Below are 115343 nucleotides of genomic sequence, written 5' to 3' on the forward strand. Positions count from 1 at the left end.
GCAAATTGACTGGACGCAGTAATCCGTATAACGACGATACATCCTCCGCGCAAGCGACCGGCGACGTAAGTTTCGAGAAAACGTTGGAAACCCGGCTTCGCCAGCTCTCGGAAAGAAAGCAGCGGGTTGAACAGTTGCTGGAGGATAGCCGTTCCGGAGATCGGACAGATAAGCCATGAGAAAAAAACTCCTTTATAGTTTCGTTGCGATTCAAGCTTTTCTAATCAGTTTCAGTGCGTCGGCTTACGCCGAACCGATCATCGGAATTCAGCTAGGCGACGGCAAGGAGCCCGTAGGAGCTTCCGCATTATCGATGCTGTTGCTCATTACGGTATTGAGCTTGGCTCCGGCCATTCTCGTGCTCATGACCAGCTTTACCCGAATCGTCATCGTGCTCGGCTTCGTTCGAACATCGCTAGGCACGCAACAAATGCCGCCTAACCAAGTGATCGTCGGGCTAGCGTTGTTCATGACAATGTTCGTCATGGCGCCAACTTTCTCGCAGGTGAACGATACGGCATTAAAGCCCTATCTCGCGAGCGAGATCAGCCAGACGGAAGCGCTTCAGAATGCGTCGATACCGATGAAGGAATTCATGTACAAGCATACTCGTCCCAAAGACTTGTTATTGTTCATGAACTACACGAAAACAGAAAAACCGGCGACTTATCAGGATATCCCGATCACCGTTCTCGTTCCGGCTTACGCCATTAGCGAATTGAAAACGGCATTCCAAATGGGCTTCATGATCTTTATTCCTTTTTTGGTCATCGATATGGTCGTCGCCAGCACGTTGATGGCGATGGGGATGATGATGCTGCCGCCCGTCATGATTTCGCTTCCGTTCAAGATATTGCTCTTCGTGCTTGTCGACGGTTGGTACCTTGTCGTGAAATCGCTGTTGACCAGCTTTAATACTTGACGAAGCTTCATCGTAACGCAGGGGGGAGCACATGAGCGCCGAATTCGTAATCGGATTGGCAGGACAAGCCTTATACACCGTGCTGAAGGTCAGCGCGCCGATGCTGGGGATCGGGTTGACTGTCGGATTGCTCGTCAGTATTTTCCAGGCAACGACCCAAATCCAAGAGCAGACGCTCGCTTTCGTACCGAAGATCATAGCCGTGTTCTTGGCACTGTTGCTGTTCGGTCCTTGGATATTGAATACAATGATAGATTTCACGAGCCACCTGCTCGGCAATCTGGCGAATTACATTGGGTGACGCCGAATGGAACTGATCATGCAGGTGCTCCCCGGTTTTATGCTTGTTTTTTGTCGAATAACCTCGTTTTTTGTGGTAGCGCCGATCTTTTCGTCCCGCGTTATCCCAAGAACGGTCAAAGTGGGTCTCGCTTTTTTTATCTCTTTGATCGTGTTTCTGACCGTCGGGTTCGATACGAAGGTTACGATGGATGCCACGTACATATTGATCGTTTTACGCGAAATATTCGCAGGGCTCATCATCGGTTATACTTCCTATTTGTTTTTTACCGTCGTTCAAACTTCCGGGGCCATGATGGATATGCAAATGGGGTTCGGAATGGCGAACATCGTAGATCCGATTACTGGAGTTACGGCTCCGATAATGGGAAACTTCAAGTTTATGCTGATGATGCTCGTCTTCTTATCTTTGAACGGACATCATTATCTGATATCCGCGATCATGGACAGCTACAAATGGCTTCCGCTCGATAATCAGCTGTTTCAGATTTATTACGGAGGTCAAGTAACGGAATTCCTGACGAGAACGTTCGCGGATACGTTTTTGTTGGCGGTGCAAATAGCCGCACCGATTATCGTGACGATGTTCTTGACGGATTTCGGTCTGGCGTTGCTGGCCAGAACAGCTCCGCAGTATAACGTGTTCGTTATCGGGCTTCCGACCAAAATCTTGATCGGGTTGGCTCTGCTGGTCCTGTTGCTTCCGGGATTCAGCGCATTGTTCCAAATGGTATTCGATCACATGTTCAAAGCGTTAGAGAAGCTGTTCACGATCTTGAAATCGCCCTCCTAGATTCTAGGCGCACCGAAAGAGGAGGAGGTGTCATGCCCCGCAATCGCTTGATAATGGATCTACAGCTGTTTGCCGGCGAGAAAACGGAAAAAGCTACGCCGAAGAAACGCCAAGACAGCCGCAAGAAAGGGCAAGTCGCGAAAAGCGCGGAAATTCCGAGCTCGCTGATCTTGCTCGCTTGCATCTGCTGCTTGCTCGTTCTCGGTCCGTTTTTGCAAAAACAGCTGCTGTCCATGTTCGGAGATGTTTTTTTGCACCGATTAACGATGGAAGTTACGGAGCAGAACGTACTGTCGATGTTCGGTCATTATGCGGTGCAGATCCTTATCCTGCTTGCGCCTATCTTCTTGATCGTCTTGCTGGTCGCGTTTTCCAGCTACTACGTTCAGATTGGTTGGCTATTTACGCTAGAGCCTTTGAAGCCGAAATTAAGCAAGCTTAACCCGCTTAACGGTGCCAAAAACATATTCGGAGTTCGTTCGATCGTCGAAATGCTCAAGAGCTCGTTGAAATTGTTCTCGGTAGGAATCATCGTATATTCGGTGTTATGGTCCGAGAAGAAACGGTTTTTAGAATTAGCGAATATGCCCGTGCAAGATATATTCGCATTCGTTACGAGTCTAGCCGTACGTCTAGGAATATTCGTCGCGGCGCTTCTGTTCGTACTAGCGATCGCGGATTTCATGTATCAGCGTTACGAGTTCGAGAAAAACCTGAAAATGAGTAAGCAAGATATAAAGGACGAGCACAAGAACGCGGAAGGCGATCCGCTGATCAAAGGAAAGATCAGGGAACGCCAACGTCGTATGGCACTCATGCGGATGATGCAGGAAGTTCCGAAAGCGGACGTCATCATCACGAACCCGACCCACTTCGCCGTCGCATTGAAGTACGACCCCGCGAAAATGGACGCGCCGACGGTCATTGCCAAAGGGCAAGATTATCTCGCGCTTCGCATTCGGGAAATCGCCAAACAGAACGACGTTATCACGATGGAAAACAAGCCGCTCGCCCGCGCGCTGTTCGAGAGGACGGAAGTAGGGGAAAGCGTCCCCGGAGATCTCTTCCAAGCGGTCGCGGAAGTTCTGGCATACGTATATCGCCTTAAAGGCCGACGGTGACGGACAACAGAAGGTGGAAGCACGTCATCGCGAATGAGTACATAAGAGGACGTATCGTATCGATAGGGAGGGACGGATCATGAAAGCTCGGGACTTAAGCATACTTGTTGGCGTCATCGGCATTGTCCTGATGATGGTCGTTCCGATTCCCAAAGGGCTTTTGGATATTTTGCTCATCATTAACATTTCCGTCGCGATCATGATTTTGCTAATCGCGATGAACACCAAAGATGCGCTTCACTTTTCGATTTTCCCGACTATGCTTCTTCTTACGACGATCTTTCGATTAGCGCTCAACGTGTCCACGACACGGTTAGTCCTTTCCAAAGCGGATGCGGGCCACGTCGTCGAGACGTTCGGTAGATTCGTCGCCGGAGGACAGATCGCGATCGGGTTCGTCGTTTTCCTTATTCTGGTCGTCGTGCAGTTCATCGTTATTACGAAAGGTTCCGAGCGTGTCGCCGAGGTTGGCGCAAGGTTTACCCTCGACGCGATGCCCGGCAAGCAGATGAGTATCGACGCGGATTTGAACGCCGGACTCATAAACGAACAACAAGCTCGCGAACGCCGCGAGAAAATCGAAAAGGAAGCCGATTTCTACGGCGCGATGGACGGAGCCAGCAAGTTCGTCAAGGGAGACGCGATCGCGTCTATCATCATCGTACTCATCAACTTGATCGCCGGTTTCATCATCGGGATGGCCGTACATGGTTTCGATGCGATGACTTCTCTGCAGAAGTATTCCATTCTTACGATCGGCGACGGTCTCGTCAGCCAAATTCCCGCGCTCTTAATCAGTACCGCGGCGGGTATTATCGTGACGAGAGCGGCATCCGACGGCAATATGGCCGACGATATGAGCCGTCAACTTCTCCGTTATCCGAAATTGCTTTACATCGTTGCAGGCACGGTCGCATTGCTTGGAATCGCAACGCCGATCCCTTTGCTTAGCACTTTGCCTTACGCGGCCATTCTCACATTCGCGGGTTATCGCCTGCAGAGCAATCTGAACCGAAAGCAACAAGCGGAAGAGTTGCTCGTGGAGGAGAAGCAAATCGAAGAGGTCCGCAGTCCGGAGAGCGTCATCAGCTTGTTGCAGGTCGATCCGATCGAATTCGAATTCGGATACGGGCTTATCCCGCTTGCGGATACGCAGCAAGGCGGAGATTTGCTCGACAGAATTATCATGATTCGACGGCAATGCGCCCTGGAAATGGGCTTAATCGTTCCCGTTATCCGAATTCGCGACAATATTCAACTAAAACCGAACGAATATGTCATAAAAATGAAAGGAAATACGGTTGCCCGCGGCGAACTATTAATTCATCACTACTTAGCGATGAGCCCGGGATTCGACGACGATTCCGTAACCGGAATCGAGACGCAGGAGCCGGCATTCGGATTGCCTGCGCTATGGATTGACGAAGCGACGAAGGAACGCGCGGAAATGGCCGGTTATACGGTCGTCGACCCGCCGTCTGTCGTAGCTACTCATCTAACCGAGATCATCAAGAAATACGCTCACGAATTGATCGGGCGTCAAGAAACGAAAGCGCTCGTCGAGAGCGTCAAAGAGACGTATCCGGCTTTGGTCGAAGAGCTGATCCCATCGATTCTCGGAGTCGGCGATATACAGAAGGTATTGTCCAAGCTGCTGAAAGAAAAAATCTCGATCCGCGACCTGGTCACGATATTCGAGACCTTGGCCGATTACGGCAAGTTCACGAAAGATCCGGAAGTACTGACCGAATACGTAAGACAAAGCCTTTCGCGTCAAATTACGCAACAATACGCGAATTCGTCCGAGCCGCTTAAGGTCATAACCGTGAGTCCGGCGGTCGAGAAAAAAATCGCGGAGGCGGTACAGCAATCGGATCAAGGCAGTTACCTGGCCATGGATCCTTCCTCCTCCCAGGCGATTTACCAACGGCTTACGGAGCAAGTTACCCGGCTCGTCCAATCCGGACAGCAGCCGATCATTCTTACTTCTCCGACGATTCGAATGTATTTGCGCCAGCTTCTGGAACGAAGCATGCAAGATATACCGGTCATCTCGTACAGCGAGCTGGAGCCAAGCATTGAAGTCCAAAGCGTTGGGGTGGTGAGCGCATGAAGGTAAAAAGATACATAGTCGACGATTTGCCCGAAGCCGTGCAAATGATACGAAGCGAGCTCGGGTCGGACGCCGTCATCTTGAATACGAAAGAAATCCGCGTAGGCGGATTTCTTGGTATGTTCCGCAAAAAACGCGTTGAAGTTATCGCAGCGATCGACGAGATCGCGAAGAAGCCGGCGGCACGCCCGCAATTACCATCCCGACCTATAGAGAAAAGGCCGGTTAGTCCCGTTTTGCAGACTATGCAAGATCAAGAGCCGACGTCCCCGTTGTTGCCTCCGACTGCGATTAGGCAACGGTACTCGCAACCTCCGTTCGCGGATAGCGGGAGGTCGCCGGCCCCTGTCCAAGAGCTTCCGCGAGAATCGGGTTTGGGAAACGGAACAACGACGAGTCCATTTCAGAGCAATCTAGAGCAAGTGGTAGCCTTACAAGAGCGCGAGGCGGATCCGAACGCAAGAGAAAGCTTTCCAATGCATCAGCGCGGCGATACGCAAGCCGCAACTTTAGCGGCCGCCGTCCATGCGCTGGAATCCAGGGAAAGCAAGCCATCCGCGCCTGCCGATGAAAACTCTTCCCTTCTTCAGGAGATTCGTTCCATGAAGGAGATGATGACGAAGCTGTCCAAGCAGCAGACGTTCCGAACGATGCCTGACTCCGTTATGAAATTAAGCAGACGCTTAGCCGAGCAAGGAGTCGAGCCCGGTTACGTGGAACAGTTCGCGGAAACCGTCAACGCCAAGCTTGATAACAACGAAGATGACGATAGCAACGCGGCGTACGAGGCTGCTCGGGAGGTGCTCCTTTCTTGGATTCAGGGAACCAAAGGAGAAGGAATTCAGCCGGAGACGCGAATCGTTCACTTCGTAGGGCCGACGGGCGTCGGCAAAACGACTACGATCGCCAAATTGGCTGCGGAACAATCTTTTAATCATCGACGCAGCGTGGGGTTTATTACGGCCGATACTTATCGAATCGCCGCGGTCGATCAATTGAGAACGTATGCCGACATTTTGAACGTTCCGCTTGAAGTCGTATTTTCCCCGAGCGAGTTAGCGCGCGCCTACGGTAAGCTAAGCGATCGGGATCTGTTATTCATGGATACCGCGGGCCGCAACTATCGGAACGAGTTGTTCGTCTCGGAAGTGAACAGCCTGCTGGCTCCGGGCGAAAATACGGAAACGGTACTCGTGCTCAGCATGACGCACAAATACGGCGATATGAAGGCGGTCGCCTCTCAATTCGCGAAGTATGGCGTCACTCAAATGCTGCTCACCAAATTCGACGAGACGGACTCGTTCGGCGCGGTCGTCAATCTCGTCAAGCAATTCGATTTCAGCATTTCTTACTATACTTGCGGACAAGCGGTACCGGACGATATTCGGCCGTTCGATCCCGAGGATCTCGTGAACCGCCTACTGGGGGAGCCGGGACATGATTGATCAAGCGCAAGCCTTGCGGCATATGGTGCATTCCAAGGATCTGCAATCCGCCCGCACGACGAAAGTCATTACGATCACGAGCGGCAAGGGCGGCGTAGGCAAATCCAACTTCAGTCTGAACTTCGCGATGGCGTTGCAGAATCGGGGTTACAGCGTTCTCATATTCGATGCGGACATTAGCTTCGCGAATATAGACGTACTTCTCGGAACCCCCGCGAAATACAATTTGATCCACTTGCTCAAAGGCGAGAAATCGATCTGGGAAATTATCCAGATCGGGCCCGGGGGCTTGCAGTTTATAGCCGGAGGGTCGGGATTTCAAGATTTGGTTCGCCTGAGCGAGCGAGAACTCGAATACTTCTCGGATCAAATCGGCAAGCTGCACGGCCACGTCGATTTCATTCTTTTCGATACGGGAGCCGGGTTGTCCAAAGAAACCGTGAGATTCATAACGGCGGCCGAAGAAACGATCGTCGTGACGACTCCCGAACCTACTTCGATTACGGACGCTTACGCGTTGATCAAGATGCTTAAGTCGATGGGACACCAAATCTCGTTCCGCCTCGTCGTGAACAGAGTGACGGACAACAGGGAAGGACATCAAACGGCGGATAACATTCGGCAAGTCGCGAGCAAATACTTAGGGGTGGATATCCCATTGCTAGGCTTCATCCCGGACGATTCCAGCGTCATGAAGGCGGTAAAGCAACAGACGCCTTTATCTATCGCTTTTCCGAATAGCGAGGCCATGAAGGGGATTGACCGAATCGCTTCCAAGGTAGTTCTTGAAGATCGCGAGCCATCATCCGCCAAAGGTTTGTCCGGATTTTTGCAACGTATGAAGAAGTTATGGAGTTAAGTTAACTACGGATTAGACTTATGGAATGACTTACGCGAAACCGCAAACACAACCAGAAAAGCAGGGAGGGTCGCCGAAATGTCGGAATTCAAAGTACTGATCGTAGACGATTCTCCATTTATGCGTAAGGTATTCAGCGATGTCATCGATGCGGACGGCGCCTTTAAAGTGCTTGCAACCGCATCAGACGGACAACAAGCCGTAGAGATGGCTTTGGGGTTAAAGCCGGACATTATCACCATGGATTTGGAAATGCCGCGGATGAATGGTCTTGAAGCCCTGCAACGTATTATGACCGTACAAGCGACCCCGGTCATTATGTTATCCGCGGTAACGGACAACGGAACCCGCGACACGATCAAGGCGCTTCAATACGGTGCCGTAGACTTCATTCGTAAGCCTGACGGAGCCGTTAAGCTGGATATCGGGCAAGTCAGGGAGCAGTTGTTAGAGAAGCTGCATATCGCGCGCGAGACGATGAACAAGAAGCCATTCCGGTTTCTGCCGGCCGTCGAAGAAAAAGCGGAACCGACACAACCGCCGACACGGACATCCGAACCCGATGCTTCGACTGCGACTTCGCTTCCCGATCCAGAGAACATTCCCGATCAGTTGCCGTTAGTCGGCAATGAAGGTAGCGCAGGCAAGGAGAAACTCAAGCCAATCGCCAACGATTCTTTGCCGAGAAAGCCCGCCAAGCCGGATTCGCCGGCGAAATCGATGGCAAGCGGCGCGTCGTCATTCCAGACGGACAATCGGATAAAGAAAACTTCTACGGAAGGCTTAAGCGGGGAAATCGATCGACCGAAGACTAAACCGGCAGAACGAAAAATCGCGGGGGACAAACTGCCGGAATCGCGCACGGCCGGGTTGGCTTCAGGTTTAAAGCGGCCAGAGCCAAAGGGAGTTCCGCCCGCAGAGGTAAAGCGGCCGCTTAAGAATCCGGTAGATGCGGGCAAACCCGAGGCAGCCCCGACCTCGCCTCCTGCGACAACGCAACGTCCTAAGACTTCGACCGCGTTTACGCATATTGTCGCGATCGGAACTTCGACCGGAGGCCCTCGTGCACTGCATGAGGTGTTGACCGGAATCCCCGGGGATTTCCCGGCTCCGATACTAGTCGTTCAGCATATGCCGCCTAAATTCACGAATTCGCTGGCTCAGCGGCTGGATCAATTTTGCAGCATCCATGTCCGCGAGGCGTCGGACGGCGAAACGATCGAGACGGGAACAGCCTACATCGCGCCGGGCGGCAGGCATATGTCCTTGGCGAAGGAACTATCCGGTAAATACCGGATTCGGCTGTCGGACGAAGGTCCGCGCAGCGGCCATATGCCTTCGGTCGACGTCATGTTCGAATCGCTGATCGGACATTCCCAGCTGAAACGGCACGTCGTTCTGATGACGGGAATGGGCAGCGACGGAGCGAAAGGGATGAAGGCGCTCCAGACGGACGGAGCTCTGACGACGATCGCGGAAGCGGAACAAACGTGCGTCGTATACGGCATGCCTCGCTCCGCAGTAGAGCTAGGCGCCGTTTCACATCAGCTTCCGTTACAAGAAATCGCTTCGGTACTCGTTCAAGAAGTAAAGTTCCGCAAATGATAAAAGCATCGCTGCAAGCTCACCCAACAAGGAGGTGTCCGGCCAGTGGAAATGAATCAATACATGTCCATATTTATCGATGAATCCAATGATCACCTGCAGTCGTTGAACGAAAATATGCTTCGGCTGGAGCAACAACCGGAGGATATTAGCATCGTTCAGGTCATTTTCCGTTCGGCGCATACGCTGAAAGGCATGTCCGCGACGATGGGCTTCGAAGATCTCGCGGCTCTGACGCATGATATGGAGAACGTGCTCGATCTCGTTCGTAACAGCAAGTTAAGCATGAACGGACATATTTTCGACACTTTGTTCAAATGTTTGGACGCGTTAGAAGCAATGGTTCAAGACATCATTAACGGCGGTACGGGTAAAGGCGACGTTGAAGAACTCGTGCAGATACTGAAGGCGATCGTTAAAGGCGACGTAGAAGGCAAATCTTCCGCGAAAGCCAAAACCGCAGCCACAGCCTCCACCGTATCCGCGCAACTACTGCTGGATCAATACCAGTTGTCGGTCATCAGCCAATCCTTGGAGAGCGGGCACAGAGCGTATTACATCGAAGTGAGCGTACGTGAAGATTGTTTACTCAAAGCGGCTCGCGCTTACATGGTATTCGACGTGTTGGAGCGAAACGGGGAAGTGGTCAAAGCTTTTCCGTCCGTGCAAGAAATCGAGCAAGAGCAATTCGACCGTGGTTTCTCTGTCTATTACATAACGCAAGCAGAAGAAGAGTCACTCCGCGACCAGATTTCCCGCGTATCCGAGATCGATTCGGTGTCCCTGACCGCGGTCGATCGGGAGTCGCTCGCCGAGCTGACGAAATCCCACGAGCAAGCCAATCAGATCAAATCCGCGAAGCAGGAGACCGCAGCTGCCGAAGCTCCGGTCATCGCGTCTTCGACTGTAACGTCCAAAGAGAGCGCTCCGGTTCGCGCGGCGGCCGCTACAGCGCCGACCTCTGGCAACGCGAGCCCGAGAACGATCCGGGTCGATATCGAGCGGCTTGATTCGTTGATGAACTTGTTCAGCGAATTGCTCATCGATCGCGTACGCCTAGAGCAACTCGCCTCCGAAGTTCGACGTAACGATCTGACCGAGACGGTAGAGCATATGGCGAGAGTAAGCGCGGATTTGCAGAATATCGTGCTTAAGCTGCGGATGGTCCCGGTCGAGAGCGTCTTTAACCGTTTCCCGCGGATGGTTCGGGATTTAGCGAAGTCGCTGGACAAGAAGGTAGATTTGATCGTCGTCGGCGCCGAGACGGAGCTGGATCGGACCGTAATCGACGAGATCGGCGATCCGCTCGTCCACTTGATTCGCAATGCGGTCGATCACGGGATCGAATCGATCTCGGAGAGGGTAAAGCTAGGCAAGTCGGAAGTCGGTACCGTGCATCTGCGTGCTTATCATAGCGGCAACCACGTATTCATCGAAATCGAAGAAGACGGTAAAGGCATCAATCGTCCTAAAGTGCTGGAAACGGCGATCAAGCGCGGCGTGGTGACGGCTGAAGAAGCGAAAAATTTGAGCGACGACGAAGTGAATATGCTTATCTTCGCGGCCGGCTTCAGCACGGCGGACAAAGTATCGGATATATCCGGCCGGGGCGTTGGCCTCGATGTCGTAAAATCCAAAATCGCTTCCTTGGGCGGTCACGTTGCGGTTACGTCGAAGCTTGGTTCTGGCACGAAGTTTTCGATTCAACTTCCGCTTACGCTCTCGATAATCGCGGCCATGCTCATTAAACTAGGCAACGAGAAATACGCGTTCCCGCTTTCTTCGATCGTAGAAACGGGATCGATCAAACGCTCGGATATTCGTACGCTGCACGGCAACCGCATCATCGACTACCGACAAACGATTATCCCGGTCGTTTCTCTGGCGCATTTGGTAGATTCCCCGGCTTATAACGACGAGGACGAGACGGAAACGGAAATGCTCGTCATCCGCAAAGGGGATAAGCTGGCAGCCGTTCTGGTGGAAGAGTTCATCGGGCAAAGCGAGATCGTCTTAAAACCGCTAGGCAAATATTTGGCCGGCAACTTGGGCGTCGTGTCGGGAGCAACGATACTCGGAGACGGACAAGTCGCATTGATCGTAGATCCGAACGCACTGATTAAATAAACTACCGGAACTTAGGAGGAATCATCCATGGCAGAAGAATTGAAAGTCATCGTCTTCACGCTGGCGCAAGAAGAGTACGGGATCGAAGTCGACAAGGTTCGCACGATCGAGCGTATGGTTCCCATTACCCGCGTGCCGAAGACGCCGGCGTTCGTAAAGGGCGTTATTAATCTGCGCGGCATCGTCATTCCGGTCATCGATTTGCGAGGACGTTTCGGAATTGACGAAACGGAGCACACGGACAGTTCGCGGATCATTATCGTCGCCGCGAACGAGTTGGAAGTCGGGTTTATCGTAGATTCCGCCAACGACGTTCTCGACGTCATGAGCGACGCGATCGAGAATCCGCCCGAAGTGCTCGGCGGAATTAAGGCGAAATACATTAGCGGCGTCGCTAAAGTAGGAGAAAGCCGTCTCTTGATTCTCTTGAACCTGATAGAGGTTCTTAACCGCAACGAAATCATCCAATTAGAACAGTTCGGAGAATAGCGCCGTGAGCCTTTTCAAGAACGACGCTGATTTTAAGATGGACGTGCTTCGGGAAGTAGGCAACATCGGCGCTGGAAATGCCGCGACCGCCCTATCGACTTTACTTAACAAACCCGTAGATATGGCGGTTCCGACAGTGAGCTTACTTCCGTTCGAAGCGATCGCCGAACGTGTCGGGGGCTCTGAGGCCGTCGTTATCGCCATCTTCTTACGCGTTGAAGGCGATGCGCCCGGCAATATGTTCTTTATCATTAATCGGGAACCGGCTAGACGTATCCTGCAAGGGCTGCTCGGTTTTAACGCTGCCGAGAACGACGATTATAGCGAATTAGAACTATCGGCGCTGAACGAGATCGGTAATATACTGGCCGGCTCTTACTTGTCCTCTTTGGCCGATTTCACGGGATTGCGCATGTCCCCGACGGTTCCGTCGCTCGCGGTCGATATGGCCGGCGCGATATTGAGTTACGGGATGCTTCAATTCGGCACGATGGGCGACGATGCGCTGCTTATCGATACGACTTTCTTGGAAGGGCAACAAGAAGCGGAAGGCCATTTCTTCCTGATTCCCGATCCGGAATCTTTCGATAAGCTCTTCCGCGCGTTGGGAGTGCCGATCTAATATGACCGAAGGCACCTTTATCAAAGTAGGCATGGCTGATCTGAACATGGGCGAAAGCGGAGCGATTCTCAAAACGACGGGGTTAGGTTCTTGCGTTGGATTAACCTTGTTCGACCCGCAGCTCCGGATAGGCGGCATGGCGCATATTATGTTGCCTTCCTCCGACATCGCCCGAGAGGGACAACTGAATATCGCGAAGTATGCGGACACGGCGGTTCCCGAGCTCTTGAAGCGCATGATGAGCAAAGGAGCGGTGACGAGGCGTTTGGTCGCCAAGATGGCCGGAGGAGCGCAAATGTTCGCTTTCATGGGCGGAACCGATACGATGCGCATCGGGCCCCGCAACGTCGAAGCGACGAAGCAAATGCTGGAGCATTACCATATCGCCGTCGTCGCCGAGGATACGGGCGGCAATTACGGACGGACGGTGGAGTTGAATACGGACAACGGAGTGTTCAGCATCCGCAGCGTGCAGCATGGAGTAAAGGAGATTTAAAATGGTAGGTTCCTGGCGCTTAAATGTCGGATTCGGCGGGTTCGGCGCAATATTAACCTTCATGTTTTCCTTGTCGAATAACCCGATCGGAACGACGTTGACACGCAGTTTGTACGCTTTTCTCGCATTTGCGGCATTGGCGTTCGTCCTAAGAATCGTTTTAGGTCAGTTGATGAACCCGGCAGCAAAGGTTCCAATCTCGGATCCCGAATCCGTAGACGACGAACGCGGCACGAAATTGGATTTGACGACTCCCGACGAGGGAGAGTCTTTGTCGGAGCTGATGAAGGAGCAATGGGCGGACGGAAAAGGGGAACCTGTCAAAGGTTTTCAGCCGCTTCAGCCTAAACGGGTAGTGTCGTTGGACAATCCGAATCCGGAGGAAGTGGTTCAGGCGATTCGTCGTCTGACCGACGAATAAGGAAGGTGAAGCTACAATGGTCGATCAAACCCGTTCCCGGTTATCCCATCAAGATTTATGGCAACGTTGGAAAGAGGACGAGGATCCGGATGCGAGAAAACGACTGATCGAGCACTATTTGCCGCTCGTGGACTATGTGTCCAGCCGAATGGCGGTTGGCTTACCGAAGAACGTAACGAAAGACGACTTGGCAAGCAACGGAGCGATGGGCTTGATCGATGCCATCGAGAAGTTCGATTATCGCCGAGGCCTACAATTCGAGACGTATGCGTCTTGGAGAATCCGCGGCTCCATTATCGACGGGCTCAGGCAAGGGGATTGGGTACCGCGTTCCGTCCGCGATAAAGCGAAAAAAATGGAGGACGCCTATGCGGTACTGGAACAGAAGCATTTGCGGTCTGCTTCGGATGACGAAATATGCGCCTATTTGAATATTAGCGATAAAGAATTTCAGCAGATGCTCCAGGAAGTGGCGGTTGCCGCAGTATTTTCTCTGGAGGATCCGATCCGCGAGGAGGAGTCCGAAACGAGACTCACGCTTCTTGTGGACGACAAAGCGGTTAATCCGGAATCCAAGGTGCACGAAACGTATTTGAAGGACTCTCTTAAGTTCGGGATCGAGAAGCTCACGGAAAAAGAGAGAACCGTCGTTTCGCTGTTCTATTATGAAGATCTTTCGTTAAGCGAAATAGCGGAAGTCATGTGCCTGTCGCCTTCGCGAATCTCGCAGCTTCATTCCAAAGCAATTCTGAGATTGAGGGGCGCGCTATCGAAGCAACGGGAGCAATTGCTCCATAATGGATAAAAAAAGGGGCGTTGATGATGCCTGATCATGGAAGCTTGCCATTGGCCGAAAGTTTGCAAGTAACGATTTCCGAAGATAAGATGCAAGCCTACTTGGTCTTCAAGCGCGTTGAAGGCGAATTGAAAATAACTTCTCGTGAATTGGAGCAGTTTCTTCTCTCGCAGGGAGTGAAATACGGGCTTCAGACGGACACGCTGTATTTAATCTCGCAAAGGCCGCAAGACTTTTATTTTACGCAAAATATCGTCGCCGTTGGAAAGCCGGCTATCCCGGGAACCGACGGATATGTTAACGTTCTGATGGGCGGCGATAAGTCGGACGACAAGCGCCCCGTGGAAAGAGAAGACGGCAGCGTCGATTATAAGGAAGTCACGCAACTGGCTAACGTGAAGTCCGGTCAACTCATCGCGGAGCGAATACCCGCGCAGCCTGGAGTCGCCGGCAAGGCGGTAACCGGCGAGGACGTCGCTCCGAAGGAAGGGAAGGACGTTCAATTCAAAGTCGGCAAAAACGTCGTCGTCAATCCGGAGAAAATCGGCATGTACGCGGCGATCGACGGTCTCGTGACGAAAACCGATAAAGATAAGCTGAACGTATTCCCCGTGTTCGAAGTGAACGGCGACGTGGATTATAACATAGGCAATATCGATTTTGTAGGTACGGTTGTCGTCCGCGGAAATATATTGACCGGATTTAGAGTCAGGGCATCCGGAGACATACGCGTTACTGGAGGAATAGAAGGCGCCGAAGTCGAGTCCGATGGTTCGATCGAGATTGCCGGCGGCATTATCGGAAGCAATAAAGGTTTCGTTAAAGCCGGCCAAAACGTTCGTTGTTCATTCATTCAAGAAGGCAACGTTATTGCCGGAGAAGACATCCTCGTCACGCAAAGCATTATGCACTCCAATATAAGAGCGGGGAGATCGGTCAAATGCTTGGGAGCGAAAGGGCTAATCGTCGGCGGTAACGTTCAAGCGGGCGACCGCGTTACGGCGCGGATGATCGGCAACTCGATGTCCACCGCTACGGTTATCGAAGTGGGCGTGCGTCCGGAGCTTCGTCAAGAGCTTGGCGATCTCAGAACCTCGATGCGTCAATTGGCGGAAAACTCGGAGAAAACGGAGAAAGCGCTTGCTATGTTGGATCAGATGGCTGCTATCGGCCAACTGTCCCCCGATAAACTGGCGCTCAGAATCAAGTTGACTTCGACTAAACGCCTCGCCCAGGAAGAACTCGCGAATAGCAAGGAACGCATTCTCGAAATAGAGAAGACGCTCGAAGACGCGACGACGGCTAGAGTGGACGCCTTACATACGTTATGGGGCGGAACGAAGATCGTCATCGGCAGATATACGAGATTCATTAAAGATGCTTCCCAGCACGTCAGCTTGCGATTCTCCGAGGGCGATATTATGATGGTTCCGTACTTATAATTAACAATTCCGGAGGTCGGTTGCCGTGAGTTACAAATCTATCGATTTGCAGACATCGCTTCCCCGAACGATGGAAATGGCGCCCTTGCAGCATCAGCAACAGCAACGACCCGCAACCGAGCAAACTTTGCTCGGCCAACATGAAGCGAAAGCGGCGGAGCAGCAAGCTCGCCGCAGCGCGAAGACGGAGTCGGCTTCGAACGGGACGATCTCGGAGCGACAGCCTCGCCAAAAGAACAAACAAGCAACATCCACTAAAAGAAAAGCCGATGAAGCCGCCGCGGAGGAAAACAAAACTCCCGAGCACCCTTATAAAGGGAAGCATATCGATTTCATGGGCTGATCTTTCAGCAAGAGAGGTGCGTGCACGTGAGTAGTCCTTGGTTTGTTATCGTAATGCTTGGGATCGCGATTGCCGGATATGCGTGGATGATGCCCAAATCCGGAGCAAATCGCGGAAAAGAGTCCGGATTCGTTAGCGAAGCGGCGTATAATCAATTGTTGGAAGATTTAGAAGACGAGAACCGGGAATTGGTCGATGCGGTCGCCAAATTCAAGGCGGAGCAAGATGAGACCGTCAACAGATTAAGCCGACGTATCGTCGATATGGAACATCAAATGAAAAGCTGGTCGGAACAAGCGCTTCATTCGCCCTCGATCGGTCTCTCCAAATTATCTCCAGCGGGATCCTCGTCTAGTTCGAGCGCCGGAGCATCCACGCTTGAGCTTCCGGCTATTCCTGTCGCCTCTTCCGAAAGAAACCATTCCTTGTCCGGCATGACGCCGACAGATGAACTGCATTTAAGTTCAGCCCAAGTCAAAGCCGGAGCCGAGGAAACTGCGGCCGGAGAACAAACGATCGAACTTCCGCCGCCGACGCTGCGAGGCAGATATGCCGAACTGTTCGCCATGCACGACAAAGGAAGATCCGTAGAGCAAATCGCCAAAGCGCTCGGATTGAACAAGGGTGAAGTACAGCTGATCTTGCAGCTGGCGCGCAGGGAGGAACAGCTGAATGCATAAATACAGGAGTTGGCTCATGGGCCTTGGAATCGGAATCGTCATCGGCGCGTCGATGCTCCAGCTCATTCTGTTGGCCAAGGATCAAGTTAAACAAGTCGAAGCAACGCCGATCTCGCGCGAGCGGTTAAACGAGGAAGCCGTCAAGGAAGGACTTGTGCTCCTAACGCAAAATGAACTGGATGCCAAGCTTAAGCAAGCCGCAAAGGAATCGAAAGGAACGGAACAGTCCGAGGCGTCTCCTTCGCCATCTTCTTCGCCATCTCCGACGCCGTCGCCTTCCTCTTCGCCCGAAGCTTCGGAAAAGCCGGATCAGAAAGATGAACAGCCATCCTCGTCGTCCTCGGAGGAGAAGTTGACGTTATACGTCAGTCCAGGCATGACGCTCACCGAAGTAGCGAATGATCTTAAGAAGCTCGGATTGATCGGCGACGTCAACGGTTTCATTAAACACGCCAAGCCGATCTCTAAAAAGATGAACGTCGGTAACGCGATTTTCGTCGGTAAGCCGACTTATCAGCAGATTATGGACGAACTCGCACGAAAGAAATAAGATACGGAAACGCCTTGGCTCCCAAAAAAATGCAAGATCATTGCAATCCGCCATTGCATGACGGTTATCATTATGGTATATTATTTTTCGGTGTAAAAAACACACGCTTTTCAATTCCGACAACGGTGCTTACCCGATCATTCGGGGAGTTTTGGCGGAAACGGCGAAGAGCGGCGGAGAATCACCAAAAACCACTAGGAGGTACAAAAACCATGGCTGTTATTTCGATGAAACAACTGCTTGAAGCAGGCGTGCACTTCGGTCACCAAACACGTCGTTGGAACCCGAAGATGGACAAGTACATCTTTACCGAGCGTAACGGAATTTACATTATCGATTTGCAAAAAACGGTTAAAAAAGTTGACGAGGCATACAACTTCGTACGTCAACTCGGCGAAAACGGCGGCACTATGCTGTTCGTTGGAACGAAAAAACAAGCTCAAGATTCCGTTAAGGAAGAAGCTGAGCGTTCCGGTCAATACTACATCAACCAACGTTGGTTGGGCGGTACTTTGACTAACTTCTCCACAATCCAGAAGCGTACGGACCGTTTGCACCAATTGGACAAATGGGAACAGGATGGCACTTTCGAAGTGTTGCCTAAGAAAGAAGTTATCATTCTCCGCAAAGAGAAAGAGCGCCTCGAGAAATTCCTCGGCGGCATTAAAAATATGCGCAAGCTTCCTGATGCTTTGTTCATCATCGATCCTCGTAAAGAGCGTATCGCTGTAGCCGAAGCACGCAAATTGGGAATTCCAATCGTAGGTATCGTTGATACAAACTGCGATCCGGACGAAATCGATTATGTTATCCCTGGTAACGATGACGCGATCCGTGCAGTTAAGCTCTTGACAGCTAAAATGGCTGACGCAATCGTTGAATCCCGCCAAGGCGAAGAAACAACGGCTTAATCGTAACGGGAACATACACGTACAACCAAAGGGTGGTCAGAAGAGAACCTTCTCACCGCCCTTTTTTTCCAAAAAACCATATAGCGCCCTCATAAACCGATGTCGGAGAGGGCCTAACATTAGGAGGAAATCACGTGGCAATTAACGCAGCAGACGTAAAAACACTCCGCGAAAGAACCGGAGCGGGCATGTTGGATTGCAAGAAAGCGTTGGAGGAAGCGAACGGCGATTTGACGAAAGCAGCCGAGCTGCTTCGCGAGAAAGGCCTTTCCGCAGCAGCGAAAAAAGGCGATCGCGTTGCTACCGAAGGTGTCGTTGAGTCTTACATCCACGCGGGCGGCCGTATCGGCGTTCTCGTAGAAGTAAACTGCGAAACCGACTTCGTCGGCAAGACGGATCAATTCCGCGCGTTCGTTAAAGACATCGCGATGCAAATCGCGGCAGCCAATCCTAAATTCCTTAGCCGCGAAGAAGTATCCCAAGCGGAACTGGATAAAGAAAAAGAAATCCTTCGCAACCAAGCGCTTAACGAAGGTAAACCGGAAAAAATCGTCGACAAAATGGTCGAAGGCCGCATGAACAAATACTATGAGGAAAACTGCCTCATGGAGCAAGTGTTCGTGAAGGATCAAGACAAAACGATCACAACGCTGTTGAACGAGAAAATCGCCACTATCGGCGAGAAAATCTCCATCCGCAGATTCGTTCGTTACGAGCTCGGCGAAGGCTTGGAGAAAAAAGTAGATAACTTCGTTGAAGAAGTAATGGCGCAAGTTAAACAATAAGATTAGCATCACCCTCTTGGGAACACGGCGTGTTCCCTCTTTTTTAACCATCTGACAGGTTGGAGGTACAAAACCTTGGAACGTCCCGTCTATAAACGTGTAGTATTAAAGGTGAGCGGAGAATCTTTATCCGGTCCGAACGGTTACGGCATTGACGCGACGACCATCTTGTCGATCGCCGAGCAGATTAAGGAAGTTATCGCGCTTGGAGTCGAAGTCGCGATCGTCTGCGGAGGCGGCAACATTTGGCGTGGAATCGCCGGCAGCCAGAAGGGAATCGACCGCGCTACGGCCGATTACATGGGCATGTTAGCAACCGTCATGAATTCTCTGGCGCTTCAAGACGCGTTGGAGCAAATGGACGTACCGAGCCGGGTTCAGACGTCGATCGCCATGCAGCAGATCGCCGAGCCTTACATTCGTAGGCGCGCGATCCGTCATCTCGAGAAAGGCCGCGTCGTTATATTCGCCGCGGGAACGGGCAATCCGTTTTTCTCGACGGATACGACGGCAGCGCTCCGCGCGGCGGAGATCGAAGCCGAAGTCATCTTGATGGCGAAGAACAAAGTAGACGGAGTATATAGCGCTGATCCTTTCAAGGACGCTTCAGCGGAGAAGTACGAGCAACTGACGTATCTCGACGTATTGAACAAAAACTTGGGCGTCATGGATTCGACAGCCTCCTCGTTGTGCATGGATAACAATATCCCGCTTCTCGTATTCGCGATTACCGAGGAAGGTAATATCAAACGTGCCGTCATGGGCGAGAAAATCGGCACGATCGTAAAGGGGACAATCGACTAATGCCGCAATCGATCAAGAAAGACGCAGAAGACCGTATGGAGAAAGCTCTGGGGGCGCTTAAACGCGACCTCTTAACGTTACGGGCAGGCCGCGCTTCAGCCGCTATGCTGGATCGCGTGCAAGTAGATTATTACGGAACTCCGACGCCCGTCAATCAGATGGGTTCCATCAATACGCCGGATTCCCGTACGCTTATCATTACGCCATGGGACAAAACGGCTCTAGGCGCCATCGAGAAAGCGATCCAAAAGTCGGATCTGGGCTTGACGCCCGCGAACGACGGCACGATCATTCGTCTTAACATTCCGCCGCTGACGGAAGAGCGCCGCGGAGACTTAGCCAAATCGACGAAGAAATTCGGCGAGGAAGCAAAGGTCGCGATCCGCAACATTCGTCGCGACGCGAACGACGAAATCAAGAAAAAAGAAAAAGGCGAAATTTCGGAAGACGAATCCCGTCGTCATCAAGATGACATTCAGAAGATTACGGACCGTTTCGTCGCCGAAGTGGATAAAATCCTGGTCGCTAAAGAAAAAGAGATCATGGAAGTTTGATTCGAGCTTGCAAGGCCCCTCCGAAAGGTGGGGTTTATTCTCTTTTGTTTAGCAGGCGGGGCATCGCCGCTCGCCGTTAGGGGGAAGAACCATGGGTTTGATCGGCAGCTGGTTCCGCAAGCTAAGGTCCGGCATGTTTACGGAACAAGATATGCAGCATTCGCAGCTTAAGAGCGAGGAAATCCCGAGCGGGGATAATATACCGGAGCACGTCGCCATCATTATGGACGGTAACGGCCGTTGGGCTAAAGCTAGGGGACTTCCGCGTATCGCGGGGCATCACAACGGGATGAAGGCGATCAAGCGCATCACGAAAGCCGCAGATCGCGCGGGCGTGAAGGTGCTGACCTTGTATGCTTTTTCTACGGAAAATTGGAAGCGCCCGAAAGCGGAAGTCGAATTTCTAATGAAGTTGCCGCAGGAATTCCTCTCTCTTGAGTTAGGAGAATTGATCGAGAATAACGTGCAAGTCAAAATGATGGGCAACCGCGATTTGCTTCCCGATCATACGCTATCGGCGATTGAAGAAGCCATTCGCCAGACCGCGAACAATACCGGACTTATTTTGAATTTCGCGCTGAATTATGGAAGCCGGCTCGAGATGGTCGAATCCGCCAAATTATTGGCCAGAAAAGTCGCGGCGGGACAGCTTGATCCGGAAACGATCGGAGAAGCAGAATTCGAGCAAGGGCTATTATCGAGCGGCTTGCCGGATCCGGATTTGTTGATCCGGACGAGCGGAGAGCTTCGGTTGAGCAATTTCATGCTATGGCAGCTTGCGTATAGCGAATTCTGGTTTACGGAAGTGTATTGGCCGGAGTTCAGCGATCAACATTTATATGACGCGATTCGCGAATATCAGCAGCGCGCGCGACGTTACGGAGGGCTATAAGGGCATGGGTCAACGAATTATTACCGGCGTAGTCGCCGGGGCGGCGTTCATCGGCCTGCTTATCGCTGGCGGCTGGTACTATACTTCCTTGCTACTCCTGCTCGCGCTAATCGGATATTGGGAATACGTGCGGTTAAACGGGCAAGCGTGGTTGAGAGCGGACGTATGGATCGGCTTCGTCGCCGTGCTGCTCGTCACGCTTCCCCGCATGCCGTTCGGATGGGATACGCCTTCGTTCACGACAGTGACTTGGGTCGTTATGTTTATCCTGCTTAGCGGAACGGTATTCAGTAAAAACCGAATCCAATTGGAGCATGTGAGCATCTTATTCCTGGGTATCGTTTACGTTGGCGCGGGATTTCACTATATGGCTCTGACTCGGGACCTTGAGCACGGCATTTTCTGGTCGGCGCTCACGTTCGCTTGCATCTGGTCGTCGGACGCCGGAGCGTACTTCGTCGGCAAAGCGATCGGCAGAACGAAGCTCTGGCCGGCGATCAGCCCGAACAAGACGATCGAAGGCGCGCTTGGCGGACTCTTGATCGCGGTTATCGCGGGTCTTATCTTCGCCTATTGCCAGCCGGAATGGCTCGGATACGGACAAGCAGCGCTTATCGGATTAACGGCAGCGGTTGCCGGGCAACTTGGCGACTTGGTGCAGTCCGCATACAAACGCTTCCGCGGCGTAAAGGATTCGGGACAATTGCTGCCCGGACATGGAGGAGTGCTGGATCGGACGGATAGCTGGTTGATCGTGTTTCCGCTCGTCCATCTGCTAGGTTTATTAACGCTATAGAGGAATCAATTCATACATACATAGGGGCAAGCGGAGGTTCAATGATGAGAAAAATCGCCGTGCTCGGCAGTACGGGCTCGATCGGAACGCAGACGCTCGACGTGATTTCCCGGTTGCCGGACGACTTCGAAGTCGTAGGTCTGGCGGCCGGAAACAATATCGAGCTGCTGCTCGAACAAGTTCATGCTTTTAAGCCGAAGTGGGTATCCGCCGCGAACGAAACGCTCGCGGAGCGCGTTCGCGCCGAAGTGCCCGCCGGCGTGCGGGTATTGTCCGGCGAAGCCGGATTAACGGAAATCGCCGGTAACTCCGGTGCGGATTACGTCGTATGCGCGCTCGTCGGCAGTCTCGGACTGACATCGACGCTTGCGGCTATTGAAGCCGGAGCCGATATCGGGCTCGCCAACAAGGAAACGCTCGTAACGGCGGGACACCTCGTCATGGACCGCGCGAAAAGCAGAGGCGTGTCGATCTTACCCGTCGATAGCGAGCATTCGGCGATCTTCCAATGCTTGAACGGCGAAGACGGAAAAGCAATCAAACGTCTCTTGCTGACCGCCTCGGGCGGCAGCTTCCGCCATCTTGGCCGGGAAGAGCTGAGGAACGTATCCGTCGCGGATGCCCTGAAGCATCCGAACTGGAGCATGGGAGCGAAGGTGACGATCGATTCGGCCACGATGGCGAACAAAGGGCTTGAGGTTATCGAGGCGCACTGGCTGTTCGGGCTCCCTTACGATCAGATCGACGTCGTCTTGCATCCCGAGAGCATTGTGCATTCGATGGTGGAATTCGTCGATACGAGCGTAATGGCGCAGCTCGGAAATCCCGATATGCGGGTGCCGATCCAATACGCGCTTACGTACCCGAAACGAGTGGCTTCCCCGGCTTCGCCGTTGGACTTGCTTAAGCAAGGCTCACTCCATTTCAAACCGATGGATTTCGAGCGATATCCATGCCTTCGATTGGCTTTCGAAGCCGGTCGCAGCGGAGGAACGGCGACGACCGTATTCAATGCCGCTAACGAAATCGCGGTGGCTCGTTTCTTACGCGGAGAAATCCCGTTTCTCGCCATCGAGGACATCATAGGCAACGTGTTGGCAAAGCATGCTACGCAAGCGGCGCCAAGCCTGGAAGCGATTCTGGAGACGGATGCTTGGGCAAGGAAAGAGGCGGCGGAGACGGAATAATGCGCAAGGGGTATTCTCTTGTAACGGCTCGGAGAATAATGTTAATCTAAGGACAGCCGTTCGCTCACGATATCGGCTTCCTCGTCGCATGACGGGGGAATACGTATGTATCACGTTTGTATCTAAACGATTTAGACATGGATACAGATCAGCGTATACGTTCTAAATCGCGTTAGAAGGGGTTGGAAGGATGGAAAATATACAGGTCGCTCTACTGACCGTGCTTATGTTCTTCTTGTTGGTCTCGCTGCATGAATGGGGTCATTACTATTTCGCTCGCAGGGCAGGCATCTTGGTGCGCGAGTTCGCGATCGGGTTCGGGCCTAAGCTATTTTCCATCAAACGCGGGGAAACCCGTTACACTTTAAGGTTGCTTCCGATCGGCGGATTCGTGCGAATGGCGGGAGAGGATCCCGAAATCGTCGAAGTCCAGCCGGGCCAGACGGTAGCCGTGCGGATTAAAGACGATCTCGTAACTCGCGTGTACCTGGATCGCTTGGACGACCGTACCGGCGTTATGCGCGGAGAAGTGAAATCGCTCGACTTGGAGAAAGATTTATTTATCGTACTCGACGTCGACGGGGAGCACGAACGGTATTCCGTTCACCCGCAGGCGCTGATCATCGCCAGAGGCCGCGAGACGCAGATCGCTCCGCTCGACCGCCAATTCGGCCACAAGCCGGTAGGCAAACGAGCGCTGTCGATCGTCGCGGGACCGGTCATGAACTTTATTCTGGCGTTCGTGTTATTCGGATTGTATTTGGTGCTTCAAGGAGTTCCGGTCGAAAATTCCAACAAGGTGCTTATCTCGGACATCGTGTCCGGGGCGCCGGCGGAGCAATCGGGCTTGCATAAAGGCGATTGGGTAAAGACGATTAACGGAGAGCCGGTGTTCGGAGATCTGAACGCGTTCGTCGATAAGATCAATGCCTCCGCCGGTAAGCCGATGAACTGGATCGTCGATCGGGCAGGCGTCGAAGTGCCGATAAAAGTGACCCCCGACGCCAAAACCGGTAAAATCGGCATCTACCCATCGGGCGAGTTGCGCAAGCCGGGTGTCGGCGAGACGATCAAGTTCGCCGGCACGACGATGGTGGACATGACCGGGCGAATATTCGAAGGCTTCCGTAAGCTCATCTTCGGGGAATTCAAGCTCGACGATCTCGGCGGCCCGGTGAAGACGACACAAGTCACAGTGGAAATCGCCAAGCAAGGAATCGCCCAGCTCACGTCGTGGGCGGCAGTGCTAAGCCTTTACCTGGGAATATTCAACCTGTTGCCGATCCCGGCGCTCGACGGAAGCCGTCTGCTGTTCCTCGGCTTGGAGGCGGTGCGGGGAAGGCCGATCGATCCTAACCGGGAAAGCATGGTACATCTGATCGGTTTCGCCATGCTCATGCTGCTCATGATCGTGGTCACTTATAACGATATCGTAGGATTGGTAAGATAATTAAGGGTTGTCAGGAGCTGGAGAGCCACATGTCTAAGGATAAAGGATTCGTCACGGAAATTACGCCTCAGAGCGAGGACTTTTCCCGTTGGTATATCGACGTTATCAAGAAAGCGGAATTAATGGACTATTCGCCTGTCCGCGGCTGCATCATTTTCCGTCCTGACGGGTACGAGCTATGGGAGAACATGCAGAAGGAGCTGGACCGCAGATTCAAGGATACCGGACACCGTAACGCGTACTTCCCGCTGTTCATTCCCGAAAGCTTCTTCATGAAAGAAAAGGAACACGTCGAGGGCTTTAACCCAGAGCTGCCGTTCGTAACCGAAGCGGGCGGTGAGCAATTGGAAGAGAAGCTCGCCATCCGTCCGACTTCCGAGACGATGTTCGGGCATATGTACGCGAAGTGGATCAACTCCTACCGCGATCTTCCGCTTCTCATCAACCAATGGGCGAACGTCGTCCGTTGGGAGAAAAGAACGTTGCCGTTCCTGCGGACAAGCGAGTTTCTATGGCAGGAAGGCCATACGGCGCATGAAGACGAGGCGGATGCCCGTCGCGAGACGATGCAGATGCTGGACGTCTATACGGATTTCGTAGAGAACGTGTTGGCCATTCCGGTCATCAAGGGGCAGAAGACGCCTTCCGAACGGTTCGCCGGCGCCGTGGACACGTATTCCATCGAAGCGATGATGAAAGACGGACGTGCCGTACAAGCGGGAACATCGCATTATCTCGGAACGAAGTTCGCCGTCGCGTTCGACATCAAATATTTGGACCGGGAGAACACGCAACAGTTCTGCCATACGACTTCATGGGGCGTAAGCACGCGCCTTATCGGCGCTCTTATCATGGTACACGGCGACGATCGCGGTCTCGTTCTGCCGCCAAAAGTAGCGGCGACGCAAGTGGTCATGATTCCGATCGGCCCGCCTAAGACGCGCGACGTCGTTATCGCGAAGACGGACGAGCTTTACGCTCAGCTTAAAGCAGCCGGTATTCGCGTGCGCGTCGACGACCGTTCCGATGTGTCTCCGGGCTGGAAATTCAACGAATATGAGATGCGCGGAATTCCGATTCGCCTTGAGCTTGGACCTCGCGACCTGGAGAACGGCCAATGCGTGCTCGTCTCCCGGGTAAGCGGAGAGAAGAAATCGGTCGCGTTGGACAACCTGGTAGCCGAAGTGGAAGCGCTGCTGGCGCAAATCCACGACGATATGTTCGCTCGTGCCAAGGCGTTCCGCGAGGACAATTTCTTCTCCGTCGATACGCTCGACGAGTACAAAGCGGCGATGGAAGAGAAGCGCGGCTTCGCGCTAGCCGGCTGGTGCGGTTCCGATGCTTGCGAAAGCCAAGTCAAGGAAGAAACGGGCGCGACGAGCAGGAACATTCCGTTCGAGCCTGCCGAGAAAAAATCGAAATGTCTCGTTTGCGGAGATGCAGCCGAGCATACGGTCGTATTCGCGAGAGCTTACTGATCGCCAAGACGCAATCGTTAATAGCCTAATCGTTGTTTCGCGACGGTTAGGCTATTTTTCTGGCTTGGATTGCATTTTTTTGAGCGCATACAAGCCGTAAACCATGACGGAAAACGGGAAAGCGTTGCCGGCTTTCGCCTCTCTGCTAATCCTTTCTATTGAATGCAGGGGGGACGTTCAGGTAGAATAATAGAAAGAGCAGATTCGGCTTCTGATGGAAGAGGGGCTTTCGGCGCAGTCGGCGCCGACCCCTTCTCGCGGAAGCTTTTGTATTTATCGGACTTGGAGAGGAATGTGCACATGCAGCCGACGGAAGATCAAAGAAAACGGTTCGAGGTCCTGCTGCAGCAGGCGGAATTGCCGACCGAGTGGCTCGGTCAGCATTTTCGGGACGGGCACATCGAGAAAGTGGAAATCAGCCGTTCCCGCAAGGAATGGACGATCTATATCGGCAAGGAAGCGTTGCTTCCTAGATCCATATACGTAGGGTTTATCGAACGTGTTAAGGCCAAGCTAGGACATCTGGCAGACATAAGGAAAATTATCCGTTACGGTCAGAACGTATCGACGGATCAATTGGTGCAGGAATATTGGCCGGTATTCGTGGAATGGATGCAGCAGGAGGTCGTGTCCGTTAACGGATGGCTCGCCAAAGCCGATCTTAGCGTCGAAGGCGACGTGATTACGATTACGTTGTTGAACGAGACGAACTTAGGGCTTGCGCGAAAAAAGGAGATCGATACGCAGGCTGCGAAGTTTTTCGAGGAACGGTTCCAGCGACAATGCCGGATCAAGCTCGCCGTAGGAGAAACGAAGCCGGAAACCTATACGGAGTTCACGCAAAAAATCGAACAGGAAAACCGCGAGCAAATCGAGCAACTGATGGCCAGCGCAAGGGAAGAGTCGCAAGTCGAAGAGGGCGAACCTCCTCAGGTGCTGGCGCACGGCTACGAGATTAAGGAACCGGCCATACCGATTCAAGAAATCCGCGAGGAAGAGAAAAAGGTGACCATACAGGGCGCCGTCTTCGGCTTGGATACGAAAGAACTGCGGACGGGCAGCACGCTGTTCCAGTTCTCGGTCACCGACTTTACGGATTCTTTGGCGATCAAAGTGTTCGGCAAGAACAAAGAAGATATTAAGATGCTCAGCTTGCTTGCCAACGGCAAATGGGTGAAGCTGCGGGGCAAAATCGAATACGACCGTTTCCTTAATCCGCCTGAACTCGTCATGTTTCCGAACGACATTCGTGAAATCTTATCCCCGCCAGAGCCGAAGGATACGGCCGAAGAGAAGCGGGTCGAATTCCATCTGCATACGACGATGAGCACGATGGACGCGGTCACGCCGGTAGACCTCTACGTCAAGACGGCTGCCAAGTGGGGGCATAAAGCGATCGCGGTAACCGATCACGCGAACGTGCAATGTTTCCCGGACGCGGCCAAAGCAGGCAAGAAGCACGGCATCAAGATCATGTACGGAGTGGAAGCGAACGTCGTTAACGATGCGGTGCCGATGGTTATTCAGCCGCGGGAGCAAAGCTTGGCCGATGCCGAGTACGTCGTGTTCGATATCGAGACGACCGGATTATCGGTCACGAACAACAAGATCATCGAGCTGGCGGGTATCAAGATGGTGAACGGCCAGGAAACCGGACGGTTCGAGACGTTCGTTAACCCGCATGAGCCGATCCCATACAATATCCAGCAACTCACGAACATTAACGACGACATGGTCAAGGATGCGCCGGAGCTCGAGCCGAAGCTGAAGGAGTTTATCGAATTCGTCGGGGATGCCGTCCTCGTCGCGCATAACGCGAGGTTCGATATCGGCTTCATTCAGCATGCGTGCAAGCAGCACGGGCTTCCGCCGCTCGCCAATCCCGCGCTCGATACGCTCGAACTGGCGCGATTCCTGCATCCGACGATGAAAAACCACCGCTTGAATACGTTGGCGAACTTGTACAAAGTGTCGCTCGATAATCATCACCGGGCGATCGACGATACAATCGCGCTCGGCGGTATACTCAACGGTTTACTTAAAGAAGCACTCTCGCGGGGCGTGACGGAGCTTCACCTGTTGAATGAAGTTAACGAGACCAGTTGGAAAACGACCCGCCCGTTCCATTGCGGCATCTATGCGCTGAACGCGGTCGGCAAGAAAAACCTGTTTAAGCTCATTTCGCTTTCCCATACGGATTATATCAACCGCGTCGCTTGCATCCCGAAGAGCAAGTTGGTCGAGCTCCGGGAGGGGCTGCTCGTTATTTCTGGATGCGAGAAGGGCGAGCTGTTCGAAACCGTGCTTAACAAATCGCAGGAAGAAGCGGAAGAAGTCGCGGAATTCTATGACGTGCTGGAGATTCAACCGCTCGATTTCTATATGCATCTGCTCGATAAAGGACTCGTATCCAGCCGAGCGGATCTCGAAGAGGCGTTGCGTAGGATCGTTCGAATCGGCGAGAAATTGACGAAGCCCGTCATCGCTACCGGCAACGTGCATTACTTGCTTCCGCGCGAGAAAATTTTCCGCGACATTACGATTCACGGCATCACGGGCTTCAGTCCGCTCAAGGATCAGCGTAAGCCGGACGCCCACTTCCGCACGACTGCCGAGATGCTGGAGGCGTTCCAATTTCTCGGCGCGGACAAAGCGCGCGAGGTCGTCATCCAGAATACGTCGGAGCTCGCCGACCGATTCGAGGAAATCAAGCTGTTCCCGGACGAGCTGTACACTCCGATTATCGAAGGCGCCGACGAAGAGATCCGTAAAACTTGTTACGACACGGCTCGCGGCTTCTATGGCGAAGAGCTTCCCGAAGTCGTAACGGCCAGGCTAGAAAAAGAGCTTATACCGATCATTAAATACGGCTTCTCCGCCAACTACCTAATATCCGAGCGGCTCGTGAAGAAGTCGAACAGCGACGGCTACCTCGTCGGTTCCCGGGGTTCCGTTGGTTCCTCGGTCGTCGCGACGTTCCTCGGAATATCCGAGGTTAATCCCTTGCCGGCGCATTATCTGTGCAAGAACGCGGAGTGCAAGCATAGCGAGTGGTTCCTCGACGGCAGCGTGCCGAGCGGATTCGATCTGCCGGACAAGACGTGCCCGAACTGCGGAACGATCATGCGCGGGGAAGGACAGGATATACCGTTCGAGACGTTCCTCGGCTTCAAAGGCGATAAGGTTCCCGATATCGACTTGAACTTCTCGGGCGAATACCAACCGCAGGCGCACAACTATACGAAGGTTCTTTTCAGCGAGAAAAGCGTCTTCCGCGCCGGCACCATCGGTACGGTTGCGGAAAAAACTGCGTTCGGTTTCACGAAGAAGTACGAGGAAGAACACGGCAAATCTTGGCGCGGCGCGGAATTGAATCGGCTCGCTTCCGGTTGCACGGGCGTCAAGCGCAGTACCGGCCAGCATCCCGGAGGTATCGTCGTCGTTCCGGATTACATGGAAGTGGAAGATATTACGCCGGTGCAATTCCCGGCGGACGATAAAAACTCGGAGTGGAAAACGACCCATTTTGATTATCACGCTTTCGACGCGAACTTGCTCAAGCTCGATATTCTCGGGCATGACGACCCGACGATGATGCGGATGCTGCAAGACTTGACGGGCGTAGATCCGACGACGATCCCGATGAACGACCCGAAGGTCATGAGCCTGTTCAACTCGGTGGAGGCTCTGGGCGTCTCCCCGCAGCAGATTCGTTCCCCCGTCGCCACCTTCGGCGTTCCGGAGATGGGGACGCGGTTCGTTCGGCAGATGCTCGAGGAGACGAAACCGGCATCCTTCGCCGACTTGCTCCAAATCTCCGGACTGTCGCACGGTACGGGCGTATGGCTCGGCAACGCGCAAGAGCTCATCAAGAACAACACGTGTACGATCAAGACGGTAATCGGTTGCCGTGACGATATTATGTTGTTTCTTATTTATAAGGCGGGTATGGACGCATCGCTCGCGTTCAAGATCACGGAAAGCGTACGGAAAGGGAAGGGGCTTACGCCCGAGTGGATCGACGAGATGAAACGGTGCAAGGTACCGCAATGGTACATCGATTCTTGCCTTCGCATCGAGTATATGTTCCCGAAAGCCCATGCCGCCGCATACGTTATATCCGCGGTTCGGACCGCGTTTTTCAAGTTGTATTATCCGATCCATTATTACGCGACTTACTTTACCGTTCGCGCCGGCGACTTCGACGTGGAGCTGTTCTGCCAAGGCTACGACGCCATTCTTAAGATGCTGCTCGAAATCGAGGAGAAAGGCTTCCAAGCGACGACCAAGGAGAAGAACATGATCTCGATTCTCGAGATGGGTCTCGAGATGACCGCGCGCGGCTTCAAGTTCAAATCCATCGAACTGTACCGTTCGGAAGCGACGAAGTTTATCGTGGACGGAGACAGCCTGATTCCGCCTTTCGGGGCGATCGCCGGCGTCGGGGAGAACGCGGCGCGCAACATTGCCGCTTCCAAAGAAGAAGGGGATTTCCTGTCCGTCGAAGATTTCCAACAGCGTTCCAAGGCGAGTAAGACGATCGTCGAGGTACTGTCGGGACTAGGGGCATTCCGCGGGCTTCCCGAATCGAATCAGCTCATGCTATTCTAGGCATTCGGGCGCTAAGAGAGGAAAGTTGTGGTTGCCAGCCGCTTTCAGGTTATGTTATATTAATTTTGGTAATCATGTGGATATCACTGTCTGCAGAAGAGTGGGGAAACCCACTCTTTCCGTTTTGTCTGCGGCTATTTTGCGTTACGACGAGCGGAGGCAATCCATTTGAAGGATCGGGAGGTCAACCCATTTGAATTCAACGCAAATCAAGTCCATCGTGGAGAACTTCGCGACTTCCTTTATGGAAGAGAACGGGTTCGAACTGGTGGACGTGGAATACGTGAAGGAAGGCAGCAACTGGTTTTTGCGAGTTTACGTGGACAAAGAAGGCGGCATCGATATCGACGATTGCGGCATCGTGTCCGAGTTCATAAGCACGAAACTGGATGAGCTGGACCCGATAGAAGAAGCGTATTTCTTGGAAGTGAGCTCGCCGGGCGCCGAAAGACCGCTCAAGAAGGCGGAAGACGTTACGAAAGCGGTAGGTAAACACGTTTTCTTGACGACGTACGAGAAGCTCGACGGAGCCAAAGAGTTTGAAGGAAGGCTGGAGAGCTTCGACGGCACGACGTTAACCGTGTCGATCGGACGCCGCAAACATGCCATCCCTTACGATAAAGTGGCCTCCGCAAGATTGGCCATCGTTTTCTAAACCCTATAGTGAAAGCGAATCGCAACGCTTGCGTTAGCGATTAATCGCGCAATCAAGGAGGAATCGGTTAGACATGAGCATGGAGTTTATCGAAGCGCTGTCCGAAATCGAGCGCGAGAAGGGCATTAGCAAGGACGTCCTGATCGAGGCTATCGAAGCGGCACTTATCTCCAGCTACAAGCGTAATTTTAATACGGCTCAGAACGTTCGCGTAGACATTAATCGGACAACGGGGCAAATTAAAGTATACGCTCGTAAGACGATCGTGGAAGAAGTGCTGGATCCGCGCATGGACATTTCCCTGGAAGCATCCAGGGCGATCAATCCGCATTACCAATTGGACGATATCGCCGAGATCGAAGTTACGCCTCGCGATTTCGGACGCATTGCCGCCCAAACGGCTAAGCAAGTCGTTACGCAACGCATTCGCGAAGCGGAACGCGGACTCATCTACCACGCATTCGTGGATAAGGAGCAGGATATCGTAACGGGTATCGTGCAACGGATGGATTTGCGCAATCTGTACGTCGATCTCGGCAAAGTGGAAGCGGCGTTGCCGTTAACCGAATTGATGCCTACCGACAAGTTTAAGCAAGGGGACCGCGTTAAATCGTTCATTACGAAAGTAGAGAACACGAGCAAAGGCCCGCAAATCATTTTATCCCGCACTCATCCGGGGCTGCTCAAACGGTTGTTCGAGCTTGAAGTTCCGGAAATCTTCGACGGTACGGTCGAAATTCGTTCGGTTGCCCGCGAAGCCGGGTTCCGTTCCAAAATCGCCGTCTACTCGCGTAACGAAGAAGTGGATCCGGTCGGTTCCTGCGTAGGACAACGTGGAATTCGGGTGCAATCCATCGTCACCGAGTTAAAAGGCGAGAAAATCGACATCGTGAGATGGTCGGAGTCGATCGACGAGTACGTGGCGAACGCGCTCAGCCCGTCCAAAGTACTTGAAGTGATCGTGTTCGAAGCCGAGAAGATGGCGCGAGTGATCGTGCCTGACTATCAGCTTTCCCTCGCGATCGGAATTAAAGGACAGAATGCCCGTTTGGCTGCGAAGCTGACCGGTTGGAAAATCGATATCAAGAGCGAGACGCAGGCCGAACAAGAGTATGGACGTCCGAAATCGACCGGCGCGACTATGCATCAGGACAGCGTATCGATCGACTGAGGAGGATCGCCATGAGACCGAGAAAAATTCCGCAGCGTAAATGCGTCGCCTGTCAGCAGATGATGCCCAAGAAGGAATTGATTCGGATCGTGCGTTCTCCGCTGGGGGAAATCTCAATCGACCTTACCGGCAAGAAGCCCGGCCGGGGCGCCTATCTGTGCGGCAAAGTCGCTTGCTTCAAACTGGCGAAAAAGTCGAAGGCGTTCGAGCGGGCTTTGAAGACGCCAGTTAGCGCGGATATATACGATCGTCTGGAATCGGACTTCATCCAGGTCGAAGACGAGTTCCAGGCAAGCAAGGAGCTAGTGGACGACGATGACGACGGGGAATAAGGTTTTGTCCCGATTGGGGCTCGCGACGAGGGCAGGCAAGCTGATCAGCGGAGAAGAAGTCGTGCTCAAAGCGGTTCGATCGGGCGAAGCTAAGCTCGTCTTGCTCGCCGGCGATGCCTCGGATAATACGACGAAAAAGATCAAAGATAAATGCAATAGCTATGGAGTGCCGTTATTAATCGGTTTTACCCGTTTCGAGCTGGGATCTGCCGTAGGCAAACCAGAACGCGTGCTTTTCGCGGTAACGGATCGGGGTTTCGCCGACATGTTAGCCGTCGGTTGGGTTCATCATTCGGAGGTGGAGAATATTGAGTAAGCAAGATAATACGGATAACAAAGATAAACTCAGGGTTTACGAATATGCGAAGCAGCTCAACATGAGCAGCAAAGAAATCATTACGATATTGAAAAGACAAAACATGCCGGTCAATAACCATATGAGCGTTATGGAAGACGGCATGACCGGAGCGGTAGAGAAGTTCTTCCGCGACGTGAAAGCGAACGCGGCGGCCAAGATGGCGCAAGCTTCCAAGCCTGCGAATACGAACGCTGCGCCTGCGGGTGATCGTCGTCCGCAATCGGGCAACGTTTCTTCCAACGCGCCTAGTCAGAGCGCTCCGGCACAACAATCCCGTCCTGCTGCTCCCGCGCAAGCGGCACCGGCTTCGGCACCTGCTCCAACGCCTGCGGCTCCGGCAGCTTCGGCTCCGACAACGTCCGCGGCTTCGACGCCTGCCGTGAATTCGACGCCCGCACCGACCCAATCGTCGGCGCCAGCTGCTTCGTCTTCGCAAGGCCAAGGAAGCCAAGGCGGCGGATACAACCGTCCGCAAGGCCAAGGCGGATACAATCGCGAAGGCGGCAACCGTCCGCAAGGCCAAGGCGGCGGATACAACCGTCCGCAAGGTCAAGGCGGTCAAGGCGGTGGATATAACCGTCCGCAAGGCCAAGGCGGTCAGGGCGGCGGATACAACCGTCCGCAAGGCCAAGGCGGTCAGGGCGGCGGATATAGCCGTCCGCAAGGTCAAGGCGGTCAGGGCGGTCAAGGCGGCGGATATAGTCGTCCGCAAGGCCAAGGCGGTCAGGGTGGCGGATATAACCGTCCGCAAGGCCAAGGCGGTCAGGGCGGTCAAGGCGGCGGATATAGCCGTCCGCAAGGTCAAGGCGGCCAAGGCGGCGGGTACAACCGTCCGCAAGGTCAAGGCGGTCAAGGTGGCGGCGGATATAACCGTCCGCAAGGCCAAGGCGGTCAAGGCGGCGGATATGCCGGCAGCCGTCCTCAAGGCGGAGGCTTCGGCGGCGGCGCTAGCAGCGCGTCGACAAGCCGTCCAGGCCAAGGCGTTGGCGCGGGACGCAGTCCAGCGCCGGCAGCAGCAGGCGCGCGCGGAGGTCGTCCGGGCGATAGCGGTCGTCCGGGCGGACGCGCGGATGCTCCTAAAGGACGCGAAGGCGAGTTCAATCGCGCTGGCGGTCCGGGTGCTGCAGGCAAACGTAAAGACAACAACAGCCGTTTCGACGACGGCAGAGGCAACTTTAGAGGACCGAGAGGCAAAGGCGGCAAAAACGCGCGCAAAGGTTCTCAACCGCCTCGCGAGAAAATCGACAATACGCCGAAAAAAGTTATCGTTCGCGGTAACATGACGGTCGGCGAACTGGCGAAATTGCTCCACAAAGATGCTTCCGAAGTGATCAAGAAATTGCTCATGATGGGCGTTATGGCAACGATCAACCAAGATCTTGACCTGGATACCGTTCTTCTCGTCGTAGGCGAGTACGGCGTCGAAGTCGAAGTGAAAATCGTTGTCGAGGATACTCAGTTCGAGACGATCGAAGAGAACGATAACCCGGATGAACTGATTTCCCGTCCGCCGGTCGTTACAATCATGGGTCACGTCGACCACGGTAAAACGACGCTCCTCGATGCGATCCGCGAGACGAAAGTCGCAAGCGGCGAAGCAGGGGGCATCACGCAGCATATCGGCGCGTACCAAGTCGAAATCAACAATAAGAAAATCACATTCCTCGATACTCCCGGTCACGAAGCATTTACGACCATGCGTGCCCGCGGAGCTCAAGTTACGGATATTACGATTCTCGTTGTCGCGGCGGATGACGGCGTTATGCCGCAAACCGTCGAAGCGATCGCGCATGCGAAAGCCGCGAACGTGCCGATTATCGTCGCAGTGAACAAAATCGACAAGCCGGGCGCGAATCCGGATAAAGTAAAACAAGAATTGACCGAGTATGGTCTTGTTCAAGAAGAGTGGGGCGGAGATACGATTTTCGTCGAAGTATCCGCAAAACAACGCTTGAACTTGGACGGCTTGCTCGAGATGATTCTTCTCGTGGCCGAAGTGAACGACTACAAAGCGAACCCGGACAAACGGGCGCGCGGTACGGTCATGGAAGCCGAGCTCGACAAAGGAAAAGGACCTGTTGCGCGTATTCTCGTGCAGAACGGTACGCTTAAAGTGGGCGACGCCTTCGTGGCGGGCGACTGCTTCGGACGGATCCGCGCGATGACGAACGACCGCGGACGCAGAATCAAAGAAGCGGGACCATCGACGCCGGTCGAGATTACGGGTTTGACGGAAGTGCCGCAAGCGGGCGATCCGTTCATGGTGTTCGAAGACGAGCGCAAAGCGCGCGAAATCGCCGACAAGCGTTCGATCAAAACTCGTCAATCGCAGATTAAAGCGAACCAAACGGTTACCCTCGAAGATCTGTTCAGCAAAATCAAAGAAGGCGACATCAAGGAGCTTAACGTCATCCTCAAAGCGGACGTTCAAGGCTCGCTCGAAGCGCTTAAAGGCTCGCTCGAGAAAATCGAAATCGAAGGCGTTCGCGTTCGCACGATTTACAGCGGCGTAGGCGCGATCACGGAATCCGATATCGTGCTCGCTTCCGCTTCGTCCGCTATCGTAGTCGGCTTCAACGTTCGTCCTGAGCCGCGCGCTCAAATGACGGCCGAGCAAGAAAAAGTGGACGTTCGCTTGCATTCGATTATTTACAAAGTCATCGAAGAAATCGAATACGCGATGAAAGGTATGCTCGATCCGGTCTACAAGGAGCGCATTACCGGTCACGCGGAAGTTCGCGAGACGTTCAAAGTCACGAAGGTCGGCACGATCGCCGGCTGTATGATCACGGACGGCAAAATCGCCCGCAACTCGGAAGCGCGCCTCACTCGCGGCGGAATCGTTATTTACACGGGTAAAATCGATTCCCTCAAACGTTTCAAGGATGACGCGAAGGAAGTTTCGGAAGGCTATGAGTGCGGGATTACTCTCGATAAGTTCAACGATCTTCAACAAGGCGACGTTATCGAAGCGTTCGTTATGGAGTCGGTTGAACGTTAATCGTCGCGAAGCCGCATTAGCAAGGCAAGCCAAGCAAGCATATTAAGGTGGGATCAGCATGGCCAAATTCCGGGTCGGACGGGTCGGCGAACAGATCAAGAAAGAGATCAGCTCCATCATTCAGACGGAGCTGAAAGATCCCCGGATCGGTTTCATTACCGTGACCGGCGTGGACGTCACGAACGATCTATCCCTTGCCAGAGTGTATATCAGCATTCTGGGAAGCGAAGAACAGAAAGAAGAAACGCTGAAAGCGATCGGCCGGGCGAACGGATTCCTGCGCTCGGAGCTCGGACGCCGCGTCAAGCTGCGCCATACTCCGGTAATGGAATTCAAATTCGACAGCTCGATCGCTTACGGCAGCCATATCGAAGGCTTGTTGCAGCAGCTTAACAAAGACTCCTTGGGGTCATAAGCTCGGAATGGGCAAGGGGGAAACGGGCATGTGGGCTAACGCTTTAAAGGAAGCGGCCGCTTTCATTCGGGAGAGGGACGATTTCTTGATCGTCTCCCATGTGCAACCCGACGGCGATGCGATCAGCTCCACGGTTGCCACAGGCTGGCTGTTGGAGAAGCTCGGCAAGAAATACACGATGCTGAACGAAGGCCCCGTGCCTTCTCGGCTTCGTTTTCTATGGAATAGCTCCGACGTATTGACGATGGAAGGCGACGATAGCGCACCGCCGCGTCAATTCCGCAACGTGATTTGCGTCGATTGCGCGGATTACTCGCGGGTAGGCAGGACGAAATCTTGGTTCGCCGAGGACGCGGAGCTGCTCAACATCGACCACCACCCGACGAACGACGGTTTCGGCCGCGTGAACTTAATGAAGTTTCACGCGGCGGCTACCGCCGAAATTTTGTTCGAATTAACAGAAGAACTCGGCCAATCGTTGGACGTAGACATAGCGACGGCCATCTACACGGGATTGTTGACGGATACGGGCGGTTTCCGGTATTCCAATACAAGCCCGTTCGTTCTGTCCATCGCTTCCCGATTATTGGAAGCCGGAGTAAACGGACCTGAGCTAGCCGAGCTGTTGTTGGAGAGAATGACGCCGGGCCAATTGCAAATCATTCAACGGGGCCTATCGCGTCTCGCATATTCATCGGATCAGCGGATCTCTTGGTTGTGGGTCACTTCCGAGGATCTAGAGGAATCGGGTGCGACGAACGAGGATTTGGAAGGCTTGGTCAATTATCCGCGGAACGTCGAAGGCGTCGAGGTCGGCATGTTGTTCAAGCAAAACGGTACGGCGTCGGTGAAGGTTAGTCTCCGTTCGGCGGGTAAAGTGAACGTAGCCGCGGTAGCCCAGCATTTCGGCGGCGGCGGACATGTCCGGGCCGCGGGTTGCAGGCTTACCGAACCTCTTCCCGAAGTCATTCGTCAAGTCGTCGAATACGTACAGAAAGCGTTGGATGAGCAATGAGCAAGAATAAGGAACAAAGCTGGGAAGGCGTGCTGGCGATCTGGAAGCCGGCGGGATGGACCTCCCACGACGTCGTGGCGAAAGCCCGCGGTTTGCTCAAGGAACGCAGGATCGGCCATACGGGGACGCTCGATCCCGCGGTTACGGGCGTGTTACCTCTTTGCATCGGTCGTTCTACCCGCTTCGTCGAGTATTTGCAGGAGATGCCCAAAACCTATCGTGCCACGCTTCGATTCGGGATCGCCACGGATACCGAGGATTTAAGCGGCGAAGTGATCGAAAGGAAGGATGCCTCCTTCCTCACGGAGCCCGCGATGATCGAAGCGGCGCTTGCGTTCGTCGGCGATATCGACCAGATCCCTCCGATGGTATCCGCGGTTAAGATCGACGGCAAACGTTTGTACGAGCTAGCCAGGGAAGGCGTTACCGTGGAGCGTCCGTCTAGGCGCGTCAGCATATACTCGATCGACGTGATCCAAGCCGTGGCAGGCGTGGAACAACCGGAGCTTACTTTCTCGGTAACGTGTTCCAAAGGGACATATATTCGCACGTTATGCGTGGATATCGGACGTAAACTGGGAGTTCCCGCGGTCATGTCCGAGCTCGTGCGCACGGAAAGCGCGGGTATCTTGGAGGAACATTGCGTGACGCTGGAGCAAATTCCGGCCATGCTCGCAAGCGGCGAGCTGCGGAAGAAGGTTTTATCTCCGGATGCGTTGTTAACGGAGATTCCATCCTCGACCGCCGTTATGCCGGAGTCAACCTATGCGGTTCAGGGTAAAGCGATTTCCGCCGACAGGCTGCAACCGCCCCCGGATCGCGAAGGGATATTAAAGCTATACCGTGCGGACGGCGTATTTCTCGGCATGTTCTCGGTAGACGAGAATAGGGCAATCGTCCGTCCGGTTAAAGTGTTTATCGCGGCGGGGGATCATCAGAGTGAAAGCCCGTCCGATTGAGCAGGAGGTCGGCATCAGGTGGAACGGTTTGATTTATCTGCAGAGAACGTAACGGGAGCTCTTCCGGAAGGCGCTACGAAGGAGCAGGGGATTTCGCTTGCGATCGGCTTCTTCGACGGAGTTCATCTCGGGCATCAGGAGGTCGTTCGGCAAGCGGTCGCATTGGCGCGCCGTCAAGGACTCGTGCCGGCGGTCATGACCTTCGATCCTCATCCTCGCGTCGTTCTAGGACAAGGATCGCAATACCGGACGGTGCTCACGCCGCTCGGAGACAAGCTGGCTTTGCTTGCCGAGCTCGGAGTGGAAGCCGCTTATATTATCCACTTCGACCGGGCGTTCTCGGAAGTGACGGCGGAACAGTTCGTGAAGTCGTTCATTCTTCCGCTTAACGTCAAGGCGACAACGGTAGGCTTCGACTTCGCGTTCGGGCATAAAGGCGAAGGCAACGCGGAAGCGTTGCGTCTGTTCAGCGGGGGGGCGGTCGAAGTTCAAGCGATCGATCCCGTCTACCTCGAGGAAGGCAAAGTGAGCAGCACCCGCATTCGCGATCGGTTGGAAGCCGGCGAGTGCACGGATGCTTCCCGTCTGCTTGGCCGGCCGTACCTTATTAAAGGAACGGTCGTACATGGCGACGCGAGAGGCAGATTGCTAGGTTACCCAACCGCGAATTTGCTTCCGGAGCAGCCATACGTGATTCCGCGTTTGGGCGTTTACGCCATTCATATCGACGTATTGTCCGATACCGGTTCGAGCGTAGGACATTATAACGGCGTGCTTAACGTTGGATTCCGTCCGACCTTCGATGCTCCGGGAGGCGCTCTAAAGCTCGAAGCGCATCTTTTCGACTTCGACGGGGATCTCTACGGGAGCGCGTTGGCGCTTACGTTCCATACGTTCTTGCGCTCGGAGAAGAAGTTCGAATCTATCGATCAGCTAGTCGCGCAAATTTCCAGCGACTCCGCGCAAGCGAAAGAAATTTTCTCGAAGACTTTGCCATTGTAAGTACATCAGAGATTATGCTATACTATATGACGTTGCCGTTGATGGGCCCTGCGCCCGGAAATCGGCATACTCTAACCTTAGCTTGGCAAAGCGAGATCACCGACGCCTGCTTGGCTAATGGCGATTATGATGAAGGAGGTGGACAAGGATGGCATTGACACAAGAACGCAAACAAGAATTGATCGAAGAGCATAAGACACATGCTACGGACACGGGTTCCCCGGAAGTCCAGATCGCTATCCTTACGCAAAACATCAACAATCTGACGACTCACTTTAGGGAGCACAAGAAAGATCATCACTCCCGTCGTGGTTTGCTCAAGATGGTTGGTCAACGTCGTAAGTTGCTAGCATACTTGAAAAACAAAGACGTTAGCCGGTACAGCGCCCTGATCGCGAAATTGGGACTACGCCGTTAATCGTTTTACTCGCAAGAAAGCAACCTGGCTACGCCGGAAGGGGCATAACGCCCTCGCCGGCATCAGGTTGCTTTTTCCCATATTAGGGATATGATTCTCCCGGTGCATGCCTAAGTAATAGGTTGGCAGGAAATAATGGGAATAGTGTCGAATGTACATAAAGTTCGTGATGGGTTCAGCTGTCACAATGAGGAGGGTATTTGTTTGGAACAACGCGTGGAGATGCAGCTTGGAGGCCGTTCATTCGCTCTGGAAACGGGACGATTGGCTAAGCAAGCGAATGGAGCCGTCGTCGTTCGTTACGGCGATACGGTCGTTTTGTCGACCGTAACGGCTTCTAACGAGCCCAAGGACTTGGATTTCTTTCCGCTTACCGTTAACTATGAAGAACGGTTGTATGCGGTCGGTAAAATTCCCGGAGGATTTATTAAACGCGAAGGACGTCCGAGCGAGAAAGCGATTCTGGCCAGCCGTTTGACGGACCGTCCGATTCGCCCGCTATTCTCGGAAGGCTTCCGTAACGACGTTCAGATCGTGAACCTCGTAATGAGCGTAGATCAAGATTGCTCGCCGGAAATCGCGGCTATGATCGGAACGTCGGCGGCTTTGTCGATCTCGAACGTGCCGTTTAACGGACCGGTCGGCGGCGTCATCGTAGGTCGCGTGGACGGACAATTCGTCGTGAACCCGACTCAAGCGCAGGAAGAAGCTTCGGATTTGTACGTAGTCGTAGCCGGAACGCGCGACGCGATCATGATGGTCGAAGCGGAAGCGAACGAAGTGTCCGAGACGGATATGCTCGAAGCGATCATGTTCGGACATGACGAGATCAAGAAAATCGTGGATACGATCGATCAATTGGTAGCCGTAGCCGGTCAACCCAAAATGGCGGTCAAGCTGCACAGCGTAGACGCCGACGTGGAAGCGGAAGTGAAAGCTTACGCGCAAGAACGTTTGGTACAAGCCGTAAGCATCGCCGAGAAGCATGCGCGCCAAGAAGCGATCGACGCGATCAACGGCGAGACGGTCGAGCATTTCGGTAACGTCTATGCCGAGACGCCTAGCAAGCTGAAGGACGTCAAGGAAGTATTGTACGATATCGTCAAGAATGAAGTCCGTCGTCTGATCACGCACGATAAGGTTCGTCCGGACGGTCGGGGATTGGCCGAAATTCGCCCGATCTCCAGCGATACGTCGATTCTTCCGCGTACGCACGGTTCCGGATTGTTCACGCGCGGTCAAACGCAAGCGCTTAGCATCTGTACGCTTGGACCGTTAGGCGAAGTTCAGATTCTGGACGGCATCAGTCCGCAGGAATCGAAACGGTTCATGCATCACTATAACTTCCCGCCGTTTTCCGTCGGGGAAGCTCGTCCGCTTCGTCCGCCAGGACGTCGCGAAATCGGACACGGAGCGCTCGGCGAACGCGCGCTGCTGAAAGTTCTTCCTTCGGAAGTCGAGTTCCCTTACACGATTCGTCTCGTATCCGAAGTATTGGAATCTAACGGTTCGACCTCCCAGGCGAGCATTTGCGCGAGCACGCTAGCCATGATGGATGCGGGCGTACCGATCAAAGCACCTGTTGCCGGCGTGGCGATGGGCTTGATCAAAGACGGCGACCACACTTCGATTTTGACGGACATCCAAGGGATGGAAGATCACTTGGGCGATATGGACTTCAAGGTCGCGGGAACGGCAGCGGGAATTACGGCGATCCAAATGGATATCAAGATCGACGGGATCGACCGTCAGATTCTTACGGAGGCGCTTCAACAAGCGAAAGAAGGCCGCATGTTCATCTTGGGCAAAATGCTCGAGACGATCCAAGAGCCGCGTAAATCGCTTAGCAAATACGCGCCGAAGATCATCTCGCTCAAAATCAATCCGGACAAAATCCGCGACGTTATCGGCTCCGGCGGTAAAATCATCAATAAAATCATTGAAGAAACCGGCGTAAAAATCGATATCGAGCAAGACGGTACCGTCTATATCGCATCTACCGACGAGGCGGCGAACCAAAAAGCCCGCGGTATCATCGAAGGCATCGTGAAGGAAGTCGTCGTCGGCGAAGTGTATACCGGCACGGTCAAGCGGATCGAGAAATTCGGATGTTTCGTGGAAATTCTGCCGAACAAAGACGGCCTGATCCACATTAGCCAGCTTTCCAACGATCGCGTGGCCAAGGTGGAAGACGTCGTGAACATCGGAGACCAGATCACGGTGAAGGTAACTGAGATCGACAACATGGGCCGGGTTAACCTATCCCGCAAAGCGTTGTTGAATTCGGAACAGGTTCCTTCGGTTTAATCCGGGCAACAATCAAATAAGTTGGACGAAAGAGACTCCATTAGGAAGGTCTCTTTTTTCTTTTGTCTTTTTTTGCATAAATCGGCGGCTTCCTTGGGATGCTCACTCATATTGCCCATCATCTTGGCATAGGATGAGGCAGGGAATCGGGACAAGACGGGGTGAGCGGATTGAAGAGGAAAATACCTTCGGGATTAGCGGCAGCGATGATGCTGGTCTTATCGTCGATTTTGTTGGCGGGAACATACGGGCCGCTTAGCGCATACGTACACGCCGTTAAACCTCACGACCAGCCTTCGGTTTCCGCAACGAAAGCGAAATCGGAAGACCAGCTCCTCGGATATATCCAATCCGAGGCCGCGAAGCACAATCAAGCACCGATCGACGCGGTAATCGACCGCGTCTGGAAAGCCGTACCCAGCTACGACGGACGGATCGTCGACGTGCAGGCAACCTATCTTAAAGCGAAGGTCATCGGGGCTGCTCCGGGAGGACGCGGCTTCCCATGGGTTTACCGCGCGGTCAAGCCTCGGATTACCCTGAAGGATCTGCCCGTCGAACCGATCTACCGGGGCAATTCTGCCAAGCCGATGGTCTCTTTTATGATCAACGTTGCTTGGGGGGATGAATACTTGCTTCCGATGCTCGATACTCTGAAAGAGACGGGCGTAAAAGCGACGTTTTTCTTCGATGGAACTTGGCTAGCGAAACATATGGACACGGCCAAGCTGATTATCGCTCAAGGCCACGAAGTCTCCAACCATGCTTATACGCATCCGGACATGAGCAAGTTAGGCGCGGAGCGCCAACGAGAGGAAATCGCAAAGACGGAGGCGTTGCTCGATAAGCTGGGCGTCAATAACGTTTGGTTCGCGCCTCCCTCGGGTTATTTCAACGACAATACCGTTCAAGTCGCTTCCGAGTTCGGTTTAAGAACGGTATTATGGACGCTTGATACGATCGATTGGATGAAACCCGATCCTTCGACCGTTATCGACAAGGTGTCCCGTAAAGTCGCGCCCGGAACGCTCATCCTCATGCACCCGACCCCGGCTTCCCAGAAGGCGTTAAAAGGGATGATCAAGGTGATCAGAGCGAAGGGCTACACGCTCGGTACGGTATCGGATACCCTCTCCTCCGAGCGCTTGGAAGATCGGTTGTGACGGATGTCGTAATTTGATATAGTGGTATCACTGTTCATTAGGCATAATGCGAAGGGGGAAATCGGATGAAAAAATACATACTCAAAAATGGGCTGCGCGTCCTGATCGAATCGATTCCGACCTATCGGTCGGTTGCGTTCGGCATCTGGGTCAAAACCGGTTCCCGTTATGAGGATTTGAATAACAACGGAATCTCCCATTTTATCGAACACATGTTGTTTAAGGGGACGAACCGCCATAGCGCCAAAGATATCGCCGACCGCTTCGACGGTATCGGGGGCAACGTGAACGCGTTCACGTCCAAAGAGTATACTTGCTATTACGCCAAAGTTCTTGATCAGCATCTGCCGATCGCCGTTGATATTTTGTCGGATATGTTTTTCGAATCGCAGATGGCGGATGCCGAACTCGCGAAGGAGAAAAACGTTATCCTCGAAGAAATCTCGATGTACGAGGACACTCCGGACGATACGGTGCACGATCTGGCGACGCGGGCGGCCTACCACGATCATCCGCTCGCCTATTCCATTCTCGGCACGGCCGAACGTCTGAACGCGATGGGCTCCGCCGATTTGCGCGGTTACATGGGCCAGCGTTATCGGATCGACAACACGGTCATCAGCCTCGCGGGCAACGTAGGAGAAGAAGTGCTCGAGCTGTTGGAGAAACACTTCGGAGGTTTCGACGTTACGGGGACGGACGCGGAGTTAGAAGTTCCGAGCTTCCATTCCAAGGCATTGTTTCACCGCAAGAAAACGGAGCAAAACCATCTTTGCCTGACTTTTCCCGGCTTATCGATGAAAGCTCCGAATTTGTACGCGATGATCTTGCTCAACAACTCGATCGGGGGCGGCATGAGCTCCCACCTGTTCCAAGAGGTAAGGGAGAAAAGGGGATTGGCCTACTCGGTGTATTCCTATCATACCTCTTACGCGGATAGCGGGCTGTTTACGGTATACGCGGGAACGGCGCCGAAACAAACCAAGGACGTCTACGACATTACGATGGAACTGTTGAACGATGTCGCCGCCAAGGGTTTGAGCGAAGAGGAGCTGTTTCGCGGCAAGGAACAACTCAAGGGCAACTTGATCCTGAGCTTGGAAAGCACCAGCAGCCGCATGAACCGTCTGGGTAAGAACGAGCTCATGCTCGGTCGCCATTATACGTTGGACGAAATGCTGGAACGGATCGACCGAGTACAATTGGAAGACTTGAACGAAATAATGACCGCAATGATGGCGGAGCCGTGCGCGGTTGCGCTTGTCGGAGCGAACGAGAAGGTTTTGTCGGGAATCGGGAGGGAATTCATTGTATCCAATTCAACTGAAGAGACTGCCGGGGAATGAGGACGTAGCGCTTCCCCGCCAGATGTCGGAATGGGCGGCAGGTTTCGATCTGCACGCGGCGGTCGCCGAGCCATTCGTTCTGGCCCCGGGAGAGCGCGCGCTCATCCCGACGGGCTTCGCGATGGCAATGCCTCGCGAGCTTGAAGCGCAGATCAGACCGCGCAGCGGGTTGGCGTTCAAGCATGGCATTACTTGCTTAAACTCTCCGGGAACGATCGACGCGGACTATCGAGGCGAAGTGAAGGTGTTGCTCATTAACTTGGGCCAACAACCGTTCACGATCGAACGCGGCGAGCGAATCGCCCAGATGGTGTTCCAACGCGTGCCGCAAGTCTCGCTCGAGGAAGTGTCGGAGCTATCCGATACGGTTCGGGGCGAAGGCGGCTTCGGTCATACGGGCAAGTAAACGGCCATTTTACATGTTTTCACGAAGCAACCGGGTTTCCGCGTCAATACGAGCGGACATCTCGGTTGCTTTTTTCTCGATATCCCCTTCGCTCAGGAGTCTGTTTCGCTGACTCTCCCCAGACAATTAGTTGTACTAACTCCAACTACGATGTGCCTCAAGTGCTCTCAGCAGACGGTTTATTTGACTAACTCCAACTACGATGTGCTTCAGGTGCTCTCAGCAGGTGGTTTATTTGACTAACTCCAACTACGATGTTCCACGGGTGCTCTCAGCAGACGGTTTATTTGACTAACTCCAACTACGATGTACCACGGGTGCTCTCAGCAGACGGTTTATTTGACTAACTCCAACTACGATGTACCACGGGTGCTCTCAGCAGACGGTTTATTTGACTAACTCCAACTACAATGTACCTCAGTGCTCCCAACGTATGGATAACTGATTTGACATTCCTACTATCGTGCGCTTTTTCACGATATCCCCTTGGCTCAGGAGGAGGTTTGTTTACCTTCTATTTAAAGAACCTTCTGCAATAGTTTTACCAAGAGAACTGCAGTCAGGAACTACCTGACTGCGGTTTCAATTCAATGGACTTGGATTGTCGTAGTCCTGTTACACCGGACTAGACGGTGAAAATCGAGGTTTTAAAGGGCTCTAGTTAGGTATTACCTAACTGCAAGGTCAAGAATAAGGATTAGGTGAGTTGTAGTTCGGTTTCTCCGGACTAGGGATTTTCCAATTGAGCGAAGGGGATATCGGCAAAAGGAATGCGACGGCCCAGTAACTCCTGAGCGAAGGGGATATCGACGAAGGACGATGAAGGTAAGAGCATCCCGAAGCAAACTGCCTATGGGATAAGGCCACAGCCTATCGTCGGCACCCTGGACTGGGCTTATGCATACGATGTGCTATGTGCGAAAGCTGAAAGGAGGGGGCTAAGATCCTTACGGGAATTCAGATTGTTCTAGCGGGCGGGGATGCTCGGCAGTTGGAAGTCATTCGACGGCTTACGGAATTGGATGCTTCTGTGACGATCGCGGGTTTCGATAGACTGGATACGCCTTTTAGCGGAGTCGTTAAAGCCGAGTGGGTGCCGGAAATTCTAAGCGAAGCGAATGCATTGGTGTTGCCGGCCGTCGGCACCGATGACGAGGGCATCATATCCGCATTGTTCACCGACCAAGAGTTGAAGTTGACGGATGCCCATCTCGCCGCGATCCCCAAAGACTGCAAGGTAATTACGGGCATGGCTAAGCCATTCCTGCGAAAACTGTGCGATAAGCATCACTTGGATCTGATCGAGCTGTTCGAACGGGACGACGTTGCCATCTACAATTCGATTCCGACGGCGGAAGGCGCCCTCATGATGGCGATAGAGAATACGGATATCACGATTCACGGATCGAATTCCATCGTACTCGGCCTTGGAAGAACGGGGTTTACGATGGCTCGAACGCTGCAAGCGTTAGGGGCGCATGTCAAAGTCGGAGTGCGCCGCGACGAGACGTTCGCACGTGCTTTCGAGATGGGTTTCGAGCCTTTCTATATGCCTGATTTAGCGCGTCATGCGGGGAATATCGACTTGATTTTTAATACAATTCCGACTATGATAGTCACAGCACAAGTGATCGCCCAACTTCCCCTGCGCGCATGTATTATCGACCTGGCCTCCAAGCCCGGAGGAACGGATTTCCGTTTCGCCGAGAAGAGAGGAATCAAGGCGTTGCTCGCTCCCGGATTACCCGGGATCGTGGCGCCGAAGACGGCAGGACGAATCATCGCGAACAGTCTAACCCAGATCATTCTGGAAGACGTCCGATTACGGGGGAATCAACCATGAGTTGGCAGGGAATTACCGTCGGATACGCGTTATCCGGATCACATTGCACGCTAGAGGAAGTCATGCCGCAAATCCAGCGGTTCGTGGACGCGGGAGCCAACGTGATTCCTATCGTGTCGTCTACGATCATGACGACGGACACGCGGTTCGGAACGTCAAACCACTGGCAAGATACCTTGCGTTCGATAACCGGCAATAAGATTATATCCTCATTAGTGGATGCAGAGCCTCTTGGCCCTTCCAAGCTTCTGGACGTACTAACGATCGCGCCATGCACCGGCAATACGACGAGCAAATTGGCTAACGCAATGACGGACGGTCCTGTCTTGATGGCCGCGAAAGCGCAAATGCGCAATCAGCGCCCGCTCGTGCTCGCCATATCGACGAACGACGGATTAGGGCTCAACGCAGCGAACATAGCGAAGCTTCTGATCATGAAGAACGTCTATTTCGTGCCTTTCGGCCAAGACAATCCCGTCGCCAAACCGAATTCCCTCGTGGCGAGAATGGACTTAATCCCGGAAACCTGCGAAGCGGCGTTACAAGGCAAACAGTTGCAACCTTTGCTCGTTGAGCGTTTCTTATACGCTTGAGATAAATTTGCATTACGCCGAGGGGAGCAAATCCAAATGTCGACGCAGCAGCTATTTCATGTCGCTGTCGTGGGAGCGACCGGCGCCGTTGGGGTACAAATCAGAAGACTCCTCGAACAACGAAACTTCCCGATAGCCAGTATAAAGCTGCTTTCTTCCGCTCGATCGGCTGGATCTACAGTCCAGTTCAAGGACCAAACGATTACGATTGAAGAAGCAACTCCCGAAAGCTTTCGCGGTATTGATATCGCCTTGTTCAGCGCCGGCGGAGAAGTTAGTAAAGCATTGATCCCGCATGCGGTCGAGCATGGCGCAATATGCATAGATAATACGAACGCTTATCGCATGGATCCGGAAACGCCACTTGTCGTTCCGGAAGTGAATATCGACAAAATCAGCGAACACAAAGGCATTATCGCCAATCCTAACTGCTCCACGATCCAGATGGTCGCCGCATTGAAGCCTATCTACGATCGTTACGGCATTTCCCGGATTATCGTATCTACTTATCAGGCGGTATCCGGCGCCGGCGCTTCCGCCGTTACCGAGATGTTGAGACAGTCAAGCGAAGTGCTTGCGGGGAACGCCGCGAATCCGGCGATTCTACCGGTTTCTTCTTTGCCGGTGAAGCATCAGATCGCTTTTAACGTCATCCCGCAAATCGACAAATTCCAAGACAACGGTTTTACCTTGGAAGAAATGAAGATGATTCGCGAGACGAAAAAAATCATGGATGACGACGAGTTGGAAGTTACGGCGACTTGCGTTCGCGTTCCCGTGGCGTACGGTCACTCTGAATCCGTGTACGTCGAGCTAAAGAAAGATTTCGACGTCAATGAGATTAAGTCGTTATTGTCCGATTCTCAAGGACTCGTGCTCGTCGACGATCCTTCGAATCAGCTGTACCCGCTCGCAACGGATGCGGCAGGCAAGAATGAAACTTTCGTTGGGCGCGTTCGTCGCGATCTCGCGAATCCTCGCGCGTTGAACATGTGGATCGTCTCCGACAATCTGCTTAAAGGCGCCGCATGGAATGCGGTTCAGATTGCCGAGTATATCGCAATTCCTCAGCAATCTTAATTTTCATCCACTTTTTCGCGGTAGCCAATCTTGCTTTTCTTTCCTCATATCCATTCTACGAATGAAGCGGAGGAAGACGAGATGGACCTGATCGTGCAAAAATTCGGAGGGACGTCGCTGTCCGACGAGCAGAGTCGGCGCCACGTCCTCCGTCATATTAACCGCGAGCTTGAAGCGGGGACTCATCTCGTCGTCGTCGTTTCCGCCATGGGCAGGAGCGGCGAGCCTTACGCGACGGATTCCCTGCTTGAGCTCGCGCGTCTAAACGGCGATGCACTGCCGCAGAGAGAAAGGGATTTGTTGCTTTCATGCGGCGAGATTATCTCGGCTACCTTGCTGTGCAGCCTGTTATGCGCGGAAGGGATAGCCGCGGTCGCGTTAACCGGAGGACAGGCAGGCATCTTTACGGATGGACGTTACGGTTCGGCCCGCATTACGGAGATCAAGACCGAACGGTTGAACATGCATTTGTCCGAAGGGAAAGTCGTGATCGTCGCCGGATTTCAAGGCATGACGCCGGATGGCGAGGCGACGACGCTCGGCCGGGGGGGAAGCGATACTTCGGCAACGGCACTCGGGGCCGCCTTGAACGCGAGAATCGTCGACATCTATACGGACGTCGACGGGATATTGACCGCGGATCCTCGGTGGGTGAACGACGCAAGACCGTTGTCGGCGGTTAGCTACGAGGAAATCTGCAACATGGCGCAAAACGGCGCTAAGGTCATCCATCCTAGGGCGGTCGAAATCGCGATGAAAGCCGGCATTCCGGTTCGCGTGCGCTCTACCTTTTCCGACGGGGAAGGAACGCTTGTCACGCATGCGCAGGTGCTTCGTACACAAGGCATTTGGTTCGACAAAACCGTTACGGGACTTGCGCATGTGCGCGGAGTGACGCAATTGGCCGTAATCAACCGCGATGGCCCGGCCGACGTGCAATTGCGCGTCTTTCGCGCGATGGCGTCGCACGGAATTAGCGTCGATTTTATTAACGTGATGCCAACGGGCGTTCATTATACGGTATTGGCGAACGATTCGCAGACCGCGATAGGGCTGCTTCGGGAACTCGGATTCGAGCCTACCGTGCGCGACGGATGCGCTAAAGTGTCCGTCATCGGAGGCGGCATGAACGGGGAACCGGGAGTAATGGCCGTAATCGTGGAAGCGTTGACGAACGCCGGGATCCCGATTCTTCAATCCGCGGATTCGAATACTACTATCTGGGTGCTTATATCCGAACATCAATTGGCTGAGGCGTTGCAGTCTTTACACACCGCATTCGGGCTGCATCTCACGCCGGCCAGGGAAATATAGAGGAGGCAATCGCAATGAGTTTCGGTCGTTTAATTACAGCAATGGTAACTCCTTTCGACGAGCATTTGAATATTGACTGGGAAGCGACGGGACGCTTAATCGATTACTTGATCGACGAGCAGAAGTCCGACAGTCTGGTCGTTTCCGGAACGACCGGAGAATCTCCCACATTAACGGACGACGAGAAAGTCGAGCTCTTCCGCTTCGCGGTTAAACATGCGGCCGGCCGCTGTAAAATCATCGCCGGATCGGGAAGCAACGAAACCGCGCATTCCGTGCACTTGACGAAGAAAGCGGAGGAAGCGGGAGTGGATGGAATCCTGCTGGTCGCACCTTACTACAATAGGCCGACGCAGGAAGGCATTTATCAACACTTCCGGACGATCGCCGAAGCGACTTCGCTTCCCATCATCATTTATAACGTTCCTTCGCGAACCGTCGTAAGTATTTCGACGGAAACGACGCTTCGTTTGGCGCAAATTCCGAACATCGTCGCGACCAAAGAGTGCGCTTCGATGGGCCAGATGACGGAAATCGTCAGCGGCGCGCCTGAAGGCTTCGTGTTGTACAGCGGAGACGATGCGGTAACGCTGCCGGCTCTTTCCGTCGGCGCATACGGGATCATCAGCGTTGCGAGTCATCTTATCGGAGCGCGAATGAAACAATTGATCGGGGCTTATTTGGACGGTCAAGTGAAAGAGGCGCAAGAGTTGAATGCGCAGCTTTACCCGGTATTTAACGGGCTGTTTAATTGTCCGCATCCGGTTCCTAATCCGGTTGCCGTGAAGTACGCGCTCGAACGGCGCGGCTTGTCCGTCGGCGGCGTTCGCTTGCCGCTAGTGCCGGCAACCGATGCGGAAACCCAGTTCCTGCGCAATCTAATCGAAGGCTAGCTTAAGGAAATGTCGTCGGTCGCCCAGTCCCGGATACGAGAACCGACGTCCTACGGCGTCGGTTTTTGTTATGTCGCGAAGCGCGAATCCGTTTGTCCCCGCGGGGAAAGATAATGGGGACGATCTTGTTTTTCCTGAATTGCTTCATGTATAATGGTTGAGAGTGATTGGGTGCGGCTAATAAAATTTTAGCAAATTGAAAATTTCATATCGATCGGGTGCGTCGAATGGATCTAGTAGGAGGTACTAGAAGTGTCAAAGAAAAACAACCAAGATAAATTGCTTATTTTCGCTCTCGGCGGCGTTGGCGAAATCGGAAAGAATATGTATTGCATCCAGTATGGAAACGACATCGTGGTCGTGGACTCTGGATTGAAGTTCCCGGAAGAAGAGATGCTCGGAATCGACGTCGTAATCCCGGATATTAGTTACTTGTTGGAGAATCGCGATAAAGTGCGCGCCATTCTTCTGACGCATGGTCACGAGGACCATATCGGCGGATTGCCTTACGTCTTGAAGCAACTCAACGTTCCGATCTACGGCACGAAGCTTACGTTAGGTCTCGTAGAGAACAAGCTGAAAGAGGCTGGCTTGCTGGGCGATACGAAACGCCATCTGATCAACGAGGATACGGAGTTAACTTTCGGAACGATTAAAGCGAGCTTCTTCCGTACGAACCACAGCATTCCCGACTCCGTCGGAGTCTGCTTGGAAACGCCGGAAGGCAACGTTGTCCACACGGGCGACTTCAAGTTCGACCATACGCCGGTCAACGACCAATTCGCCGATCTGCAGAGGATGGCGGAAATCGGAAGCCGCGGCGTATTAGCCCTGCTGTCCGACAGCACCAATGCGGAGCGCGCAGGTTATACGCCTTCCGAGAGCAACATCGGCAAAGAATTCGAATCGTTGTTCCGATCCGCGAAACAACGCGTCGTCGTTGCCACATTCGCGTCGAACGTACACCGCATTCAACAAGTGATCAACGCGGCCGCGGAAACGCGCCGCAAAATGACGGTTATCGGCAGAAGCATGGTAAACGTCGTCAACATCGCTTCCGAGCTCGGTTACCTGAATATTCCGGAAGGCATGCTGATCGAACCTGAAGAGGTGAACAAGCTTCCCGCGGATCGCGTCGTTATTTTGTCGACGGGTAGCCAAGGCGAGCCGATGTCCGCGCTTACAAGAATGGCTCGTTCTACGCATCGCAAAGTAGACATTCTGCCGGGAGATACCGTCATTATCGCCGCGACTCCGATTCCGGGCAACGAGCGTTATGTCGGTCGGACCGTCGATGAATTGATGCGGTTGGGCGCTTACGTCATTTACGGACCTGGATCCGTATCCGGCGTGCACGTATCCGGTCACGGCAGCCAAGAAGAGCTTAAGCTCATGTTGAACCTGATGCGTCCGGAATATTTCATTCCGATTCACGGCGAATATCGGATGCTTCGCCATCACGGATGGCTTGGAGAGTCCGTAGGCATTCCGAAAGAAAACATCTTCTTGCTCGACAACGGAGATACAGTCGAAATTCAGGGCGGCGTCGCGCGCAAAGCAGGCAAAATTCCTGCCGGCAACGTGTTGATCGACGGACTGGGCGTCGGCGATGTCGGTAATATCGTCCTTCGCGATCGTAAGTTGCTATCGCAAGACGGAATTCTTGTCGTCGTTGTCACGCTCAGCAAACAAGACGGAACGATCATGTCCGGTCCGGACATCATCTCCCGCGGTTTCGTGTACGTCCGCGAATCGGAAGGCCTGCTAGAGGAAGCCAACCGCATCGTAACGAGCACGCTGCACAAACTTATGAACGAGAACGTAAACGAATGGGCTTCGCTGAAGACGAACGTCAAAGACGCGCTCGGTCGTTTCTTGTACGAACAAACGAAAAGAAGACCGATGATCTTGCCGATCATCATGGAAGTGTAACAGCGAATATCCCACACTCATCTAAAACCGTTTCCTACCGCAAAGCCGGGTGGAAACGGTTTTTTATATTGGGATCGGACCGCGCGTTCGAGGATAAAGTGAGGGGGATCGCCCATACTATGTCAAACCGGCATACGATAGGAGGCCTCAACATGACAGAAGCAATCACGTCCGCGTTCGAGAATATCGCTTCAGAACAACCGCCTCAGCCGCCGCAACCGGGACAACCGGGACAGCCGGGTCAGCCCGCGCAACCGCCCCAGACTTTGCCCGGGGATGAAGGACGTAAAATCGCGGCAACTACGGAAGCTGTCGTCCAATTGGGTCAGACGTCCGTCCCTACGGCAGAGAGCAACATTTTCTGCTTAACGATCATCGGACAAATCGAAGGCCATCTCATGCTTCCCCCGCAAAATAAAACGACGAAATACGAGCATGTCATTCCGCAATTAGTCGCTGCCGAGCAGAATGCCAAAGTCGAAGGGCTGCTTATCGTGCTAAATACGGTAGGGGGAGACGTGGAAGCGGGACTTGCGATTGCCGAGATCATCGCGTCCATGACGAAGCCGACCGTCACCATCGTGCTCGGCGGAGGGCATTCGATCGGCGTGCCGATCGCGGTTTCGGCGGATTATTCCCTGATCGCCGAAACCGCGACGATGACGATTCACCCGATCCGCATGAATGGACTTGTCATCGGAGTGCCGCAAACGTTCGAATACTTGGAGAAAATGCAGGAGAGGGTTACGCGGTTCGTTACCCGGCATTCGCGAATATCGGAGGACGTATTCAAGCAATTAATGTTCAAGATGGGAGAGCTTACGCGGGATATCGGTACGACGGTTATCGGCAGCGATGCGGTCAAGCATGGCCTGATCGATGCCGTTGGAGGTCTAGGGGATGCTTTGCGCGAGCTGAATCACCGGATACAAGTCCGCAAAACTAGCGCCGGAGAAGAGGGGCGAGGCGAATGACGCTCTATACGACGATGCCTCTTGAGCTCGTGCTGGGCGGGATTCAAGCCGAGCCCGGACCATTCTTCGAAGTGACGTACCAAGGCGTATCGCTGCAACTGCAACCGGTTGGGCCTGGCATTGGACGAATTGTACGTCTGCTTTATGCGCCGCTCGATTGTTATTTGCAGCCGGAATACGCGCCGGGTCAATTGATCTGTTATCAGCCTTCCGGATCGCTGCCGATCCAAACAGGACAAGCGGACTACGGCATGTAGGACGGGGTTCATCTGCCAACCTCCCGTCAACTGTGGTATAATGTTGAACCGGGAGGTGGCAAATTTGGCCAAGCGCAAAAAGAAACGGCCTTCGTTCGGAACGAGCCTGAAATACGAAGTCTACGGCATCGTGTTGATCACGATTTCCGTCATCGCCATCTCCGGCGAAGCGGCTGTCGGACGCTCGTTATCGAAGCTTTTCGGCTTCCTTCTAGGCAAGCATTATTACCTACTGGCTTTAGCCGGCATATGGGTCGGTTTATACGTGATGGTGAAGAGAAGCTGGCCGAAAGGCTGGACGTCCAGACGATCCGGGTTCGTCCTAGTCTCCCTCGTCGCTACCTTATGGAGCGCGATGGCCGCTATCGACAATAGCTTAGGAATGATCGGCGAAGTTACTTCGTCCAGTATCGTCTCCCAGACGATGTCGCAACTGAAGGAAATGCTCTGGGCAGCTCCGGTCGCAGGAAACGTCAAGGTGTTTAACGTCGACGTAGGGGGCGGAATCGTAGGTGCCCTGCAATATTCGGTGCTGTATTGGTTGTTCGGGTATTACGGCGCCAAATTAGTGCTGATTATCGAGATCGCCATTTCGATCATGCTCGTAACGAACAGATCATACGTTGAAATCGGACGCACGATTCGTCTATTCCTGAAGCGGATGATGCCGGTACTCGCGGCAAGGCTTTCCTCCGGGCGCAGACTGCTTTCGGCAAGGGCGATTCCCGTTACTAGAACGGGCGGCAGGGCGAACCGACCGATCGCGCAACCGGATATCGCAGCCATGCCGACGATTCCGGACGATGACGGCATGGACGAGCCTTCGCTCATTCCGAGCCCGAATCGCAGAAGAACGCCGTTGTTCTTCCAGCTCTTCCATGGTCAGCCCGAGCGGGATTCCAACGCGGCGCAGGAAGACCATTGGGATGACGACGAACCGATTGCTTATAACGGACGCGGGACGACGACTCCGCCCGTGACGAACATTCGCTCGCGGCCATCTGAGCCTCTGCACCAAACATTGCAACCCCGCGTCGTCGACGCGGAGATCGTGGAAGACGACGTCGAGGAAGCCGAACAACCGATCGCTCCTCGGTTTACGGATTTCACCGCTCAAGGGTATCCGGATTACGAATGGGACGAGGATTCGGAGGTCGAGCAGCAGGCGTTGCCTTTAGAGCTCGATTCGGACGTTACCGAAAGCATACATAAGGATCAAACCCCGGAACTCGATGCTGACGCGGACGTGGATGTCGAATTAGATTTGGGAGCTTCCGCGGGAACGTCATCGGAAGCGACGGCGGCCGCAGCGCCTAAGCCGACCCCGCCGCGCAAAGTTCAGAAGCCTTACCGCTTGCCGAACGTGAACTTGCTCGACAAGCCCGCCGGCGGAGGCAAATCGGGCAATCCCGCGGATTATATGAATACCGCACGGAAGCTAGAAGCGACTTTGGAAAGCTTTGGCGTGCGTGCGAAAGTGCTTGACGTGGCAAGAGGGCCTGCCGTTACGCGATACGAACTGCAACCGGACGTCGGCGTTAAAGTAAGCCGGATCGTCAGCTTGACCGATGATATCGCGCTGGCTCTAGCCGCGAAGGACATTCGGATGGAAGCGCCGATTCCGGGCAAAGCCGCGATCGGTATCGAGGTGCCCAACAACGAAGTTAGCGTCGTGACGCTAAGAGAAGTGCTGGAGACTCAACCGTTCCAAGAGTCGGCCGCCAAGCTGACGATCGCTTTCGGTCGGGACATCTCAGGTCAACCGATCGTAGGGAACCTCGCGAGAATGCCGCATTTGCTCGTTGCCGGCGCGACAGGGTCGGGTAAATCGGTATGTATTAACGGTATCATTACGAGCTTGCTCTACAAAGCGAAGCCCGACGAAGTGAAATTCCTCATGATCGACCCTAAGATGGTCGAATTGAACGTCTATAACGGCATTCCGCACTTACTTGCGCCGGTCGTGACGGATCCGAGAAGGGCATCGCTTGCCTTGAAGAAAATCGTAGTGGAGATGGAGAAGCGTTACGAGAAATTCTCGAAATCCGCAACGCGCAACATCGAAGGCTATAACGCTCTTATGATGAGCGGCAACAATCCGGACGCCGTACTTCCGTACATCGTCGTTATCGTCGACGAGTTGGCGGATTTGATGATGGTCGCCGCCGGCGACGTGGAAGACGCGATCTGCCGTCTAGCCCAGATGGCTCGCGCTTCGGGGATCCACTTGATCATCGCGACGCAGCGGCCTTCGGTCGACGTCATTACCGGCGTCATCAAAGCGAACATCCCGAGCCGGATCGCATTCGGCGTTTCTTCCCAGGTCGATTCCCGGACGATCTTGGACATGGTCGGAGCCGAGAAGTTGCTCGGCCGCGGAGACATGCTCTTCCTGCCGATGGGCGCGTCCAAACCGATTCGCGTCCAAGGCGCGTTCCTCTCCGATGGCGAGGTCGAATCCATCGTAGGTTATTGCCGCGGACAAGCTGAGGCGGAGTACATCGAAGATCTCGTGCCGGAAATCGACGAGTCGGGCAACGACGCTGCGGAGGAAATTCTGGACGAGCTGTTCGACCAAGCGGTACAGATCGTGCTCGAAGCGAAGCAAGCCTCCGTTTCCTTGCTTCAGAGGCGCATGAGAATCGGTTACACGCGCGCTGCCCGCTTGATCGACTCGATGGAAGCCAAAGGGGTCGTCGGCCCTTACGAGGGCAGCAAGCCGCGCGAGGTGCTCATGACGATGGAACAATACCATCAGAGGATTCCGTCCTAAAGCCTAATGTAATAGGAAGCCCGTTGCCCCTTTGGGGAGTAACGGGCTTTTTTGCGCGCCATCCTATTCCATCGGGTTGCGAAAATGGGTATAAGAGCCTTTCCCGTTAATCATACTAAATGTCGAAGACACATCATCGACTAGGAAAGGCGTGACCTTAAGTGAGTTATCGTCTCGTAACTTTAACCGTGTGCGTCGTATTCGGCTTGCTTGGGCTCTATACGATACAGCACACTCACCAGAGCCGGGAAACGTTCAGCAGCGCCATTCTCAAGGAAGGAGCTTCCGGCAAAGATATTTACGAGCTCCAAGGAAGGCTGAAAGCGCTGGGCTATTTCAATGGCAAGGTCGACGGAGATTTCGGCCCAAGCACGAAAAACGCGGTCACATGGTTCCAATGGAAGTTCGGAATGAAGTCGGACGGAATCGTCGGGGCGAAAACGAAGCTGAAGTTATGGGAAGCGACGAAAAATTGGAAGCCTACCGCCGAAGATTTGCCGCAGACGGGCAACAATAACGGCAATGCCGCAAATAACGGCGGTGGAGGAGGAGGCACGTCGAACGATACCAATCTCCCGGCTTCCAACAATATGGGGTTCACGGCCCAGGATCTGAAGATCATGGCCAACGCGGTATACGGAGAATCGCGAGGCGAGCCCTATGAAGGACAGGTGGCGGTCGCCGCGGTTATCCTTAACCGGGTCAAGTCGGCGGAATTCCCCAACAGCGTGTCGGGAGTCATCTATCAGCCTGGCGCATTCACCGCCGTCGCCGACGGGCAAATTAATCTCGAGCCGAACGACAAAGCCAAGAAAGCGGTCAAGGACGCCATGAGCGGTTGGGATCCGAGCGACGGCTGCTTGTACTACTTTAATCCGGAGACCGCTACTTCCAAATGGATATGGACGCGTCCCCAATACAAAACGATCGGCAAGCATATTTTCTGCAGATAATTCGCAAGATTCGCCGTTGTCCGAGCAACCAACCGATGCGCCGCGGCGCTTCCGGTTGGTTGTCTCTATTTTCGGCCAAGCCTGGATTTCCAACATTTGCTTCCTGTTCGTCCGATCGGTTAGAATGGGGCTGAAATGTTACGATGGACGCTAGCGAAGCGATCAAAGCTAAAGGGGCTTGAGAGAATGTCCGAACAATTCCAAAGGGGCACTTGGGGGCGTATGCGCCTTCACGTATTGCCGACGAAAAGATTTAAAACGTTCGCCGTTTCCTTGTTCGCGGGCGTTCCTTTAACCGAAGAACGGTTGACGTCCGTCGCGCTAACGCCGTTCGTGTTACGCAGAGGGACGAAATCGTATCCCGAGACGATCCAGTTCCGCGAACGGCTCGACGAGCTGTACGGGGCGGGTTTCGGATTCGATCTGTATAAGAGGGGCGATCATCAGATCGTTCAATTCCGACTGGATATCATTAACGACCGGTTCGTGTCCGTTACGGAATCGTTGCTTGGCGAAGCCTTGTCCTTCCTCGGAGAGGTGCTGACGGCGCCAGCGCTGGAAAACGGGAAGTTCCGCAACAAATACGCGGAGGCGGAAAAAACGACGGTAAGCAAGCGGATCGACGCGATGATCAACGACAAAATCCGTTACGCCGCCGAACGTTGCGTCGAGGAAATGTGCAAGGATGAGCCCTATCGCCTTCCGGCGCTCGGCCGTAAAGAGCAGCTCGCCGATCTGAACGCGGAATCGCTGCATGCCGCTTATCGGCAATGGCTCCAAGAAGCTTCCTTCGATCTTTATGTATCCGGGGATACGACCTTGGATGAAGTGCAAGATTTCGTTGCCCGATCGTTCGCGCTGCCCGAAGGTTCTCCGTCGACGTATTCCCCGCCGCAGCTGCGCGCGGCCAGAAGCGAAGTGCAGACGATCGTCGAGAAGCTGGACGTCGGCCAAGGCAAGCTCAATATGGGTTTGCGGGTCGGTTCGACTTACGGAAGCGATCAATACGCGGCTTTGCTCGTCTATAACGGATTGCTCGGAGGTTTCCCGCATTCCAAGCTGTTCGTGAACGTCAGGGAAAAAGCGAGTCTGGCCTATTACGCTTCTTCCCGGCTCGATGGCCATAAAGGCATCATGACGTTGCAATCCGGCGTCGAAATCGTCAATTACGAGCGTGCGGTGAAAATCATTCGCGAGCAGCTCGATGCGATGAAGGCCGGCGACTTCGCGATTGAGGATTTGAAACGCACGCAAGCGATGATCGTCAATCAATTGCGCGAATTGCAGGATTCCGCCTTCGAGAGGATCGGATTCGACTTCAGCAACGTGCTCTCCGGAGTGGAGCGCACCGGAGACAGCTTTATCGCCGAGATTCAGGCCGTGACCCCGGAGATGGTAACCGCGGTCGCGCAAAGCGTCGAGCTGGATACCATTTACTTCCTGCGCGACCGGAAAGGGGAGGCTTAAGCATGGCTGAAACATCGTATCCGAAGCTCCAAGAGACGATCTGGCACGAGAAGCTGGATAATGGACTAGAGGTGTTCGTGTTGCCGAAGCCGGGGTTCACGAAGACGTACGCGACGTTCACGACGCGTTACGGGTCCGTGGATAACCACTTCATTCCGCCCGGAGGGCAGCCGATCAAAGTGCCGGACGGCATCGCGCATTTTCTCGAGCACAAGATGTTCGAGGAGCCGGAAGGGGATATTTTCTCCACATTCGCATCTCAAGGCGCATCCGCCAATGCCTATACGAGCTTTGATCGGACCGTATATTTGTTCACGGCGACTCACGAAGTGGCGGCGAACCTCGATACGTTGCTGCATTTCGTCCAGAATCCTTACTTTACCGACGAGAACGTGGAGAAGGAGAAGGGGATCATCGTCCAGGAAATCGACATGTACAAGGACAATCCGGATTGGCGGGTGTACTTCGGCTTGATCGAAGCGATGTACAGCAAGCATCCGGTGCATATCGATATTGCCGGGACTGCGGAATCCGTTCGTTCCATTACGAAGGAAATGCTCTACGATTGTTATCATACGTTCTACCATCCGACGAACATGACGTTATTCGTCGTCGGAGGAGTCGATCCTAAGGAAACGCTGGAGCAAGTGAAGCGGGACCAAGCGGGCAAAACGTTCCCTCCGGGGGGCGAGATCAAGCGGCTGTTTGAACCTGAACCGGACGAGGTAACAACCGAGAAGAAGGAACTACAGCTACCCGTGTCGTTGCCGAAATGCTTGTTCGGGTTTAAGGAGGAGCAGACGGAAGGCGGAGATGCAGTTCGCCGCGAGCTGGCCAGCAAGCTCATGCTCGAGGCTTTGCTCGGTTCCAGTTCCGCGCTCTATCAGCAGCTATACGACGACAATCTGATTTCGGACGGCTTCGGTCACGAGTACAATACGGGACCCGGTTACTCCTTCTCGATGATCGGCGGGGAGACGAGGGATCCGGATGAATTGGTATCGCGCGTAAGCGACGCACTGTATGCGGCCGCTCGCGACGGGATCGCTCCCGAAATCTTCGAGAGGACGCGGAGGAAGAGAATCGGATCGTTCCTGCGCATGATGAATAGTCCCGAGTCGATCGCGAGCGAATTTACGCGGTATCGCCATCTGGGCGGAGACTTGTTCACGTTGGTCGAAGTGTACGAGAGCCTTACGCTGGAGGAAGTCAACGCGCGCCTTAAGGAACATGCGAACCCCGACCGCCGCGCTATCTCTATCGTGCGGAGCGGGAACGCTTGAAACGCGTCGCGCTCGTGACGGGCGCTTCCCGCGGCATCGGCGCGGCCGTCGCGCGCCAGCTTGCCGCGGATGGCGCCGACGTCGCCATCCAATACTTCGCGGCGGCCGAGGCGGCCGAAGCCGTCGCAAGCGAATGCCGCGGCCACGGCGTGCAAGCGGTCGTCCTGCGAGCGGATCTCCGCGCGACGGCTTCTGCGGCTACCTTAAAGCAACGATTGGACGAGCTCGGCTGGGCGCCGAATATCGTCGTCCATTGCGCGGGAATCGCCCACTACGGATTGATCGACGATACGGAAGAGTCGATCTGGGATAACGTCATGAACGTAAATCTCAAAGGCGCTTTCGAGCTCGTCCGTGCTTTCTCTCCCGCCATGCGATGGCAAAGATGGGGAAGGATCGTGCTCCTGTCCAGCATCTGGGGATCGGTCGGCGCTTCCGGCGAGGCGGCGTATGCCGCTTCGAAGGGAGGGCTTAACGCGTTCGCCAAGTCCGCGGCCAAGGAGTTGGCATCGTCGGGTTTGACCGTTAACGCGGTCAGCCCGGGAGCGGTGGACACCGACATGCTGGCCGCGCTGAATGCGGAGGACCGCGAGACGTTATGCCGGGAAATTCCGCTCGGAAGATTAGGACAAGTCGCCGAGATTGCACAGCTTGTGCGCTATCTAGCGTCGGACTCGGCGGGATACGTGACCGGTCAAACGATCGGGATCAACGGCGGCTGGCACATGTAAGGGTTAATGGGCATCATGAACTACGTAATTTCGCGTTTTCGCATACGTTCGGTCGATTGCGGACATATTAGCGTTGAGGTTAAACCTAATCCTGTCAGGAGGCTGTTCTATGTCCGTACTCAGCAATTTCGATACTTGGAAAAAGTTTTTAGGCGACCGCGTAGAGGCGGCCAAAAATCTCGGCATCGATGAAGATGCCATTTCGAAACTCGCATATGAAATCGGCGAGTTTCTTGACACGAAGGTCGATCCGAAGAATAACGAAGAGCGCGTGCTTAAGGAATTATGGGACGTAGGGGACGAATCCGACCGCAAAACGATGGCTCGTCTCATGGTCAAGCTGGCGGGACATAATAGCTAATTAGCCCATGCTAAGGGAAAGCCTCCATTCGGAGGCTTTCTGTCCATCGTCGATGAATCGTATAGGACTTTTGGAGTAATAATTAGTTTTATTTTGCAGGATAATGGTGAGCGTTGTAGAATAAACAAAGGTAGAGTAGAAAAGTGGGCTAATCCGTCAAAAGCAGCGCAATGATCCGTATTATTTTTCGTTATTAGAATGAGGTGCAAGATGGAACCCAAACAATGGTACATGGAATATAAGATCCACAAAAATCGCCCCGGATTGCTTGGCGATATCGCTTCATTGCTTGGGATGCTCGAAGTGAATATTCTCACGATCAACGGAGTGGAAGATAGAACGCGCGGGATGTTATTGCAAACCGACGACGAAGAAAAAATCGAGTTATTGGGCAAAATGCTTCGCAAAGTCGAAAATATTACCGTGAACACGTTACGCCCGCCTCGGTTGACCGACATTTTGGCGGTTCGTCACGGTCGATATATCGAACGCGATTCCGATGATCGGAAGACGTTCCGTTTTACGCGCGACGAGTTGGGTTTACTGGTCGATTTCCTCGGAGAGTTGTTCAAAAGGGAAGGGAACCAAACGATCGGATTAAGAGGAATGCCAAGGGTCGGGAAGACGGAATCGATCATCGCAGGAAGCGTATGCTCGAACAAGCGATGGGCATTCGTATCGTCGACTTTACTTCGCCAAACCGTCCGCAGCCAGCTATCCGACGAAGAAATGAATCCGAATAACGTCTTCATCATCGACGGAATCGTCAGCACAATTCGGTCCAACGAAAAACACTATGCGCTGCTTCAAGAACTCATGGCCATGCCTTCGACGAAAGTCATCGAGCACCCCGATATTTTCGTGCGGGAATCGCAATTCGATTACGATTTATTCGATTGCATCATTGAATTGCGGAATACGCCGGACGAAGAAATCTCGTACGAGAACTTCACGACAGCCGGATTAAGCGACGAATTCTAATGCTTGTACCCTACATACCGCCAACACCATGAAACCGGGAGGTGAAAGGCATGTCCGATTTGGGCGCCTTGCTGCGCAAAGCGAGAGAGCAGCGCGGCTATACGCTGGAAGATATTCAAGAGTACACGAAAATACGCAAAAGATATTTGGAAGCGATCGAGACGGGAGAATACAAGGTGCTCCCGGGTTCTTTCTACGTTCGCGCGTTCGTGAAAACTTATGCGGAAACGGTCGGTCTGGATGCGGAAGAAGTACTGCGGCTGTATCAGAAGGAACTTCCGCAACCGCCTTCGACGGAAAGCGTCAAGGTGGAACCACGAATGAAGCCTTCAAGGAGAAGCGTGCAGCACAACGATCGGTGGGGCAAATTCGCCGTTTCCTTGCTAATGTGGGCTTTTCCCATTCTAATCGCTGCCGTAATTTATATTTACTTATCCAATAATAAGGATGCGGGAACGAAGGAGCTTAACCCGAACCCGCCGATCACTTCGGATACGACCACGCCTTCTCCGACGTCCAGCATCGTCCCGAGCGGAACGCCGATCGAGACCGCGACTCCGCCTCCGCCCGTGAGCACGGCTACCTTGACGCTCAAGGAAACGAAGAACAGCATCAATTATTACGACGTTTCCGTCGGCGCCGGCCATCAATTGATCGTCAATGTGACAGGCGACTGCTGGATCGAAGTTCGGGAAAACAACAAAAAAGGCAAAGTACTGTACACGAAATCCATCAAAGAACCGATCAAGCTTAACTTTGAACTGACGGCGCCGATCTACGTGAACGTCGGCCGCACGGATCATGTGGAAATTTCCGTGGAAGATGCGATCGTCGACGACGGCAATAAGCCGGGATCGAGCAAATACATTTTCACGCCTCCGTCCGGCACGACCGATACCGCACAGTAACAGATGAGCTCTACCCTTAGTCCTCCTACGGAGGGCTTTTGTTTTATTCCGGGGGGGCTCTCATGCTATAATATAGAGATAAATGGGTAATAGATGAAGGGAAGAGGATCGTATGGCATCGGAATACTCGTTCGACGTCGTCTCGAAAGTGGACTTGCAAGAAGTGAATAACGCGGTGACACAAGCGCTGAAGGAAATCGAAACGCGCTTCGACTTCAAGGGAAGCAAAAGCAACATCACGCTGGAGGACGATCAACTCGTCGTGCATTCGGACAGCGACTACAAGCTGAAGAGCGTCGTGGATATTCTCCAATCGAAGCTGATCAAACGCGGCGTACCGATCTTGAACATGGAATACGGCAAGATCGAGGCCGCTTCCGGCGGAACCGTCCGCCAGAACATTAAGATGAAGCAGGGAATCGACCAAGAGAACGCGAAGAAGATGAATATCTTGATTCGCGATTCCAAGCTGAAAGTAAAAAGCATGATCCAAGGCGATCAACTTCGCATTACGGGCAAGAGCAAAGACGATCTTCAAGCCGTTATGGCCTTGTTAAGGGGCGCCGGGTTGCCTCTGGAGCTTCAATTTAGCAACTACCGGTAAGACGCCTTCCTTTTTGACACGTATAGGGGGTTCGTTTATACTGTTGTGGATAACAACGGACGAACGTTTGGAGGAAGTCATCCATGATAGAGAGAGTCAGCGTCGTCACACTTGGCTGCGAGAAAAATTTGGTCGATTCCGAGATTATGTCGGGACTTATTAATCAGCGAGGATTTACCCTCGTCGACAAACCGGAAGACGCGACTGTCGTTATCGTTAATACGTGCGGGTTCATAGATGCCGCCAAGGAAGAGTCGGTCAATACGATTCTGAATCTGGCGGAGCTTAAGGATACGGCCCGATTGAAGGCATTAATCGTCTCGGGTTGCCTTACCCAGCGTTACAAAAAAGAATTAATGGAAGAAATGCCCGAGATCGACGGAATCGTCGGAACGGGAGACTTCCATAAGATTAACGAAATTATCGACGAGGCGCTTCGCGGACGCAAGCCGGTCTACGTAGGGAACCCCGTCTTTAACTATGAAGAAACGCTTCCACGCCTGCTGTCCACGCCGCGCCACACGGCCTACGTCAAAATCGCGGAAGGCTGCGACAACGCTTGTACCTTCTGCAGTATTCCGATTATGCGCGGCAAGTTCCGTAGCCGTTCGATCGAATCGATCGTCGCGGAAGCGAAAATGCTTGCCGATCAAGGCGTAAAGGAAATCAGCTTGATCGCCCAAGACTCTACGAACTACGGGACGGACTTGTACGAAGGTTTTAAGCTACCCGATCTATTGAACCGGGTTAGCGAAGTGCCGGGCATCGAGTGGGTTCGCTTGCATTATGCGTATCCTGGCTTCTTCACGGACGAATTGATCGAGACGATCGCCACGAATCCTAAAGTGTGCGATTATATCGACATGCCCTTGCAGCATAGCGAGGATTCGATCTTGAAGAGAATGCGCAGACCCGGTCGCCAACGCGACGTCAGAGAATTGGTTGGCAAAATCCGCGCCCGCATTCCGGACGTGGCCTTGCGCACTTCGATGATCGTCGGGTTCCCGGGAGAAACCGAGGAGGACTTCGAGCGGTTGTGCGATTTCGTCCGCGAGATGAAATTCGACCGCTTGGGCGTGTTCGCTTACTCGCAAGAGGAAGATACGCCGGCTAACCGGTTGCCGGATCAGTTGACCGACGAAGTGAAGCAATACCGTGCCAACACGCTGATGGAAATTCAGCGCGAAGTCGCGGGCGGCAATGCCTCGAAGTATGTAGGCCGTACGATTGATGTCCTGGTGGAGCGCTATGACGGTCGCAGCGATGTCTATATCGGCCGCAGTCAATACGATGCTCCCGAAGTGGACGGAGAAGTGTTCATCTCGAACTGCCCGGTGCAAATCGGCGAGATTAGCAAGGTTAGAATTACCCATGCGTATGAGTATGATTTGTCAGGGGAGGGAATCGCGTGAACCTCGCCAATCGGATCACGCTTGCCAGAATTTTTCTAGTACCGATCGTAACGATTTTTCTGTTGGTTAAACTAAACATCGAACCACTCACGATCGGAAGCTATTCGATTTCCTATAATCAAGTTTTCGCTTTGCTGTTGTTCATTATCGCGGCAAGCACCGACGGGCTCGACGGTTATATCGCCCGTAAGCGCAAGATCGTGACGAATCTCGGCAAGTTGCTTGATCCGCTCGCGGACAAGTTGCTGATGGCTGCGGTTCTGATCGCGCTCGTGCAGATGGAGAAGCTGGGCGCGTGGGTTGCCATCATTATTATAAGCCGAGAATGGGCGGTTACCGGGCTTAGGCAGGTCGCCTTGCTGGAAGGCGCGGTTTTGGCCGCGAGTAAATGGGGCAAATGGAAGACGGCGGTTCAGATTACGATGATCATCGTGCTGTTGCTCAACAACTTCCCCTTTAACTTTATCGATCTGCGCATTGATTGGGTCGTCATTTGGGCCTCTGTGCTTATCACGGTTTATTCCGGCATCGACTATTTCGTGAAGAACAAAAACTTGATTCCGGTTTCGGACTAATTCTGTTTCGGGGACGTTGACGAAGTCGAGCAGCGTCGAGCGGTAAGCTTTGAGTTACATATATCGAGGTGCGAGGTGCGTTACATAGCATGAGAGCAGAGATTATCGCTGTCGGCACGGAGCTCCTCCTCGGTCAAATCGTAAACACGAACGCCCAGTATCTGTCGAGAGGTTTGGCAGAGCTGGGCATTGATGTTTATTACCAGACCGTGGTGGGCGACAACAAGGAACGGTTGATGCACGCGATCGGAATCGCTCGCGGCAGGGCGGACCTGCTTGTTTTTACGGGCGGTCTGGGACCGACGCTGGACGATCTGACGCGCGATGCCCTCGCCGAGTATTTGGGGCGCGGGATCGAGTTGCATGAGCCTTCCATGGACAAAATCATGAAGATGTTCGCCGGTCGCGGCGGTGCTTTCATCGAGAGCAACCGCCGCCAGGCGCTGCTGATCGAAGGGGCGACTCCGCTACGTAATGATACGGGGCTTGCGGTCGGTAATGCGTTGAGCGCGGACGGCACCCATTACTTATTGTTGCCGGGGCCGCCGCGCGAGATGAAGCCGATGTTCGATAACGACGGCTCGGCGTGGCTTAAGGAACGGCTCGGACAATCGTTCGCCTTGCATTCGGTCATGCTCAAGTTCGCCGGCATCGGAGAATCGGGCTTGGAGGATCTGTTGATCGATTTGATCCGTGAGCAGCAGGACCCTACCATCGCACCTTACGCGAAGGAAGGGGAGGTCGCGATCCGCGTATCCACGAAAGCGACGGACGCGGAGGAAGCCGCCCGGAAGCTCGAAGGGACGTTAAACGCGATTCGCGGCAGAACTTCGGCGTATTTGTACGCGGAGGAGGATCTGACCCTCGAGGCGACGGTCGTGCGCGAGCTCACGAGGCGGCAATTGACGCTGACGCTGGCGGAAAGCTGCACGGGCGGTTTGGTGTCCGAGCTGATCACGACGATTCCGGGGAGCGCTGTCGTCTATCTCGGAGGCATCGTAACTTATAGCAACGCGATGAAAATGCGGCAGCTCGGCGTGCCCGAAGCGTTGCTGGAAGGCTTGGACGCGCCGGGAGCGATCAGCGCGGAGACCGCCGTCGCGATGGCGGAGGGCATGCGCGCCGTCGCCGATTCGGACTTCGCGCTGTCGATTACCGGCAACGCCGGTCCGGCTGCCGCGGAGGAGAAGCCCGTCGGCCTCGTTTACGTCGGCTTGGCCGAGCGGGGGCGGGAGACGCGCGTGGAGAAGCTGCAGCTATCCGGCGATAGGGAAGGCATCCGCCTTCGCGCCGCGAAACGGGCGCTCTACATGCTCTGGCAATCGCTTATGGGGCAGGGTTAAGGTAGGCTTCGACGTTTGGGTAAATAGGGTAGCGTTAGGCATTAGTCATGTGCGCGTTGCTTCGCTTTTGTCGATATCCCTTTGGCTCAGGAAGCGATTCACCTAATCTAATATACTCGTTTCGAGCACTCTATTTTCCCGTAGCTGCTCGATTCGTCGAAGTAAGGTTCTGTCAGACCACTAACTGTCTCGGAGCAGCTCGATTCGGCGAATTAAGGATCTGCCGGATCACTAACTAACTCGTAGCTGCTCGATTTGTCTAAGTAAGCTTCTGTCAGACCACTAATTGTCTCGAAGTAACTTGATTCGGCGAATTAAGGTTCTGTCAGACCACTAACTGTCTCGAAGCTGCTCGATTCGTCGAATTAAGGTTCTGTCAGACCACTAACTGCCTCGGAGTGGCTCGATTCGGCGAATTAAGGATCTGCCAGACCACTAACTGTCCTGTAGCTGCTCGATTCGGCGAAGTAAGGTTCTGTCAGACCACTAACTAACTCGGGAGGCAGGCTTGTAGCGAATTGCGCGGTTTATCCGAGTTAAGTGGGCAGACGAGGCAGGCTTAAGGCGAATGGTGCTATTTAATGGTTGATCGGATGCGTTACCTATCAGAAATAAGTCTCATTCCTCAATAATGTGACATAAAATTGTCGATACTTGTCAATTTTATGGAGTTATGATAAGGTTGTCATGAAAGTTGCGGAAGAACCGTAGCGAAGATTACTTTGCTGCGGTTCTTTTTTCATAAAAAAATCGAACAAATGTTCTCAAAAAGCTTGGCAAACTCATAGAAACACGGTATGATAAAACTATCAAAGAAAAGGATGTGGGTGTGTTGTCGGATCGTCGCGCCGCATTAGACATGGCCTTGCGCCAGATTGAGAAGCAATTCGGTAAAGGCTCCGTTATGAAACTCGGAGAGAACGCTAAGATGCAAGTAGAGACGGTTTCCAGCGGAGTATTGGCACTAGACATAGCGCTTGGCATAGGCGGATATCCGCGCGGGCGGATCATAGAAGTATACGGACCGGAATCCTCCGGTAAAACAACGGTTTCCCTTCATGCAATCGCCGAGGTGCAACGCGTTGGCGGCACGGCCGCATTTATCGATGCGGAGCATGCGCTTGACCCGGCGTACGCAAGAAGCCTTGGCGTAAATATCGACGAGCTATTGCTCTCCCAACCGGATACGGGCGAACAGGCGCTTGAAATCGCCGAAGCGCTCGTACGCAGCGGCGCCGTCGATATTATCGTCGTCGACTCCGTAGCGGCGTTAGTGCCTAAAGCGGAAATCGAAGGCGACATGGGGGACTCCTTCGTCGGTTTGCAAGCCCGGTTGATGTCCCAAGCGATGCGCAAGCTTTCCGGCGCGCTCAGCAAGTCGAAATGTCTTGCTATCTTCATTAACCAACTGCGCGAGAAAATCGGCGTTATGTTCGGTAACCCGGAGACGACTCCAGGCGGCCGCGCGCTGAAGTTCTATGCGAGCGTTCGTCTTGACGTGCGTCGCGTAGAAGCGATCAAGCAAGGCAACGACGTTGTCGGTAACCGCACGAAAATCAAAGTCGTGAAGAACAAAGTAGCGCCTCCGTTTAAGCAAGCGGACGTCGATATCATGTACGGCGAGGGAATCTCCAAAGTCGGCAGCATCATCGATATCGGAGCGGAGCAGGATATTATCCAGAAGAGCGGCGCATGGTTCTCTTATAATAGCGAACGACTGGGCCAAGGCCGCGAGAATGCGAAGCAGTACTTGAAGGATAACCCTGAAGTGTCCGATAGAATCGAGAAACAAATCCGTGAAGCTCTGCTCACCTCTTCGCTTGGAGCGGCCGGTACGCCTTCTTTCGCGGACAACGACGATGAAGAAGATACGGAGTTCGGCGAAGAAATTTAAGCTGGAATTCAAATAGATCCAACACGAAAGGCGGCATATGATGCCGCTCTTTGTGTTTTGGCGGGAAGGAGGCTGCTGAGAAGCGGTGTACAAGTCCAGGAAGCCTTATAAAGCCAAGAAGAGCTCAGAAGAAGGGGCGGCCGCTGCGTTGCCTTACCCGGTGCTTGGAGCGGTCGTGGAAGCGATCGAGGCCCATACGAGGAAAGCCCATATGTATCGGATCTATCTCAAGCTGGAGTTGGATGAGAACGGCGAGGGATTTGAGGATTCGGAGAGTGATTTCGATGCGAGTCCGGAATTCGGCCGACGAATGGAAGTTCCCGGAGAAGCGAAAGCTGCCGGATCGGTATCCGACGACGTCAGCCAGCTTTCGCTTGACTGGAACGACGAGGTCGACGCTCTGATCTCGGGCGCGAAGACGGCCAAGTACAATGCTGAAGCGGTCGTGACGGTTCACGAGGATACGCTCGTCGGCTGGCGGCTGCTGAAGGGCCGTCGGTTGGATGCGGCGGAATACGAGAAACTGAAGCAAGAGGAACAGAAGGAAGAGGCGTATCGTTCCGCGCTGTACATGCTGGAGACGAAGGCTAGGACGACGGCGGAGCTGTCCCGGGCGCTGAAACGAAAAGGCTACGAGGCGGAGATCATTGCGGCGTGCGTAGAACGTCTGCAAGCGCGAAGGTTCGTGGACGATGCGGCTTACGCGAAGCGATTCGCGGAACAACGCGCAAGCGGTCAGCGGAAGGGGCGGATGCTCATCCGCCAGGAGCTGATGCAACGAGGCGTCGGTCGCGCGGACGTGGATCGGGCATTGGAAGAGCTGGACAGTCAAGTAGAGGAATCGGCGGCGTTGTCGTTAGCGCGCAAAAAGTGGCCAAGCACGAAAGGAAACGACAGGGAACGGAAGATGAAATTGTTGGCCTTGCTTATGCGCCGAGGCTACCCTTCCGGCATCGCCCGAACAGCCGTGCAGCAAGCGATTGCGGAGGCAGGGGATGCCGAATCCGACGGGGATGATGACGAAGGATACGGTTACGATTCCATTTCTATGGAAGATTAATGAACCCCTTGTCCATTAAAGGAGTGCTGGCGGAGAACCTTGCTTGACAATCTAATTTCGCAAAAGATAAAATGAATCTGTATTCCATCTTCCCAACCGAAATCGTTTTTCCTTCCAAAAAACGATTCGGTACGCGTTTTTTCGACCATTATGCTTTGCTCACATGTAATCAAACGGTTTAGAAACCGGAAAATCAATTGAATAAGTGTCCCCAAGCGGTTGCCTTGGTGATGCAACGAGGAGGTGAGACCATGGAACTCCAGTCGTGGATCTGGGTCTTGATCGTTCTCGTTGTTGGCGTCCTTTGCTTTGGGATCGGTTATGTCGCACGCAAATCCATTGCGGAAGCCAAAATCTCTAGCGCCGAAGCGGCTGCCATTCAAATTGTCGAAACTGCCAAAAAAGAATCGGAAGCCGTTCGCAAAGAAACGGTGCTGGAAGCCAAAGACGAGGTGCATAAGCTCCGTAACGAAGCGGAACGCGATATTCGCGAACGCCGCAACGAAATTCAACGCCTGGAAAGGCGGCTATTGCAGAAGGAAGAGTCGCTGGATCGCAAGCTAGAAGCGTTGGAACGCAAAGAGGAGCAAGTCGCCAACAAAGAGAAACGCATCGAAGAAATTCAGGGCCAGATCGAGTTGCTGCAAAAGCAACAAATGACCGAGTTGGAGCGCATTTCCAACCTGTCGACGGAAGATGCCAAGCAAATGATCTTGTCGAACGTCGAACAGGAAGTGCGTCACGAAACGGCTCAAATGATCAAAGAAATCGAGCATCAGGCGAAAGAAGAGGGCGACAAGAAAGCCCGCGATATTATCTCGCTCGCGATTCAACGTTGCGCCGCGGATCACGTGGCGGAGACGACGGTATCCGTCGTCACGTTGCCTAACGAAGAGATGAAGGGACGCATTATCGGTCGTGAAGGCCGTAACATCCGTGCTCTTGAGACTTTAACGGGTATAGACCTCATTATCGATGATACGCCTGAAGCGGTTATACTGTCGGGCTTCGATCCGATTCGCCGCGAGATCGCTCGTACTTCGCTTGAGAAACTTGTCGCGGACGGACGGATTCATCCGGCCCGCATCGAGGAAATGGTGGAGAAGTCCCGTAAGGAAGTTGACGAACGGATTCGCGAGTATGGCGAGCAAGCCACTTTCGAAGTGGGCGTGCATGGTCTGCATCCGGATCTGATCAAAATCCTTGGCCGTCTGAAATTCCGGACGAGCTACGGCCAGAACGTGTTGAAGCACTCGATGGAAGTCGCCTACTTAACCGGTTTGATGGCCGGCGAACTGGGAGAAGACATTACGCTTGCGAAACGCGCTGGTTTACTCCATGATATCGGCAAAGCGCTCGACCACGAAGTGGAAGGCTCGCATGTCGAGATCGGCGTGGAATTGGGCAAGAAGTACAAAGAACACCCCGTCGTCATCAACAGTATCGCATCCCACCACGGCGACGTGGAGGCGACATCCGTCATCGCGATGCTCGTCGGAGCGGCCGACGCGCTTAGCGCCGCCCGTCCGGGAGCTCGCCGCGAAACTCTGGAGACTTACATCCGCCGGCTCGAGAAGCTGGAGGCCATCTCCGAATCGTTCGATGGCGTCGAGAAGTCGTACGCGATTCAAGCCGGACGCGAAGTTCGCGTCATGGTGCAGCCCGAGAAAATCGACGATACCGAGGCGTTCCGCTTAGCCCGGGATATTACGAAGAAAATCGAGGGTGAACTGGACTATCCGGGCCACATCAAGGTAACTGTCATCCGTGAAACCCGCGCGGTGGAATACGCGAAATAAAGAAATAAATCACGAAAAGCAGGGAAGGATGAAAAGTGGCTGCGGCAAAATGCAGCCACTTTTCCCTTTTTCACAAGGAAGGCGAGTTGAGAGAACATGAAAATCGTATTTATCGGCGATATCGTCGGCAATGTCGGCAGAGATACCGTCAAACGGTTGTTGCCGTGGTTGAAGGACAAATACAATCCCCACATCATTATCGCGAACGGCGAAAATGCCGCGGGCGGACGAGGAATCAACGCGGCGATCGCGCGCGAATTATTCGACTGGGGCGTTCACGGCATTACGATGGGCAATCATACGTGGGATAACCGCGAAATCTTCGAATTCATCGACGACGAGCCGCGCATCGTGCGCCCGTCCAACTTACCGCCAGGTACGCCGGGACGAGGCAGCATGATCGTTAGAGGCAACGGCAAAGAGCTGGGCGTCGTGAACCTGATCGGACGCACATTCCTGCCGCCGGCGGAATGTCCGTTCCGGACCGCCGATGAAGATATCGAGGAGCTTCATCGCCATACGAAATGCGTACTCGTCGATTTCCATGCGGAAGCGACGAGCGAGAAAATCGCCATGGGCTGGCACTTGGACGGTTACGCGTCCTTGGTCGTCGGCACTCACACGCATGTGCAGACCAACGATGCGCGGATCTTACCGGAAGGTACGGCTTACTTAACGGATTCGGGAATGACCGGCCCGCGCGACGGCGTGTTAGGGATGGATAAGGAAACGGTATTGCGCCGTTTCATAACCGGAATGCCGGGAAGATTTACGGTAGCGGAAGGAAAATGGACGCTGAACGGCGTGTTCGTGGACATTGACGAAACGACAGGAAAAGCGGTCAAAATCCAGAATATTTCCGTGGACGAGGACTCTTGGATCGCCGTATAGAAAATTACGCCATAAAATGAAGCTTTCATGACCATCCCTCTCGGGAAAAGAAGGAATTATCGGTTGGGTTACCGAATAAGTATGCCTAAGTGGGCCCAACCATGGATTCCGTTGAAACCCCGATGCAACCAATAAAGAACCGGGTTGTCATAAGAGGAGGTACTGGTCATGGAAGTATTAAAGGTTTCCGCAAAGTCCAATCCAAATTCCGTAGCAGGCGCACTGGCTGGCGTTCTCCGCGAACGCGGGGCCGCCGAACTGCAAGCGATTGGCGCCGGGGCACTCAACCAAGCGGTGAAAGCCGTCGCGATCGCCCGGGGCTTCGTAGCGCCAAGCGGCGTGGATCTGATCTGCATCCCGGCTTTTACGGATATCGTGATCGATGGAGAAGATCGGACGGCAATCAAGTTGATCGTCGAACCGAGGTAAAGAACAGTAGGATTCATATGACCTGTTACAGGATGCGAATCGCAAGTAGCGCTAATGCGTTACCGGGCGAAGGCATCGTTGCGGCAGGTTTTTTTGTGCCGTTCTCTGTCAAGCGAACGAGCGAATGAACGCGAAGGGGGCTAACAAATGAGAGTCGCGGATCTTCACGTCGACGTGCTAAGTAAATTGCTAGAGAAGCCGGAGCGAAAGTGGACGGCTACGGAAGCGGACGAGGCTTTCGACGCGACGCCCGCTAGATTAGAGAAAGGCGGCGTCGCGCTTCAGGTGTTCGCTTTGTACTTGCCGGACGCGATTCCTTCGAATCCGGAGTCCTTGTTCCTCGGAGCAGAGTTATTCTGGAGCAAAGTGCTTGCAACCAATGGCATGAAGCTGATTCGCCGATCCGGGGATATCGAGAACGCGCGGCAAGAAAATAAGATCGGAGCGTTACTCTCCCTTGAAGGTGCCGACGGACTGAAAGGCCAACTGTGGGCGCTGCGTTTGTTGTACCGCTTGGGTTTGCGCTTGTTGGGACCGACATGGAACCATGCCAATTGGGCATGCGACGGTGCGCTTGAACCACGGGGAGCGGGACTAACGAAAGCAGGCAAGCAGTTGGTTACGGAATGCGAAAATCTGGGTATCCTAGTAGATGTGTCCCATTTATCCGACAAGGGCTTCTGGGATGTGGCGGAGCGAGCCTCTCGTCCTTTTTTCGCGTCCCATTCCAATGCTCGCTCGATCGTCGACAACCCGCGCAACCTGACGGACGAACAGATTGATGCGATTGTCTCCGCGCATGGCATTATCGGGCTGACCTTCGTGCCTTGGTTCGTGACGGCGACCGAGCCTGCTTCTATCGACGATCTTCTTCGCCACGTGGAGCACGTCTGCTCGCTCGGGGGCGCCGATCATATCGCGTTCGGCTCGGATTTTGACGGAATCTCGCGCCACGTACAAGGTTTGACGCACCCGGGACAGTATCCGGATCTCGCCGATGCGTTACTAAAACGCTACTCGGAGACGCAAGTCATCGGGTTTATGGGAGCAAACGCAATCCGATATTTTACAAAAAATCTAAAGGGTTGAATTGTTCGCACGCAAACGATCTCATGCCGGCATCGATCTGATCGCAAAGAACTATATTTCCATTGTTCGAATATGTCTTGCAATTTACGTTCGTTAAACATAATATTTATTACGATAATAAAAAATAATATAGGCTATTTCTGTCGAAAATTGACGAACCAGAGATTAAGAGGAGATGGGCACTGTGATCAGTCAACTGTCATGGAAAATTGGCGGCCAGCAAGGGGAAGGCGTGGAAAGTACGGACCGTATTTTCTCCACTGCGTTAAACCGGCTGGGCTACTACCTGTATGGGTACCGACACTTTTCCTCGCGGATTAAAGGCGGACACACGAACAACAAAATCCGCATCAGCACGAAGCCGATTCGAGCGATATCCGATGACCTGGACATTCTAGTCGCATTCGACCAGGAAAGCATCGATCTGAACGCAGGAGAGCTTCGTCCGGGCGGAATCGTCGTCGCCGACGCGAAATTCTCGCCCACGATTCCCGAGGGCGTCCAAGCACGGCTTTTCGCGGTACCGATTACAGCCATTGCAGAAGAATTAGGCACCTCCCTCATGAAAAATATGGTTGCATCCGGTGCTTCCTGGGGCCTGTTAGGCTTACCTATGGAAGTGTTTAATAAAGCGGTAGAAGAAGAATTCGGTCGTAAAGGTCCGGCTATCGTAGAGAAAAACGTCGAAGCGGTGCGCCGCGGAGCGGAATTCGTGCTCGAGCAAGCGGGCGGACCTCTCGATGAGTTCAAGCTCGAGGACGCCGACGGCAAGCAGAAGCTGTTCATGATCGGTAACGAAGCGCTAGCTCTTGGGAGCGTAGCTGCAGGATGCCGACTCATGTCCGCTTATCCGATTACCCCGGCCTCGGAGATTATGGAATACTTGATCAAAAAACTTCCTAAGTTCGGCGGTACGGTCGTTCAGACGGAGGACGAAATCGCCGCGGTAACGATGGCGATCGGCGCGAACTACGCCGGCGTTCGTACGATGACGGCTTCCGCGGGTCCCGGGCTTGCGCTCATGATGGAAGCGATCGGCCTCTCCGGCATGACGGAAACGCCTCTCGTAATCGTCGATACGCAGCGGGGCGGTCCGTCCACGGGCTTGCCGACGAAACAGGAGCAATCCGACATTAACGCGCTCATCTACGGCACGCACGGAGAAATTCCGAAGCTGGTCGTCGCTCCGAGCACGATCGAGGAATGCTTCTACGATATGATCGAAAGCTTTAACATCGCGGAAAAATATCAAATCCCGGTCATCATCGCGACGGACTTGCAATTGTCTCTCGGCAAGCAAACGTCCGAAGCGCTCGACTACGACAAGATCGTCATCGAACGGGGCAAGCTGATTACGGAAGAACTGCCGCCTAACGAAGACAATCGTTTGTTCAAACGTTACGAGCTGACCGATGACGGCATCTCCCCGCGCGTGCTGCCGGGCGCTAAGCACGGCATTCACCATGTGACGGGAGTCGAGCACGACCAAGAAGGCAGACCGTCGGAAAATGCGCTCAACCGCGAGAAGATGATGGACAAACGCTTAGGCAAGATTCGCGACCTGCGCGTTACGAACGCGATCAAAGCGATCGCGCCTAACGAGAACCCGGATCTGCTAATTATTGCGATGGGGTCTACTGGCGGCACGATCGAAGAAGCGCGCGAGCGTCTAACGGCCGAAGGAATCTCCACAAACCACGTGATGGTACGTCAGATGTTCCCGTTCCCGTCCGAGATGCTGGAGCCTCACCTTGCGGCGGCGAAACAAATCGTCGTTCTCGAGAACAACGCGACGGGCCAGCTCGCTAACTTGATCAAACAAAACATCGGATATCACGATAAAATCCGTAACCTGCTTAAATATGACGGAACGCCGTTCTTGCCTTCGGAAATTCACAAAGCCTGCAAGGAGTTGATCTAAGAGATGGCTACGTTCAAAGAGTTTCGCAACAATGTAAAGCCGAACTGGTGCCCGGGCTGCGGCGACTTCTCCGTACAGGCGGCGATCCAACGCGCGGCGGCTAACGTCGGCCTCGAGCCGGAACAACTCGCGGTCATCTCCGGTATCGGCTGCTCGGGTCGGATTTCCGGTTACATTAACGCGTACGGGCTGCACGGCATTCATGGCCGCTCGCTCCCGATCGCGCAAGGCGTTAAGCTCGCGAACCGCGAGCTTACGGTTATCGCGTCCGGCGGCGACGGAGACGGCTTCGCGATCGGCATGGGACATACGGTCCATGCGATTCGCCGTAACCTCGACGTGACGTATATCGTCATGGACAACCAGATTTACGGGTTGACCAAAGGACAAACGTCCCCGCGCAGCGCGGAAGGCTTCAAGACGAAGTCGACTCCGGAAGGCTCGATCGAGTCCACGTTGTCGCCGCTCGAGATCGCTTTGTCCGCGGGCGCGACATTCGTCGCCCAGTCGTTCTCCAGCGACTTGAAGCAGTTGACCGCGTTGATCGAAGCCGGCCTTAACCATAAGGGCTTCTCGCTCATTAACGTATTCAGCCCTTGCGTTACGTTCAACAAAGTGAACACGTACGACTGGTTCAAGGAAAACATCGTGAATCTGGAGCAGTTCCCGGATTACGATCCGTCCAACCGCATCGCGGCCATGACCAAGATCATGGAAACGAACGGCATGGTAACGGGTCTGATCTACCAGAACAAAGAGCGCAAGTCGTACGAGGATCTGGCCGTCGGCTTCAAGCAAGAAGCGCTTTCCAAACAGGATTTGAAGCTGTCCCGTCAAGACTTCGACAAATTGTTGACAGAATTCAAATAAACGGTCGAATCAAGAGGCGCGCGGGTTTGTCCCGTGCGCCTCTTGGCGTTATACTTGGAATAGGAAAACGTAGGAAAGGTTGTGTTACGATGAGCAAACAAGTTCCCGTCGGCGTATCGGCGCGACATATTCATCTGACTCAGGAGCACGTGGAGGTTTTGTTCGGGAAAGGAGCCGCTCTCACCGAGTTCAAACCGCTCTCGCAGCCCGGGCAATTCGCCGCCAACGAAACGGTAGCCGTGCACGGTCCGAAAGGATCTTTCGCTAAAGTTCGCATTCTCGGGCCTGCTCGCAAGGCAACCCAGCTCGAAGTGTCGCGCACGGACGCATTCGCGTTAGGCCTAATGCCTCCGGTGCGCGAATCCGGAAGTATCGAAGGAACTCCCGGCATTCGAATCGTAGGGCCGGTCGGAGAAGTGACCGTAGACCAAGGCGTTATCGTGGCTGCCCGTCATATTCATTTCCATACGTCGGACGCCGAGCGTTGGGGCATTCAGGATAAGCAGTTGCTTAAGGTGCGCGTGGGCGGCGAGAGAGGTCTCGTGTTCGAACAGGTTCTGGCTCGAGTATCCGATCAATTCGCGCTCGATATGCATATCGATACCGACGAAGGCAACGCAGCTGGAGTCAAGACAGGCGATGTCGCCGAGATCGTAGAGTCATAGCTTAAGCCAGCAGGTTCATGCTATAATACGAAAGATTAACTAGTTGCGGAATAATCGCGAGTAGGGGGAAGGGAAATGGCCAAAGAATCCAAGGATTTTAGCAAATACTTCGATTTCTCCGGTGCCAAAGTCATTTCCGAGGACCACAACGGCAAAACGATCCGCCTGAACGGGCGTGACATTCATATCGTCTCCGAGCCCGATTACCGGCAAGAGAAGCAGCGGGGCAAAGAAGACATACAAGTCCACTATGACAATGCCGTTACGGACGAATTGAAGACCCTTGGGTACGGAAAAAAATACTTAATCCAAACGTACGGCTGCCAGATGAACGAGCACGATACCGAAGTGATGCGGGGCTTGTTCGAGGAAATGGGTTACGAGCCGACGGAAGACCGCAAAATTGCCGACGTGATTCTTTTTAACACGTGCGCCGTCAGGGAGAACGCGGAAGACAAAGTGTTCGGCGAGCTCGGACATATGAAGGTTCTGAAGCTGCAACGCCCGGAAGTCATTCTCGGCGTCTGCGGATGCATGTCGCAGGAAGCTTCCGTCGTGAATCGCATCATGCAGAAGCATCCGCATGTGGACCTTATTTTCGGAACGCATAATATTCATCGTCTTCCGCACTTGTTGCGGGAAGCGCACTTCGGCAAAGAGATGGTCATCGACGTCTGGTCGAAGGAAGGCGACATCATCGAGAATTTACCTAAGAAGCGGACCGAAGGTCTACGCGCTTGGGTGAATATCATGTATGGCTGCGATAAGTTCTGCACGTATTGCATCGTGCCTTATACTCGCGGCAAGGAACGCAGCAGGCTGCCGGAGGACGTCATCGCCGAGGTTCGCGATCTGGCGCGGCAAGGCTTTAAGGATATTACGCTGCTCGGCCAGAACGTGAACGCCTACGGCAAAGATTTCACGGACCGCGACTATCGCTTCGGCGATCTGATGGACGACCTTCGTCTGATCGATATCCCGCGTATCCGTTTTACGACGTCGCACCCGCGCGATTTCGACGATCATCTGATCGAAGTGCTCGCCAAAGGCGGCAATCTCGTAGAGCATATCCATCTGCCGGTGCAATCCGGCAGCACGGAAGTTCTGAAACGGATGAGCCGCAAGTATTCGCGCGAGCGTTACCTGGAGCTCGCACGACGCATACGCGCCGAGATTCCGGGTGCCGTCCTTACTACGGACGTAATCGTAGGTTTCCCGGGGGAAACGGAGGAACAGTTCGAAGAGACGCTTACGCTCATGCGCGAAGCGGGAATCACTTCGGCCTATACGTACTCGTATTCCCCGCGCGAAGGAACTCCGGCGTTCGAAATGGCGGACGACGTAACCGAAGCGGTGAAGAAGAAGCGACTTGCGCGCCTGAACGAGTTGATCGGCCAGTTATCGCACGAGCATCATACTTCGCTCGTCGGACAGGTGATCGAGGTGCTCGTAGAAGGCGAGAGCAAGAACAATGCCAACATCTTATCCGGACGCAGCCGTTCGAATAAGCTCATACATTTTGAAGGAAACAAGGAATGGATCGGGCAGTTCGTACAAGTACGAGTGACGGCGGCCCAGTCTTGGTACGTGAAAGCGGAAGTCGTAACGGAACCGGCCTTGGCCGAACAAGTCGGTTAACCCGGCAATCGCAACAGATTCGAACGGAGGAAATTATTCAATGTCTGGACAAGCGCACGATCATGATCACGACCACAATCACGAGGATGGATGCTCGGTACCGATTTTCGATAACCGGGATCTAATCATTCGCGAAGATATTTTGGCAAGAACGAAAGAACTCGCCCAATTGATCACGACTACGGAAGAAGTCGAGTTATATCAACGTTCGGAGAAGCTGATTCAAACGCACGAACGCGTGCAAGGGCTGATCACGACGATCAAGAAGAAGCAGAAGGAGCTCGTCGCCTTCCAGAATACGTTCAAGAACCCGGCTATGGTCGAGAAAATCGAGGCGGAGATCGACGCGATCCAAGACGAGCTCGATAATATCCCGATCGTTCAGCAATTCCAGCAAAGCCAAGTAGACGTAAACTACTTGTTGCAATCTATCGTTTCCGTTATTCGCGATTCGGTGGCGGAGAAGATCGACGTCGAAGCGGCGAAGCCGGCTGAAGATCCCGAAGAGTGCGATTGATTCGCCAAAAACCAAGAGGCCACGCTTACGCGTGGCCTTTCGCATGCAGTTGATGGCGTCGGATGGTTAACGGATGCCGTTCGGGGTCGGAGTCAAGCTCAAAGTGAAGTTCCGCTGATCGAATTGAAGAATATGTTGCTGATTCGCGCCTAGCCTCCATTTCTGAAGCCAAAGAGCGGGCAAACGTAACCGTTCGTCGGAAAGATTAGCGGGAACGTGAAGACGAAGCGGGGCGATGTTCCGACCATATCGCACTTTAATAATCGAACCTTGCTTCTCGGGAATGCCAAGCCGCGCCAGCAATTCGTAGCCGACGGAGAGTAAGCCGGGTCCGAGCGTGCTTGTCGTCAACAAGGAACGGGTCTCGCTAAGCGGAGCGGGCTTGAGGATAAGCGAATGATCGCCTTGATTGTAGGTAAGTAAATATCTACGCAGAGCAGTGAGTTGAAATTGCTTGGCTAGAGCGTAGTTCATCTCCATGAAGTCGGCAAAGCATTCTCTTCCTTCCAAAAATTGAAGCTGGATATCTTGCTTGATCGTGCCTCGCTTAAGGGTTATTGGCGTATTGCGGGGAATGGCAAGCAATTCCGATGCGGAATCGGAGCTGTTGAGGGTGAGCACGACGGTATGGACGGGAAGCTTGGCGATAAACAAGTCTAGGCGACCGCTTGCCATAGGGATGGGACACGCTCCTTCAAAGGCGGATGAATCTCTGAATTCTTCCACTTTATGCGAGCGGGAGGGACCCTGTTTGTATCTTCGTCCTGAAACGAAAAGAAGGGCTTCCGCGATAATCGGAAGCCCTGTCTTATACGGGATATTTCTATTGCTTTCTTGCGCGGATGGCCGGAAGAACCGGACGAACGGCTAAGACAACGAGGGTGGCCACGACGGCTTTGATCGCATCGCCTGGCAAGAAGGGATAGAGTCCATTTCTTAGTGCGCCCTGCAACGTATTGTATTTGTCGCTATTGACCGAATGGGCGAGCCATGGGACACCGCTCGTGTAAAGCAGCAACGAACCGAACCCGAACACGGCGAGCAAAAGCATGATTTGCTGCGTGCGCGTAAGCTTCTTGCTTTTCGCGAATAAAGCGTCGCTGACGAGACCGATGAGTAGCGCGGCGATCGGGTACATCCATATGTAGCCGGCGGTAGGTCCTGTTAACTTGGCGATGCCGCCTGCTCCGCCGATTAACGGAAGTCCAGTAGCGGTAAGCGCAACGACGAGGAAAATACTCCAGAAGCCATAAACGGCGCCGAGCAAACCGCCCGCGAGCATAATGGCGAACGTACCGAGCGTGATCGGCACTTGGGTGAAGCCCAGAGGAATTTTGATCAGGGTAGCGACGATAAACAAAGCGCCGAATAGCGCGATGAATACGACGCCTCGAATCCAGTTCGTGTTAGCAGCACCGGAAAGCGATGAGGAAATGGCTTGCTTGGATTTCACAGATGTAGCGGTTTCTCTTTCTTGATTGGACATTGTCAAATAGCCTCCTGAATGTTAACCTGTATTCATGATGTTGGTTAACAATTGCGATTGTAGCATGCCTTAGATCGATTTGAAAAGAGGGAATTCGAAAAATGAAGAAACGTTCCGCCGAGCGAATGACGCTTAAGGACGTGTCCGTATATGGAGAGAACGAGCTCGACGAGGCTCAAGTCCGTCTTGAAAATATCACGCTATCGATCTCCGCGGGCGAATGGCTGAACGTCGTCGGAGTAAACGGAAGCGGGAAGTCTACGCTCGTCAGATTGCTTGCGGGCTTACATACTTTCGGGGCGGTAGGAGAGCTGGAACGAGGATTCGCCGGCGAGAGAGGCAGTCCGATCGTCTTGCAGCAACCGAAAGCGCAATTGTTCGGAGAGACGCCACGCGAAGAAATCGTGTTCGCGTTAGAATGGCGGGGGATCGAGGGACAAGAGATCGCCGCGCAAGCGGAACGCGCGTTGGAACGGGCGGGCTTGAGCGAATTGGCCGACGAGCCCTGGTCAAGGCTGTCCGGAGGTCAGCAGCAGCTTGCCGCGATCGCGGCGGCAACGGCTTCAGTGGCAGATGCGGCTCTCGTCGTGCTGGACGAAGTCACGTCTATGCTCGACGAGTCGAATCGCGACTCGGTGCTGCGAATGGTTCGTGGGCTTCATCGGGAAGGAACGGCGATCGTGTGGGTGACTCAACGGCTAGAAGAGTTGGTTCCGGAAGCTAGAGTCGTGGCTCTGCGCGAAGGGACAGTGTTCTTCGATGGACGGGCACGCGATTTTCTATATGGAGAGGCGGTTGGAGTCCCGGCTGCCGATCCTTCCCCGGTATCCCCTTGCCTCAGGGCGGGGTTAAGATTGCCGTATTTGGCGACTTTGGCGATCGAGCTAAGAAAGCTAGGCAAGTTAAACGATCCGTTGCCGGTTACGTCGGAAGAATGGAGAAAGGTGATGGGGAATGCCGCGGACAAAGAAAACAAAAGAGCGATATAAACTGTCCCAGCCCGTGCCTCTACTCCTAGATGGAATACGTTGGAGGCTTGGCGACGAAAGCGAGAACGCGGCGCGAACATCCGGTCTGAAGCTGGAGCCGGGTACGGTAACCGTATTAATGGGCCCGAATGGCGTAGGCAAGACAACCTTGCTAGAGAAGCTGGCGGGTTTACGACCTGCGGAGAAGCTGCAAGTCTCCTACGGTTCGGAGTCGTTGTGGACTCAAAGCTGGACGGGCAAAGCACGATTGAACGAGAATGCCCTTCTTCAATACGGCTATGCCTGCCAGTCTGCGGAAGACGGCTTGTTCGCAAGAAGCGTAGGCGAGGAAATGAACTACTCTCTTAGACCCTATCCCCTATCCGTCGAAGAGCGATCGGAGAAAACTTCGACAGCTATGAAAGCCGTCGGATGGGACGATTCCTGGGTGGAACGGGATCCTTATCGGATGAGCGGCGGCGAACGGCGCAGAACAGCCCTTGCTTCCGTGTTCGTAAGTCCGGCTCCTTGGCTGTTGCTGGATGAACCTACTGCCGGTTTGGATGGAGCGGGCCACGAGGATGTAGCCAGCCAGCTCCGTAAGATCAAGTCGAGCGGCAAAGGTATCGTACTCGTCTCGCACGATTCCGATTGGGCATTAGCTCTCGCGGATCAAGTCTTGTTGCTTCATTCGGATGGATCTTTACGCTTGTGCAGCCGAGAACAACTGCTAGAGCATCCCCAATGGCTCGAAGAGACCGGAATGACCGTGCCTGAATGGCTGCAAATGGCTCATCTACTTTGGAGCAACGGAGTGTCTCCCGAACAAGCGTGGCATCCGGCGCATGCTGCGGCGGCGATCGCAGCGTCTTGGCCTCCAGATTCGCTAGATTTAGCGGTTGCGGGGAGTGCCGATTTCACGGTTAAGCAAATGCCCAAATCCGCGGATAGAGGCTGGAAACATCGTTTGGCAGGCTTTGATCCGCGGTCGGTGTGGTTGGCCTATGTGTGCCTTTCGACAGGACTATTGTTTCTCGGGGATTGGATTTCCTTAGCCGTGGGGGCAGGCGTTGTTGCGTCTTTACTCGTTGGCGGCCATATATCGCTCAAGCGATGGCAGGGACTGATCGTGAATTACGCCATGTTCTCTATTTTCGCCTCGCTGTTATTCGCATGGGGGACGGGCGGGAATGGTGCGATTGTCGAATGGGGAGCTTTTGCGGAGATGTTGTTTCCTTTCCTACGAACGATGCTTGTCCTATTGCTAGGATTGGCGATTCCGCTCGTCATGTCGCCTTTGGCTTTGCGGAGATCGCTAGAGCAACTGGTGACGATAAAAGGTCGCTCTCTCCGAGGAGCCCGGAGATTGATTCTTATCGTAACCCTGATGATGAGATTCGTGCCGGTGTTATTGGAGCTGTGGGAGCGGTTCGTAAGGATATTCCTTGCCCGCGGCAAGACGGCATCCCGCAATCCGATCGCGTTCGGGAGAAAACTTCGGGATGTGGCCATTCCTTTTCTCCTTGCGTTATTCCGGCTTGGGGACGAGGTGTCGTTAGCGCTTGAGAGCAGAGGAGTCGGCGAAGACAGCCGTCCGACCCACTCGGTTAAGATGAGTTGGCGCTTAAGAGATTATGGTTTCGTCGCGTTCGCGATAGCTTTGGCCGTGGGGCTGTGGGGCTTCGCCAATCGCTAATGCCAGCGCGGATGACTAGGAATCGATCTCTTTATTGAGAGAAAGGATAGCGGCGGTGATTCCTAAGGCTGCCCCGAAGAGGAAACCGGCTTGTAAGCCGCCCAAGGCGTTCAAGCCTCCGGCCAAATAGGGACCGAGGAACATGCCCATGGAATAGGTGGATTGGTAGAAGCCCATCGCCGTCGCACGTTCGGCTGGGACGAAGTTGCGAATCGACAGACTGAGCAGCAGCGGGAAGTATAGCGCCTGGGCGATCCCGTTGAACATCTGAGTCACGGCCAGCCAACCTAGATTCGGACTAAACGGGATCGCGGCGGTGAACAAGGCCGCCGCGAGAAAGCCGACGATGACAATCTTTCGCGTACCGAAGCGGGGCGCCAAGAAACGCCCGCTCCACAAGGAGACAAGAGCGTGCGGGATCATGAAGGAGACGACGATACCCGTTAGCTGGGCCTCGCTGGCGCCAAGCTCGATCGCTTGAAGCGGCGTGAAACCGAACATCGTAATGAACAAGATGCCATGCGCGAGCAACGAAAGAATCGCCACTTTCCATAGCAGAGTGGATCGAAGCACGCGGAATAGCATTGTTTTTTTGGAGACGCGAAGGGCAGTATCGGTATGTTCCGAATTAATTGCTTTGTCCTTGGAATCTAAGGGGATGGCGGGTTTGGGTTCATAGACGAACAAAGAAACGACCATTCCGACGGCCGCAATGGCGATACCACATAGGAACGCATAATTCCACCCGCCTGCCGAAGCGAGCCATCCGCTCACGCTCATTCCCGCAAGCTGGCCGAATACGGTCAGGAAGCTTAAAGTCCCCATCGCTTGGTGCGTCTGATGGGTTGGATAATACGAAGCATATAGCACCGTAAAAGGAACCCATGCCGCCGCGCACAACCCCGCCATCAACCTGCCCGCCAGAGGCCCGCCCCAAGTCCCCGGCAGCATGAACAGTATGCAGCTAATCAAACCGGCAATCATCCCGATCAGAAGAAAAGGCTTGCGTCGATTGATTACGTCCGAGAACAAACCAAGCGGCAGTCGCGTAATCACTTGGGTCAATCCATAGCTACCCAGAATAAACCCGATCCACCCCATAGATAAACCGCGATCCTTAAGATAAGGGCTTAATATCGGGACATATATATATAAAGTCGACCAATACAGAATCGTCGCGACCGCGAAAATCAAGTGCCGGCGACGGTAGGAGACAGAAGTGCTCCGAGGTTGGATTTGTTGTTCGGTTGCCAGTTGCATTGTAGGAAAAGCCTCCCGCGTTGTTCGGCATGAGATGAGATCTTCGACTACTCTACTGTAACGGAAGCGCCGGGAAATGGGAAGATTTCTCGAAGCGGATCGTCGATTGAATATACTTATTGACCGGGTAATCGTAAATCAAGTAGAATATTTACAAATTCATGTGAATTAATTCACAACTCATCGAGATCGAAGGAGAATTCATGATCCAGATTACTCGACCGAATCCAACGGATATTCACCTAATTTTCGAGATTTATCAACAATGCATGATTGATTTGGAAAAGCAAAATATTCACCAGTGGAATGATCATTACCCGAATCAGGGAAACATTGAGGAAGATCTTAGAAACAATAGTATCTACATAGCGAAGTATAATCAGGAAATCGTCGGCGTAGTCTCGTTCGACGATCAAGATTTTCAAGAGTATCAGACTGTCGATTGGAAAGATAAGGAGGGTAGATTTGCGGTCATTCATAGATTAGCCGTAAAGCCAACATACCAAGGGCTCGGAATAGCAAAGACTCTCATGCAATTCGCGTATGATCGCTGCAGCGAGCAAAAATACGGATCGATTCGTCTAGACGTATTCGGCGCCAATGAAAAAGCGGTGCTTTTCTATCATAAGCTAGGGTTCGAGACGAGGGGCGAAGTTTATTTCGACGGAAGAACTTCATTGTTTTATTGCATGGAGAAAGAAATTGCAAGTCCGAAATGAAGGAATGAGGGCCAGGGGAGATCGAATATATAAAGAAGCAGAGAATAGCTAAGTCTGGCAGGATAATAACGATTAATCGGAGGTTACTAGGATGAACCCCATTCAAAATCTAGTCGGTGCGATTTTTATTCCGGTCAGCCATATCGAACAAGCTCGAGATTGGTATTGCGAGATTCTAGGTTTACCGAATGACGGGGGCATAATATCCGGACATCTATACGTTATCCCCATGCAAGGAATGAACATCGTTCTGGACAGCAAGATTTATTCGGAAAATCATGTATTCAAAGTGCCGGCCTTTCATTTCAATACGCTGAACATCGAAGAAGCTTATGAATACATGCAATCCAAAAACGTACCTATTACGACCGCAATCGAAAACGGTCATTGGTTTAACTTCAAAGATCCGGACGGAAACCATTTAATGATATGCAAATGTTGATACATCGTAATGTAACGCCATAAACAGACCGAGGATGGACAGTATGTATAAAGCGATTATTTTCGACTTGGACAATACGTTGTTGAATTATTCTTTAAGCGAACTGGATTCCATGAAGAAAACGTTACGCGATCATCGATTATTCGTCAACGAAGAGGCAAAATGGGAAGCATTCTGGGAATCGTATACGAAGCACAACTTCAAGCATTGGATGAATTTCGTGAATAAAATAGGACCTCACGCCTCCATCGAAGAGGTGCTGATCAGCTCGTTCCGCGATTCGCTTAACCTGCATTCAACCCAGCATGAACATCTCTCCCGGACGTATTGGGATTACTTCTGCAACACTTGTTATTTCGAGGACGGCGCCGAAGACGTTCTTCATTACTTGAAACCCAAATATAAGCTAGGTATTATTTCAAATGGAATAAGCGTTGCGCAAAGGAAAAGACTCGCCGTCGGTAATATATACGAGACGTTTCAATCCATCGTCGTGTCCGACGAAGCGGGCGTTCGGAAGCCTAGCAAAGAAATATTCGATATTTCTCTTCGCGAGCTTGGGCTCGGCAACGAAGAAGTGCTATTTGTCGGCGATTCCTTGACGGACGATTATCATGGAGCAAGGAATGCGGACATCGATTTCTGCTACTATAACAGGAAAAACGATCGCTTATCCGATGAGTATCAACCCAAGTACATCGTAAAAGAGCTGCAGGAACTACTAAGGGTTATCGGCGCGGAGAATCGTTAAGGAAGTAAAGAAACCCCGGAGACCGGGGTTTCTTCTTCTTTCTAGATGAGCCTCGTCCAGTCGAAAAGAACGCCCATGGCCGAGCTGCGGTTATTGACCAAGGATTCATAGACGCTCGCGGCATCAATAGGGGAGTAACGATGGGTAATCAATGAATCGACTTCCATTCTTCCTTGGGAGAGATAACTTAAGAATAGATCGGACATGGCGGGATGGTTCCAGCCCTTGTAATCCATACTCGCATGTATGCCTTGGATGGAAACGGAGTTGGATACAACGTTGCGACCCATCTCTTGTTGAGACGGGGTCGAAGTATCCCCTAGCAGAATGACGCGCCCAAGGGGTTTGACGAGCCGAGTGGCATGGGCTAAGACGGACGGGTGGCCTGTCACGTCTAGGACGACGTCAAGCATTCGACCGTTCGTCCTTCTCTTGATTTCTTCGATGGCATTGTTGGCATCCATAGGTAAAGAAATGATGCCCGGGCGTGGCCGAAGCATTCGCTGTCGACTCTCGGCAGGATCGATCGCGTATATTTCTTTGGCACCGGATAAATAGAGATATTGGGTAACCAATTGTCCGAGTAGCCCGAGTCCGATGATTCCCACGGTTTCTCCGAGCGCAAGCTCCGTTCTCCTCGCGCCAAGCTGCGTCGTAATCGCAAGACTGAGCCAGGTGCCTTGCTCGGCGCTAGTACCTTCCGGAAGAACATATGCGGATCTGGCTTCCGTCTTAAAAAATTGATTATGGGATTGGATAACGAATACCCGGTCGCCTTTCCTTATTCCTTCGACATCCATGCCGACCTCGAGCACTTCAGCCACCATGGAGTACCCGGGATGGAAGGGATATTTCACCCAATCTTCCCAGTTGGTACCCGTATCGAATACGCCTCGCAAACATTGTAGTTCCGTCCCCGTGCTGACAAGCGAACTGATCGCTTTGCATAAAATCTCCGTCCGCCCAAGCTCGGCCTGGAACTCTTCCGTCAATACTTCTACCTTTTGTTTTTCCGTGAACACGATATTCAGCGACTTCATCGAACGGCCTCCCTTACTAAAGTGACTCCCCTTATGATCAACTGAATCATCTATTTACCGATAGGTTAGGCTAATCTCATGTGATTGTAAATAGAGGTTTTGTTATGGGGCGATTACGGAATGCCGGGGGTCAATTGGAATATTATGAGAAAATAGAAATTTACAGCGGTCGATAGGAATGATAAGATCGGATAAACAAGTAAATCTAATATTCGAAGCTAGGCTGACTCCGAAAGTATCGTGAGGCTATTCCCATCCATGCGGCGGGAGGAGCCTCTTTTTTATTGTTCGATGCGATTGAGGAGTTCGAAGGGATAAAAGGCTAAGAAAGGGGAGCTTTCAATGAAGGTACGTTTGTATAAGCGCAGCGAGGCGGAACTGGTCTTCGAATTTCCAAATGTTAAGGAATGGGTTGCCCGGTTGCGTCAGATCAAGGGATGCCGATGGAATCCGGAATTACGCGCATGGACGATTCCGTATACGCTGTTGAACGTGGAGAGATTCGTGGTGTTGTTCTGCGATATCGATTACCTGGTGGAGTTGGCTTTGCAGGAAGAGTGTCACCTATTGTCCGGGGAAATTAGCGAGGGTAAGAACTCGAATAAGAAAGGTAAAGTCGGACGGAAGACCGTCGATTTCGAGCGTTCGTCTTGGAATTCGTATACGGAGAGCTTGCTTGTGTATCAATTGAAGCTACGCGGATATAGCCCGAGAACGATTAAAGCCTATTGCGGACATGTCAGCCGGCTATATCGTTATTACCGCGAGCACCCAGAGTTATCGGTTCTGGATATCGTGTCGCAATTTAGTTACTTTTTGCTGAGTCGGAAGCTATCCCATGACTATGTAAACCAAGCGATCAGCGGAGTGAAATTTTATCTCGAGGAAGTGTGCGATTCATTGGAAGGAAGCTATTCCTACGTCCGTCCGAAGAAGGAAAAGAAACTCCCGAACGTGCTGGGGAAGCGGGAGGTGATGAAGCTGCTGTCCTTCATTCAAAATCGGAAGCATCAGGCGATCTTCTATTTGATCTATTCCTCCGGCTTGCGAGTCGGTGAGGTTGTCCGGCTGCGGCTCGGGGATATCGATCGGGAGCGCAAGACATTGCATATTCGACAAGGAAAAGGAAGAAAGGATAGGCTGACGGTGTTGTCGGATCTGGCGTTAACCGTAATCCAATCGTATATCGAAGACTCTAGACCGGAAGGGTGGCTATTCCCTGGTCAACAACCCGGAAGTCATCTCACGGAAAGAACCGTACAGAAAGTATTCGAGCAGGCTCTTAAAGCGGCATCGATCAACAAAGAAGTCAGCGTTCACGCTCTTCGGCATTCATTTGCCACTCATCTGTTGGAAGACGGCATCGACATTCGTTACATCCAAGAATTCCTCGGCCACAAAAGCACCCGTACGACGGAAATCTATACCCACGTGGCCGTGAAAGACGTAAGGAGGATTATGAGCCCGCTAGATCGAATAGTAGAGTCATCCCAGGATTAAGGGTTTATCTGGGAGTTGGTTTGGGGGCTTTGGTGACGGGTTGCAAGCAAGATGAGAAGCAAGTTGAAGAGCAAGTTGAAGAGCAAAATGAGAAGTAAGATGACATACATGTACAGAATTCACTTCTTATTTGCGATATTCACGAACCACACAAACCAGGCTCAAATAAAGATATTCGCGAAGTTCGCAGAAGAGATGTTATATGAAATTGGACCCGAAGCGACAGCGAATTAAAGATAAGGGTTTGCGAACTATTGAAGAGCCATCTTAAATCAGAGAAGAACATGAAGTGAATTCAGGTTTCGAGGGATCTAGGAACAGCGTGGTTGGCAAAAGAGACAAAGAATGATGAATGAAATCAAAACTATATTTTGAAAAAAATTAATTATTGAATGTTATTGTGGGAACAGGTGCCTGAAAGTAGAGGGTCAAGACATATTATTTTGAGGGAGCAGGTGCCTGAAAGTAGAATGTTATGACATATTATTTTGAGGGAACAGATGCCTGCAAGTAGAGGGTCAATACAAATTGTTTTGAGGGAAAAGGTGCCTGGAAGTAAGATCAAGAGAATTGGTTGTGAGAGTGGATCAAGAGGCAGAAATTGTCGGTGTCTAGAGAACAGCGAGATTGGCAATGAAGTGGAAGCATGAAGGCGATTCGAGGAAGTAATCGGGAAGAAGATGGCTAGCGGGTGTTACATGTTTTGAGATAGGTAGAGGTGGGATTTACTATTTCAGAGCGGGTTCGAGCCCGGAAGGCACTTAAGGGTTAGGCAAGCATGAGATGAAGAGTCCAACATCATATAACAACGTATTCACGCTTCGAGCCATTCGGCTCTCGGTTCGCCAGAGGTATGCGCTAGAAGTAAATTCAGGCGAACACATCTACAAGACTAACTGCGCGATGCGCAGCCGGTTCGATGATCAGCTTCGCATGTACCTATCAGTACCTTAAGTCTTTCGACGTCGTGAATACTGAAACGTTAGGCGAAATGCCCTAAGTGCAATACCAAAGGAGTGATTTTTATAGATATAAAGGTAAAGAGTTTAAATTTCAACCGGAGAATTGTTAAGATTGCAATTATTCAGCAGGGAAGCATTGGGATTGAGAATAATGTATACCCTGATACACAAATAAATCTTTATGGAGACAGCAAAGCGCTTTATTATTTGGGTGCTTTCTTTAATCTAATTCAAAGAGAAAAGAGCATGATTATTTATCTTCAAAGATCGTCTAATAATGAATCAGATATAGTTTTTTTCCATGGGACGAGTAATCCAATTTCCTTTAGTGATTGCATCGAAATAAGGAATAAAGCAACAAAATTAAAACACACTGAGTTGTATTCGTTAGAGATCAAGGAAGAAACAAGATCAGATAAATTGAAAGAAATCATGGAAATTTAAAGAACTGTATTCAATACGATCTGAAGGCCAAATTATACTTATGAGTTGTAATTCATTGGGGCTAAGGCTTGCTGAATTAATCTGTAAATCATTAATAGATACCAATGAAGGACATACACATTTTGATGATTTATCTACTAAGGCAAGTCTTGAACTAATATTAAGAAACAAAGATACGGATATGATATTTCAATGAAGAGGGCACTTCGCCTAACACCATGTTCACGCTTCGGGGCATTCGCCCCTCGGTCCGGCAGGAGTTAGATGAGGATTCGGAGAAGTATTTGCAGCAGCAGGGAAGCGGAATCAGCCGGACACATCCGCACCACCTAACCGCGTCGCGGCCGCCCCGTTGGGGCTTAAGGTGGTGGGACGTCGTGAACACAACAACGTTATGTGAAATCTCTCCTGCAGGGGAGTAAAGAAATGAAATAATTTATTATAATTGCGAAGGCCAAGAACGTATTTGTTAAACCGAAGTTCAAGAACTGCGCAGAAGTAGGAGAGACATCACATAACACCATATTCACGCATCGGGGCATTCGCCCCTTGGTCCGGCAGGAGTTAGATGAGGATTCAGAGAAGTAATAGGCAGTAGCAAGGATGATGAATCAGCCGGACACACCCGCACCACCTAACCGCATCGCGGCCGTCCCTTCGGGACTTAAGGTGGTGGGGCGTCGTGAACACAAAACGTTATGTGAAATTGACTAAAGGGGAGAGAACAATGAAGATCAGAATACTCTATTTACTCCTCTCAATAATAGTCATTTTAGTTCTTGGACTGGTTATTTGGAATCCTTTAATCTATAAATTTAATACAGAATTATTAGATTCATATGAACAAGGAAAGAATGTTTTATCAGAAGATTGGTATATAGTGACTTCTAAAGAAGACTTTCAAAACTTGGATCTAGATAATATTTATCTAGATGAAGAAAATCTCTTCAATGATCATTTTGTTGTGATCTCTAAATACAAAATTAAATCACTATATTATTGGAGAATAAGGGATGATTGTGCCTGCGGGCCTCCATATGGGGAAATAAAATTTGATAAGAAAAATAGTAAAGTAAGACACTTATATATTTATCAGACTGAAAGAAAATGGATATATCAGGCAACAGGGCTTTGAAAGTTTTTCTAAGTAGAGTCAACTTCACATAACACCGTATTCACGCTTCGGGGCATTCGCCCCTCGGTCCGGCCGGAGTCAGATGTGAATTCAATGATGCAATTGGCAGTAGCGAGGAAGTTTATTCAGCCGGACACACCCGCACCACCTAACCGCATTGCGGCCGCCCCTTTGGGGCTTAAGGTGGTGGGGCGTCGTGAACACAAGAACGTTATATGAAATTGGACCCGAAGCGACAGCGAATTAATGATAAGGGTTTGCGAACTATTGAAGAGCCATCTTAAATCAGAGAAGAACATGAAGTGAATTCAGGTTTCGAGGGATCTAGGAACAGCGTGGTTGGCAATAAAGGCAAAGAAAGATGAATGAAAACTAAACTGATATTTTGAAAAAAAATTAATTAATGAATGTCATTGTAGGAACAGGTGCCTGAAAGTAGAGGGTCAAGACATATTGTTTTGCGGGAAAAGGTGCCTGAAAGTAGAATGTTAAGACCTATTATTTTGAGGGAACAGAAGGTGCCTGGAAGTAAGGGCAAGAGAATTGGTTTTGAGAGTGGAACAAGAGGCAGAGATTGTCGGTGTCTAGAGAACAGCGAGATTGGCAATGAAGTGAAAGCATGAAGACGATTCGAAGAAGTAATCGAGAAGAAGATGGCGAGCGGTTGTTACATGTTTTGAGCTAGGTAGAGGTGGGATTTACTTTTTCAGAACGGGTTCGAGCCCGGAAGTTACTTAAGAGTTAGGCAAGCATGAGACGAAGGGTCCAACATCATATAACAACGTATTCACGCTTCGAGCCAGTCGGCTCTCGATTCGCCAGAAGTATGCGCTGGAAGTAAATTCAGGCGAACACATCTACAAGACTAACTGCGCGATGCGCAGCCGGTTCGAAAGACAGCTTCGCATGTCCCAATCTGCACCTTAAGTCTTTCGACGTCGTGAATACTGAAACGTTATTCGACAATTCGTTAAAGCTGAAAGGCGTGATAAATTTGTTGATGAATCAAGTCTTCTTCAAGAACAAAGTAACATTAAACTTGGTGATTTTCTTTTGTTATCTATTAATAATTCTTTTAAGTCTCATGGTTGGGGATCTTACTAAGTTATTAATAACCCTGGGTATCACATTTGTCTTTCCCATTTTGATGGTATATCTAAATTATTTACAAGATTCAAGTAGAAATCAAAGATTCTTTATTTTAAGTGTAATGAATTCAGGAATAATCATTTTCTTCTTTCAATATTTTGTATATCGATATGTTAATGTGGAATATTATGGTAATAATAATAGAGATCCAGAAGAGTTATACTGGGCTAATTTTTTTATTGCAGTACCATTAATAATATTATTAATATCAGGATTAATTGCTCAAATAATATTATTCATCAAGTCAACACAACGTTGAAGGTTAATCAGGCGGAACGAATCGTCGTATAACACCATGTTCACGCTTCGGGGCATTCGCCCCTTGGTCCGGCAGGAGTCCGATGTTGTTTCGGGGATGCAATTGGCAGAAGCAGAGAAGTGGAATCAACCGGACACATCCGCACCGACTAAGCGCATCGCGCCCGGCGGCTTCGTCGCCTTAAGTCGGTGGGACGTCGTGAACACATGAACGTTATACGAAATCACTTAAATCTTTTAAGATCAGGAGAACAATAATGTGGTTAGTTTTTTCTGAATTAGTACTATTATTGATATGGATTGGGATTAAATCAACCGTCTCCATTTTTTACAATGGAAGCAATCAGAAATCATATTTTATTCATTACCTTTATCATTCGTTTTTTGGTTTTCCAATCGTTTTTATTTTGATGTTATCAGTTTTGGTTATTTTTATAATCCAATATAAGATTAAAGATTTAAAGACAAAAAGAGCATTTAAGTTTCGCTTAATTACAAACAGTTTACGTATTTCAAGAATACTTGTCTTGTTATTTCTTATCTTAATGTGTATTTCAATGGGATATCAAATTCAGGAAGATATCAATAATTACATTTCAAAGCAAACCATTTCAGAGACTTTAATAATTACTGATTTCAAGTTATCTGATGGGGCTAGAATTAGTAAAAGTATATTACCCTATCAGATTCAATCAGAAGATGACATCTATTACCTGTATAAGAAAACTAAATTAGATAGACAAACAACATATACAATTCAATATTTCATAAATCATAGTAATGATAAAGTCATATTAGGGATTAAGGAATTGTAGATCAATCAAGGAAGAAGTGACTTCGTATAACACCATGTTCACGCTTCGGGCCATTCGGCCCTCGGTCCGGCAGGAGCTAGATGTGAATTCAGAGAAGTAATTGGCAGTAGCAAAGAAGCGGAATCAGCCGGACACATCCGCACCGACTAAGCGCGTCGCGCCCGGCGACTTCGTCGCCTTAAGTCGGTGGGACGTCGTGAACACAAGAACGTTAGGCGAAATGCGAAGACTTGATTAAACCAAAAACTCTAAAACAATAATTGCTGAAGGTGGGAGTTTAAATAAGAGACCTAAATAGATATATATGGATAGAAGCAGAACAATGGGCTGATGGACAATGGGATATTGGGGATGTAAATACTGACGTAATTGTAGTCTTTTCGAACCGAATGAAGTGGATAGCGAGCTTCTTTACATATAAGAACATATTGACTTTAAGAGAGAAGAATAAAGAAACAGGAGAGTTTATGAATGGAAACTATTTTTGGTCAAGCGATATGGTATTAATTGATATCGGAAGTAAGGAAAGAATATATGAAGTAATAAATTATTTAATGGAAAACGATCAGTTCCAAACAGTATTTACTAAGTATCCCGATGTTGATTCAACGGAGGATGAATACTACCCTGAAGGATTCTTCATAAAGAATGAGAATATATAACACCTTTTATTTTTGTAGGTAACTCAAGTGGCACATCGCCTAACACCATGTTCACGCTTCGGGCCATTCGGCCCTCGGTCCGGCAGAAGATAGATGTGGGTTCGAAGAGGCATTTCAGCTCCGGGGAAGTGAGTTCAGCCGGACACATCCGCACCGACTAAGCGCATCGCGCCCGGCGACTTTGTCGCCTTAAGTCGGTGAGACGTCGTGAACACAAGAACGTTATAGGAAATCAGCGCAAACCTTAATCAAAATCTAAGTAACTGGTGCAGCAAGCTGCGGGGAATCTTTCCCTCAGAGATTGAAGTACAGAGGTGAAGTCTTATGGTGGGCTTGATTATTTTCTCAGTGATCGTTTTTTTACTAGTTCTCTCAGGAGTTATAAGTAGAATTTATTTTGATAAACGGATAGATGAAGTAAAAACAAAATTAGAGCAACAATCTAAATATTTTAGAGACAGTTACAATGAAGAAACTTGGAACTCTTTTATTAGGGAACAACGATCCAAGGCATTTACATACCTATCAAGAAAAAAGAATATAAAGAAAAATATAGGTAAGCTCGGTGTGCTTTTCGGGGTAATGACTTGCATTCTTACTGGTATGGCAATGCATTTTACTAAGAATACGGATACAGTTTCAGATATAATCGAAGTACTAAAAAATAATAAGATTTTGAGTAATTCAGAATTTGAAAGAATATCAGCAAAGATTAGTATAAACAATTTGTTTTCCTCTGGAATACTTCTATATTCGGGGCTATCTCAAATGTTTTTGCTGTCAATAGTAGTTTATGATCTTTTTTTACCAGATAAGGAGCATTCGAAGTTACGTAAAGAGCTTGATAGAATAACAAATGAATAATTACAAATGCAATGTAGTAAATTCAAGAAGGCGCTGACATCCTATAACACCATGTTCACGCTTCGGGGGACAAGCCCCCTCGGTCCGGCAGGAGTTAGATGAGTATTCGGAGAAGTAATTGGCAGTAGCAGGGAAGCGGAATCAGCCGGACACATCCAACTCCCTAACCGCATCGCGGCCGCCCTTCGGGCTTAAGGGAGTTGGACGTCGTGAACACATGAACGTTAGAGGAAATTCCCGAGTTCAAATACGTTCGAAGTAGAGGATACGAATCACGTATTCTCTTTTTTAGTTATTCGTGCTACATTGTACCTAATATCTGGAAGAGAGCATCTTGAGTTCTGAAGCATCAAGTACCTACTCGAGAGACCTGGATATAAAGTAGATTAAGGCATATTTGTAAATCAAAAACGTAGTATGAGGCCTAGGAAAAAAACGTATTTTTAGATCAAGAACGTAATATGAGGTCTAGGGCAAAAGCGTATTTGTCACGAGCGTATTTGAAGGTCACGAGCGTATTTGAAGATCTAGTGATTATAAACATTTGTTTATAGACCCAAGAACTCGTTTGTAGTTTTATCAAAGAAGCGGGAACATCCTCTAACACCGTATTCACGCTTGGGCAGACAAGCTGCCTCGGTTCGCCCGAAGTAGAATTGCTGTGGGTAGAATCAGGCGAACACACCCGCACCGACTAACTGCGCAAGCGCAGCCGGACCTTCGGTCCTTAAGCCGGTGGGGCGTCGTGAATACAAGAACGTTAGATGAAATTACAGAAGTGCTTTAAGAAATCGATAAACTTGAAGAGCGGTGTTAACATGCAAATAAACTCTCGCTTTGTCGTTATTACCATTATTATCCTAATTTTATTTACTGGATGTAATTCAAATCAGAGACAACTAACAGAAACTACACGAACAGTCATAGGGAAAGAAGAGATGAATGGAAAATACATATTAGAAATCTCATCAATCAAAGGATCGGAGAAGAAAGAGATTGAAAAGGAATACTGGGAAACCATAAGAAGCTATGATTTAGTAACATTTAATAATAAGGGTCAACTGATACGAATAAATAATGAACCAATTCATGAATAATATTTAGTATTTCAATGATGTCTGTAACTTCATCTAACACCGTATTCACGCTTCGGGGCATTCGCCCCTCGGTCCGGACCGGAGTAAGAAGAGGATTCGGGGATGCAATTGGCAGTAGCATGGAAGCGGAATCAGCCGGACACACCCGCACCACCTAACCGCATCGCGGCCGGTCACTTCGTGACCTTAAGGTGGTGGGGCGTCGTGAATACAAGAACGTTATATGAAAGGGATGCAAATCCAAAACATAAAGAAGAAGGTGCTTCAATTGTTCAGACTTTTTAAGAAGAAAGCCATATCTTTTGAGGATCAACTCAAAAAACTATCTGAACTTGGATTCAGAATAAATGAAGGCATTGAGCCTGAGTTATTGCTTGAAGAATTCTCTCAAGTAGAATATGAAGAAGAGCCATATCAGTTATTAATGATTAGTTTAGGTGGAGAGATATTCAGAGATGAACAATTTATTGTCGTCTCGAATGATATTTGGCATTTAGATACTGAATGTATTGAAGATCACGGTGATTATAAAGTAATTATTGAAAGATTAATGAATATGACTGGTCTTGATATACGTAACATTAATGATTTTGTTGATATTGAGAATGAAGAAGCGTGGGTATCCTTCCAGTACAATGAGAAACAAATCAACTGGGATCTAAAGATCGATAATGATTGGTTAGACAGCGATATTTTCGATAAATTCAATCAATTAATAAGAAACGATACAAATAATAAAATTGTACTTTCAGTTTTGGGACAAGATTGCCTAATTGCATATCTAACTGATGATAGAATTAAAGAAGTAAACAAACTAATAAAGAATAAATTTGAATAGATTTTGATAGTAGTTCAAAGATGGCATCCCCATCATATAACACCATGTTCACGCATCGGGCCATTCGGCCCTCGGTCCGGCAGGAGTTAGATGTAGATTCAGAGAAGCAATTGGCAGCTGCAGGGAAGTGGAATCAGCCGGACACATCCGCACCGACTAAGCGCATCGCACCCGGCGACTTCGTCGCCTTAAGTCGGTGGGACGTCGTGAACACAAGAACGTTAGCTGAAATTGACCAAAGGCGTGAGAAACATTAAAAACGATACTAAACCGATATTTAGTTACTTAGGGTTCGGAATATTTTTCGCAACATTGCTAATCCATCTAATCTATAAATTCATAAAGATTACAGATGTGGGAGTAGGGATGCTTTTGTCCCTTCTAAATGCATTGTTATTAGTATTCACTTTGTTATGGAGTGTAATGGGGATAATTGAATTTTCATTATTAATGAAATCACACACTATTATCAGAAATTCATTTAGAAATAATGAAATCCACAATTTTGAATACAAGATAAAACTAAGAAGACAAAAAATTTATTTGTCAGTAAATGTAGGCTATTTAATTATTATCATATGTCAGTTTGGATATGTCATAAAAAACTGGGATGAAGTAAATATTTAAGTTTAAGTATTTTGATTGCAATTCAAAGATGCGGTCAACTTCAGCTAACACCATGTTCACGCATCGGCGGACGAGCCGCCTCGGTCCGGCAGGAGTTAGATGTGGGTTCGCAGAAGTAATTGGAAGCAGCAGGGAAGCAGAATCAGCCGGACACATCCGCACCGACTAACTGCGCATTCGCGCAGCCGGCGACGTTGTCGCCTTAAGTCGGTGGGACGTCGTGAACACAAGAACGTTATATGAAAGTCCAGAAGAGCAAACCCACAAAAAGAAGGTGGAAATTTGTCTCATCCATATCATGATTTCGAAGGAACACTATTATGGAATTTAATCAATAATGGAATTAATGATTTGTCAAATAATCAGGACATAAATGAAATGACTAGGCGAGAATACATTGTAGGGTACCTTTACAGTCAATTAAAGGACTTCATTAAGACAGAACTTGATGGAGCTGAGATTGTTGAATTATCTAATAAGGGTTCTTATGGATACATAATTGATGAAGATGGTAATGAAATTGAAATCTCGTATCTTGCAGTCTGTAATTATAAAGGGAAAAGTGAGTTTTATTTATTTGCTTGTGACAACAGATTTAATGTCATTGGAGATACAGTTCATAGTTCAATTGAAGAAGCAAAGGCGACTAAAAATAATGATTTTGAAATAAATTGGACGACAAGAATTTGATAGAAATTCGCTGGAGTCTGAACCTTCATATAACACCATGTTCACGCTTCGGGGCATTCGCCCCTCGGTCCGGCCGGGGTAAGGCAGCGGATTCGACTGGAGTAATTCAGCAGCAGGGAAGCGAATTCAGCCGGACACATCCGCACTGACTAAGCGCATCGCGCCCGGCGACTCCGTCGCCTTAAGTCGGTGGGACGTCGTGAACACAAGAACGTTATACGACATATCTGCAGAGCGAAATTCAATACAAAGGAGATAGTATATGTTTAAAAAGTTATTTGGAAAGAAAGAAAAAACAGGTTCTATATTTGTAATCCAGTTAAATGACAAGATCATGCCGATCGATAGAGGTGAATATTATGAGGACCCTATTGATGAGTTCTTACGAAAGAACAAATATGGTGAAGTTATTGGTGGAGGTACAATGCAAGCGGAATCTGGTGAAATAGTATTTTGTAATATTGAATTTCTGATTTATCAAGGTAATAATGAAGAACAAATAAATATGGAAATTATTGAAATGCTCGAGAAATTAGGTGCTCCTAAAGGGTCACATTTATCTAAAGAAAGCACAAATGAACAAATAAATCTTGGCCAAAAAGAGGGATTAGGCATATACCTAGATGGCACTAACCTTCCGGACGAAGTATATGCAGAATGCGATTCAAATATTGTATTAGCAGAACTTTCAAAACTAGTAAGATATGATGGAGAAGTCCAAAGATACTGGCAAGGGAATACTGAAACAGCATTATATTTTTATGGTGATTCATTTAAAGAAATGAATAATGCGATCCTGGAATTTACAAGCAATTATCCATTGTGTCAGAATGCTAGAATCATTCAGATTGCTTAGAGAATAGTAAGTAGATTCTGTTAGTTGATTCTGTGAAGGCAGATACGTCGTATAACACCATGTTCACGCTTCGGGGCATTCGCCCCTCGGTCCGGCAGAAGTCAGATGTGATTTCGAGGATGCAATTGGCAGTAGCAGGGAAGCGAATTCAGCCGGATACATCCGCACCGACTAAGCGCATCGCGCCCGGCGACTTCGTCGCCTTAAGTCGGTGGGACGTCGTGAACACAAGAACGTTATCGGAAATCCACGAGATCAACCAAAACCACTTATATACACTCATAATGAAACAGTTAGATCTTCATCTAATTGATTTGACTCTTTTTATAGAAAGAGATGTATTATTAAGAGATTGTGATGATAATGATTGGAAGTGATATAAGTGTGGAAGTTTCGCGGAAGCACTTCAAATGATTCATTTATCCTTGATGGAATTGATATCTTTAAACAGGAATGGATCAATACAAAGCAAACAATTGAAGTGAAGGATCCGTTATATAATCAATCATTTAATTTTTCAATTTGGAATGTGATAGTTGTAGGGCAGACTATAACTTTTGCTGCTGGGGAATTTTCAAATAATATTTTTGGAATTTATACAGAGTAGCATGATAATTTCAATCCGATTTTCCTATGATAACGATAATCCCTTGTGAGTTTTTCATGAAGTCGTGGACATCCGATAACACCATGTTCACGCTTCGGGCCATTCGGCCCTCGGTCCGGCAGGAGTTAGATGTAGATTCGGAGATGCAATTGGCAGTAGCAGGGAAGCGGAATCAGCCGGACACATCCGCACCGACTAAGCGCATCGCGCCCGGCGACTTCGTCGCCTTAAGTCGGTGGGACGTCGTGAACACAGGAACGTTATCTGAAATCATAAGCAAGATAGAGAGGGTATTCCATGGGTGATAAAAGTGAAGACGAAATAATTAACCAACTAGAAGATATCTCTCAAAGGTTTGAAGCACAGTATAATAAATTTATTAGAGATACTGAAGGCGAGAATTATTTTCAAATTATTCTTAGGGCGCATTTATATATTGAACATGAGTTAAGAATATTGTTGACCAATAACTTAAAGCATCCTGAAATCATTGGCGATAGAATTAAATTCACTGAAATTACAAGACTAGTTTTTGCGTTAGGACTCCTTCCTTTAGAAGAAATGCCTTCAATAAATAGGATAAACAAATTGAGAAATGCGTACGCTCATAATTTAGGATACGAAATTGATGAACGTGAAGTTAATAGTTTATTAGATTCATTAAGTGAAAAACAAAAGAGTAGTTTTAAGAGATTTAACAAAGAAACTAAAGACCTAATAACAATACTCAAGAATGCACTCTATATAATTTGGATCAATTTAATTGAAACAAATATAATCCCTAATCATATTAGAGACTATTTAAATAAACATGTAATTCCTAGGGTACTCGAAGAAGGCTTATGACATCAGATAACACCATATTCACGCATCGGGGCATTCGCGCCTTGGTCCGGCAGGAGTTAGATGTGGATTCGAAGAAGTAATAGGCAGTAGCAAGGATGTTGAATCAGCCGGACACACCCGCACCGACTAACTGCGCAAGCGCAGCCGGCAGCTTCGCTGCCTTAAGTCGGTGGGGCGTCGTGAATACAAGCACGTTATCTGAAATAATCGTAAAGCCTAAACATAATAAAAACAAAGGTGATTTGATTGTTGGATAAGTCGCTTCCATATTTAAATATAATAATGAAACGTAAAGCAGGAATGTCGATTCCCTATTCGCTATTACCTAACGAATTTTCATTTACCCTTTATAGGGATGGAGACGAAGTTAAATGGGCAGAGATAGAAACCTCTGTTGGAGAATTTCAATATGTTGATGAAGCTATAAATTACTTTCGAAATGAATATTTAACCTATCCTGATGAGATAAGGGAACGAGTAATCTTCATTAAAGACTCCGCAGGTCAATATATAGCTACCATAACTGCTTGGTGGAATTACACTCAAGACAGAAGAAATCCATCCATACACTGGCTTGCAGTTAAGCCAGAATATCAAGGATTAGGACTAAGTAAACCTTTAGTCTATAAGTGCTTAGAAGTATTGTTGAAAACTGAAGGGGACAACGAAGTATATTTACATACACAGACCTGGAGCTATAAAGCTATTGGATTATATTTGAAAACTGGATTTGAATTATTGAAGACTGAAAGTTTTGGAACCTATTTGAATGATTTTGATAAAGCCGAAACAATATTAAGAGATAGATTGAAAGACTTGTTTTGATGTATTTCAGGGAGACGATTACTTCAGATAACACCATGTTCACGCTTCGGGCCATTCGGCCCTCGGTCCGGCAGGAGATAGATGAGGATTCGGAGAAGTAATTGGCAGTAGCAGTGAAGCGAAATCAGCCGGACACATCCGCACCGACTAAGCGCATCGCGCCCGGCGACTTCGTCGCCTTAAGTCGGTGGGACGTCGTGAACACAAGAACGTTATCTGAAATATCAAGAAGTGCACAAAGTTCTAAACCGGAGGAATACAAATGACAAGAATTTTGGTTGTCTCCGACGAAGAATCGAAATACATATGGGATCATTTTGAACCAAAGAAATTTAAGAACGTAGACATTATTATATCGTGCGGCGATCTTAAATCGGAATATCTATCATTTTTAGTGAGCATGATTAATGCTCCTTTGTTTTACGTGCATGGAAACCACGATACCAAATACAAAGCAAATCCGCCAGATGGTTGCGAATGCATAGACGACAAGATCGTCATCTATAAAGGAATTAGAATTATGGGACTTGGAGGAAGTTACCGATATAGCCCCGGAGAACATCAATACTCAGAAAGACAAATGAAATGGAGAATCACAAAATTAAGACCAAGACTTTGGTTGACTAAAGGAATTGATATTTTAGTAACGCATGCTCCAGCATATAAGATTGGTGATGGGGAAGACTTATGCCACAGGGGATTTGAATGCTTTGTTGAATTTATTAGTAAATATAAACCACAATTATTATTGCATGGACACCAACATTTGAATTATGGAAGAAACCAAAGAATTCATAACTTCAAAGAGACAGAAATCATAAATGCATTTGGATATTACTTCATAGAACTTTAGTGGATATTTCAAGGAAGTCTTGATACTTCAGATAACACCATGTTCACGCTTCGGGGCATACGCCCCTCGGTCCGGCAGGAGTTAGATGTTGGTTCGGAGAAGTATTTGTCAGCAGCAGGGAAGCGGAATCAGCCGGACACATCCGCACCGACTAAGCGCATCGCGCCCGGCGACTTCGTCGCCTTAAGTCGGTGGGACGTCGTGAACACACGAATGTTATGCGAAAGCACTTTAAGTACGTTCAAAGAAAGAAGGATTAACTTATTATGAGTTGGGATGTCTCATTTATGAAGTTTCCAAATGCAATCAAAGAATTGGAAGATCTTAATGAAGATGTAATTGAATCGATGGGCAACTATAATGAAGTTGCTTCTATTTTAGTAGAGATTTTTCCTGATCTTGATTTTACAGATCCTACCTGGGGAGTTCTTGAAAGAACTGATTACTCAATTGAATTTAATATGCCAGAAGAAGACAATGTCACTTCATTTATGTTACATATTAGAGGCAATCAAGGAGCAATAGAAGCCCTAAGATCAATTCACAAAAGGACAGGATGGAAAGCCGTCGAAGGATCTGAAGGAATATTAAATTTAGATCTAAATCCCGAAAAAGGATTAATTGAATGGCAGGAATATAGAAATGCAATGATTAATCAAATTAAAACTAAGAAAAAGAAGTGGTATCAATTTTGGAAGTAATTCATAGAAGAAAGTGCCTTCGCATAACACCATGTTCACGCATCGGGCCATTCGGCCCTCGGTCCGGCAGGAGTCAGATGTGTGTTCGGAGAAGTATTTGACAATAGCAGGGATGCTGATTTAGCCGGACACATCCAACTCCCTAACCGCATCGCGGCCGCCCTTCTGGCTTAAGGGAGTTGGACGTCGTGAACACAAGAACGTTAGAGGAAATCAGCGAAAATCGTAAAGTTCTTTTATTTACAGCATTTCCTGCGGGAGGCCTGGTTAATGGTAAGAAATAAGTTCAAACAATGGGTTGAATGCAGTATTGAATTATTGAACAAAGAATTTATTTCTACTGAATTTGTGAAGCATAAATTAGACGAAAGTCATATTCCTAACCCATCTACAGGAGTAATTCATGAATCAGAAAATTGCCTTGGTCAGATAACTGTATGGGAATCAAGTCAAATGGAATATGAGGTAGTAAATATTGAAACCGAAGAGATGATCCTTTGGAAGTACTTCGAGAAGCTATCACTTGATTCGGATTTCAGTATTGTTTTGAAAGAGTATTTTGAAGTATTACAAACCGGTCTCAAACCATAAATGAGCGATGATTGAATAATGATTTTGAAAAACCAACTTTAAGTATACTCGAAGAAGTCGCTGACATCCTATAACACCATGTTCACGCTTCGGGGCATTCGCCCCACGGTCCGGCTGGAGTCAGATGAGGATTCGGAGAAGTAATTGGCAGTTGCAGGAAAGTGGAATCAGCCGGACACATCCAACTCCCTAACCGCATCGTGGCCGCCCTTTGGGCTTAAGGGAATTGGACGTCGTGAACACAAGAACGTTATCAGAAATTAGTGTAAGTGCTTTTAAGTGCATGAAGGGCGGAAACCATTTGATTACTGTAAAGACTCACATAGAGATTTCTGCTCCTATTCAGGTTTGTTTTGACTTATCAAGGGATATTGAAATACATACACAAACAGTCTGGAAACACACAAAAGAAAAAGCAATTATGGGGATTACAACAGGACTCATTGGATCAGGTCAAACCGTAACATTTGAAGCAACTCATTTTTTAGTACGACAAAGACTGACCTCAAAAATTACAGATTATAAAGAACCATATATATTTGTTGATGAAATGCAAAAAGGAGCGTTTAAGAGCTTAAGGCATGTACACGAATTCAAACAAATAGATGGAAAGACCTTAATGACGGATACATTGAATTTTGAAGCCCCATTTGGGATTATTGGTAAAGCAGTTGAAAGACTTATACTTAAGAAATATATGAAGAAGTTTTTAGAACATCGGAATTATCAATTAAAGAAACTAGCTGAAGAACATGTGAAAGCGGCTCGAGAGGACACTAACTTCTGATAACACCATGTTCACGCTTCGGGGCATTCGACCCTCGGTCCGGTCGGAGTCAGATGTGGATTCGGAGAAGTAATTGGCAGTAACAGGGAAGAATAATCAGCCGGACACATCCGCACCACCTAACCGCATCGCGGCCGCCCTTCGGGCTTAAGGTGGTGGGACGTCGTGAACACAAGAACGTTATGTGAAATACCATAAACCCTATGTTCAAAACCAATAAAACAAAATGCAGAGAAAAAGAGGGATATATCAATGACGTCGTTAAATGATTTATTTAAAGACAAACCAACAAAACTATGGAATCAAAGAATGATAGATTACGGTGATGACCTTTTTAATGAAGAGCGATTATTTATGTGTGATAAAGTTCTCGACGATTACTTAAACAATTTATTATTACTACAACCAACTAAAAATCAAGTGAAGATTATGAAGGCTGTAGAAGGAATTGTAATTGCCATCAATGAATTGAATGATGAGAATGACTATTTTATAGAAACGATGGAACGTGAAGAATTGGCAGAATTCATAGACAAGGCGGCAAGACTAACAGGATTAGAAATTGAAGATGGTCAAGATATTACCGAGGAATGGAGAGAATGGTGAATCATATTACAACAGATTTGTTAGTATAACTCGAAGAAGTTATAGTACTACGGGCCATTCGGCCCTTGATCTGCTTGAGGTGTTTTCGAAGAAGAAGACTCAGGCAGATACATCCATTCCCCTGAGATAAGAGATATCTATGGGGAATGGACGTCGCGAATACAACAACGTTATGTGAAACTCCGAGATCAAATAATATGAGATCAGGTGAAACATGCTAGGTATAAATTTTAATGTCCTAAACTTGCTCTTAATTATTGCTGGAAGCTTTATATTAAGTTTTTTTAGAACGGCTTTTAGATATTCATTATTTGTTGGATACAGTAAATCTGACAAGCTTCCAATTAAAACAATGACAAAGGTTTCTTTTCTACAAGCATTTACAATCTTCATTCCTCTGTATTTAATCTTAAGTGTAATTACAAATTTAGTATTAGTAATAATAATATCAATAATATCTTTATCATTAACTATCTATTTAGAATCAAAAATCACAAATGATCCTGATATTTATTAATTAAGTTTTTAGAGAGATATTTATTAACGATTCTTGAGTAACTCATAGAAGACGGAGGCATCACATAACACCATGTTCACGCTTCGGGGCATTCGCCCCACGGTCCGGCTGGAGTCAGATGAGGATTCGGAGAAGTAATTGGCAGTTGCAGGGAAGTGGAATCAGCCGGACACATCCAACTCCCTAACCGCATCGCGGCCGCCCTTTGGGCTTAAGGGAGTTGGACGTCGTGAACACAAGAACGTTATATGACATACCCCAACGGGCTAAGTTCATTTTTACATAAGCTTCCTTAGGCATTGGAATCATACTCTTTATTTATAGGGAGGGAAAGAATTGAAATTTGAATATTACAATGACACAGGTAGAGATATAAGCATTCATGCTGCAACTGAGTCATCAGGAATAACATGTGATATGAGTATTATAAAGCCACTGGAAACAAGAACATTCATAATACCTACCGATACATATCCTTGGGTAAAGATGTGGGATCATGGTGAACTGCTGGGACTATGTATCCTGGTATATGCTAAAAAGGACGAAGTAAATTAAGATCGAGAAATAATTTGTATTTCGATGAAGTGGGGTACGTCATATGACACCGAGTTCACGCTTCGGGCCATTCGACCCTCGGTCCGGCAGGAGTTAGATGTGAACTCGGAGAAGTATTTGGCAGCAACAGGGAAGCGGAATCAGCCGGACACATCCAACTCCCTAACCGCATCGCGGCCGCCCTCCGGGCTTAAGGGAGTTGGACGTCGTGAACACACGAACGTTAGACGAAAGTGATGATTGGAGGGAGTTATATGAAGGAAAGAACTCAGACTCTAGGTTTAGATTTAACAACTACTAAATTTTTAGGAACTCATGAAATTGCAGAACTAATTATCGAGAAACTGAAAATGTTGCCTAAAAAGTTTCAACCAACAAAATCTGAGTATTATTCAAGTAAAAATAAAGGGAAGTTCTCGATAGATAGCCCCTCAGAATTTTTTGATAAAGTGCCAGGCGAGTATCTATATGGGGGATATGCTTGGCTTTACAAAGTGAAACAAATCTTTAGTATTTATATCACATGGACAAAATGTCCTGAAAGTTTATCTTCAGATCCTACTTTAATATTTAATACGATATGGATTCATTTTGACGACGGGATCAGTCTACTAAATAATCAAAAGGAATTTCAAATTATCGAAAACATCTGGATGGAGTTGTGCAAAGATTTAGATGCTTGGTATGGGAGTTGTCACCTCTATAGTAATGAAATTAATAGTAATAGTTATTTGGGTTGGGGATTTGGAAGATGTATTCCTAGACTTCACTGGAAGACATATTTCGGGGAAGTATACAAGGCTTGTGTCCCTATTCAAAATATTAATTTCGAGGACACATGTAAAGTTGAACTATTTCCTAATAAAGGATTTCAAATAACAATTAATGATCTTCCAACAAATCTCGTAACACGGAACGATCTAGAAAGAAAAATAATTCATAAAATTGGTCAAACTTATTTTTGGAATGAACATGATAATCGATTAGATCCGAAATTTGAATATATAATTCCGAAATTAGATTTTTCAGAAGTGATATATAAAGATATGTAGCAACTCGAGAAGTCATCACCATCGTCTAACATCATATTCACGCTGCGGGGCATTCGCCCCTTGGTCCGGCCGAGGGATTTCAAGAAGGCATTTCAGCCGGACACACCCGCACCACCTAACCGCATCGCGGCCGCCACTTCGTGGCTTAAGGTGGTGGGGCGTCGTGAATACACGAACGTTAGGTGAAATTGGCCAGAACCTTGGAAAGTAGATCATTGAAGAGGTGTCTTATGATTTTTCATAGTAGCATCGCGAACAATCAAATCCTCAATAAATTTAATAACATTATGGGAATTACACTTATGAATAATGCTTCAAACACTTGTACAATTGAACAACATATCTCAGTTGCTAGCGTATTGTGGCCAGAAATAATTGAAGATGAAGACTGTATTTTTGTATCTCAATTTTATAATGGCAACATTTCAGGTCTGCGGCAGCAGTTTAATAATGATAGAAGGAAAGTCGAAATGTTTGTGAATAGTTGGTCAATTGGTGACTTCTTTTTGATGTCTAGTGATATATCAGTTCAAAACGAAGAAATTATTGATGAGTTCGCAAAAATATTGCAATTCTTCTGGAATTTAAGGGTTAAAGAACTATTCCCTGATAGAGAAATAATAGTTGAACTTGGAATTGAAATAATGGGGGAATTAGGACTGACAATAACGATGTATCAAGCTTAATCAATGAAGTGGCCAACATCACCTAACACCATGTTCACGCATCGGCGGACAAGCCGCCTCGGTCCGGCAGGAGTTAGATGAGGTTTCGGAGAAGTAATTGGCAGTAGCAGGGAAGTGGAATCAGCCGGACACATCCGCACCACCTAACCGCATCGCGGCCGCCCTACGGGCTTAAGGTGGTGGGACGTCGTGAACACATGAACGTTAGGTGAAATTGCTGAAATCATAAAAAACAAAGGAAGAACCTATGAAAAATTCAATTAATAAATATTTGTATTATATTGGTGTAGCAATTTTTTTAAGCTTTTTTGTTTTTGTTACAGTAAGTAATTTATTTGTGAAGACTCAATATACTCTTATTGTCTATGACAATACAGCAAGTAGTGGATTTCAGATTGAAGGATTGAAGGATCCTAATCATAGAATAAGTGGTCGAAGCTCTGGAATCCCAGGTCTTGGAATCCCGGATATTAGAATTAAAGTATTGCAAACACCTCTATATGTTTTAATAAAACAAAAAAATCAAAAAATTGAATTTGTAACTGACCAAATAAGTGAATTAAATGATTATCTATTAAATGAGATTAAATAATTTGTTGAGAATTTCGACGAGGTCAGCAACATCACCTAACACAATATTCACGCATCGGGGCATTCGCCCCTCGGTCCGGACTGAAGTTAGAAGTGGATTCGGTGTTGTGGCAGCAGCAAGGAAGCATATTCAGCCGGACACATCCGCACCGACTAAGCGCATCGCGCCCGGCGACTTCGTGACCTTAAGGTGGTGGGACGTCGTGAACACAAGAACGTTATGTGAAATTGCCTAAATGCTGAAGTGAAATCGGAGGAGTTATTATGTGGACTCCCTATGAAGTGGTTAGGAAACATCTCCATGATTTTCGTATTGAATATCGTTTTTATTCAAGAGAAGAAGGCGGAAGAAAGATACTTCCATTTCAAGGATACCGTTGTGATTTTTCATATGATGGTGACGATATAGGAACCACCGGTATTTATATGATTCACCCTGAATTCGAAGATGAAGATGGAAATGTACTTATTAATGACATTGAATCAGTAAATGGAATTGGAACTGCTAGAATGTGGATATTAATACCTGAGATGAGGAAGGAAATACATAATAATCGAATTAAACTTGGAGTCAAAGGATACTTTATGGAAGGCAGTAGGAAAGTCGGAGTAGTTAAAGTAATTGAAATTAACGGAATAATGGATAATGCAAATAAGATATTTTGAATGTTTTTCAAAGAAGAGACAACTTCACATAACACCATGTTCACGCTTCGGGCCATTCGGCCCTCGGTCCGGCAGGAGTTAGATGTGAGCTCGGAGAAGAAATTGGCAGCAGCAGGGAAGTAGATTCAGCCGGACACATCCGCACCGACTAATCGCATCTCGCCTAGCGACTACGTCGCCTTAAGTCGGTGGGACGTCGTGAACACAAGAACGTTATCTGAAACTACTCGAAGGCGGGAAGAACAATGACGGTAAAGCGTACCATAGAGTTCATTGATCAGGAACTTTCACGAACTTTGAATGATTACTATGCATGGTTTAATTTAAGTCCAGAATTGCTAAGTTTCAGACCCAATTTTGGATGGAGTATTGAGCAAATCTTAGAACACGTTACATTAACTAATCATTTTTTATTAATACTGATTCGTAAAGGTAAGAAAAAGGCAATAGAACATTCATTGAAAGTCGATATGATTCAAGCCATATCTAATTATCAATATAACTTAGGGGAACTTGAGAAGATTTCAGAGCATAAATCTTTTGCATGGATACGACCTGAGCATATGGAACCGAAGGGCGAAAAGACTTTAATTGAAGTTAGAGCAATATTAGAAGAGCAGATAAATGAATGTAAAGAAATACTTAACGAAATACCGAACGGTGAAGGAATATTATATAAGACGACAATGACAGTAAATGATTTAGGAAAGATTGATGTATATCAGTATATTTATTTTTTATGTCAGCATGCCAACCGTCATATCACTCAAATGCAAGGCGTGAAAGATGAGTTTAGTAAATTCAAGGATGCCGAGTAGCTTCAGATAACACCATGTTCACGCTTCGGGCCATTCGGCCCTCGGTCCGGCAGGAGTTAGATGTGGATTCAGAGAAGTAATTGGCAACAGCAGGGAAGCGGAATCAGCCGGACACATCCGCACCGACTAACTACGCATTCGCGCAGCCGGCGACGTTGTCACCTTAAGTCGGTGGGACGTCGTGAACACAACAACGTTATCTGAAACCACTGCTACAATATTAAAAACTATTCTTTTCGAATCAATAGCCAACTTTGAAGAAGACCAAAACAAAGTTGAGCAAAACATAAGATTGCTAATATTGAAATGGGTAAATTAGATCGATCTACTATGGAGAAAAAGATGATGCAAAAAACAGAAATTAATCCACAGAGTATCGATTCAAATAAATATTTTCGATTGGGTTTATCTTTGTTGTGAGCACTTAGAAACGTAAATACTGCCACCAAGTTGAGAATGAAAGGTAAACCTAAAAGAAAGATTTGAAGAATAGCATCTGTCTTAAGATAAAAAAGTTTATCTTGATTTATCTCACCTTGCATTGCATAAAAAATTACCATCATAGTGGTAATAATAGGACTTAATAATAGAACAAAATTATAAGTTAATAAATTATAAAGCCTTTTATTTTTACCATCGGGAGTTTTACTGGGATCTTTACGCCTTAATGTATAGCCAGCAATAACTATTCCAACCGCTGTTACAATTACACCTGAAAGGCCGGCAAACAAACCAATTATTATTGCGATTTGATCACTTAGAGAAACAACTGGATTTAATAACATAAAAAATACCTCTACTTAGTTAATTTTTAACAATTAATTATTGTTTATTATTCTATATTTGTCAATTCTATTGAAAAGTGCTTTTATCGTTTTTCTTAGAAGGCAGTGGCATCAGATAACACCATGTTCACGCATCGGGGGACAAGCCCCCTCGGTCCGGCAGCGGGATTTCGGGGAAGCGTTGGCCGGACACATCCGCACCGACTAATCGCATCGCGCCCGGCGACACCGTCGCCTTAAGTCGGTGGGACGTCGTGAACACATGAACGTTTGGCGAAACCGACGAAACAGCACTTCACGAAAATCTCATTATATTGGGGAGATGTAAGATGATATTTTCTAGCCAGGCGGAAAGAAGAAAAAGTAAATCAATTGATATTTTAAGACGTTATAACATTCCGTACATAAAACATTTGCCCATAATCGAAACGGAGAAAAACGTAACTTTAAGAACAATAGATGAAATATGTAATCGTGCAATTTGTTTAGCTTTAGTTGCTGCAAAAGGGGAAGGCTTAGAATCGGACATTGTTCATATGAAAGCCAAGGAATATTGTGTTGAGGAACATTTTACACTTGAGGAAGAGACTTTTATAAAATTGACGGAATGCACAGAAAAAGAGCGAGCTAAGTTTACTTGGAGATATGAATCATTATGGGTCTTATTGTGGAGTCTCAAGTATGTAAATAGTCTAGAATTTCCATCAACTATTTGTGATGTTCCTTTTGCAGTTTCTACAATAGTAGACCGAGGAAGAGTTGATTTTTTTTCTAATTCTACGGTTCGATCCAAAAGTGAAATTCTTGATCAAACGGATCTTTATTTTAGATACCATTGGGCGACAAGAGAAGCTCAGTTACGGAATCAGCCTATTCCATCAGGACTAGAACCAGGTGTTGTGTATGAGCGTCACTATTCTTTAAATTGGTTGGTTAATTATGAAGATGAAGATTGGGACAATGTATCCACCAATACTTAAATGTGTGTTGCGGTCTGAATAAATAAAAGATATTTGATGGTGATTCAAAGAAGCGTCGACATCGCCTAACAAAATGTTCACGCATCGGCGGACAAGCCGCCTCGGTCCCGGGAGTTAAGTCAGAGCAGTAATTGCCGGGACACATCCGCACTACCTAACCGCATCACGGCCGCTCACTACGTTCGCTTAAGGTGGTGGGACGTCGTGAACACGGAAACGTTATAGGAAATCATCGCAAATCATAAAAAACTTTAGCAATAATAGTAAATTGGATTCTTGCAGATATTTAACTAACGGGCAGTTTTGTGGATGCAAGTATTTCGCGAGAAAGTCTGAATATCTTTGAAAACGAAACATGATTTCGTGAAAGATGAAGGTTCATGTATTCCATAATCAGCATATAGATAATGTAGTATTTAACTTGTAAGAATGAGGTGGATAAATGACAAAAACCTTCGCTCAGTTAGTCAATGAGGCAAGAGAAGACATTCAGTTGATTGCCCCAGAAGAGGCACAAAAAATGTTAAAAGACAATCCAGATACTTTAATTATTGATGTTCGGGATGCATGGAACATTCGTCAGACAGGAATGATATCAGGGGCTGTTCCAATTTCGGTCGGAATGCTGGCAGCCAGAGCCGACCAAAATCTTGAAAAATATCGCGACCAACGTTTACAGGACCGTACAAGACCAATTATTACAGCTTGCAATGTCGGAGCCATAGCCTCATTTGGTGCTAAAACCCTCAAGGACATGGGATATACGAACATATACATTCTTGAAGGTGGAACGAATGCTTGGAAAGATGCAGGACTTCCTATAGAGGAATACGTTGAGAAGTGAAACAAGGTTAGGACCATCGATCACGGGCTGCCAGCAATGTAACATGGCAGCTCTTGCTTAGTCACTCAACTAACGAGAAACGATAATTCAAGAAAACTGATGAAGATTTTTCGAAGAAGGCGCTGACATCCTATAACAATGTGTTCACGCATCGGGGCTTACGCCCCTCGGTTGTCCGATGTATAATCATGGAAGAAGCTCAGACAACACACGACCCAGCCTAAGATAGGAGCTATCTAAGGCTGGGCCGCGTCGTGAACACGGAAACGTTATACGAAACAGTGGCAATTATTTTTTAAGAGAGAAGATGCATATGAAACCTGATTATCATGACATGGGAATGTCTATAACTATGGGAAACGAACTTCGGAAGTTCGTTGAAGATCAATTAGTTAAAGATTTATTTTATTATTACAAGTTTACTGGTGAGCTCCGCTTTGATTGGTCAGACAGTTGTGTAGAAGGAGAAGATCTAAATTATCTAGATGGCTCACTAGACAGGTATTCAGGCATTATGATCTTTAATGCTAATGATGAACCAGTTGCTGATGGTTTGATGGATTTTGAGTATTTAATGAAATCCGACCAATTAATAATTTTTTGGGTGTACCTAGATATTATTGTTGATGGAAAAAGAATTAAGGCAATTGAGGTAGAAGAAGATCTTCTGAAACACATCAAGGAATTAATAAAAGAGTGTACTGAAAGTAATTAATAATTTGTTATGTAATTCAAGAAGGCCAATGCTTCGTATAACATCATATTCACGCTTCGGGCCATTCGGCCCTCGGTCCGGCAGAAGTTAGATGTGGATTCAGGGAGGGATTTTCAGTTGCGACGAAGCGGAATCAGCCGGACACATCCGTACCGACTAAGCGCATTGCGCCCGGCGACTTTGTCGCCTTAAGTCGGTGGGGCGTCGTGAATACACGCACGTTAGCTGAAATTGACCAAAGGCGTGAGAAACATTAAAAACGATACTAAACCGATATTTAGTTACTTAGGGTTCGGAATATTTTTCGCAACATTGCTAATCCATCTAATCTATAAATTCATAAAGATTACAGATGTGGGAGTAGGGATGCTTTTGTCCCTTCTAAATGCATTGTTATTAGTATTCACTTTGTTATGGAGTGTAATGGGGATAATTGAATTTTCATTATTAATGAAATCACACACTATTATCAGAAATTCATTTAGAAATAATGAAATCCACAATTTTGAATACAAGATAAAACTAAGAAGACAAAAAATTTATTTGTCAGTAAATGTAGGCTATTTAATTATTATCATATGTCAGTTTGGATATGTCATAAAAAACTGGGATGAAGTAAATATTTAAGTTTAAGTATTTTGATTGCAATTCAAAGATGCGGTCAACTTCAGCTAACACCATGTTCACGCATCGGCGGACGAGCCGCCTCGGTCCGGCAGGAGTTAGATGTGGGTTCGCAGAAGTAATTGGAAGCAGCAGGGAAGCAGAATCAGCCGGACACATCCGCACCGACTAACTGCGCATTCGCGCAGCCGGCGACGTTGTCGCCTTAAGTCGGTGGGACGTCGTGAACACAAGAACGTTATCTG

108 protein-coding genes (1 of these 108 running past the window's edge) are annotated in these 115343 nt (G+C 50.2%); 103 read left to right on the forward strand and 5 right to left on the reverse strand.

All coding sequences use genetic code 11. The features are described from left to right. From D7Z26_RS09800 to D7Z26_RS10170, 74 genes are all read left to right on the forward strand, one after another. A protein-coding gene (locus D7Z26_RS09800; RefSeq protein ID WP_120976245.1) for a flagellar biosynthetic protein FliO crosses the window boundary here: on the forward strand, window positions 1-179 show its 3' portion. 364 nt of this gene lie to the left of the window's left edge; 179 of the gene's 543 nt are visible here — the last part of the coding sequence; the start codon falls outside the window, past its left edge; it ends in the stop codon at window positions 177-179. Then, complete coding sequence (gene fliP / locus D7Z26_RS09805; protein WP_120976246.1) at window positions 176-922, forward strand: flagellar type III secretion system pore protein FliP; 747 nt, start codon at window positions 176-178, stop codon at window positions 920-922. The genes D7Z26_RS09800 and fliP overlap by 4 nt, the downstream gene beginning before the upstream one ends. A 31-nt stretch (window positions 923-953) precedes the next feature. Beyond that, window positions 954-1223, forward strand: a complete 270-nt coding sequence (gene fliQ, locus D7Z26_RS09810) for a flagellar biosynthesis protein FliQ (protein WP_120976248.1) — start codon at window positions 954-956, stop codon at window positions 1221-1223. Window positions 1224-1229: 6 nt separating this feature from the next. Continuing rightward, complete coding sequence (gene fliR, locus D7Z26_RS09815) at window positions 1230-2015, forward strand: flagellar biosynthetic protein FliR (RefSeq protein WP_120976250.1); 786 nt, start codon at window positions 1230-1232, stop codon at window positions 2013-2015. A gap of 32 nt (window positions 2016-2047) precedes the next feature. Continuing rightward, a complete protein-coding gene (flhB, locus tag D7Z26_RS09820) occupies window positions 2048-3136 on the forward strand; it encodes a flagellar biosynthesis protein FlhB (RefSeq protein WP_120976252.1) in 1089 nt (362 codons plus the stop codon). A gap of 79 nt (window positions 3137-3215) precedes the next feature. Beyond that, window positions 3216-5249, forward strand: coding sequence for a flagellar biosynthesis protein FlhA (flhA, locus tag D7Z26_RS09825; RefSeq protein ID WP_120976254.1), 2034 nt, complete (start codon window positions 3216-3218; stop codon window positions 5247-5249). Beyond that, window positions 5246-6694, forward strand: a complete 1449-nt coding sequence (flhF, locus tag D7Z26_RS09830; RefSeq protein ID WP_120976256.1) for a flagellar biosynthesis protein FlhF — start codon at window positions 5246-5248, stop codon at window positions 6692-6694. Before flhA ends, flhF begins: the two co-directional genes overlap by 4 nt. Then, window positions 6687-7553 (forward strand): MinD/ParA family protein, encoded by an 867-nt coding sequence (locus tag D7Z26_RS09835; RefSeq protein WP_120976257.1) that lies wholly within the window; start codon window positions 6687-6689, stop codon window positions 7551-7553. Before flhF ends, D7Z26_RS09835 begins: the two co-directional genes overlap by 8 nt. A gap of 78 nt (window positions 7554-7631) precedes the next feature. Beyond that, window positions 7632-9158, forward strand: coding sequence for a protein-glutamate methylesterase/protein-glutamine glutaminase (locus D7Z26_RS09845; RefSeq protein WP_233566751.1), 1527 nt, complete (start codon window positions 7632-7634; stop codon window positions 9156-9158). A gap of 45 nt (window positions 9159-9203) precedes the next feature. Continuing rightward, window positions 9204-11285 (forward strand): chemotaxis protein CheA, encoded by a 2082-nt coding sequence (locus D7Z26_RS09850; RefSeq protein WP_120976260.1) that lies wholly within the window; start codon window positions 9204-9206, stop codon window positions 11283-11285. A gap of 27 nt (window positions 11286-11312) precedes the next feature. Beyond that, entirely contained in the window at window positions 11313-11774 is a 462-nt protein-coding gene (locus tag D7Z26_RS09855; protein WP_120976262.1) for a chemotaxis protein CheW, read from the forward strand. Window positions 11775-11811: 37 nt separating this feature from the next. Beyond that, window positions 11812-12396 (forward strand): chemotaxis protein CheC, encoded by a 585-nt coding sequence (locus tag D7Z26_RS09860; RefSeq protein WP_407643500.1) that lies wholly within the window; start codon window positions 11812-11814, stop codon window positions 12394-12396. Window position 12397: 1 nt separating this feature from the next. Then, window positions 12398-12892 carry a chemotaxis protein CheD gene (locus D7Z26_RS09865; protein WP_120976266.1) on the forward strand — a complete coding sequence of 165 codons (495 nt, stop codon included), beginning with the start codon at window positions 12398-12400 and terminating at the stop codon, window positions 12890-12892. 1 nt (window position 12893) lies between these two features. Next, window positions 12894-13313 (forward strand): hypothetical protein, encoded by a 420-nt coding sequence (locus D7Z26_RS09870; protein WP_120976268.1) that lies wholly within the window; start codon window positions 12894-12896, stop codon window positions 13311-13313. A gap of 16 nt (window positions 13314-13329) precedes the next feature. Beyond that, window positions 13330-14118: a FliA/WhiG family RNA polymerase sigma factor gene (locus D7Z26_RS09875; protein WP_120976270.1), complete on the forward strand. Its 789-nt coding sequence runs from the start codon at window positions 13330-13332 to the stop codon at window positions 14116-14118. Between the two features lie 17 nt (window positions 14119-14135). Further along, a complete protein-coding gene (locus tag D7Z26_RS09880; protein WP_120976272.1) occupies window positions 14136-15551 on the forward strand; it encodes a DUF342 domain-containing protein in 1416 nt (471 codons plus the stop codon). Between the two features lie 25 nt (window positions 15552-15576). Further along, a complete protein-coding gene (locus D7Z26_RS09885; RefSeq protein ID WP_120976274.1) occupies window positions 15577-15894 on the forward strand; it encodes a hypothetical protein in 318 nt (105 codons plus the stop codon). 26 nt (window positions 15895-15920) lie between these two features. After that, on the forward strand, window positions 15921-16574 hold the full coding sequence (locus D7Z26_RS09890) for a hypothetical protein (protein WP_120976276.1): 654 nt from the start codon (window positions 15921-15923) through the stop codon (window positions 16572-16574). Then, complete coding sequence (locus D7Z26_RS09895; protein ID WP_120976278.1) at window positions 16567-17124, forward strand: hypothetical protein; 558 nt, start codon at window positions 16567-16569, stop codon at window positions 17122-17124. Before D7Z26_RS09890 ends, D7Z26_RS09895 begins: the two co-directional genes overlap by 8 nt. 212 nt (window positions 17125-17336) lie before the next feature. Then, on the forward strand, window positions 17337-18035 hold the full coding sequence (rpsB, locus tag D7Z26_RS09900) for a 30S ribosomal protein S2 (RefSeq protein WP_120976280.1): 699 nt from the start codon (window positions 17337-17339) through the stop codon (window positions 18033-18035). A 134-nt stretch (window positions 18036-18169) separates the two neighbouring features. Beyond that, window positions 18170-18820 (forward strand): translation elongation factor Ts, encoded by a 651-nt coding sequence (gene tsf, locus D7Z26_RS09905; protein ID WP_120976282.1) that lies wholly within the window; start codon window positions 18170-18172, stop codon window positions 18818-18820. A gap of 75 nt (window positions 18821-18895) precedes the next feature. Continuing rightward, a complete protein-coding gene (gene pyrH, locus D7Z26_RS09910; RefSeq protein WP_120976284.1) occupies window positions 18896-19624 on the forward strand; it encodes a UMP kinase in 729 nt (242 codons plus the stop codon). Continuing rightward, the gene (gene frr / locus D7Z26_RS09915; protein ID WP_120976286.1) at window positions 19624-20178 is read left to right on the forward strand and encodes a ribosome recycling factor; all 555 of its coding nucleotides are present in this window, start codon (window positions 19624-19626) and stop codon (window positions 20176-20178) included. Before pyrH ends, frr begins: the two co-directional genes overlap by 1 nt. A gap of 133 nt (window positions 20179-20311) precedes the next feature. Further along, window positions 20312-21070 (forward strand): isoprenyl transferase, encoded by a 759-nt coding sequence (locus tag D7Z26_RS09920; protein ID WP_120976587.1) that lies wholly within the window; start codon window positions 20312-20314, stop codon window positions 21068-21070. Between the two features lie 4 nt (window positions 21071-21074). Beyond that, the gene (locus D7Z26_RS09925; RefSeq protein WP_120976288.1) at window positions 21075-21866 is read left to right on the forward strand and encodes a phosphatidate cytidylyltransferase; all 792 of its coding nucleotides are present in this window, start codon (window positions 21075-21077) and stop codon (window positions 21864-21866) included. Between the two features lie 44 nt (window positions 21867-21910). After that, a complete protein-coding gene (locus tag D7Z26_RS09930) occupies window positions 21911-23053 on the forward strand; it encodes a 1-deoxy-D-xylulose-5-phosphate reductoisomerase (protein WP_120976290.1) in 1143 nt (380 codons plus the stop codon). A gap of 190 nt (window positions 23054-23243) precedes the next feature. After that, window positions 23244-24503 (forward strand): RIP metalloprotease RseP, encoded by a 1260-nt coding sequence (gene rseP / locus D7Z26_RS09935; RefSeq protein ID WP_120976292.1) that lies wholly within the window; start codon window positions 23244-23246, stop codon window positions 24501-24503. Between the two features lie 29 nt (window positions 24504-24532). Beyond that, entirely contained in the window at window positions 24533-25981 is a 1449-nt protein-coding gene (proS, locus tag D7Z26_RS09940; RefSeq protein WP_120976294.1) for a proline--tRNA ligase, read from the forward strand. A gap of 300 nt (window positions 25982-26281) precedes the next feature. Then, the gene (locus D7Z26_RS09945) at window positions 26282-30592 is read left to right on the forward strand and encodes a PolC-type DNA polymerase III (protein WP_120976296.1); all 4311 of its coding nucleotides are present in this window, start codon (window positions 26282-26284) and stop codon (window positions 30590-30592) included. A gap of 193 nt (window positions 30593-30785) precedes the next feature. Then, window positions 30786-31247 (forward strand): ribosome maturation factor RimP, encoded by a 462-nt coding sequence (gene rimP / locus D7Z26_RS09950; RefSeq protein WP_120976298.1) that lies wholly within the window; start codon window positions 30786-30788, stop codon window positions 31245-31247. Window positions 31248-31320: 73 nt separating this feature from the next. Then, the gene (gene nusA / locus D7Z26_RS09955; protein ID WP_120976300.1) at window positions 31321-32418 is read left to right on the forward strand and encodes a transcription termination factor NusA; all 1098 of its coding nucleotides are present in this window, start codon (window positions 31321-31323) and stop codon (window positions 32416-32418) included. A gap of 11 nt (window positions 32419-32429) precedes the next feature. Continuing rightward, window positions 32430-32750: an RNase P modulator RnpM gene (gene rnpM, locus D7Z26_RS09960; protein ID WP_120976302.1), complete on the forward strand. Its 321-nt coding sequence runs from the start codon at window positions 32430-32432 to the stop codon at window positions 32748-32750. Beyond that, on the forward strand, window positions 32734-33066 hold the full coding sequence (locus D7Z26_RS09965; protein WP_120976304.1) for a YlxQ family RNA-binding protein: 333 nt from the start codon (window positions 32734-32736) through the stop codon (window positions 33064-33066). Before rnpM ends, D7Z26_RS09965 begins: the two co-directional genes overlap by 17 nt. Next, window positions 33059-36109, forward strand: a complete 3051-nt coding sequence (gene infB, locus D7Z26_RS09970) for a translation initiation factor IF-2 (RefSeq protein WP_120976306.1) — start codon at window positions 33059-33061, stop codon at window positions 36107-36109. Before D7Z26_RS09965 ends, infB begins: the two co-directional genes overlap by 8 nt. A 58-nt stretch (window positions 36110-36167) precedes the next feature. After that, window positions 36168-36524, forward strand: coding sequence for a 30S ribosome-binding factor RbfA (rbfA, locus tag D7Z26_RS09975; RefSeq protein ID WP_120976308.1), 357 nt, complete (start codon window positions 36168-36170; stop codon window positions 36522-36524). 28 nt (window positions 36525-36552) lie between these two features. Next, window positions 36553-37539 (forward strand): DHH family phosphoesterase, encoded by a 987-nt coding sequence (locus D7Z26_RS09980; RefSeq protein WP_120976310.1) that lies wholly within the window; start codon window positions 36553-36555, stop codon window positions 37537-37539. Further along, window positions 37536-38498 carry a tRNA pseudouridine(55) synthase TruB gene (gene truB, locus D7Z26_RS09985; RefSeq protein WP_120976312.1) on the forward strand — a complete coding sequence of 321 codons (963 nt, stop codon included), beginning with the start codon at window positions 37536-37538 and terminating at the stop codon, window positions 38496-38498. The genes D7Z26_RS09980 and truB overlap by 4 nt, the downstream gene beginning before the upstream one ends. Before the next feature lie 18 nt (window positions 38499-38516). After that, window positions 38517-39500, forward strand: coding sequence for a bifunctional riboflavin kinase/FAD synthetase (locus D7Z26_RS09990; RefSeq protein WP_120976314.1), 984 nt, complete (start codon window positions 38517-38519; stop codon window positions 39498-39500). Between the two features lie 148 nt (window positions 39501-39648). Next, on the forward strand, window positions 39649-39918 hold the full coding sequence (rpsO, locus tag D7Z26_RS09995) for a 30S ribosomal protein S15 (RefSeq protein WP_120976316.1): 270 nt from the start codon (window positions 39649-39651) through the stop codon (window positions 39916-39918). Between the two features lie 204 nt (window positions 39919-40122). Next, window positions 40123-42225 carry a polyribonucleotide nucleotidyltransferase gene (gene pnp, locus D7Z26_RS10000; RefSeq protein ID WP_120976318.1) on the forward strand — a complete coding sequence of 701 codons (2103 nt, stop codon included), beginning with the start codon at window positions 40123-40125 and terminating at the stop codon, window positions 42223-42225. Between the two features lie 161 nt (window positions 42226-42386). Next, window positions 42387-43388: a polysaccharide deacetylase family protein gene (locus tag D7Z26_RS10005; protein ID WP_407643493.1), complete on the forward strand. Its 1002-nt coding sequence runs from the start codon at window positions 42387-42389 to the stop codon at window positions 43386-43388. A gap of 65 nt (window positions 43389-43453) precedes the next feature. Next, window positions 43454-44734, forward strand: coding sequence for a M16 family metallopeptidase (locus tag D7Z26_RS10010; RefSeq protein ID WP_120976323.1), 1281 nt, complete (start codon window positions 43454-43456; stop codon window positions 44732-44734). Continuing rightward, a complete protein-coding gene (gene dut / locus D7Z26_RS10015) occupies window positions 44697-45140 on the forward strand; it encodes a dUTP diphosphatase (RefSeq protein ID WP_120976589.1) in 444 nt (147 codons plus the stop codon). Before D7Z26_RS10010 ends, dut begins: the two co-directional genes overlap by 38 nt. A gap of 943 nt (window positions 45141-46083) precedes the next feature. Beyond that, window positions 46084-46983 (forward strand): dipicolinate synthase subunit DpsA, encoded by a 900-nt coding sequence (dpsA, locus tag D7Z26_RS10020; RefSeq protein WP_120976324.1) that lies wholly within the window; start codon window positions 46084-46086, stop codon window positions 46981-46983. Continuing rightward, window positions 46980-47576: a dipicolinate synthase subunit B gene (locus D7Z26_RS10025; protein ID WP_120976326.1), complete on the forward strand. Its 597-nt coding sequence runs from the start codon at window positions 46980-46982 to the stop codon at window positions 47574-47576. The genes dpsA and D7Z26_RS10025 overlap by 4 nt, the downstream gene beginning before the upstream one ends. 36 nt (window positions 47577-47612) lie before the next feature. Beyond that, window positions 47613-48656, forward strand: coding sequence for an aspartate-semialdehyde dehydrogenase (locus D7Z26_RS10030; RefSeq protein WP_120976328.1), 1044 nt, complete (start codon window positions 47613-47615; stop codon window positions 48654-48656). Window positions 48657-48737: 81 nt separating this feature from the next. Continuing rightward, on the forward strand, window positions 48738-49970 hold the full coding sequence (dapG, locus tag D7Z26_RS10035; protein ID WP_120976330.1) for an aspartate kinase: 1233 nt from the start codon (window positions 48738-48740) through the stop codon (window positions 49968-49970). A gap of 14 nt (window positions 49971-49984) precedes the next feature. Next, the gene (gene dapA, locus D7Z26_RS10040) at window positions 49985-50863 is read left to right on the forward strand and encodes a 4-hydroxy-tetrahydrodipicolinate synthase (protein WP_120976332.1); all 879 of its coding nucleotides are present in this window, start codon (window positions 49985-49987) and stop codon (window positions 50861-50863) included. A gap of 252 nt (window positions 50864-51115) precedes the next feature. Continuing rightward, window positions 51116-52795, forward strand: coding sequence for a ribonuclease J (locus tag D7Z26_RS10045; protein WP_120976334.1), 1680 nt, complete (start codon window positions 51116-51118; stop codon window positions 52793-52795). Window positions 52796-52947: 152 nt separating this feature from the next. After that, entirely contained in the window at window positions 52948-53769 is an 822-nt protein-coding gene (locus D7Z26_RS10050; RefSeq protein ID WP_120976336.1) for a ClpP family protease, read from the forward strand. Next, window positions 53766-54026, forward strand: a complete 261-nt coding sequence (locus D7Z26_RS10055) for a YlzJ-like family protein (protein ID WP_120976338.1) — start codon at window positions 53766-53768, stop codon at window positions 54024-54026. The genes D7Z26_RS10050 and D7Z26_RS10055 overlap by 4 nt, the downstream gene beginning before the upstream one ends. Window positions 54027-54090: 64 nt before the next feature. Further along, the gene (locus tag D7Z26_RS10060) at window positions 54091-56799 is read left to right on the forward strand and encodes an FtsK/SpoIIIE family DNA translocase (protein ID WP_120976340.1); all 2709 of its coding nucleotides are present in this window, start codon (window positions 54091-54093) and stop codon (window positions 56797-56799) included. 161 nt (window positions 56800-56960) lie between these two features. After that, entirely contained in the window at window positions 56961-57752 is a 792-nt protein-coding gene (gene sleB / locus D7Z26_RS10065) for a spore cortex-lytic enzyme (protein ID WP_120976342.1), read from the forward strand. Window positions 57753-57938: 186 nt separating this feature from the next. After that, window positions 57939-59219 carry an EF-P 5-aminopentanol modification-associated protein YfmF gene (yfmF, locus tag D7Z26_RS10070; protein WP_120976344.1) on the forward strand — a complete coding sequence of 427 codons (1281 nt, stop codon included), beginning with the start codon at window positions 57939-57941 and terminating at the stop codon, window positions 59217-59219. A gap of 2 nt (window positions 59220-59221) precedes the next feature. Continuing rightward, on the forward strand, window positions 59222-60502 hold the full coding sequence (gene yfmH, locus D7Z26_RS10075) for an EF-P 5-aminopentanol modification-associated protein YfmH (protein ID WP_120976346.1): 1281 nt from the start codon (window positions 59222-59224) through the stop codon (window positions 60500-60502). Continuing rightward, window positions 60499-61233, forward strand: coding sequence for an elongation factor P 5-aminopentanone reductase (gene ymfI / locus D7Z26_RS10080; RefSeq protein ID WP_120976348.1), 735 nt, complete (start codon window positions 60499-60501; stop codon window positions 61231-61233). Before yfmH ends, ymfI begins: the two co-directional genes overlap by 4 nt. Before the next feature lie 109 nt (window positions 61234-61342). After that, complete coding sequence (locus D7Z26_RS10085) at window positions 61343-61594, forward strand: DUF3243 domain-containing protein (RefSeq protein ID WP_120976350.1); 252 nt, start codon at window positions 61343-61345, stop codon at window positions 61592-61594. Between the two features lie 210 nt (window positions 61595-61804). Beyond that, complete coding sequence (locus tag D7Z26_RS10090) at window positions 61805-62575, forward strand: DUF3388 domain-containing protein (protein WP_120976352.1); 771 nt, start codon at window positions 61805-61807, stop codon at window positions 62573-62575. Between the two features lie 50 nt (window positions 62576-62625). Next, complete coding sequence (locus D7Z26_RS10095; RefSeq protein WP_120976354.1) at window positions 62626-63483, forward strand: RodZ domain-containing protein; 858 nt, start codon at window positions 62626-62628, stop codon at window positions 63481-63483. Window positions 63484-63595: 112 nt separating this feature from the next. Further along, complete coding sequence (locus tag D7Z26_RS10100; protein ID WP_120976356.1) at window positions 63596-64087, forward strand: YajQ family cyclic di-GMP-binding protein; 492 nt, start codon at window positions 63596-63598, stop codon at window positions 64085-64087. A gap of 83 nt (window positions 64088-64170) precedes the next feature. Further along, window positions 64171-65499, forward strand: a complete 1329-nt coding sequence (rimO, locus tag D7Z26_RS10105; protein WP_120976358.1) for a 30S ribosomal protein S12 methylthiotransferase RimO — start codon at window positions 64171-64173, stop codon at window positions 65497-65499. Further along, window positions 65496-66074, forward strand: a complete 579-nt coding sequence (gene pgsA, locus D7Z26_RS10110) for a CDP-diacylglycerol--glycerol-3-phosphate 3-phosphatidyltransferase (protein ID WP_120976360.1) — start codon at window positions 65496-65498, stop codon at window positions 66072-66074. The genes rimO and pgsA overlap by 4 nt, the downstream gene beginning before the upstream one ends. Window positions 66075-66163: 89 nt before the next feature. Further along, window positions 66164-67417: a competence/damage-inducible protein A gene (locus D7Z26_RS10115; RefSeq protein ID WP_120976362.1), complete on the forward strand. Its 1254-nt coding sequence runs from the start codon at window positions 66164-66166 to the stop codon at window positions 67415-67417. 832 nt (window positions 67418-68249) lie between these two features. Continuing rightward, the gene (gene recA / locus D7Z26_RS10120; RefSeq protein ID WP_120976364.1) at window positions 68250-69311 is read left to right on the forward strand and encodes a recombinase RecA; all 1062 of its coding nucleotides are present in this window, start codon (window positions 68250-68252) and stop codon (window positions 69309-69311) included. An 85-nt stretch (window positions 69312-69396) separates the two neighbouring features. Further along, window positions 69397-70371 (forward strand): regulatory protein RecX, encoded by a 975-nt coding sequence (locus D7Z26_RS10125; protein WP_120976366.1) that lies wholly within the window; start codon window positions 69397-69399, stop codon window positions 70369-70371. Between the two features lie 251 nt (window positions 70372-70622). After that, window positions 70623-72170 (forward strand): ribonuclease Y, encoded by a 1548-nt coding sequence (gene rny, locus D7Z26_RS10130; protein ID WP_120976368.1) that lies wholly within the window; start codon window positions 70623-70625, stop codon window positions 72168-72170. A gap of 96 nt (window positions 72171-72266) precedes the next feature. Further along, entirely contained in the window at window positions 72267-73061 is a 795-nt protein-coding gene (locus D7Z26_RS10135) for a TIGR00282 family metallophosphoesterase (RefSeq protein ID WP_120976370.1), read from the forward strand. Between the two features lie 168 nt (window positions 73062-73229). Continuing rightward, window positions 73230-73490, forward strand: a complete 261-nt coding sequence (gene spoVS / locus D7Z26_RS10140; RefSeq protein ID WP_027084382.1) for a stage V sporulation protein SpoVS — start codon at window positions 73230-73232, stop codon at window positions 73488-73490. A gap of 147 nt (window positions 73491-73637) precedes the next feature. Beyond that, on the forward strand, window positions 73638-74579 hold the full coding sequence (locus tag D7Z26_RS10145; RefSeq protein ID WP_120976372.1) for a dipeptidase: 942 nt from the start codon (window positions 73638-73640) through the stop codon (window positions 74577-74579). A gap of 184 nt (window positions 74580-74763) precedes the next feature. After that, complete coding sequence (locus tag D7Z26_RS10150; RefSeq protein WP_120976374.1) at window positions 74764-76500, forward strand: 2-oxoacid:acceptor oxidoreductase subunit alpha; 1737 nt, start codon at window positions 74764-74766, stop codon at window positions 76498-76500. Between the two features lie 3 nt (window positions 76501-76503). After that, complete coding sequence (locus tag D7Z26_RS10155) at window positions 76504-77370, forward strand: 2-oxoacid:ferredoxin oxidoreductase subunit beta (protein WP_120976376.1); 867 nt, start codon at window positions 76504-76506, stop codon at window positions 77368-77370. A gap of 89 nt (window positions 77371-77459) precedes the next feature. Then, window positions 77460-78035 (forward strand): phosphate propanoyltransferase, encoded by a 576-nt coding sequence (gene pduL, locus D7Z26_RS10160; protein ID WP_120976378.1) that lies wholly within the window; start codon window positions 77460-77462, stop codon window positions 78033-78035. 75 nt (window positions 78036-78110) lie between these two features. Then, window positions 78111-79673: a tRNA (N6-isopentenyl adenosine(37)-C2)-methylthiotransferase MiaB gene (gene miaB / locus D7Z26_RS10165; RefSeq protein ID WP_120976380.1), complete on the forward strand. Its 1563-nt coding sequence runs from the start codon at window positions 78111-78113 to the stop codon at window positions 79671-79673. A gap of 40 nt (window positions 79674-79713) precedes the next feature. Continuing rightward, on the forward strand, window positions 79714-80190 hold the full coding sequence (locus D7Z26_RS10170) for a RicAFT regulatory complex protein RicA family protein (protein WP_120976381.1): 477 nt from the start codon (window positions 79714-79716) through the stop codon (window positions 80188-80190). 66 nt (window positions 80191-80256) lie between these two features. On the opposite strand, the gene D7Z26_RS10175 is transcribed toward D7Z26_RS10170, so the two are convergent. Continuing rightward, a complete protein-coding gene (locus D7Z26_RS10175) occupies window positions 80257-80865 on the reverse strand; it encodes a hypothetical protein (RefSeq protein WP_120976383.1) in 609 nt (202 codons plus the stop codon). Between the two features lie 148 nt (window positions 80866-81013). Then, window positions 81014-81676 (reverse strand): biotin transporter BioY, encoded by a 663-nt coding sequence (locus D7Z26_RS10180; protein ID WP_120976384.1) that lies wholly within the window; start codon window positions 81674-81676, stop codon window positions 81014-81016. A 101-nt stretch (window positions 81677-81777) separates the two neighbouring features. On the opposite strand from D7Z26_RS10180, the gene D7Z26_RS10185 reads away from it, so the two are divergent. Together D7Z26_RS10185 and D7Z26_RS10190 are read left to right on the forward strand one after the other, a co-directional pair. Continuing rightward, window positions 81778-82665 carry an energy-coupling factor ABC transporter ATP-binding protein gene (locus tag D7Z26_RS10185; RefSeq protein ID WP_120976387.1) on the forward strand — a complete coding sequence of 296 codons (888 nt, stop codon included), beginning with the start codon at window positions 81778-81780 and terminating at the stop codon, window positions 82663-82665. Beyond that, window positions 82631-84340, forward strand: coding sequence for an ATP-binding cassette domain-containing protein (locus D7Z26_RS10190; RefSeq protein WP_120976389.1), 1710 nt, complete (start codon window positions 82631-82633; stop codon window positions 84338-84340). Before D7Z26_RS10185 ends, D7Z26_RS10190 begins: the two co-directional genes overlap by 35 nt. 15 nt (window positions 84341-84355) lie before the next feature. Here the strand turns inward: D7Z26_RS10190 and D7Z26_RS10195 are convergent, their stop codons facing one another. Next, entirely contained in the window at window positions 84356-85600 is a 1245-nt protein-coding gene (locus D7Z26_RS10195) for an MFS transporter (RefSeq protein WP_120976391.1), read from the reverse strand. A 203-nt stretch (window positions 85601-85803) separates the two neighbouring features. Here D7Z26_RS10195 and D7Z26_RS10200 point away from each other — a divergent pair, with 203 nt between their 5' ends. The 3 genes from D7Z26_RS10200 to D7Z26_RS10210 all read left to right on the forward strand — a co-directional run bounded on the left by D7Z26_RS10200 (window position 85804) and on the right by D7Z26_RS10210 (window position 87512). Continuing rightward, window positions 85804-86319, forward strand: coding sequence for a GNAT family N-acetyltransferase (locus D7Z26_RS10200; protein WP_120976393.1), 516 nt, complete (start codon window positions 85804-85806; stop codon window positions 86317-86319). A gap of 91 nt (window positions 86320-86410) precedes the next feature. Then, window positions 86411-86761, forward strand: a complete 351-nt coding sequence (locus D7Z26_RS10205; RefSeq protein WP_120976395.1) for a VOC family protein — start codon at window positions 86411-86413, stop codon at window positions 86759-86761. Window positions 86762-86804: 43 nt separating this feature from the next. Next, a complete protein-coding gene (locus D7Z26_RS10210) occupies window positions 86805-87512 on the forward strand; it encodes an HAD family hydrolase (protein ID WP_120976397.1) in 708 nt (235 codons plus the stop codon). A 41-nt stretch (window positions 87513-87553) separates the two neighbouring features. Here the strand turns inward: D7Z26_RS10210 and D7Z26_RS10215 are convergent, their stop codons facing one another. Continuing rightward, complete coding sequence (locus tag D7Z26_RS10215) at window positions 87554-88552, reverse strand: zinc-dependent alcohol dehydrogenase (RefSeq protein WP_120976399.1); 999 nt, start codon at window positions 88550-88552, stop codon at window positions 87554-87556. Between the two features lie 342 nt (window positions 88553-88894). On the opposite strand from D7Z26_RS10215, the gene D7Z26_RS10220 reads away from it, so the two are divergent. The 21 genes from D7Z26_RS10220 (at window position 88895) to D7Z26_RS10355 (ending at window position 111150) form a co-directional block, all read left to right on the forward strand. Beyond that, window positions 88895-90052, forward strand: a complete 1158-nt coding sequence (locus D7Z26_RS10220; protein ID WP_199731689.1) for a tyrosine-type recombinase/integrase — start codon at window positions 88895-88897, stop codon at window positions 90050-90052. Window positions 90053-92185: 2133 nt separating this feature from the next. Next, complete coding sequence (locus D7Z26_RS10235; RefSeq protein ID WP_120976405.1) at window positions 92186-92593, forward strand: hypothetical protein; 408 nt, start codon at window positions 92186-92188, stop codon at window positions 92591-92593. Between the two features lie 2689 nt (window positions 92594-95282). Continuing rightward, window positions 95283-95477, forward strand: a complete 195-nt coding sequence (locus D7Z26_RS27735) for a hypothetical protein (RefSeq protein WP_233566766.1) — start codon at window positions 95283-95285, stop codon at window positions 95475-95477. A gap of 324 nt (window positions 95478-95801) precedes the next feature. Beyond that, the gene (locus D7Z26_RS10250; protein WP_120976411.1) at window positions 95802-96341 is read left to right on the forward strand and encodes a hypothetical protein; all 540 of its coding nucleotides are present in this window, start codon (window positions 95802-95804) and stop codon (window positions 96339-96341) included. A 1356-nt stretch (window positions 96342-97697) separates the two neighbouring features. Beyond that, window positions 97698-98276: a hypothetical protein gene (locus tag D7Z26_RS10260; RefSeq protein WP_233566785.1), complete on the forward strand. Its 579-nt coding sequence runs from the start codon at window positions 97698-97700 to the stop codon at window positions 98274-98276. Window positions 98277-99185: 909 nt separating this feature from the next. Next, entirely contained in the window at window positions 99186-99593 is a 408-nt protein-coding gene (locus tag D7Z26_RS10270) for a hypothetical protein (protein ID WP_120976416.1), read from the forward strand. A 262-nt stretch (window positions 99594-99855) separates the two neighbouring features. After that, window positions 99856-100449 carry a hypothetical protein gene (locus D7Z26_RS10275; protein ID WP_120976418.1) on the forward strand — a complete coding sequence of 198 codons (594 nt, stop codon included), beginning with the start codon at window positions 99856-99858 and terminating at the stop codon, window positions 100447-100449. A gap of 382 nt (window positions 100450-100831) precedes the next feature. Continuing rightward, window positions 100832-101056, forward strand: coding sequence for a hypothetical protein (locus D7Z26_RS10285; RefSeq protein WP_120976422.1), 225 nt, complete (start codon window positions 100832-100834; stop codon window positions 101054-101056). A 297-nt stretch (window positions 101057-101353) separates the two neighbouring features. Further along, on the forward strand, window positions 101354-101902 hold the full coding sequence (locus D7Z26_RS10295) for a hypothetical protein (RefSeq protein WP_120976426.1): 549 nt from the start codon (window positions 101354-101356) through the stop codon (window positions 101900-101902). A 249-nt stretch (window positions 101903-102151) separates the two neighbouring features. Next, on the forward strand, window positions 102152-102727 hold the full coding sequence (locus tag D7Z26_RS10300) for a GNAT family N-acetyltransferase (RefSeq protein WP_199731690.1): 576 nt from the start codon (window positions 102152-102154) through the stop codon (window positions 102725-102727). Window positions 102728-102989: 262 nt separating this feature from the next. Then, a complete protein-coding gene (locus D7Z26_RS10305) occupies window positions 102990-103580 on the forward strand; it encodes a metallophosphoesterase family protein (protein WP_120976430.1) in 591 nt (196 codons plus the stop codon). A 266-nt stretch (window positions 103581-103846) separates the two neighbouring features. Further along, complete coding sequence (locus D7Z26_RS10310) at window positions 103847-104281, forward strand: hypothetical protein (RefSeq protein ID WP_120976432.1); 435 nt, start codon at window positions 103847-103849, stop codon at window positions 104279-104281. 270 nt (window positions 104282-104551) lie between these two features. Next, a complete protein-coding gene (locus D7Z26_RS10315; RefSeq protein ID WP_120976434.1) occupies window positions 104552-104872 on the forward strand; it encodes an immunity protein TriTu family protein in 321 nt (106 codons plus the stop codon). Window positions 104873-105107: 235 nt separating this feature from the next. Beyond that, complete coding sequence (locus tag D7Z26_RS10320; protein WP_325050444.1) at window positions 105108-105659, forward strand: SRPBCC family protein; 552 nt, start codon at window positions 105108-105110, stop codon at window positions 105657-105659. Between the two features lie 252 nt (window positions 105660-105911). After that, a complete protein-coding gene (locus D7Z26_RS10325) occupies window positions 105912-106265 on the forward strand; it encodes a hypothetical protein (RefSeq protein WP_120976438.1) in 354 nt (117 codons plus the stop codon). Window positions 106266-107118: 853 nt separating this feature from the next. Next, window positions 107119-107337, forward strand: a complete 219-nt coding sequence (locus D7Z26_RS10330; protein ID WP_120976440.1) for a hypothetical protein — start codon at window positions 107119-107121, stop codon at window positions 107335-107337. Between the two features lie 254 nt (window positions 107338-107591). Continuing rightward, complete coding sequence (locus D7Z26_RS10335; protein WP_120976442.1) at window positions 107592-108389, forward strand: hypothetical protein; 798 nt, start codon at window positions 107592-107594, stop codon at window positions 108387-108389. Between the two features lie 230 nt (window positions 108390-108619). Continuing rightward, window positions 108620-109075, forward strand: coding sequence for a hypothetical protein (locus tag D7Z26_RS10340; RefSeq protein ID WP_120976444.1), 456 nt, complete (start codon window positions 108620-108622; stop codon window positions 109073-109075). Between the two features lie 247 nt (window positions 109076-109322). Then, complete coding sequence (locus tag D7Z26_RS10345) at window positions 109323-109667, forward strand: hypothetical protein (RefSeq protein ID WP_120976446.1); 345 nt, start codon at window positions 109323-109325, stop codon at window positions 109665-109667. 263 nt (window positions 109668-109930) lie between these two features. Beyond that, a complete protein-coding gene (locus D7Z26_RS10350) occupies window positions 109931-110332 on the forward strand; it encodes a hypothetical protein (RefSeq protein WP_120976448.1) in 402 nt (133 codons plus the stop codon). Window positions 110333-110577: 245 nt separating this feature from the next. Further along, window positions 110578-111150, forward strand: coding sequence for a DinB family protein (locus D7Z26_RS10355; protein WP_120976450.1), 573 nt, complete (start codon window positions 110578-110580; stop codon window positions 111148-111150). A gap of 227 nt (window positions 111151-111377) precedes the next feature. On the opposite strand, the gene D7Z26_RS10360 is transcribed toward D7Z26_RS10355, so the two are convergent. Continuing rightward, a complete protein-coding gene (locus D7Z26_RS10360; RefSeq protein ID WP_120976452.1) occupies window positions 111378-111935 on the reverse strand; it encodes a hypothetical protein in 558 nt (185 codons plus the stop codon). A 329-nt stretch (window positions 111936-112264) separates the two neighbouring features. Here D7Z26_RS10360 and D7Z26_RS10365 point away from each other — a divergent pair, with 329 nt between their 5' ends. The 3 genes from D7Z26_RS10365 to D7Z26_RS10375 all read left to right on the forward strand — a co-directional run bounded on the left by D7Z26_RS10365 (window position 112265) and on the right by D7Z26_RS10375 (window position 114474). Further along, entirely contained in the window at window positions 112265-112915 is a 651-nt protein-coding gene (locus D7Z26_RS10365; RefSeq protein ID WP_120976453.1) for a DUF4272 domain-containing protein, read from the forward strand. Window positions 112916-113357: 442 nt separating this feature from the next. Next, window positions 113358-113759 (forward strand): rhodanese-like domain-containing protein, encoded by a 402-nt coding sequence (locus tag D7Z26_RS10370; protein WP_120976455.1) that lies wholly within the window; start codon window positions 113358-113360, stop codon window positions 113757-113759. A gap of 313 nt (window positions 113760-114072) precedes the next feature. Beyond that, window positions 114073-114474, forward strand: a complete 402-nt coding sequence (locus D7Z26_RS10375; protein ID WP_120976457.1) for a hypothetical protein — start codon at window positions 114073-114075, stop codon at window positions 114472-114474. Window positions 114475-115343 lie beyond the last annotated feature (869 nt).

Origin of the sequence: Cohnella endophytica, assembly GCF_003628305.1 — a bacterium.
GTDB classification, from domain to species: domain Bacteria; phylum Bacillota; class Bacilli; order Paenibacillales; family Paenibacillaceae; genus Cohnella; species Cohnella endophytica.

Coding starts and splice junctions, on each gene's coding strand:
- fliP (WP_120976246.1), top strand. CDS start 176: ATGAGAAAAAAACTCCTTTATAGTTTCGTTGCGATTCAAGCTTTTCTA.
- fliQ (WP_120976248.1), top strand. CDS start 954: ATGAGCGCCGAATTCGTAATCGGATTGGCAGGACAAGCCTTATACACC.
- fliR (WP_120976250.1), top strand. CDS start 1,230: ATGGAACTGATCATGCAGGTGCTCCCCGGTTTTATGCTTGTTTTTTGT.
- flhB (WP_120976252.1), top strand. CDS start 2,048: ATGCCCCGCAATCGCTTGATAATGGATCTACAGCTGTTTGCCGGCGAG.
- flhA (WP_120976254.1), top strand. CDS start 3,216: ATGAAAGCTCGGGACTTAAGCATACTTGTTGGCGTCATCGGCATTGTC.
- flhF (WP_120976256.1), top strand. CDS start 5,246: ATGAAGGTAAAAAGATACATAGTCGACGATTTGCCCGAAGCCGTGCAA.
- D7Z26_RS09835 (WP_120976257.1), top strand. CDS start 6,687: ATGATTGATCAAGCGCAAGCCTTGCGGCATATGGTGCATTCCAAGGAT.
- D7Z26_RS09845 (WP_233566751.1), top strand. CDS start 7,632: ATGTCGGAATTCAAAGTACTGATCGTAGACGATTCTCCATTTATGCGT.
- D7Z26_RS09855 (WP_120976262.1), top strand. CDS start 11,313: ATGGCAGAAGAATTGAAAGTCATCGTCTTCACGCTGGCGCAAGAAGAG.
- D7Z26_RS09860 (WP_407643500.1), top strand. CDS start 11,812: ATGGACGTGCTTCGGGAAGTAGGCAACATCGGCGCTGGAAATGCCGCG.
- D7Z26_RS09865 (WP_120976266.1), top strand. CDS start 12,398: ATGACCGAAGGCACCTTTATCAAAGTAGGCATGGCTGATCTGAACATG.
- D7Z26_RS09870 (WP_120976268.1), top strand. CDS start 12,894: ATGGTAGGTTCCTGGCGCTTAAATGTCGGATTCGGCGGGTTCGGCGCA.
- D7Z26_RS09875 (WP_120976270.1), top strand. CDS start 13,330: ATGGTCGATCAAACCCGTTCCCGGTTATCCCATCAAGATTTATGGCAA.
- D7Z26_RS09880 (WP_120976272.1), top strand. CDS start 14,136: ATGCCTGATCATGGAAGCTTGCCATTGGCCGAAAGTTTGCAAGTAACG.
- D7Z26_RS09895 (WP_120976278.1), top strand. CDS start 16,567: ATGCATAAATACAGGAGTTGGCTCATGGGCCTTGGAATCGGAATCGTC.
- rpsB (WP_120976280.1), top strand. CDS start 17,337: ATGGCTGTTATTTCGATGAAACAACTGCTTGAAGCAGGCGTGCACTTC.
- frr (WP_120976286.1), top strand. CDS start 19,624: ATGCCGCAATCGATCAAGAAAGACGCAGAAGACCGTATGGAGAAAGCT.
- D7Z26_RS09920 (WP_120976587.1), top strand. CDS start 20,312: ATGTTTACGGAACAAGATATGCAGCATTCGCAGCTTAAGAGCGAGGAA.
- D7Z26_RS09925 (WP_120976288.1), top strand. CDS start 21,075: ATGGGTCAACGAATTATTACCGGCGTAGTCGCCGGGGCGGCGTTCATC.
- D7Z26_RS09930 (WP_120976290.1), top strand. CDS start 21,911: ATGAGAAAAATCGCCGTGCTCGGCAGTACGGGCTCGATCGGAACGCAG.
- rseP (WP_120976292.1), top strand. CDS start 23,244: ATGGAAAATATACAGGTCGCTCTACTGACCGTGCTTATGTTCTTCTTG.
- proS (WP_120976294.1), top strand. CDS start 24,533: ATGTCTAAGGATAAAGGATTCGTCACGGAAATTACGCCTCAGAGCGAG.
- D7Z26_RS09945 (WP_120976296.1), top strand. CDS start 26,282: ATGCAGCCGACGGAAGATCAAAGAAAACGGTTCGAGGTCCTGCTGCAG.
- nusA (WP_120976300.1), top strand. CDS start 31,321: ATGAGCATGGAGTTTATCGAAGCGCTGTCCGAAATCGAGCGCGAGAAG.
- rnpM (WP_120976302.1), top strand. CDS start 32,430: ATGAGACCGAGAAAAATTCCGCAGCGTAAATGCGTCGCCTGTCAGCAG.
- D7Z26_RS09965 (WP_120976304.1), top strand. CDS start 32,734: ATGACGACGGGGAATAAGGTTTTGTCCCGATTGGGGCTCGCGACGAGG.
- rbfA (WP_120976308.1), top strand. CDS start 36,168: ATGGCCAAATTCCGGGTCGGACGGGTCGGCGAACAGATCAAGAAAGAG.
- D7Z26_RS09980 (WP_120976310.1), top strand. CDS start 36,553: ATGTGGGCTAACGCTTTAAAGGAAGCGGCCGCTTTCATTCGGGAGAGG.
- truB (WP_120976312.1), top strand. CDS start 37,536: ATGAGCAAGAATAAGGAACAAAGCTGGGAAGGCGTGCTGGCGATCTGG.
- rpsO (WP_120976316.1), top strand. CDS start 39,649: ATGGCATTGACACAAGAACGCAAACAAGAATTGATCGAAGAGCATAAG.
- D7Z26_RS10010 (WP_120976323.1), top strand. CDS start 43,454: ATGAAAAAATACATACTCAAAAATGGGCTGCGCGTCCTGATCGAATCG.
- D7Z26_RS10025 (WP_120976326.1), top strand. CDS start 46,980: ATGAGTTGGCAGGGAATTACCGTCGGATACGCGTTATCCGGATCACAT.
- D7Z26_RS10030 (WP_120976328.1), top strand. CDS start 47,613: ATGTCGACGCAGCAGCTATTTCATGTCGCTGTCGTGGGAGCGACCGGC.
- dapG (WP_120976330.1), top strand. CDS start 48,738: ATGGACCTGATCGTGCAAAAATTCGGAGGGACGTCGCTGTCCGACGAG.
- dapA (WP_120976332.1), top strand. CDS start 49,985: ATGAGTTTCGGTCGTTTAATTACAGCAATGGTAACTCCTTTCGACGAG.
- D7Z26_RS10050 (WP_120976336.1), top strand. CDS start 52,948: ATGACAGAAGCAATCACGTCCGCGTTCGAGAATATCGCTTCAGAACAA.
- D7Z26_RS10055 (WP_120976338.1), top strand. CDS start 53,766: ATGACGCTCTATACGACGATGCCTCTTGAGCTCGTGCTGGGCGGGATT.
- yfmF (WP_120976344.1), top strand. CDS start 57,939: ATGTCCGAACAATTCCAAAGGGGCACTTGGGGGCGTATGCGCCTTCAC.
- yfmH (WP_120976346.1), top strand. CDS start 59,222: ATGGCTGAAACATCGTATCCGAAGCTCCAAGAGACGATCTGGCACGAG.
- D7Z26_RS10085 (WP_120976350.1), top strand. CDS start 61,343: ATGTCCGTACTCAGCAATTTCGATACTTGGAAAAAGTTTTTAGGCGAC.
- D7Z26_RS10090 (WP_120976352.1), top strand. CDS start 61,805: ATGGAACCCAAACAATGGTACATGGAATATAAGATCCACAAAAATCGC.
- D7Z26_RS10095 (WP_120976354.1), top strand. CDS start 62,626: ATGTCCGATTTGGGCGCCTTGCTGCGCAAAGCGAGAGAGCAGCGCGGC.
- D7Z26_RS10100 (WP_120976356.1), top strand. CDS start 63,596: ATGGCATCGGAATACTCGTTCGACGTCGTCTCGAAAGTGGACTTGCAA.
- rimO (WP_120976358.1), top strand. CDS start 64,171: ATGATAGAGAGAGTCAGCGTCGTCACACTTGGCTGCGAGAAAAATTTG.
- D7Z26_RS10115 (WP_120976362.1), top strand. CDS start 66,164: ATGAGAGCAGAGATTATCGCTGTCGGCACGGAGCTCCTCCTCGGTCAA.
- rny (WP_120976368.1), top strand. CDS start 70,623: ATGGAACTCCAGTCGTGGATCTGGGTCTTGATCGTTCTCGTTGTTGGC.
- D7Z26_RS10135 (WP_120976370.1), top strand. CDS start 72,267: ATGAAAATCGTATTTATCGGCGATATCGTCGGCAATGTCGGCAGAGAT.
- spoVS (WP_027084382.1), top strand. CDS start 73,230: ATGGAAGTATTAAAGGTTTCCGCAAAGTCCAATCCAAATTCCGTAGCA.
- D7Z26_RS10145 (WP_120976372.1), top strand. CDS start 73,638: ATGAGAGTCGCGGATCTTCACGTCGACGTGCTAAGTAAATTGCTAGAG.
- D7Z26_RS10155 (WP_120976376.1), top strand. CDS start 76,504: ATGGCTACGTTCAAAGAGTTTCGCAACAATGTAAAGCCGAACTGGTGC.
- pduL (WP_120976378.1), top strand. CDS start 77,460: ATGAGCAAACAAGTTCCCGTCGGCGTATCGGCGCGACATATTCATCTG.
- miaB (WP_120976380.1), top strand. CDS start 78,111: ATGGCCAAAGAATCCAAGGATTTTAGCAAATACTTCGATTTCTCCGGT.
- D7Z26_RS10170 (WP_120976381.1), top strand. CDS start 79,714: ATGTCTGGACAAGCGCACGATCATGATCACGACCACAATCACGAGGAT.
- D7Z26_RS10175 (WP_120976383.1), bottom strand. CDS start 80,865: ATGGCAAGCGGTCGCCTAGACTTGTTTATCGCCAAGCTTCCCGTCCAT.
- D7Z26_RS10180 (WP_120976384.1), bottom strand. CDS start 81,676: ATGTCCAATCAAGAAAGAGAAACCGCTACATCTGTGAAATCCAAGCAA.
- D7Z26_RS10185 (WP_120976387.1), top strand. CDS start 81,778: ATGAAGAAACGTTCCGCCGAGCGAATGACGCTTAAGGACGTGTCCGTA.
- D7Z26_RS10190 (WP_120976389.1), top strand. CDS start 82,631: ATGCCGCGGACAAAGAAAACAAAAGAGCGATATAAACTGTCCCAGCCC.
- D7Z26_RS10195 (WP_120976391.1), bottom strand. CDS start 85,600: ATGCAACTGGCAACCGAACAACAAATCCAACCTCGGAGCACTTCTGTC.
- D7Z26_RS10200 (WP_120976393.1), top strand. CDS start 85,804: ATGATCCAGATTACTCGACCGAATCCAACGGATATTCACCTAATTTTC.
- D7Z26_RS10205 (WP_120976395.1), top strand. CDS start 86,411: ATGAACCCCATTCAAAATCTAGTCGGTGCGATTTTTATTCCGGTCAGC.
- D7Z26_RS10210 (WP_120976397.1), top strand. CDS start 86,805: ATGTATAAAGCGATTATTTTCGACTTGGACAATACGTTGTTGAATTAT.
- D7Z26_RS10215 (WP_120976399.1), bottom strand. CDS start 88,552: ATGAAGTCGCTGAATATCGTGTTCACGGAAAAACAAAAGGTAGAAGTA.
- D7Z26_RS10220 (WP_199731689.1), top strand. CDS start 88,895: ATGAAGGTACGTTTGTATAAGCGCAGCGAGGCGGAACTGGTCTTCGAA.
- D7Z26_RS10235 (WP_120976405.1), top strand. CDS start 92,186: ATGAAGATCAGAATACTCTATTTACTCCTCTCAATAATAGTCATTTTA.
- D7Z26_RS27735 (WP_233566766.1), top strand. CDS start 95,283: ATGAATGGAAACTATTTTTGGTCAAGCGATATGGTATTAATTGATATC.
- D7Z26_RS10250 (WP_120976411.1), top strand. CDS start 95,802: ATGGTGGGCTTGATTATTTTCTCAGTGATCGTTTTTTTACTAGTTCTC.
- D7Z26_RS10275 (WP_120976418.1), top strand. CDS start 99,856: ATGTTTAAAAAGTTATTTGGAAAGAAAGAAAAAACAGGTTCTATATTT.
- D7Z26_RS10295 (WP_120976426.1), top strand. CDS start 101,354: ATGGGTGATAAAAGTGAAGACGAAATAATTAACCAACTAGAAGATATC.
- D7Z26_RS10305 (WP_120976430.1), top strand. CDS start 102,990: ATGACAAGAATTTTGGTTGTCTCCGACGAAGAATCGAAATACATATGG.
- D7Z26_RS10310 (WP_120976432.1), top strand. CDS start 103,847: ATGAGTTGGGATGTCTCATTTATGAAGTTTCCAAATGCAATCAAAGAA.
- D7Z26_RS10315 (WP_120976434.1), top strand. CDS start 104,552: ATGGTAAGAAATAAGTTCAAACAATGGGTTGAATGCAGTATTGAATTA.
- D7Z26_RS10325 (WP_120976438.1), top strand. CDS start 105,912: ATGACGTCGTTAAATGATTTATTTAAAGACAAACCAACAAAACTATGG.
- D7Z26_RS10335 (WP_120976442.1), top strand. CDS start 107,592: ATGAAGGAAAGAACTCAGACTCTAGGTTTAGATTTAACAACTACTAAA.
- D7Z26_RS10340 (WP_120976444.1), top strand. CDS start 108,620: ATGATTTTTCATAGTAGCATCGCGAACAATCAAATCCTCAATAAATTT.
- D7Z26_RS10345 (WP_120976446.1), top strand. CDS start 109,323: ATGAAAAATTCAATTAATAAATATTTGTATTATATTGGTGTAGCAATT.
- D7Z26_RS10350 (WP_120976448.1), top strand. CDS start 109,931: ATGTGGACTCCCTATGAAGTGGTTAGGAAACATCTCCATGATTTTCGT.
- D7Z26_RS10355 (WP_120976450.1), top strand. CDS start 110,578: ATGACGGTAAAGCGTACCATAGAGTTCATTGATCAGGAACTTTCACGA.
- D7Z26_RS10360 (WP_120976452.1), bottom strand. CDS start 111,935: ATGTTATTAAATCCAGTTGTTTCTCTAAGTGATCAAATCGCAATAATA.
- D7Z26_RS10365 (WP_120976453.1), top strand. CDS start 112,265: ATGATATTTTCTAGCCAGGCGGAAAGAAGAAAAAGTAAATCAATTGAT.
- D7Z26_RS10370 (WP_120976455.1), top strand. CDS start 113,358: ATGACAAAAACCTTCGCTCAGTTAGTCAATGAGGCAAGAGAAGACATT.
- D7Z26_RS10375 (WP_120976457.1), top strand. CDS start 114,073: ATGAAACCTGATTATCATGACATGGGAATGTCTATAACTATGGGAAAC.